Here is a 112,386-nt window from a genome sequence, read left to right on the forward strand (position 1 = left end):
CTGCAGTTCGCTTCGGTCACATGACGACTGGGACCGGTCACAGTCTTACCCGGACGGATGCCTCGGCGCAGGCTCCGACCGGGAACCGTTACGTAACTGTGACCGGTCACAGTCCTGATCGTGTCTGCGCGCGATTCGCCCCGTCACGGGGGTAGAGTCGCTCGTCGTGGAGGAGACGACGTCCGTGCGACGCAAACCGACGATCCGCGATGTCGCGGCGGCCGCGGGCGTGTCGCGCGGCACCGTGTCGCGGGTGATCAACGGCGGGCACTGGGTGTCGCCCGACGCCCGCGTGGCCGTCGAGGAGGCGATCCGGCGCACCGGGTACACCGCGAACCACGCGGCGCGGAGCCTTGCCACCGGGCGGGCGGGCTCGCTCGCGTTCCTGCTCACCGAGCCGCAGCACCTGCTCTTCCAGGATCCGACGTTCGCGCTCCTCCTGCGCGGCGCGGCCGAGGCTCTCGCGCAGCGCTCCATGACGCTCGTGCTGCTGGTCGCGGGCACGCCGGCCGAACGCGCCAACGTCGCCCACTTCGTGAGCGCCGGCCACGTCGACGGCGTGCTCCTCATCTCGTCGCACGAATCGGATCCGCTCGTCGACGATCTGCTCGAGGCGGGCGTCCCCACCGTGTGCTGCGGCATCCCGCTCGGTCATGAAGCCCAGGTGCCGACGGTCTCGGTCGACGAGATCGCCTCGGCCCGCGAGATGACGCGGTACCTCCGCGGGCGCGGGCACCGGCGCATCGCGATGATCGCCGGCCCCCACGACACGCCGGGCGGCAAGTTCCGCCTCGTCGGGTTCGAGGAGGAGATGGGCGACGGCTTCGACCCCGTCCTCGTCGAGGAGGGCGACTACAGCCAGGAGTCCGGCGCTCTCGCGATGGCGCGCCTGCTGGAGCGCACGCGCGACATCGACGCGGTCTTCGCCGCCAGCGACATGATGGCCGCCGGCGCCATCGCGACGCTGCGCAAGGCGGGCCTGCGCGTGCCGGAGGATATCGCGGTGGCGGGATTCGACGACTCCGGTCTCGCCGCGACGCACGAGCCCGCCCTCACGACGATGCGCCAGCCCTGGCAGCGCCTGAGCAGCGAGATGGTGTCGACGCTGCTGGAGGTCATCGCCGGCGCGGCGCCCGAGCCGATCACGCTCCCGACGACGCTGGTCGTCCGCGACAGCGCCTGACCCGGCACGCCCGAGTGTTACTTTCGGGCGTCTGAGCGGGTCCGGACGGGGGCGTCCGGTCACAGCGGCGGCCGGGGCATCCGCGCTGACTAGACTCGTCGGGTGACTTCCGGCCCCTCGTCCTTCTACATCACGACGCCGATCTACTATCCGAGCGACGTGCCCCACATCGGCCACGGCTACACCACCGTGGCGGTCGACACCCTCGCGCGCTGGCACCGCCAGGCGGGCGACGACACCTGGATGCTGACGGGCACCGACGAGCACGGCCAGAAGATGATGCGCGCCGCGTCGGCGAACAACGTGACGCCCCAGGAGTGGGTCGACAAGCTCGTCACCGAGGCGTGGTTCCCGCTGCTGAAGACGCTCGACGTCGCCAACGACGACTTCATCCGCACGACGCAGCAGCGCCACGAAGAGCGCGTGCAGCAGTTCGTGCAGGCGATCTACGACCGCGGCTACATCTACGCCGGCGAGTACGAGGCGCTGTACTGCGTGGGTTGCGAGGAGTTCAAGCCCGAGTCCGAGATCGTCGACGGCACCGGCGCCTTCGAGGGCCTCAAGGTCTGCGCCATCCACTCGAAGCCCCTCGAGCTGCTGCAGGAGAAGAACTACTTCTTCAAGCTCAGCGAGTTCCAGGACAAGCTGCTCGAGCTCTACTCGACGGTTCCCGACTTCGTGCGCCCCGAGTCGGCGCGCAACGAGGTCGTGTCGTTCGTCAAGAACGGCCTCAAGGACCTGTCGATCTCGCGCTCCGCGTTCGACTGGGGCATTCCGCTCCCGTGGGACGAGTCGCACGTCATCTACGTGTGGGTCGACGCGCTCCTCAATTACGCCACCGCGATCGGCTACGGCGAGGACCCCGAGGAGTTCGCCCGCCGCTGGCCGGCGTACCACATCGTCGGCAAGGACATCCTGCGCTTCCACGCCGTCATCTGGCCGGCGATGCTGATGGCCGCAGGACTCGAGGTGCCGCGCGGCGTCTTCGCGCACGGCTGGCTGCTCGTCGGCGGCGAGAAGATGTCGAAATCGAAGCTCACCGGCATCGCGCCCACCGAGATCACCGACGTCTTCGGCTCGGACGCCTACCGGTTCTACTTCCTGTCGGCGATCGCGTTCGGCCAGGACGGCTCGTTCTCGTGGGAGGACCTCTCCGCCCGCTACCAGGCCGAGCTCGCGAACGGCTTCGGCAACCTCGCCTCGCGCACGACCGCGATGATCGAGCGCTACTACGAGGGCGTCGTGCCCCCGGCAGGCGCGTACACCGACGCCGACCTGCACATCCAGAAGACGGTGGCGGATGCTGCTGCCCACGCCGACGCCGCGATCGAGCGCTTCCGCATCGATGAGGCGATCCACGCGATCTGGACGATCGTCGACGCGCTCAACCTGTACATCACCGAGAACGAGCCGTGGGCGCTCGCCAAGGACGACGCCCAGCGCGGGCGTCTCGGCACGGTGCTCTACACCGCGGCGGAAGGGCTGCGGGCCCTGGCCGTCCTGCTGTCGCCGGTGATGCCCGTCTCGACCGAGAAGCTCTGGATCGCGCTCGGCGCTGCCGAGTCGATCGGGCGACTCGAGGACCAGCCGATCCGCGAGGCGGGCACGTGGGGCGTGCTGAAGCCGGGCTCGAGCGTCAACGGCCTCGCGCCGCTGTTCCCGCGCGTCGAGCAGTCGGTCTGATGGCGACACCCCCGGTTCCGTACTCCGAGGCGGGCTCCGACCCGTCGCAGTACGTGCGCACCCGCGAGAAGGGGTCGCGCGACGTCACGTACCCGGCGGCGCCCGCGCCGCTCGCGGTGCCGGTGTACGACAACCACGCGCACCTCGAGATCGAGGACGGGGTCGGCCTGTCGCTCGATGAGCAGCTCGAGCGCGCGAGCGAGGTCGGCGTGGTCGGCGTCGTGCAGGCCGGGGGCGACATCGACTCGAGCCGCTGGTCGGCGTGGGCGGCAGCATCCCACCCCCGCGTGCTCGCGGCGGTCGCCATCCACCCCAACGAAGCGCCCGCGTACCAGGCCGCCGGGCGTCTGGACGAGGCGATCGCGGTGATCGACGAGCTCGCCGCGCAGCCGCGCGTGCGGGCGATCGGCGAGACGGGTCTCGACTTCTTCCGCACCGACGAGGACGGCCGGCCCGCGCAGTTCGAGAGCTTCGAGGCACACATCGCGCTGGCCAAGAAGCACGGCATCGCGATGCAGATCCACGACCGCGACGCGCACGACGCCGTGCTCGAGACGCTCGAGCGTGTCGGGGCCCCCGAGCGCACGGTGTTCCACTGCTTCTCGGGCGACGCCGGCATGGCGCGCATCGCAGGCGAGCGCGGCTACTGGCTGTCGTTCGCCGGCAACGTGACCTTCAACAACGCGCAGAACCTCCGCGACGCGCTCGCGGTGATCCCGCGCGAGCGGATCCTGGTCGAGACGGATGCCCCGTTCCTGACGCCGACCCCGCATCGCGGCCGCCCGAACGCGCCGTACCTGATCCCGGTGACGGTGCGCTACATGGCCGCCGAGCTCGGCGTCGACGTCGACGAGCTGTGCGCGCAGATCGCGGCGAACACGCTCGAGGTCTACGGGGCGTTCGAGGACTGAGGTCCGGGAGGCTGCGGTGGACGACGAGCTGTGGGACCTGACGGATGCTGCAGGCACACCCATCGGGCGGACGCACCGCCGAGGCGACCCGACGTTCCCCGAGGGGCTCTTCCACATCGTCGCGTCGGTGTGCGTCGTGCGCGGCGACGGGCTCGTGCTGCTGACGCGGCGCGCCGCGGGCAAGGACTGGAGTCTGACGTGGGAGTTCCCCGCAGGCAGCGCCCTGACGGGTGAGACGAGCGCGCAGGCGGCGGTGCGCGAGCTGCACGAGGAGACCGGCGTTCTCGTCGGCACCTCGGACCTCGGGCTCGTCGGCCGGCTTACCGAGCGGACCGCGCTGTTCGACGTGTACATCGCACGCGTGGACGGGGACCCGGTGCTCGCGCTCGACCCCGCCGAGGTGTGCGAGAGCGCGTGGGTGCCCTTCGCCGAGGCGCTGCGGCGTGCAGCGGCGGGCGAGATGGCGGGCCCGTGGACCCCGCGGCTCGAGCAGCTCGGCGAAAGCCTGGGCGCACTCGTCCGGGCGTAACGCCCCGCCCTGAGCCGCAGCATCCCTCCGTCCGTCCTGCCGAGGCAGGGGATCCCCGCCGAGACCGGGGGCGCCGTCCCCGGTCTCGGCGGGGATCCCTTGTCTCGACGGATCGCGCACGGGGGTGCGACCGGCGCCGCGCGGAGGCGACGGTCAGTCGATCAGCGGCATCCCGCCGGCGCCGGGCTCGTCCTCGCCGGCGACCTCTTCTGCGTCGTCCGTGTCGAGCACCGGCTTCGCGGCCGCGATGTGCGAGATCGAGCGCCATACCAGCAGCAGCGTGATGAGCGAGCCGCCGAAGGCGAACCACCAGGGCGCGGTGAGCCCCCACACCTGGGCGAGGATGCCGCCGATGAACTGCCCGATCACGAGGCCGCCGAAGACGCCGACCATGTTCACCGAGGCGATGCGGCCCTGCAGCTCCATCGGCACGAGGCGCTGGCGGACGGTCGTCGAGATGGTGCCCCACACGAACGCGTAGAGGCCGAAGCCGAACATGATGACGAAGGCCACCGCCGGCGATGTGGTGAGGGCGAACGACAGGTGCATGAGCACCTCGAGCGACAGGCACACGCGCATGAGCGTCGAGAACGACACGTGCTTCTCGAGCCAGCCGAAGCTGAAGACCGCGATGATGCCGCCGAGCGCGGCCGCGGTCGTGAGGGCGCCGTAGCCGACGGGACCCATTCCCAGGTGCTCCGTGGCGTAGAGCACGAGCACGCCCCAGGGCGCGGCCCATGTGACGTTGAACACCAGGATGATGATGACGAGCGTGCGCACCGGTGCGTTGTGGCGCAGCCACTGCAGCCCTTCGCGGATGGCGTGCGCCTTCGTGCCGCGGCCGGAGTCCGGATGCTCGGGCACCGGCGTGCGCGCGATCCGGGAGATGAGCAGCACCGCCAGCGCCACGCACAGCACCTGCAGCACGAACGGCCAGAACGAGCCCACCGCGAAGAGGAAGGCGCCGAGCGGAGGCCCGGCGAGCTGGTTCGCGACGAGGTAGCCGGCCTGCATGCGGGCGTTGCCGATGCCGAGGTCGGCCGGCTTCACCAGCATCGGCAGCAGCGTGCTGCCGGCCGAGTCGGCGAAGACCTCGGCCGTGCCGTAGAGGAACGCCACCGCCAGCACCAGCCACACGGTGGCCTGCCCGCTGACGAGGAACGCCACGAGCACGGCCACGACCACCGCGCGCAGGCCGTTCGCGAGCATCACGAGGCGGCGGCGGTCGTGGTGGTCGGCGACGGCGCCCGCGAGGAGGCCGAAGAGGAGCCACGGCAGGAACTGCATCATGGCGCCCGCGGCGACGAGCACGGGCGACGACGTGAGCGAGGCGATCAGCAGCGGCGCCGCCGCGAGCGCGATGCCGTCGCCGAGATTGCTCGTCCACGACGACGCCAGCAGCCACCGGAAGTCGGTCCCGAGGCGCCGTGGTGCGATCATTTCCCCGAGCGAAGGCATCCCGCCATCCTATGAGGGGCGGCGGACGGGCCCGACCTCACGGGGAGGTGGGAGCGGCACCTCCGCCGCGTCCGGGGCGGACGAACAGCGTCTCCGTCTGCTCGATGTCCATGCCCTTGGTCTCGGGCACGCGCCACGCGACGTAGATGAACGACAGCGCCGCGAACAGCGCGTACATGCCGTACGTGAGCGGCAGCGACCACGACGACATCGCGGGGAACGAGATCGTGATGAGGAAGTTGGCGATCCACTGCGCACCGGCGGCGACGCCCAGCGCCTTGCCGCGGATGCGGCTCGGGAAGATCTCGCCGAGGAGCACCCACACCAGCGGTCCCCACGAGGCGCCGAAGCCGACGACGAACACGTTCGCGGCGACGAGCGCGATGGGGCCCCACGGGGCGGGCAGCACGACCGCGCCCGAGGCATCCGTGGTGGAGAACAGGAACGAGACGGCCATGAGCCCGAGTGACAGCGTCATCATGACGGAACCGGTGAGCAGGATGGGCTTTCGCCCGACCCGGTCGACCAGGAAGATCGCGATCAGCGTGACGAGCACATTCGTGATGGACGTCACCACGCTGATCGTGAACGAGTCGCTCTCGTCGAAGCCGACCGACTGCCACAGACTCGTCGAGTAGTAGAAGATCACGTTGATGCCGACGAACTGCTGGAACACCGACAGGATGATGCCGACCCAGACGATTCGCTGAAGGCCGAGCACCGGACCGCGGATCGAGACGCCGGAGTTCTTGCGGTCGGTCTCGATCGCCGTCTGCAGCTCGCGGATCGTCTGGTCGAGGTCGGCCGGCGGCATCAGGCGCGCGAAGATCGCGCGGGCCTCGTCGGTCCGGCCCTTGGACAGCAGGTACCGGGGCGACTCGGGCACCGTGAACGACAGGATGCCGTAGACCGCGGACGGGATGACCCCGACGAGGAACATCCACCGCCAGGCCTCCAGCCCGAACCACAGCACGCTGTCGGCGCCACCCGCGGCATTCGCCAGCAGCGCGTCCGACAGGAGCGCTGCGAAGATGCCGATCGTGATCGCCAGCTGCTGCAGCGACGCGAGTCCGCCGCGGACCTGGCGGGGTGCGATCTCGGCGATGTAGGCCGGGGCGACGACCGAGGCGATGCCGATGCCCAGACCGCCGATCACGCGCCAGAAGGCGAGGTCCCAGGCCGAGAACGCGAGGCCCGCGCCGATCGAGCTCGCGAAGAACATGACGGCGCCGATGAACATCACCCGGAGGCGCCCCCAGCGGTCCGACAGGTTGCCGGCGATGATGGCACCGACCGCGCAGCCGAGCAGCGCGATCGCGACGACGAACCCCGTGATGACGTCGTTGAGCCCGAAGTCCTTCGAGATCGAGTCGACGGCGCCGTTGATGACCGAGGAGTCGAAGCCGAAGAGGAACCCGCCGACGGCCGCCGCGACCGACAGGCCGATCGCTCGTCGCCCGTAGGGACTGCGGAGGGAGAACGCGTCTGCGGGGATCGATCCGGTCGAGTTCATGCTGGTCACGCTAGCGTTCGGGTCGCCACCGCGGCAGAGGGCACGCGGGCAACCGTACTGCCACCCCGTACAGTGAACGCATGCCCGTGACACTCCTCGGTGCGGCCGAGATCCGCGCGTTGGCCGCCGAACTCGATGTGACGCCGACCAAGAAACTCGGGCAGAACTTCGTCGTCGACGCCAACACCGTCCGCAAGATCGTGCACGTCGCCGAGGTCGAGCCCGGCGACCGCGTCGTGGAGGTCGGGCCCGGTCTCGGGTCGCTGACCCTCGCGATCCTCGAGGCCGGGGCATCCGTCACGGCCGTCGAGATCGACCACCGCCTGGCCGAGCGGCTGCCCGCCACCGCGGCCGCGCACGGCGTGGCCGACGGCGCGCTCACGGTCGTCGACGCCGATGCCCTTCGCGTGACCGAGCTGCCCGGCGACCCGACCGTGCTCGTCGCCAACCTGCCGTACAACGTCAGCGTGCCGGTGCTGCTGCACTTCCTCGAGCACTTCCCGGCGCTCGAGCGCGGCGTCGTCATGGTCCAGGCCGAGGTGGGGGAGCGGCTCGCCGCCCCGCCGGGGTCGAAGGTGTACGGGGCGCCCAGCGTCAAGGCGGCCTGGTACGGGCCGTGGCGTCTTGCCGGCACGGTGTCGCGCCAGGTCTTCTGGCCCGTGCCGAACGTCGACAGCGTGCTCGTCGGCTTCCATCGCGCGGCCGAGCCGCGCGGCGACGAGGAGCTGCGCAAACAGACCTTCGCGATCGTGGATGCCGCGTTCCAGCAGCGGCGGAAGATGCTCCGGCAGGCGACGGCCGGCGTGCTCGGCGGCACGGCGGCGGCAGCATCCGCGATCCTGGAGAGCGCGGGAGTCGCCCCGACCGCCCGTGGCGAGGACCTCTCGATCGAGGACTACGTGCGCATCGCGCAGGCGGCAGGGAGCGCCGCGAAGAGCTGAAATTCAGCGGATCTTCACCGTGCCGTCGGGCTTCGTACGAAACATGGCTGTAACATTCCAGCGTCCGCCGTCCCGGTTACACGGCACCTCGCCTCGCGGCGGACCGGAGTGACCCGACATGCGCACCGCCGAGTACCCGGCCCCTGAACGCATCCTGCTGCACCTGAGCGACACGCACCTGCGCGCCCCCGCGACGCCGCGGCTGTTCGATTCCGTCGATGGCGCCGCCCACCTCGCCGCGACGATCGGCGTGATCGAGTCGAGCGGTATCCGTCCTGACGCGATCGTCGTCACCGGCGACCTCGCGGACCTCGGCGAACCCGGCGCGTACGCCGCGCTGCGCGCGCTCGTCGAGCCGTTCGCGGAGCGCATCGGCGCACGCGTGCTGTGGGTGATGGGCAACCACGACGAGCGCGGGGCGTTCCGCGCGGGCCTCTACGACGAGGCATCCGATGCGCGGCCCGTCGATCGGGTCGACGAGCTCGACGGGCTCCGCGTGATCACGCTCGACACGAGCGTGCCCGGCCACCATCACGGCGAGCTGCGTGATGAGCAGCTCGCATGGCTCGCCGACCAGCTCGCGACGCCGGCGCCCCTCGGCACGATCCTCGCGATGCACCACCCGCCCGTGCCGAGCGTGCTGCCGCTCGCCGCGAGCGTCGAGCTGCACGATCAGCGCCGGCTCGCAGCCGTGCTGCGCGGCACGGACGTGCGGGCGATCATCGCCGGGCACCTGCACTACTCGACGTTCGCGACCTTCGCCGGCATCCCCGTGTCGGTGGCATCGTCGACCTGCTACGCGCAGGACCTCACGGTCCCGGTCGGCGGCACGCGACCTCAGGACGGCGCGCAGGCGTTCAACCTCGTGCACGTGTACGACGACACCGTGGTGCATTCGGTGGTTCCGGTGGATGCGCCGAACGTCCTCGAGCACATCGATGCGGACGAGGCAGGCCGCCGGCTGCGGGAAGCGGGAGTCGCGCCTCTCACCGTCGCGCGGAAGGATGCGCCGACCGAGCCGATTCCTCTGCTGCGCTGAGCTCTGCTCGCTCCCAGGGCGCCCGCACCGGGAACATGCGCTCCAACGCGTCACGGAGGCTTCGTACGCGTACGTCCTCGGGGACCTCGGCGTCGCCCCCGTCGTTGAGGCAGAACATGTCGACATCGGTGCGCGCGGCCAGACGTCCCATCCGGCGAAGGCCCGACGCCATCGTGGTCTGCGCGTACCGCACGCGCGGCTCGCGGGTGGCGACCGCACGCCCGGTCATCAGCGCGTAGTAGTGGTAGAGGCTGTTGGTCACCGAGATGTCGGTGGCGGAGCGGAAGCGGGAGGCGGCCGTCCGCGCGAAGTCCTCCGGGAACGCGCTCTCGAGCTCGGCCATCACGCTCTTGCGCAGCGGCGTCGCGCAGTGGTCGAGGTCGCGCACGATCGTGCGTCCGAACCGGCCGCGCAGGAGCTCCCGATTGACGCGGAGGCCGTTGTCGTGGCCGCTGCGGTGAGGTGCGGGCGCCCCCGCGCCGATCCTCACCTCGCACTCGACGAACTTCGTGATGCCTCCGGGAGTGAAGAACAGCTCGGGTTCGACGAGCCGGCCGAAGAACATGTCGTCGTTCGAATACAGGAAGTGCTCGGCGAGTCCCGGGATCCGGTGCAGCTGGGCCTCGACGGCATGAGAGTTGTGGGTGGGCAGCACCGACGGGTCGGCGAAGAACTCTTCGCTGCGCACGATCGTGACCTTCGGGTGCTCCACCAGCCACGCCGGTGTCGGCGAGTCGGTCGCGATGAAGATCCGCCGCACCCACGGCGCGTACATGTGCACGCTGCGCAGCGCGTACCGCAGCTCGTCGACGTGGCGGTAGCGGGCGGGGCCGTCGTCGCCGTCTCCGACGACGTACTCAGCCATCTGCGCGGCGCGGAGGCGCTGGAACTGGCTCGACGAGCCGTCGACCCACGAGAAGACGAGGTCGACCTCCTCGGTGAACTCGTGCGGCTGTGGCGAGAACATCCCCGCCGGGGTGCGCCAGGTGCGGCCGTAGCGCTCGACGGCGGTGTACGTGAGGTCGCCGGCGGCCGTGAGCCGGCGGGTGAGGGCGTTGTCGTGCGGTGCCTCCACGATGTCATCCGCGATGCGCCAGAACTCGACGTGGGCTCCGAGCGCCGCCGTGTAGCGGAGCGTGCCCGTGCGGCTGATCCGAGGGCGATAGACGCGCACGGCCGACGGCGTCGACGCGAAAGGCGGTGCGTCGGACGCGAGCACCGGGGGGCGCCCCTTCGCCTTGAGGTACACCGGCTCGGTCGCGCACAGGGCGGCGAGTGCGGTCAGCGCGGCCTCGCGGTCGGCGAGGTCGACGGCGAGGGCGGGGATCGCCCGATCGTGGCGGATCAGCGTCACGGCGACGTGGGCAGCTTCGAGCGCCGCCGCCACGAGCAGCACATCGGCGGTCTGCGCCTCGACCGGGGTGATGTCGTCATGGACAATGTGCAGGATGCCGCGATCGACGGCGATGTCCGCGCGCTCCAGCAGCCCCGTCCACGTGTGGGCGGGTTGGGGCAGAGCCGAGAGTGCGGCCATGTTTCCTCCTTCGCGGGCAGCGGGGTGTCGCCGCCCGGTGTGGTCACCTTAGGCATGATCCGTTACGGAGACGTTTCCGCCCGCGTCCCTTGACACACCGGCACGCGGTGTGCGTAGATGCCCGCCCACCGCGCGAGACGCCCACCTGCACACCGGACGACGCGCCGCTAGCCTGGACCGGTGACCGAAGACGCGCGCTACCTGTCCCGTGGAGGAGACCTCCACCGCCCCTACACCGCCGACGCCGCCCGTTACACCGGCGCGGACTACCGCCGGGTCGGCACCTCCGGGCTCACCCTGCCGCCCGTGTCGCTCGGACTCTGGTGGAACTTCGGCGACAACATCCCGTTCGACAACCAGCGGGCGCTGCTGCGCCACGCGTTCGACCGCGGCATCACCCACTTCGACCTGGCGAACAACTACGGCCCGCCCTACGGCACCGCCGAGACGAACTTCGGGCGCATGATGCGCGAGGACTTCGCGCCGTACCGCGACGAGCTCATCATCTCGTCCAAGGCCGGCTACGACATGTGGCACGGCCCCTACGGCAACGGCGGCTCGCGCAAGTACCTCATCTCCAGCGCCGAGCAGTCGCTGAAGCGCATGAGCATCGACTACGTCGACATCTTCTACTCGCACCGCGTCGATCCCGATGTCCCCGTCGAGGAGACGGTGGGCGCGCTCGACACGCTGGTGCGCCAGGGCAAGGCCCTGTACGTCGGCATCTCGTCCTACAGTGCCGAGCGCACGGCGGTCGCGGCATCCGTCGCCCGCTCGCTCGGCACCCCGCTCGTCATCCACCAGCCGGCGTACTCGATCCTGAACCGGTGGGTCGAGGACGGCCTCACCGGGGTGCTCACGCAGGAGGGGATGGGCGCGATCGCGTTCACCCCGCTCGCGCAGGGACTGCTCACGGACAAGTACCTCGGCGACGGCTCGGCCGAGCGCGCGCAGCAGCGCGGGTCGCTGCCGAACGGCTCGCTGAGCGAGAAGGGCCTGTCGACGCTGCGGTCGCTCGACGTCATCGCGAAGGAGCGCGGGCAGACGCTCGCGCAGATGTCGATCCAGTGGGTGCTGCGCGACCCGGTCGTCGCTTCCGCGCTCATCGGCGCCTCGCGCCCGGAGCAGCTCGACGAGAACCTCAAGGCGCTCGAGGGGCCGGCCTTCACGGTCGAGGAGCAGGAGCGCATCGACGCCCTGTCGGACGGCATCGACGTGGATCTCTGGGCGGAATCGGCGAACCGGTGAGTCAGGCTCTCGCCGCGGACGGCGTCCGGGTGCGGGCGCCGGGCAAGCTCAACCTCTTCTTCGAGGTCGGCGGCGTGCACGACGACGGGTACCACGACGTCGCGTCGGCGTACCAGGCGGTGTCGCTGTACGAGGACGTGTGGGCATCGCCCTCCGACGAGTTCACGGTGTCGATCTCGGGCACCGTGGATGTGACCGGCGTCCCCGCCGACGACCGCAACCTGGCCGTCCGCGCCGCACGGCTGGTCGCGCAGCGCATCGGCCACGCGGGCGGCGTGCACCTCGACATCGTGAAGCACGTGCCGGTCGCCGGCGGCATGGGCGGAGGATCGGCGGATGCTGCGGCCGCCCTCGTCGCGTGCGATGCGCTGTGGGGGGCCGAGCTCGGCACCGCCGAGCTGCACAAGCTGGCCGCACGCCTCGGCGCCGACGTGCCCTTCGCCCTGATGGGCGGGACAGCGGTCGGCACCGGGCGCGGCGACCAGCTGAGCCCGGCGCTCGCGAAGGGCCGCTTCGACTGGGTGGTGGTGCCGTCCGACGCCGGGCTCTCCACCCCCGAGGTCTACGCGCACCTCGACGAGCTGCGTGCGCGGCCCGACATCAACACGGGCGCCCGGGTGCCCGCGGTCGCGCCCGGCGTGCTCCACGCGCTGCGGGCCGCGGACCCCATCGCGCTCGCCGAGCACACGCGCAACGACCTGCAGATCGCTGCGCTGTCGCTGCGCCCCGAGCTGCGCGAGGTGCTCGAGCTCGGCGAGGAGTCCGGCGCTCTGGCCGGAATGGTGTCGGGGTCGGGCCCTACGCTGGCCTTCCTGACCGTCGACCCCGAGTCGGCGCTCGAACTGCAGATCACCTTGTCGGCCGCAGGCTACGAGGCGCTCCACGTGCACGGGCCGGTCGCCGGCGCGCGCGTGGTCACCTGAGCCGGCCCCTCGACCGGCCGCACACCCACCTGAGCCCGCACGGGCGCGGAGAGGAAGAAGCAATGAGCACGTCCGTTTCGACATACGGCCGCATCGGCGAGACCGAACGCGCCGCCTTCCGCGCGGGCCCGGTCGACGAGGAGTCGGCCGGCCGGCTCGCCGCGAACGCACTGGACTACCGGCGCATCGCCGTCGACAGCGACGAATACGTCGGCTGGCTGCAGTCCGTCTCCCGCGGCTTCCAGGACGGGGAGCGCACGGCGGAGCAGATCGCCGCGTCGCGAGAGCGCAGCGGCTATCGCCGGCTCACCGGCGTGTACGACCCGGAGTCGCCGATGGACGCCCCCGTCGCGACCATCGCATCGTGGCTCGGCGAGCTCACGGTGCCCGGCGAGGCGATGATCCCCTCGTGCGCGATCTCCGCCGTCACGGTCGCCCCGACGCACCGGCGCAAGGGAGTGGCCCGCGCGATGCTCGAGGGTGAGCTGCGGGCGGCCCAGGCGGCCGGCATCCCGATGGCGATGCTCACGGTGAGCGAGTCGCCGCTGTACGGGCGGTACGGGTTCGCGCCGGCCGCGGCCGGCGCCTCCTGGAGGATCGAGACGAAGCGCGCCGGCTGGATCGGCCCGCAGCCCGCCGGGCGGATCGACTTCATCAGCCGCGAGCGTGTGCGCGAACTGATGCCGGCCCTGCACGAGCGGGTGCGGCACCGCCACCCGGGCGAGATCGAAGTGCCCGGCAGCCACTGGGACGGGTTCGCCGGAACCAACCCCGCCGCCGAGAAGACCGCCGAGAAGCGCGCGGTGCAGTACTCCGACGCCGCGGGCGACGTGCGCGGGGTCGCGGTGTACGCGGTCCGCGAGAACCACGACGACTTCACGAAGGCGACCGTCTCGGTCCACTACCTGCTGGCCGAGACCGACGACGCGTACGCGGCGCTGTGGCGGTTCCTGCTCGAGCTCGACCTCGTGGCCGAGGTGCACGCGGGGGAGCTGTCGGTCGATGAGCCGCTGCTGTGGATGATCGCCGACCAGCGCGCGGCGAAGGTCAGCGTGCGCGACCACCAGTACGTGCGGATCATCGACGTCGTCGCCGCGCTCGAGACCCGTCGCTACGGCGGCCCCGGCACGCTGGTGCTCGATGTCTCGGACTCGCTCGGCATCGCCGCCGGCCGCTACCTGCTCGAGGCCGACGAGCGCGGCGCCGCCCGCGTGCGGAGCCTGGGCGACGGCGAATCGGTCGATGCGCCGAGGGTGGCCCTCGGCGTCGCCGAACTGTCCGCCACGTACCTCGGTGGGGTCTCTATCGCGACCCTTGCCGCGGCGGGACGCGTCACGATCGCGGATGCCTCGGCCGAGGCATCCGCGGAGGCGCTCGCCCTGGCGACGCGTGTGCTCGGCTGGCACACGGCGCCGCGTCTGAGCATCTGGTACTGAGCGATCCGGCGCCGGAGGGGAGAGAACCGGACGAAACACGGCGATCGAGTGCTTTAGGCTAGCCTTACCTGTCTGTTTCCGAGGGGTTCCCCATGCCTTCACGCCTCCCGTCTTCCGCGCGCCTGCGCCACTTCCTCGTCGTACCGGTGGTGGTCGCGGGCCTCGCCCTGGCCGGCTGCGCCGGCGGAGCCGCGGGCGATGACGCGGCCGATCCGGACGCCCTCGTCGTGTACAACGCACAGCACGAGCAGCTCACCGAGGAGTGGGCCGACGCGTTCACCGCCGAGACCGGCATCGAGGTCGTGCTCCGCAACGGCGACGACAGCGAGCTGGCCAACCAGCTCGTGCAGGAGGGGAAGGCCTCCAAAGCCGACGTGTTCCTCACCGAGAACTCCCCGGCGATGTCGCTCGTCGAGGACGCGGACCTCTTCGCACCGGTAGACGAGTCCACCCTGGCGCTCGTTCCCGAGCAGTTCCGTCCGGGGTCCGGCATCTGGACGGGGATCGCGGCCCGCTCGACCGTACTCGTCTACAACCCCGAGCTGATCTCGGAGAGCGAGCTCCCGGCATCCCTTCTCGACCTCGCCGACCCGCAGTGGAAGGGCAAGTGGGGCGCCGCTCCCGCGAAAGCCGACTTCCAGGCCATCGTGTCGGCAGTCCTCGCCACCCAGGGTGAGGACGGCGCGCGCGACTGGCTGAACGGCATGGCCGAGAACGCGGTCGACTACCGCAACAACATCGTCACGATGAAGGCGGTCAACGCCGGCGAGGTGCCGATGGGCATCATCTACCACTACTACTGGTTCCGCGATCAGGACGCCGCCGCCGAAGACAGCGGCAACACGAAGCTGCACTACTTCGGCAACCAGGATCCGGGTGCCTTCGTCAGCATCTCGGGCGGTGGGGTGCTGAAGAACGCTCCCCACGCCGACGAGGCGCAGCAGTTCCTCGCGTTCATCGCGGGCGAGCAGGGGCAGAAGATCCTCGGCGAGGGCTACAGCTTCGAGTATCCCGTCGCCTCCGACGTCGCGGCAAAGCCCGAGCTGCCCCCGCTCGCCGAGCTCGACGCACCCGTGATCGACCCGTCCACGCTCAACGGGCCCGCGGTCATCGAGCTCATGACGGAAGCCGGACTCCTCTGACCCAGCTCGAGACGCGAACACCCGCGCGCGGCACGACCGAGAGGCGTCCGCCCGCCGGGCTGGTCGTCGTCGTCGCGGTGCTGGCCCTCGGCGCGCTGATCCCGATCGGCTACGTCGTCCAGGCGGCGTTCGCGATGGGGTGGGATCAGCTGTCGGCCCTCGTCTTCCGGCCGAAGGTCGCCGAGCTGCTCGTCAACACGGTGCTGCTCGTGGTGATCGGCGTACCTGCGACCGTCGTCCTCGGCGTGGGCGGCGCCTGGCTCGTCGAACGCACGACGCTGCCGGGCCGCGGGGTCTTCAAGGTCGCCCTGGCCGCTCCGCTGGCGATCCCCGCGTTCGTCGCGAGCTACGGCTGGGCGAGCGCCATCCCGTCGATGAACGGGCTGTGGGCAGCGGTGCTGGTCGCGACGCTGGCCTACTTCCCGCTCGTGTACCTGCCCGCCCTCGCGGCGATCCGGGGTCTGGACCCTGCACTCGAGGAATCGGCGCGCTCGCTCGGCATGGGCTCGTGGGCCGTGTTCTTCCGCGTCGTCGCGCCGCAGCTGCGCCTCGCGGTGCTCGGCGGCGCCCTCGTGGTCGCCCTTCACCTGCTGGCCGAGTACGGCGCGTTCGCGTTCCTGCGCTTCGACACGTTCACCACGGCCATCGTCGTCGCGTACGAGAGCATGTTCGCTGGCCCCAATGCGGCCGCGCTCGGGCTGGTGCTCGCGCTCCTGTGCCTGATCCTCCTCGGCGCCGAGTCGGCCGCCCGCGGCCGCGCCCATTACGCCCGTGTCGGCGGTGGCTCTCCCCACCCCGCGGAGACCCTGGGGCTCGGCCGGCTGACGGTGCCGGCGCTCGCCGCGATGGCGGCGGTGCTCGCGGGCGCTCTCGTGGTGCCGCTGACGAGCGTCGTCCGATGGCTCATGAGAGCGGATGCCGCGGCCTTCGGCGACGTCGGCATCGCGGCGCTCCAGACGCTCGGCCTCGCGCTCGCGGGTGCCCTGTGCACCATTGCCGTCGCCCTGCCGTTCGCGTGGCTGGCCGTGCGCTACCCGGGACGGCTGTCACGGCTGCTCGAGGGCGCCGCCTATCTCGCCAGCAGCCTCCCGGCGATCATCGTGGCGCTCTCGTTCGTGGCGGTGACGCTCGCCTTCGCGCCGTCGCTGTACCAGACGGCGTTCACCGTGGTCGCAGCCTACGTCGTGATCTTCCTGCCGCGAGCGCTCGTGCCGCTGCGCGCCGGACTCTCGCAGGTGCCGGAGTCGCTCGAGGAGGCCGCGCGCGCCCTGGCGGTGCCTCCTGCCGCCGCCCGGCTGCGGGTCACCGTGCCGCTCCTGCTCCCGGCGATCGGCGCGGGCGCCGCCCTCGTGGCGCTCGGCGCGGCCAACGAGCTCACCGCGACCCTGCTGCTCGCCCCGACGGGCACGAGCACGGTGGCCACGAGCTTCTGGTCGGCGGCATCCGCCCTCGACTACCCGACCGCCGCACCCTACGCGGTGCTGCTGGTGCTCCTGTCGGTGCCTGCGGTCGCCCTCATGTTCACGCACGCGACGGGGAGGACCCTCAGATGACTCTTCGGCTGGAGGGCGTGTCGAAGGCGTACGGCGGCACCGAGGTGCTGCGCGACGTCTCGCTCGACGTTCCCCGCGGCACCCGCCTCGCACTCGTCGGCGCCTCGGGAAGCGGCAAGACCACACTGCTGCGCCTGGTCGCGGGATTCGTCGACCCCGACGCCGGCGTGATCAGCCTCGGCGATCGCGAGCTGTCGGGGCACGGAAGGACTGTGCCCACGCACCGGCGCGGCATCGGCTACGTCGCGCAGGACGGCGCGCTGTTCCCGCACCTGTCGGTGGCCCGCAACATCGCCTTCGGGCTTCCACGCGGACCCGGCCGCGCAGCGCGGGTGCGCGAGCTGCTCGAGCTCGCGTCCCTGCACCCGGACCTCGCCGCGCGGATGCCGCACGAGCTGTCCGGCGGTCAGCAGCAGCGTGTGGCGCTGGCGCGCGCCCTCGCCCAGAATCCCGGGGTGATCCTGCTCGACGAGCCCTTCAGCGCGCTCGACACGGGCCTGCGCTCGGCGACGCGCGACGCCGTGGTCGACGTCCTGGAGCGCAGCGGGGTCACGGCGGTGCTGGTGACCCACGATCAGCACGAGGCCCTGTCGTTCGGGCACCAGGTGGGTGTTCTCGTCGGCGGCAGCCTCGTGCAGTCCGGCGACCCGATGGCCGTGTACGACGCACCGATCGACGCGAGCGTGGCGCTGTTCCTCGGCGATGCACTGGTGGTTCCCGCGCGCTCCGACGCAGACGGTGTCGAGTGCGGGTTCGGCCGGCTGGCCGTGCGGCACGATCTGTCGGGCGGAGCTTCGCGCGTTCGGGCGATGGTGCGGCCCGCACAGCTGCGCGTCGCCGCGGCGGCGCACGGGGCGGCCGCCACGCTGGCCCCGGTGGCCAACGGCACCGTCGTCGCGGTGCGTCCGGCCGGGTCGACCGCCGACCTGCGGCTGCGCGTCGGCACCGGGGAGTTCGAGGCCGAGCTGATGTACCGCGTGCCGCAGCACCGCGCAGCCGCGTTCGCGCCGGGCACGGCCGTGCGCGTGATCGTCGAAGGCGGCGTCGTGCTCTACGCCGCCGCGGGTGAGACCAGCGCGACGGGCAGCGTCATCACGCGCGGCGCAGCCGCCGGCTGAGCGGCGCCGTTGCGCGGCGCAGCCACGCCCACCCGGCCGCAGCGCCGGCGCCGCCGCTGACGTACAGCCGGTACGCGATCACGCCGACGACGAACGACAGCAGGGTGCCGAGCCATGGTGCGCTCTGCTCGAACGGCGGGTACACCTGCCAGTGCGTGAGGTACACGAACAGGGATGCTCCGGCTACGGTGACGACGAGCGGCACCGCGAGGCGGGGGAGCGGGATGGCCCTCACCCAGACGAGTGCGAGGATCCCGCCCGCCACGATCGCCTCGCGCCACGGCTCGCCGAAGAACCCGAACGTCGCCGCGACGGCGACCGCGGAGACGAGGATCCGCCGGGCGGTCGTGTCCGCTCGCGCCACGAGCCATCCGAGGGCCACCAACCACAGGACCACCGGTGCGGCGTACCGTTCCACGTGCTCGGCGGTGGGCCCGGCGATCGCGAAGCGGGCGACGAGCGCGACCGCGAGCGCCACCAGAGCGAACCCGAACGGCGCCCGGCGCTCGAGCCGATCGACACGGCGCACCGCGAGGAGCGCCGCCGCGCCTGCGAACGACCAGAGCATCGCCTCGAGGAACCAGAACTGCCATTGCTCGTTCCACCGGCCGTCGCCGGGGACGAAGTTGTTCACGAGCGCCGCGGTCGTCGGCGCGTACTGGCCGGTGACGAGTGTCACCGCCCCGATCCACAGCACCGCGGGGACCGCGAGCTGGACGGCGCTGCGACCGAGGCGCCGCAGGCGCGCGGTGCCCGCGACGGGCGCCAGCTGGAACCTCGCGAGGTTGTAGCCGGCGACGGCGAGGAGGAGGTGCGCGCCGCCCTTGAGGGCGAAGAGATCGGCGTGGGTCGCGACGATGAGGAAGATCGCCGCCGCCCTCAGCACCACGGGCGTCTCGAGGCGCGTCCATGAAAGCCCGCGACGCCAGGGCCGCAGGGCCGACGCCGCCGCAGCACCCGCGGGTGCGGCATCCGGTTCCGTGCTCGCGACGGGGGACGGCGGGGGTGGAGCGGATGCCGCCAGTTCGCGCGGAGTGCGCGTCGGCCAGTCCCGGGGGAGCGTGCCGACCATGTCCTCGAGTCGCAGCGAGAGCTCGACGTAGCTCAGGGAGTCGCCGCCGAGCCCCGCGAACGTGTCGTCGATGCCCGCGTCGGGCTCACCGAGAAGCGTCGCGTACAGGTCGCGCACGGTCTCGGCCGTGACGACGGCCTGAGCTGTCGGTCGCACGGGGGCCGTGCTGTGGTCGTGCGCGGCGGCGAAGCGCACCAGGGCTGCGTAGTCGCGCTTGCCGTTCGAGGTCCGCGGGAACTCGGTCACCGCGTAGGCGCCGATCACCCGCGCCGGCACGCCGGTGAGGGCCGCGGCGCGCTCGCGCGCACGAGCGACCGCGCGCTCGGAGGTCGCGAACAGCAGCAGCCGTTCGTCGGCGCTCGCCGCGCGCACCTCGATCCCCTCTTCGGCGAGCAGGCGCTCGACGTGGTCGAGGTCGAGACGCAGGCCGAACACCTTCACGAAGCGGTTCATGCGGCCGACGATCTCGTACAGCCCGTCGGTGCGCAGCCGCGCCACGTCGCCGGTGCGCAGCTCCGTCACGGTGGGCCCGAGCAGGAAGTCTTCGGGCCCGTGGGCGTACCCCATCATGACGTTCGGGCCCTCGTACACGAGCTCGCCGGACTCGGCGCCGTCGACGGCATCGATGCGGAAAGCGCCGCCGGGGATGGGGCGGCCGATGGCGCCGGCGTGCGTCATCGCGAGGTCGGGCGGGAGGTACGCCATGCGAGCAGTGGCCTCGGTCTGCCCGTACATCACGAAGAGCTCGAACCCGCGCTCGCGGCCGAGGTGCGCGAACCGCCGCACGGCGTCGGGGGTCATCCGGCCGCCCGCCTGGGTGAGGTAGCGCAGCGACGGCAGGTCACCGCCGTCGAAGCCCCGCGCCTCGAGCATCTCGAACGTGTACGGGACGCCGGCGAACGAGGTGACGGCGTGGGCGCGCGCCCGCGTCCAGAACTCCTCGTCGGCGACGGAGCGCTCGGTGAGCAGCAGGCTCGCCCCGGTCAGCAGGTGGCTGTTGACCACCGACAGCCCGTAGCAGTACTGCAGGGGAAGCGTGGTCGCGGCTCGATCGGCCGGGGTCACCTGGAGATACTCGGCGATGGCGGCGGCGTTGCTGCGGACGTTCTCGGCCGACAGCCGCACGAGCTTCGGCGAGCCGGTGGAGCCCGACGTGCTCGAGAGGACGGCGAGATCGGGGTGGAACTCGTGGTGGCTGCCCGCACGCCGCTCGTCGAGCGTCCCACCCGAGGCTCCGTCGTGGGCGATGACGTCGGGGTCGAACCGGGCGATCAGCGACGCGCGGTGGGCGCGTGAGGCCTCGTCCTCGTCGCCCGACACCAGGAGCACCGGGTGTCCGCCTTCGAGCGCGGCGAGGTAGGTCACGATCGGCTCGACTGCGTTGCTCGCGGCGATCATCACGAGCCGGCGCACGTCGCCGAGTTCGTCCCGGCGCCGCGTCACCCGATCGCGCAGTTCCGCGTAGTCGAGCCGCGTGCCGTCGGCGATCAGCGCAGTGTGGTCGGGGTCCCCTCCGAGGAGGGACAGGCCGAGGGCGGGCGCGATCGCGGTCATAGAGCTGGGGGCTTTCTCCTGACGCGCCGGTGTGGGGAGAGCTGCCGGCGCACGTGCAAGGCATGCCTAGCCTAACCTGTCCGGTTCCTCGAGCTCGAAGTGTGACGCCAGGTGTGGTGGCGGGTCGCCTAGCCTGGAGGGGACATGGCACATCTTCTGGGGGCCGAGGCCCTGCACCTGGAGTTCCCGACCAAGGTCGTCTTCGACCGGGTGTCGCTCGGCATCGACGAGGGCGACCGCATCGGCGTCGTCGGCCGCAACGGCGACGGGAAGTCGAGTCTGCTGGCGATGCTCGCCGGGCGGCTCGAGCCCGACGGCGGCCGCGTCACGGTGCGCGGCGGCGTGCGCGTCGGCGTGCTCGACCAGGCGGACACCCTCGACGACGCCCTCACGATCCGGGAGGCCGTCGTCGGCGAGCGCCCCGATCACGAGTGGGCCGGCGACGCGCGCACGCGCGACGTCATCGCGGGCCTCCTCGGCGACCTGCCGTGGGACGGTCCGGTCGCGGGGCTCTCCGGAGGTCAGCGTCGACGCGTGTCGCTCGCGGCCCTGCTCGTGGGCGACGACGACGTCATCTTCCTCGACGAGCCCACGAACCACCTCGACGTCGAGGCGATCGCGTGGCTCGCCGAGCACATCAAGCGCCGCTGGCCGGCGAACCAGGGCGGACTCCTGGTCGTGACGCACGACCGCTGGTTCCTCGACGAGGTGTGCAACACCACGTGGGAGGTGCACGACCGCATCGTGGAGCCGTTCGAGGGCGGCTACGCGGCGTACATCCTGCAGCGCGTCGAGCGCGACCGCCAGGCGGCCGTGATCGAGCAGCGCCGCCAGAACCTCGCCCGCAAGGAGCTCGCATGGCTGCGCCGCGGCGCGCCGGCGCGAACCTCCAAGCCGAAGTTCCGTATCGATGCCGCCAACGTGCTCATCGCCGACGTGCCCGAGATCCGGGACGCGACCGAGCTGCGCTCGCTCGCCGTCTCACGGCTCGGCAAGGACGTCGTCGACCTCCTGGACGCGGCAGTCTCCTACGACGGCCGTGAGGTGCTGCACCCGGTCGAGTGGCGTATCGCCCCGGGCGAGCGCACCGGCATCCTCGGCGTCAACGGCGCCGGCAAGTCGACGCTGCTCGGCCTCGTCTCGGGCGACGTGGAGCCCACCGCCGGCCGCGTGAAGCGCGGCAAGACCGTGAAGGTCGCGACCCTCACGCAGCGCCTCGACGAGCTCGAGGAGCACCTCGGCGACCCGGTGCGCGTCGTCATCTCGCGCCTGCGCACCACGTACACCTTCGGCAGCGGCTCGAAGGCGCAGGAGCTCACGCCCGGCCAGCTGCTCGAGAGCATGGGATTCCAGAGCGCCCAGCTCTCCACTCCCGTCAAGGACCTGTCCGGTGGCCAGAAGCGCCGCCTGCAGCTGCTGCTGATCCTCCTCGAGCAGCCGAACGTGCTCATCCTCGACGAGCCCACCAACGACCTCGACACCGACATGCTCGCCGCCATCGAGGACCTCCTCGACTCGTGGCCGGGCACGCTCCTGGTCGTCTCGCACGACCGGTACTTCATCGAGCGCGTGACCGACCAGCAGTTCGCGATCCTCGGCGGCCACCTGCGCCACCTCCCCGGTGGCGTCGACGAATACCTGCGCCTGCGCGAGCGTGAGCGCACTGCGGGGCCGGCAGCCTCGAAGGCGCCGGATGCTGCACCCGCGGCATCCGTGTCATCCACCACGCCGTCGCTGTCGGGGCAGGAGCTGCGCGCCGCACAGAAGGAGGTCGCGTCGCTGGAGCGCCGCCTCGAGAAGCTCGAGACGCAGATCGCCGCCGCGAAGACGGCGCTCGCCGACCACGACCAGTCGGATTACGTCGGGCTCGGCGCCGAGATGGCCCGCATCGGCGAGCTCGAGAAGGAGCGCGACGGCGTCGAGGAGCGCTGGTTCGAGCTCACCGAGCAGCTCGGCTGATCCGGGGTCAGTCCGCGGCGTCGAACCCCAGGCTGAGCTTGCGCAGCAAGGCGGCGAGCCGGTCGCGGTCGCCCCGTGACAGCGCGTCGAGCAGGAGCGCCTCGGCGTCGACGAGACGCGTGATCGCGGCATCCACCCGGATCTTGCCCTCGTCGGTGAGGGTGACCAGGATGCTGCGGCCGTCGTCGGGATCTGATTCGCGGCGCACCAACCGGCGGCCGACGAGGCGGTCGATGCGGTTGGTCATCGTGCCGCTGGAGACGAGCGTCTGCTGCAGCAGCTGCTTCGGGCTGAGCTGGAACGGCTCGCCCGCACGGCGCAGCGCCGAGAGCACGTCCCACTCCCACGGCTCGAGCTCGCTGCGCTTGAACGCGTCGCGGCGCGCGCGGTCGAGATGACGTGACAGCCGGTCCACGCGCGACAGCACACCGAGGGGTGAGAAGTCGAGGTCGGGGCGCTGCGTGGTCCAGGCCTCGACGATGCGGTCCACCTCGTCGCTCTGCGCCGTCATGCCCCCATTATCCCGACCCGGCCCCCACGCCCCGACGCGGCGTTCACATCGTGTGCTCTGGCCGAGGCGACACGATGCGCACGCGAACAACGTGTCGCCTCGGCCAGAGCACATGATCGGCACGCGAGGCGGCCTCCGCGGACGGGCGCGCACAAGGCATCTGGCAGACTTGACGGGCGGCGCCCGGCACCCGGGAGCGCCGCGGTCCGCCGTGGTGTAATGGCAGCACGACAGCCTTTGGAGCTGTGAGGTCTAGGTTCGAGTCCTGGCGGCGGAGCATGACCGACACGACCCGCGACAACGCACTGGCCGTCATCGTCCTGGCCGCAGGGCAGGGCACCCGCATGAAGTCCGCGACGCCGAAGGTGCTGCACCGCATCGGCGGTCGCCCGCTCGTCGGGCACGTGCTCGACACCGCGATCGCCCTCGAGCCCGAGCGCGTGGTCGTGGTGGTGCGCCACGAGCGCGACCTCGTCGCCGAGGCCGTCGTGAGTGCCGTCCCGGGCGTGGTCGTGGTCGACCAGGACGAGGTCCCCGGCACGGGCCGCGCGGTCGAGGTCGCGCTGGACGCCCTCGACGACTTCGCGGGCGACGTGCTCGTGCTGAGCGGTGACGTGCCGCTCCTCGAGGCCGACACGCTCGCGGCGCTCGTGCGCACCCATCGCGACCGCGCCGTGGCCGCGACCGTGCTCAGCGCCTCGCTCGACGACGCCACCGGCTACGGCCGTGTGATCCGGGACGCCGACGGCGCCGTGTCGCGCATCGTCGAGCAGAAGGACGCGACGGCCGACGAGGCATCCGTCACCGAGATCAACGCCGGGGTCTACGTCTTCCAGATGCAGGCGCTGCGCACCGAGCTGGCGCTCGTGGGCACTGCGAACGCGCAGGGCGAGAAGTACCTGACCGACGTCGTGGCGCTGCTGCGCGGCGACGGCCTCCTCGTCGCGGCGCAGACGGCTCCGGATGCCGCGGCCGCCCTGGGCGTCAACGACCGCGTGCAGCTGGCCGAGGCCGCCCGCATCCTGAACGCGCGCACCGTGCGGCGCTGGCAGCTCGAGGGCGTGACGATCCTCGACCCGGCGACGACGTGGATCGACGTGGACGCGAAGCTGGCCCCTGATGTCACGGTGCTGCCGAACACGCACATCCTGCGCGCGACCGTGATCGCGAGCGGTGCGATCGTCGGCCCTGACACGAGCCTCGTCGACTGCGAGGTGGGGGAGGACGCCACCGTCACCCGCACCGACGCGACGCTCGCCGTGATCGGCGCGAAGGCCACCGTGGGGCCCTTCGCCTACCTGCGTCCGGGCACGTATCTCGGCGACATGGGCAAGATCGGCACCTTCGTCGAGACCAAGAACTCCACGATCGGCGAGGCCAGCAAGGTGCCGCACCTGTCGTACATCGGCGACACGACGATCGGCAAGCACGTCAACCTCGGCGCCGGCGCGATCACCGCGAACTACGACGACCTGCACAAGCACCGCACCGAGATCGGTGACGAGGTCCACTCCGGCTCGCACAACGTCTTCGTGGCGCCCGTTAGGATCGGAGACGGCGCGAAGACCGGGGCCGGGGCGGTCATCCGCAAGGATGTGCCCGCCGGTGCCCTCGCTCTCAGCGTCGCCCCTCAGCGCAACGTCGAGGGGTGGGTCGAGAAGAACAGACCGGGTACCGGAGCGGCGGATGTCGCCGCCAAGGCCCGCAGCGCACAGAAGGCGGACGATGGCGCGCAAGAAGAAGACCGTTGAGCTCGACCGGGCGAATGACATCGCCCCGGGACTCGTCGCGAAGACGAAGAAGCGTCTCGTCATCGCACGAGGCAGTTCCCACCCCGAGCTCGCGGCCGAGGTCGCCGCGCAGCTGAGCACGGAGCTGGTGCCGACCGAGTACCGCACCTTCGCGTCGGGCGAGATCCTGACCCGTTTCGAGGTATCGATCCGCGGCTGCGACCTGTTCCTCATCCAGAGCTTCGGGCCGCCGGTCAACGAGTGGATGATGGAGACCCTCATCATGCTCGACGCCGCCAAGCGGGCGTCGGCCAAGCGCATCACCGTCGTCGCGCCGTACTTCCCGTACTCCCGTCAGGACAAGAAGGGCCGCGGCCGCGAGCCGATCAGCGCCCGCCTCGTCGCCGACCTCTTCAAGACGGCGGGCGCCGACCGCGTCATGAGCGTCGACCTGCACGCCGCGCAGATCCAGGGCTTCTTCGACGGCCCCGTCGACCACCTGTTCGCCAAGCCCGTGCTGCTCGAGTACTTCGAGAACACGTTGAGCGCCGAGGACCGTGAGCGCCTCACCGTGGTCTCGCCCGACACCGGCCGGGTGCGCGTGGCCGATCAGTGGTCCGACAGCCTCGGCGCACCGCTCGCGATCATCCACAAGCGCCGCGACCCGAATGTCGCCAACCAGGTCACGGTCAACGAGATCGTCGGTGCCGTCGAGGGGCGCGTCTGCCTCCTGGTCGACGACATGATCGACACCGGCGGCACGATCGTGAAGGCCGCCGAGGCGCTCAAGGCCAACGGTGCGGTCAAGGTGATCGTCGCCGCCACCCACGCGATCTTCAGCGACCCGGCCGCGGAGCGCCTGCAGAGCCCCGCGGTCGATGAGGTCGTCGTGACCGACACGGTGCCGATCCCCGCCGAGAAGCGCTTCGCGACGCTTACGATTCTGCCTATCGCACCTCTGCTCGCACGTGCGATCCACGAAGTGTTCGAGGACGGCTCCGTCACCAGCATGTTCGACGGGGCCGCCTGACGCCGGCGCCGAGTCGGGACCCCGGCTCCGCGGCGGCGACGGAAGGACGATGCAGAGATGTCGCAGCCGCTCGACTCCGCCCCCCTGACGGAAGCCCGGCTGACGGTCGCGCGTCCGTGGGCCATCCCCATCGACGACGTGCTCGCGCACCTCGCTGCGGACGCGGCAGGCCTGCGCGCCGCTGACGCGGCGGAACGCCTCGAGATCGCGGGGCCCAACCGCCTGCCTGAGCCGGTGCGCAAGCCGGCGTGGCTGCGGTTTCTCGCGCACTTCAACGACACGTTGATCTACATCCTGCTGGGTGCCGCGGTCATCAAGGCCCTCATGGGCGACTGGCTCGACTTCTGGGTGATCATGGTGGTCGCGATCATCAACGCGGTGATCGGGTACGTGCAGGAGGGCCGCGCCGAGAAGGCACTCGCGGGCATCCGCGGCATGCTGTCGGCCGACGCCAGCGCGCGGCGCGACGGCGGCTGGGTCACCGTCCCCGCGGCGGACCTCGTGCCCGGCGACGTGGTGCGGCTGATGCCGGGCGACAAGGTGCCGGCCGACCTGCGACTGCTGCAGGCGCATCAGCTGCGCATCGACGAGGCCGCGCTCACGGGGGAGTCGGTGCCGTCGTCCAAGACGACGGATCCGGTGGCGGCCGACGCCGGCGTGGGCGACCGCGGATCGATGGCCTTCTCGGGAACCATCGTGAGCGCCGGCCAGGGCCGTGGGGTCGTCACCGCGACGGGCCCTGTGACCGAGCTCGGCCGCATCCAGAGCCTCGCCGACGAGGCCGACGCGCTGGCCACTCCTCTCACCCGTCAGCTCGACAGCTTCGGCCGCGTGCTCACCGTCGTGATCCTCGGCATGGCGGCGGTCATGATGATGATCGGGCGGTTCCTCCACGGGATGCCGTTCGACGAGCTGATCTCGGCGGCCATCGGCTTCGCCGTCGCGGCGATCCCCGAAGGCCTGCCCGCGCTCGTGACGATCACGCTCGCCATCGGCGTTCAGCAGATGGCCCGCCACAACGCCATCACGCGCAAGCTCCCCGCCGTCGAGGCGCTCGGCTCCGTCACCACCGTCTGCTCCGACAAGACGGGCACGCTCACCCGCAACGAGATGACGGTGCGCCACATCGTCACCCCGCTCGCGGACTATGACGTCACCGGCCTCGGCTACGCGCCCGAGGGCGAGATCATGACGGCGGACGGAGAACCGGATGCCGGGGGCCGCGGCGATCTCGCCGCGATCCTCGCGATCGCGACGCTGTGCAACGACGCGCACATCGTGCGCGCCGACGACGGCTCGTGGAGCCTCGTGGGCGAGCCCACCGAGGGTGCGCTCAAGGCCGTCGCGATCAAGGGCGGCGTCGGGAGCACCGGAGGGCGCAGAGTCGCCGTCATCCCGTTCGACTCCGCCAACAAGCTCATGGCGACCCTCAACGAGGGGGCGCGCTCGGGTGGCGAGGCGGGCGAGGTGTCGCGGGCGATCCTCGTGAAGGGTGCGCCCGACCGACTCCTCGAACGCTCGCTCACACAGCGCGGCGCGAACGGCTCCGAGCCTCTCGACCTGGTGCGCTGGGACGAGGCGGTCGCCAGACTCAGCGCCCAGGGCCTGCGCGTCCTGGCGGCCGCACGCAAGCCGGTGCGTCCCACGACGGACGAGTTCGCGCTCGACGACCTGGTCGACCTCGAGTTCATCGGTCTGTGGGGCATCGTCGATCCGCCCCGGCCCGAGGCCGTCGAGGCGATCGCGGACTGCCACACCGCCGGCATCCGGGTCAAGATGATCACCGGCGACCACGCCGGCACCGCCCTCGCGATCGCGCATGAGATGGGCCTGGCGGGCGCGGACGCGGAGGTGCTGACCGGCGCGGAGCTCGAGGCGCTGAGCCAGGAGCAGCTGCGCGAGGTGGTGCGCGATGTCGACGTGTACGCGCGCACCAGTCCTGAGCACAAGATCCGCATCGTGCGCGCGCTGCAGTCGCACGGCGAGGTCGTCGCGATGACGGGCGACGGCGTCAACGACGCTCCCGCCCTCACGCGCGCCGACGTGGGCATCGCGATGGGCATCAAGGGCACGGAGGCCACGAAGGAGGCGGCCGAGTTCGTGCTCGCCGACGACAACTTCGCGACGATCCGCAGCGCCATCGCCGAGGGCCGCCGCATCTACGACAACCTGCGCAAGTCGATCGTGTTCCTCCTGCCCACGAACGGGGCGCAGTCCCTCGTGATCCTGGTCGCGGTCGTGTTCGGGCTCGCATTGCCGCTCACCAGCGTGCAGGTGCTCTGGGTGAACATGGTCACCGCCGTGACGCTCTCACTCGCCCTGGCGTACGAGCCGGCCGAGCGCGGCATCATGCGCCGGCCGCCCCGCGCGTCCGGCGGTCCGATCATCAACCGCGGCGAGCTCGGCTTCATCCTCATCGTGTCGCTCCTGATCGGCGGCGCGGCGATGGGCGTGTTCTACGGGGTGTACGCGGCGGGAGCGGATCTCGAGGTGGCGCGCACGGAGGCCGTCCTGATGCTCGCGTTCGGGCAGCTCGCGTTCCTCTTCAACTGCCGGTTCCTCACCCGTTCGAGCCTCACCCTCGACGTGCTGCGCGGCAACAGAGTGGTGTGGTGGTCGGCGCTCGCGCTGGTGGTTCTGCAGCTCGTCTACACGTACGTGCCGTTCATGAACGTGCTGTTCGAGTCGCGGCCGCTGGCCGCGGCATCCTGGATCCTCCCGATCGTCGTGTCGATCGGCATCTTCCTCGCGGTGGAGGCGCTGAAGGCGGTGCTGCGTGCGCGGCGGGGCTCATCGGGCTCTGCGGCATCTCTCAAAGGCGGCTCATAGGCGGGCTTGAAAGGATCCAATCCGACGCGGACATCGCGTCGACGCCACGAGCCCGACCCGAGCCAGGAGGACCGTCATGATCCGCACCGCACTCGCTTCCCGCCCCGTCCGCGCCGGAGCGGCCCTCACCGCCGTCGCCGGCATCGCCCTCCTCTCGGGCTGCGCCGCGACCGCCTCCGAGGCCGAAGAGCCCACCACGCCCGACACCGGATCGTCCTCGTCGACCGACACCGGTTCGACCGGGTCCGACACCGGCTCCGGCTCGTACGCCGATGGCACCTACACGGCGGACGGCTCGTACGCGACGCCCGAGTCCGTCGAGACGATCAGCGTCACGGTGACCCTCGAGAACGACGTCATCACCGCCGTCGAGGTGACCGGCGACCCGCAGAAGCGCGAGTCGGAGCAGTACCAGGGCCAGTTCATCGGCGGCATCGCCGACGTGGTGGTCGGGCAGGACATCGACGACATCCAGGTCAGCCGCGTCGCCGGATCGTCGCTCACCAGCAACGGCTTCAACGAGGCGATCGAGGCGATCAAGTCCGAAGCGGCGAGCTAGCCCATGAGCACCGTGCCGGCGTCGTGGCGCTTCGACGCCATCGGCACGACATGGGAGATCGTCACCGAGCGTCCGCTGCCCCCGGCGGTGCGCGACGAGGTGACGGCGCGGATCGATGCGTTCGACCGGGGGTGGTCGCGATTCCGCGACGACTCCGACGTCCGTGCGCTGGCCGGCGGCGCGGGATCCCTTCCTTCGCCCGAGGACGCCGCCCCCATGCTCGACGCCCTCTCCGCCGTGTCGGACGCGACCGGGGGAGCGGTGAACCCGCTCGTCGGGGACTCGCTCGACGCGCTCGGCTATGACGCGCACTACTCGTTCCACGACGCCGGACCGGTGGCCGCGCCGCTCGACTGGCGCGAGCGGCTCACCTGGCGCGACGGCCGGCTCGCCCTCACCGAGCCCGCGACCGTCGATGTCGGCGCACTCGGCAAGGGGCGCCTCGTCGACCTCGTGCTCGGCGTCCTGGTGCGCACCGAGTCCGGAGACCTCACCGTCGACGCCGGCGGCGACCTCGCTGTGCGGGGGCGTCCGCAGCGCATCGGGCTGGAGCATCCGTTCGATCCGCGGCGCGCGATCGGCGTGTGGGAGGTGACGGATGCCGCGCTCTGCGCGTCGGCGATCAACCGGCGCGCGTGGCCGTCGGCGACGGGCACCCCCCTGCACCACGTGCTCGATGCGCGCACGGGGCAGCCGGTGCGGACATACGCAGCGACGTGGGCAGTGGCGACCGACGCGATGACGGCCGACGCGATCGCGACCGCGCTGTTCTTCGACGGCGGCCCGCGCCTCGCGCACGAGTGGGGCGTGGAGTGGGTGCGCATGACCACCGACGGCCGCGTCGAGTGGTCGCCCGGCTGCCGCGCCGAGCTGTTCGTGGGAGCGGGTGTCGGACCCGGGATCGCGCCGGTTTCGCGACCCAATAGCCTTGAGGGGTGAGCGAGTCTTCCTCCGGACACGTCGTCGCGGTCTCCCGCGACGACGCGCATCGTTTCAGCAAGCCGACGCGCGAGAGCATCACCCTCATCGCCGGGATCGGCGTCGAGGGCGACTCCCACGCCGGCGTCACCGTGCAGCACCTTTCGCGCATCAAACGGGACCCCACGACGGCGAACCTCCGGCAGGTGCATCTCATCCACGCCGAACTGTTCGACGACATGGCCGACCGGGGCCACGAGGTGACGCCCGGCGCGCTGGGGGAGAACATCACGACCGCGGGCATCGACCTGCTGGGCCTGTCGCGCGGCACGCGGCTCGAGTTCGGTCAGGACGCGGTGATCGAGATCACCGGGCTCCGAAACCCCTGCACACAGATCAACGGACTCTCGGAAGGCCTCATGAAGGAACTGGTCCACGTCGACGACGCCGGCGCCACGGTGCGCCTGGCGGGCGTCATGTCGGTCGTGCTCGCGGGCGGCGTCGTCCGCCCGGGCGACGGCATCCGTGTCATCCCGCCTGCGGGTCGCTTCGAGCCCCTGCAGCCGGTGTGACTCTATGACGAACCTCACCGCCCTCTGGAACCGTCTCTTCGCGGTGCTCGGCCGCATGTCGATGTACCGCCTCGTCTACTTCGCGCTCGCGGCGCTCGCCGTCGTCGCGCTGCTGCTGTCGATCTTCGACCTCGTCGGCCCCGACCCGCTGCAGCTCATCGCGACGCTCGCCGTGCTGTCGGCCGTGTGCGTGGGGGTGGATGCCGCGGCCCAGCGCGTGCTGAACCTCCCGTGGCGCCTCGAATCGTCGCTCATCACGGCGCACATCCTGCTGTTCGTGCTGCGTCCGACGTACGAGCTCGTTCCGCTCGTCGGGATCGCGATCGCCGCCGCCGTCGCGTCGCTGTCGAAGTACGTCCTGGCCTGGCGCGGCCGCCACATCTTCAACCCCGCGGCGGTCGGCGCGACGGTGCTCACACTGCTGAGCCTCGCGTGGCCCGACCTCGGTGCGTCCTCGTGGTGGGTGGGCACGCCCGCCCTCGCCGCGCCTGTGATCCTGCTCGGCCTCGCCGTGCTCGTGCGCACCGAGAAGGTGCGCGTCATCCTCGTGTTCCTCGTGACCGCCGTGGCCGTCGCGGTCATCCGCACCTCGGTGCAGTACCAGGACGCGGGCGTCGAGATCGAGGTGCTCGACCTCCTCTGGCCCGTGCTGTGGTCGTCGCCGTTCCTCTTCCTCGGCGCGTTCATGCTGTCGGAGCCGCTGACGCTCCCGCCTCGGCGCTGGCAGCAGTTCGTCGTCGCCGGCGTCGTCGGTGTGCTCGCCGGGTGGCCGATCGCGATCGGCGACATCACCCTCGGGCAGGAGCGCGCGCTCCTCATCGGCAACCTGGTGGCCTTCGCGTTCGCGGTCCGCACCGCCGTGCGGCTCACGCTCGTCGCACGGGCCGAACCGACCCCCTCCGTCCAGGAGCTCACGTTCCGCGTGCACGACCGGCTCGCGTTCCTCCCCGGCCAATACCTCGAGCTCGAGGTGCCGCACCGCCACCCCGACGCGCGCGGCACCCGCCGGGAGTTCAGCATCGCGTCGGCGCCCGCCGACCTGCCGTTCGTGAAGGTCGCCTTCAAAGAGGGCAAGACCACGAAGCCGCTGAGCTCGTACAAGAAGGCGCTCGCGCTGGTGGAGCCGGGCGACGAGCTCGCGATCACCGGCGTCTGGGGCGATTTCCTGCTCCCCAAGCGCGATGCCGCGCCGATCCTGATGGTCGCGGCGGGCATCGGCGTGACGCCGTTCGTGTCGCAGCTCGGCCAGGGAACCGCGAAGGGCATGGACCGCGACGTGGTCCTGGTCTACGTCGCGTCCGATTCCTCGGAGCTCGCCTACCGCGACGAGATCGAGGCATCCGGAGTCCGCGTCGTGGTGTTCACGCGCGACCGGCCTGCCGAACTGCCCGCCCACTGGATGTGGGCGCAGGGCGTCCGCCTGGACGCCGAGGGCCTCGTGCGTGTGGTCCCCGACATCGCATCGCGCCACGCGTACATCTCGGGTCCTGCGGGTCTGATCGCCGAGCTCGCCCCCGCGCTCGAGAAGGCCCGCTCGATCACGACCGACGCCTTCAGCGGCTACTGACCCGCCTCCTCGCGCCCGCTCCCGGGGCGGCCCGGCGCCTCGTGCCGGCGCTTAGTGCCGGCGAGAGTACAGCTGGTGGACGAGAGGGTGGTTGGTTCCCTACCACTCGGCGATCAGCTGTACTCTCGCGGAAACGGGGGTGCCGCCGGGACGACCGGGCAGGGGTCAGTTCGCCACCGGGTCGGCGGGGCGGGCCGGCAGGCGGACCTCGAAGGTCGTGTCGCCGGGCTTGCTGGCGACACGGATGCTGCCGCCGTGGGCGTCCACGATGGCCCGGGCGATCGACAGGCCGAGGCCGGTGCCGCCGGTCTGGCGGGCACGGGAGCGGTCGGCGCGCGAGAAGCGTTCGAACAGCTCGTCCTTGAGGGACGGATCGATGCCGGGGCCGTCGTCGTGCACGCGGAGGATCGCGTCCTTGCCGTTGCGAGAGACGCCCACCGTCACCGTCGTGCCGGCCGGCGTGTGGGTGCGGGCGTTGGCGAGCAGGTTCGCGGCGACCTGGTGCAGGCGCCCGGCGTCGCCGGCGATGAGCACCGGCTCGTCACCGACCTCGAGCACCCACTCGTGGTCGGGACCGGTCGGCGTGACGTCGCCCACGGCGTCGATCGCGAGGCGTGTCAGGTCGACGGTGCCGTAGACGAGCTCCTGGCCCTCGTCGAGCCGCGCGAGCAGCAGCAGGTCCTCGACGAGCGAGGTCATGCGCAGCGACTGCGCCTGGATGCGTTCGAGCGACGCCTCGGTCGTCTCGAGGGCCGTGCTCTGACCGCGGCTGAGCGCGGTGAGCGACAGCTCGGAGTAGCCGCGGATCGACGCCAGCGGCGTCCGCAGCTCGTGGCTGGCGTCGGCGACGAAGCTGCGCATGCGCTCCTCGTTGCGCTGGCGCGCGGTGAGCGACTCGTCGACGTGGTCGAGCAGGGTGTTGAGGGCCGCGCCCACGCGGCCGACCTCGGTGCGCGGGTCGGACTGGCGCACGGGGACGCGCTCGGCGATCGAGACCTCGCCCTGGTCGAGCTGCAGCACCGACACGCGTGCCGCGGTGTCGGCGACGGCGCGCAGCGGTGCGAGCCCCCGGCGGATCGTCCACGAGGTCGCGACGGCGAGCAGCAGCAGGCCGCCCGCGGTGAGCAGGCCGATCGTGATGAGCATGCGCGTGAGGGTCTCGGTGATCCCGGCACGCGACAAGCCGACGATGATGGTCGTGCCGCCGAACGACACGCCTTCGATGCGGTACGTGCCGAGTTCGTCGATCGTCACGACGAGCTGGCCGCGCTGCCCCTGAGCGCTGTCGTTGATCTCGGTGATCTGGTCGTCGGTCAGAGCGACCACGTCGCCGTTCTGGTCGACGACGGCCGCGCTGGCGTCTCCCGGCAGCGACTGCACGGCGAGGAAGTAGCCGGCCTGGCGCGGTTGCTGCTCGAGGATCTGCTCCGCGGTGAGGCCTCCCGCGACGGGACCCCGCAGATACTCGACGCTCTGGCGCTCGGCCTTCACCTCGGCGTCGAGCTGCTGCTCCAGCACCTGCCCCAGGATCGCACTCGTCGCCACCGCGACGAGCACCAGGATGAACGAGGTGATGCCGACCACCGTGACGATCAGCTTGCGCTGCAGGGTCCAGGGTGCTCGGCGGGGGAGGGCGTCTCTGGTGTCCAGCTCGGGAGGAGCGGATGCCTCGGCCTGCGCGCCCGCGCCGGTCGAGGCTGGGCCCACGCGCCCGGAGGCTCCGCCCGGCGCGCCAGCGCCGCGTGGAGGGGGCGTGGGGACCGTCGTCCCCGTCGTCGTGGGGTCGGGAGTCTTCTGGTCCGTCACTGCGGCGCCTTGATCATGTAGCCGACGCCGCGCACGGTGTGGATGAGGGGTTCGAGTCCCGCGTCGATCTTCTTTCGGAGGTACGAGATGTAGAGCTCGACGACGCTCGAGCGGCCACCGAAGTCGTAGTTCCAGACGCGGTCGAGGATCTGCGCCTTCGACACGACGCGGCGCTGGTTGCGCATGAGGTAGCGGAGCAGCTCGAACTCGGTCGCGGTGAGCTCGATCTCGGTGCCGGCGCGCTCGACCTCGTGGCTGTCCTCGTTGAGGGTGAGGTCGCCGACGCGGAGGATCGGCTCGGCGCCTGCGGCGTGCGCGGTGCCGGCGCGGCGCATGAGCCCGCGAAGGCGCGCCACGACCTCTTCGAGGCTGAACGGCTTGGTGACGTAGTCGTCGCCGCCCGCGGTGAGCCCCGCGACGCGGTCGCTGACGGCGTCCTTCGCGGTGAGGAACAGCACCGGCACGTCGTCGCCCGCCTGACGCAGCCGCTGCAGCACGGACATGCCGTCGAGGTCGGGCATCATGATGTCGAGCACCATCGCGTCGGGCTCGAAGTCCCGCGCCGACTGCAGCGCCTCGAAGCCGGAGCCCGCGGTGCGGACCTCCCATCCCTCCATGCGCAGCGCCATCGACAGCAGGTCGGTGAGCATCTGCTCGTCGTCGACCACGAGGACGCGGAGGTTCGAGCCGTCGGGACGCAGCAGGACGGGTGCGGGGTTGGTCATGCGTCCATTGTGCGGGCCTTCCTATGCGATTCCTATGGAGCGCGCTATGCGCCGGCTGTGAAATCCGCGGACGGTGGGGACGAGAACGGATGCCGCGTTCCATAACCTCCCCATAGCTCCCACTGGCGGCGCGCATCACGCCGCTCCGTAGCGTCACGTCGACGGCCGGCATTCCGCCCGCCAAGAGGAGACCCATGTACTTCACCTATCTGCGGCGGGAGCTGGCCGGCCGCAAGAAGCAGACGATCATCGTGGCCGCCGGGCTCGCGATCGCGATCGCCCTCGTCATGATCGTGAACTCGCTCGCCGCGGGCGTGAGCGCCGCGCAGGCGAAGGCGCTCGAGTCCGTGTACGGGGTCGGCACCGACCTCACGGTGACCGGTGCACAGGCGGAGCCCGGCCAGGGCGGTGCCCGGTTCGACTTCGGCCAGGACGGCGGGTCGACCACCGACGACGGCACCACCGAGCTCAGCCAGTCGCGGCTCGTGACCGAGCCGATGCGGTCGACGCTCGACGCCTCGACGCTCGACACCGTGACGGGCGTCGAGGGCGTGTCCGCGGCATCCGCAGCCCTCAGCCTCACCAACATGACGTTCTCCGGGGAGCTCCCGCAGCGTCCCGATGACTCGACGGACTCCGGCACGGGCACGCAGGGCCAGCCCCCGCAGCAGAGCGAGGGCGGGGGCGGCGGCTTCGGGGGCGGCTCCTTCGGCGTGGACTCGTTCACGGTGCTCGGCATCGACCCGTCGGCGGACGCCGTCGGCCCGCTGTCCGCCGTGGAGGTCTCGGACGGCCGCGGTCTCGAGGCATCCGACGAGGGCGCGTACGTCGCCGTGCTCGACGCGACCTACGCGTCGACCGCCGACCTCGCGGTCGGCGACACGATCGACGTCGGCGGCCAGGAGTTCGAGGTCGTGGGGATCATCGCCTCGACCTCGGACGAGGCCGACACCGCCTCCAACGTGTACATCCCGCTGGGCGTCGCGCAGGAGCTCTCCGGCGCCGGCGACGTCGTGTCCACCGTGTACGTGCAGGCCGAGTCCTCCGACGCCATCGCGTCGGTGCAGGCGGCCCTCCAGGAGGAGCTTCCGGACGCCACCGTGAGCTCGCAGGCGGACCTCGCCTCGACCGTGTCCGGATCGCTGTCGAGCGCCTCCACCCTCATCACGAACCTGGGCACGTGGCTCTCGCTCATCGTGCTCGCCGTCGCGCTCGTGCTCGCGGTGCTGTTCACGATCTCAGGCGTCTCGCGCCGTACCCGCGAGTTCGGCACGCTCAAGGCCATCGGCTGGTCGAACGGCCGCGTGGTCGGCCAGGTGGCGGGGGAGTCGGTCGTGCAGGGGGCGATCGGCGGCGTCATCGGCCTCGTCATCGGCTTCGCCGGCATCATCGCCATCAACCTCATCTCGCCGACGATCTCGACGGCGCCGGCGGCGCAGGGCTTCAGCCCCGACGGCGGTCCGACGGGCCCGATGGGCGGTGGCGGCGGTGCGTTCGGCGGCGTCATGCAGTCCGCGGGCACCGACATCGTGCTGTCGGCGCCGATCACCCTCTGGGTCGTCGTCGCGGCGGTCGGGATCGCGGTGCTCGGCGGCCTGGTCGCCGGCGCGTTCGGCGGCTGGCGCGCAGCTCGGCTCAGCCCCGCCGAGGCCCTGCGATCGGTGGGTTGAGGCATCCCATGTCCGGCATCATCCCCACCGCACCCGAATCCACCTCACCGACGGGAGAGCACGTCATGACCATGATCGACACCGAGCCGGCCGCGGCTCCGGATGCTGCGCCCCAGGCGCACTACCGCCTCGAAGGCGTCACCCGCACCTACACGCAGAAAGGCCGCGTCGTGAAGGCGCTCGCCGGCGTCGACCTGACGATCGATGCGGGCGACTTCGTCACGATCCAGGGCCCGACCGGCGGCGGCAAGTCGACGCTGCTGCAGCTGCTCGGCGCGCTCGACCGCCCGACCACCGGCTCGGTGCACCTGGGCGAGATCGACATCGCCACCGCGGACAACCGCGAGCTCGGCCGCATCCGCGCGCACGAGATCGGCTTCGTGTTCCAGGGCTTCAACCTCATCCCCACCCTCACCGCGCACGAGAACGTCGACATGGCGCTCGAGCCGCTGGGGCTGTCGAAGGACGAGCGCGCCGCCCGTGTCACCGAGGCGCTCACGCATGTCGGACTCGCCGAGCGCGCCGACCACCGCCCCGGCGAGCTGTCCGGCGGTCAGCAGCAGCGCGTCGCGATCGCACGGGCGATCGTCAAGCGGCCGCGCGTGCTCCTCGCCGACGAGCCGACGGGCAACCTCGACGAGAGCATGCGCGACGAGATCCTCGCGGTGCTGCAGTCGCTCAACGACGAGGGGCTCACCCTCATCGTCGTGACGCACGACTCGGCCGTCGCGCGTCGCGCCCGACGCCGTCTGCGCCTCGACAAGGGCACGGTGCGCGACATCACGCGCTGATCAGGGCCGGGCCGGGCGTCATCCGGCCGAGCGGACGAAGGCCGCGATGCGATCGAACAGCGCGTCGCGGCCTTCGTCGATCTGCTGCGCCTCGGGGTTCGCGTCGTAGTACGCGAGGATGCGCCGCGCACCCTCGTCGAACGTGATCGTGGTGCGGAACTCGGGCACGAGCTGCTGCACCTTCGACACGTCGAAGACCATCGAGTGCGCCTTGTCGCCGATGAGGGTCGGCCCGAGCTCGGGCTCGAACGCGGCGATCGTGTCGGAGGCGACGTGCACGAGGTCCGGGGAGGCCACACCCGCGGCATCGGCCAGCCACCCGTAGATCTGGTTCCAGCTCGGCGCGTGCGTGCCGGTGATCGTGAACGCCTCGCCGATCGCGGCGGGATTGCCGAGCAGGCCCGTGAACGCGACCGCGAAGTCGTCGCTGTGCGTGATGGTCCACAGGCTCGTGCCGTCGCCGTGCACGATGACCGGGCGCCCCTCGCGCATGCGGGCGATGTCGGTCCAGTGGCCGAGGGTCGGCAGCAGCCGCTCGTCGTAGGTGTGGGACGGGCGGATGATCGTGACGGGCAGACCACGCTCGCGATGGGCGGCGACCAGCACGTCTTCGCACGCGATCTTGTCGCGCGAGTACTGCCAGTACGGGTTGCGCAGCGGCGTCGACTCGGTCACCGGCAGCCGGCGCGGCGGCTTCTCGTACGCGGAGGCGGAGCTGATGAACACATACTGGCCGGTGCGCCCCTCGAACAGGTCGAGGTCGGTCGCGATGTGCGCGGGCGAGAACGCCAGGAACTCGGCGACCACATCGAAACGACGATCGCCGATCGCGGCGCGGACGGCAGCGGCATCGCGGATGTCGGCCTCGATGAGCTCGACCTCCGGCGGGAGGGGCCGCCGGGCGCCGCCGCGGTTCAGGACCGCGACGTCGTGCCCGAGGGCGACGGAGCGGCGCACGCACGCCGCGCTGATGGTTCCGGTGCCGCCGATGTAGAGGATGCTCGTCACCTTCGCGAGCCTACGCCGCTCCGGCCACCCGCCACGGCCTCGGGGACTCCTCCGGGTGAACCCTGGTCGATGTCGGCGCCGACCCCTAGCCTGGCCGTCATGAGCAACGACGACCTCAGCACCGGCTCCGTCGGCACCGTCATCCGTCCGGGCGATTCCGAATGGGAATCCGCCCGCCGCTTCCACTCCGGCATCGGCTCGCCCGCCGCCGTCATCCGCGCCGCCACCGTCGACGACGTGCGCGGCGCCCTCCGCTACGCCTCGGCGGAGCGGCTCGACATCATGATCCGCGGCGGCGGTCACAGCGCCTGGGGCGGGGTGCCCGGTGGCCTCACCCTCGACATCTCCGCGCTCGACGACATCGAGGTCGACGGCACCCGCGTCCGCGTCGGCGGGGGAGCGCAGTGGGGCGCGGTCGCACACGCGCTCGCCGAGCGCGGGCTGGGCATCAGTTCGGGCGACACCGCATCGGTCGGCGTCGGCGGCCTCACGCTCGGCGGCGGCATCGGCTGGATGGTGCGCGCGTGGGGTCTGGCGTCCGACCAGCTCGTGGGCGCCCAGCTCGTGACCGCCCGCGGCGACGTGGTGGAGGCGACGGATGCCTCGCACCCCGAGCTGCTGTGGGCCCTCCGTGGCGGTGGCGGCAACTTCGGTGTGGTCACGCGGTTCGATTTCGAGGCGCACCCCCTCGACGGCGTGGTGCACGCGGTCTACGGGATCGAGGGCGACGCCCGCCCGATCATCCGCGTGCTGCGCGATCTGATGACCGATGCCCCGCGCGACCTCACCGTCACGTACATGGATGTGCCCGCGATGGACCCGAGTGCGCCCGCAGGCGCCTCCATCACCGCGGTGTGGATCGGCACCGACGAAGAGGCCGTGCGTCGTGCGCTGGCGCCGCTCGCGAGCGCGCCGGGCGTGACCGAGCGCGAGTTCGGGGTGCAGGAGTATCCCGACGTCCTCCTCGAAGCCCCCGAGTTCGACCCCGAGCAGCCGATGCCCGGCTTCGTCGGCGGCAACACACTGCTGCCGCTGCTCGACGACGAGACGATCGACGAGCTCGTGTCTTTCCGCGAGCAGCACCCCGCATCCGTCGCGTTCCTGCGCTCGCTGGGCGGGGCGTACGGCGACGTTGCGCAGGACGACTCGGCGTTCCCCGCTCGCGACGCGACCTGGTTCGCGATGGCCGGCGCGTTCGACGTGCCGGGCATGCTCGACGACGCGACCCGCGCGCAGGTCATCGAGGAGTGGGATGCGATCGAGACGAAGGGGTCGGGCGTGTACGGCAATTTCACCGTCTCGACCGACGCCACGTTCGCCGAGCGGATGTACCCGCCGGCGACCATGGCCCGCCTTGCCGCGGTCAAGCGCGAGTGGGACCCGGCCAACGTGTTCTGCCGCAACCACAACGTCAAGCCCGGCCCGAACGGGCACGCCGGTTGACTCGTCGGCACGCCCCGGTCCCACCGGCACGGGCTGAAACGCCGAGGGCGGATCCCCGTGTGGGGATCCGCCCTCGGACGTTCGCGCGAGGCGTCAGTGGGTGTCTTCGGCTTCGATCTCGGTGCGGTCGCCCGACCACAGCGTGTGGAAGGTGCCTTCCTTGTCGATGCGCTTGTAGGTGTGGGCGCCGAAGAAGTCGCGCTGGCCCTGGATGAGGGCGGCGGGCAGGCGCTCGGCGCGCAGGCCGTCGTAGTACGACAGCGACGACGAGAACGCCGGGGCCGGGATTCCCGCGCCGGCGGCGGCCGACACGATGCGGCGCCACGCGCCCTGCGCGCGGCCGAGGGCCTCGACGAAGTACGGCGCGGTGAGCAGCACGGGCAGCTCGGGCTGGGCGTCGTAGGCGTCGGCGATGCGGTTGAGGAACTGGGCGCGGATGATGCAGCCCGCGCGCCAGATCTTCGACACGGCGCCGAGGTCGATGGTCCAGTCGTACTCGGCGGCACCGGCGCGGATCTCGTCGAAGCCCTGCGAGTACGCGACGATCTTCGACGCGTAGAGGGCGAGGCGCACGTCCTCGATGAACGCGTCCGCGTCGTCGACCTTCAGGCCCTCCTCGGGACCGGGCAGGTCGCGCGAGACCTCCCGCTGCTCGGGGTGGCTCGAGAGCGAGCGGGCGAAGGTGGCCTCGGCGATGCCCGAGACCGGCACGCCGAGCGACAGCGCGGTCTGCACGGTCCAGGCGCCGGTGCCCTTGGCGCCGGCCTGGTCGAGGATGACGTCCACGAGCGGCCGGCCGGTGGCGGCGTCGACCTGGCGGAGCACCTCGGCGGTGATCTCGATGAGGTACGACTCGAGCTCGCCGGCGTTCCACTCGGCGAAGACCTCCGCGATCTCGGCGGGGCTCTTGCCGGTGCCGCGGCGGATCAGGTCGTACGCCTCGGCGATGAGCTGCATGTCGGCGTATTCGATGCCGTTGTGCACCATCTTCACGAAGTGGCCGGCGCCGTCGTGGCCGACGTGCGTGACGCACGGCTCGCCCTCGGCGACCGCGGCGATCGACTTGAGGATCGGGCCGAGGGTCACCCACGACTCGTCCGAGCCGCCGGGCATGATCGAGGGGCCGTTGAGCGCACCCTCCTCGCCGCCGGAGATGCCGGCGCCGACGAAGTTGATGCCCGTCTCGCGGACGGCCTTCTCACGGCGGATGGTGTCGGTGAAGAGGGCGTTGCCGCCGTCGACGATGATGTCGCCGGGCTCGAACACCTCGACCAGCGAGTCGATGACCGCGTCGGTGGGGCGGCCGGCCTTGACCATGATGATCGCGGCGCGCGGCTTGGTCAGCGACGCCGCGAACTCCTCGTATGAGAACGCGGGGACGAACTCGGCCTCCGGGTGCTCGGTCACCAGCTCGTCGGTCTTCGACCGGCTCCGGTTGTACACCGCGACGGTGTTGCCCTCGCGGCTGGCGAGGTTGCGGGCGAGGTTCGACCCCATCACCGCAAGACCCACCACGCCGATGTTCGCTGCGTTCTCGGACACTCTCGAGCTCCTGTCTTCGTTGCTATTCAGCCTAAAGTCTGGCCTGTTCGTGTTACACGACATGGCCGGCTGCTCACGCCGCGGGGCGGCCGGTTGTGAGCGTGGGGTTCCGGGCTGGTGGCTCGCGGCTGACGTGACGAGCCTAGCCCGGGAGCGTTGACGGTCTCCGCCGGAGCGTCATGAACCCTCGAGTCGCAGCGCCGACGCGACGAGCGCGGCCTGGTCCTCGGGAGACAGCGCGATGTCGACGTCGATCGCCTGCTCGTCGGGCCCGGGCGCCTCGAGCGTCGCGAACTGGGAATCGAGCAGTGCCGGGGGCATGAAGTGACCCTGTCGCCGCATCATGCGGTCGCGCACCACCGACGCATCTCCCGTGAAGTTCACGAACGTGACGTTGTCGCGGCGGAGGATGTCGCGATAACTGCGCTTGAGCGCCGAGCAGGTGATGATCCCGGGTTCACCGGCGGCGCGGCGCTCGTCGATCCATGCGGCGACGAGCTCGAGCCACGGGATCCGGTCCGCGTCGGTCAGAGCGTGACCGCGCCGCATCTTCTCGACGTTGGCGGCCGGATGGAGGTCGTCGCCCTCCTGGAACGGCCATCCCAGCCTGCCGGAGAGCATGGCCCCGACGGTGGACTTGCCGGTGCCGGACGGGCCCATCAGGACGAGGATCGGCGGGGTCGACAGCATCCGAGTTCTCCCTTCCCCGCTCATACGAACACGCTGACGGCGAGGACGCCGAGCAGACCGACGACCGAGATGAGGCACTCGAGAACCGTCCAGCTCTTGAGCGTCTGCGGGATGCTGAGACCGAAGTACTCCTTGATGAGCCAGAAGCCCGCGTCGTTGACGTGCGAGAGGAAGACCGATCCCGAGCCGATCGCGAGCACGAGGAGTGCCGACATCGCCGGGTCGAGGCCCACGGTGAGTGGCTGGAGGATGCCGGCCGCGGTGATCGTGGCGACGGTGGCGGATCCGGTCGCGACGCGGATGACGGCGGCCACGAGCCAGGCGAGGAACAGGATCGAGAGACCCGACTCGGCGATGAGGTTCGCGATGACGTCGCCGATGCCGGTGTCGACGAGCACCTGCTTGAATCCGCCGCCGGCGCCGACGATGAGCAGGATGCCGGCGATCGGTCCCAGCGACGAGCCCACCGACTTCGCGATCTCGGCGCGGCCGAATCCGGCTCCGCCGCCGAGCACGAAGAAGCCGACGATGACGGCGATGAGGAGTGCGACCGCGGGCGTGCCGAGGAAGTCGATGACCGCCTTGGCGGGAGCGGTCGAACCGGGCGCGATGATGTCGGCGATCGCGCGGGCGAGCATGAGCACGACGGGCAGCAGGATGCTGGCGAGGGTGGCGGCGAACGACGGGCGCCGCGTCTGCTGCTCGCCCTCGTCCTCCGCAGTGACGAACAGATCGGGCACGGGAACGCGTACCCAGCGGGCGGCGAGACCCGAGAACAGCGGGCCCGCCACGATCACCGCGGGGATGGCGATCAGCACGCCCAGGGCGAGGGTGAGGCCGAGGTTGGCGCCGAGGATGTCGATGGCGGCGAGCGGGCCGGGATGCGGCGGCACGAGGCCGTGCATCGCGGACAGGCCCGCGAGCGCCGGGATCGCGATCTTCATGAGAGGCAGACCCGAACGGCGCGCGACCAGGATGATGACCGGGACGAGCAGGACGAGGCCGACCTCGAAGAACATCGGCAGGCCGATGATGGCGCCGATGAAGCCCATGATCCAGGGGAGGCTCCGGGGCGTGGCGCGGGCGACGAGGGTATCGACGATGCGGTCGGCGCCGCCGGAGTCGGCCAGCAGCTTGCCGTAGATGGCGCCGAGGGCGATGAGGATGCCGACGCCGCCCATCGTCGCGCCGAAGCCCGTGGTGAAGCTGACGATCGTCTTGCCGGGTTCGAACCCGGCGATGATCCCGGTGGCGATGGCGCCGATCATCAGGGCGAGGAAGGGGTGCACCTTCAGCCAGGTGATCAGCACCACGATGATCGCGATGCCGATGACGGCGGCCGTGAGCAACTGCCACGGCGGGCCGACCGGGGTCACTTCGGCCGCGGCGGCCGGCAGGGAAAGAAGTCCGGAGAGATCCATGAGCGTCCTTGATCGAAACGGGGTCAGTCTTTGACCCGAGGATGCCGTTTAGTCTGACGTGATAGTCACAAACTGTCAATAAGTACGACATAAAAAGTGGATGATGCTCGAATGTCGGACGACACGAAGCGCGTGCGGCACAATCGGACCATGGCCGACACGCCTCACGGCAGCCCCGTACACGACGCCCTCGTCGAGCGGCTCGGCGCCGCGATCGTGCACGGCGAGCACCCCGCCGGATCGCGTCTGCTGACCACTGAGCTGGCGGAGTCCTCGGGCGCCTCGCGATCGGCGGCGCGCGAGGCGGTCAGGGTCCTCGAATCCCTCGGTCTCGTCCAGGTGCGCCGCAAGGCGGGTATCGAGGTGCTGCCGGTGGAGCAGTGGAACGTCTACGCCCCGGAGATCATCGCGTGGCGCCTCGACGGGCCCGGGCGCGCGCGCCAGCTGCACGAGCTGGGCGAGCTGCGCGGCGCGGTCGAGCCGCTCGCGGCGCGGCTCGCGGCCGCCAACGCGACCGATGCGCAGCGCCAGGAGCTCGTGGCGGCGGCGCTGGGCATGGCGCGTCACGACCAGCAGGCGGCGGAGGTCGCGTACCTCGACGCCGACGTGCGGTTCCATCGCACCCTGCTGAGCGCGTCCGGAAACCCGATGCTCGGGGTGCTCGGGGGAGTGGTGCAGGCGGTTCTCGAAGGCCGTACGCGTCACGCGCTGATGCCGCACGAGGCGAACCCCGATGCGGTGCGCTGGCACCGCGACGTCGCGTTCGCGGTTGCGAGCGGCGAGGCGGACGCGGCGTTCGAGGCGATGTCGCGGATCGTCAGCGAATCCGATGCCGCGATGGACGAGGCCGTCGGGGACGAAGTGGCGGGGGTGCCCGAGGAGCGTGAGCGCTCAGGACCCGGGCGGCGAGGTCAGTCCTTGCGGTAGCCCTGGCGGCCGAGGCTCCAGAACGCGAGCACCGTGCCGAGAGCGCCGACGGCGGCCATGGCGCCGATGAGCCAGAGAAGAGCGTGGCTAGCGAAGCCGTAGTCCATGGGGTCCTCCGTGTGAGCGGGAAGCAGGTGCGTTCTTCATCGTAGCGGGGGCGCTGGTAGACTCTTGTCGAACTTCGGCGAGGGATGCCTCGCGCCCGTCGATCGCGGCGGGCTGCGGCATCCGTGATCGACGCGGTGATGCCGGCCCACGGGCTTTCCTCACGCGTGCGCGTTCGAGTCGAAGACATCCCCAATACCCGGGCCCGCCACCGCGCAGGCCGATTCGGAACGGCCACGCGCCGCCTCAGATAAGGGCACTGCGCCCGCAAGGAGAACCCATGTCCAACGAGCCCGACACCAAGGTCCAGGCCGAGGTCCGCGAGAACTTCGGCAAGGGCTTCGCCCGCCGCCTCCGCGCCGCCGGCAAGATCCCCGCCGTCATCTACGGTCACGGCACCGACCCCGTGCACGTCGCGCTGCCCGGCCACCAGGTCTCGCTGCTGATCCGCCGCGCCAACGCCGTGCTCGAGCTCGACCTCGACGGCAAGGAGCAGCTGACTCTGGTCAAGGACGTCCAGAAGGACCCCGTGCACCAGATCATCGAGCACATCGACCTCCTCGTGGTGAAGAAGGGCGAGAAGGTAGAGATCGAGGTGCCGATCGTCGTCGTGGGCGAGTCCGCCCCCGGCACCATCGCGAACCTCGACAACACGACCGTCACGGTGCAGGCCGAGGCGACGCACATCCCCGAGCACATCGAGGTCGACGTCGAGGGCCTCGAGGACGGCACGCACATCACCGCGGCCGACCTGAAGCTGCCGAAGGGCTCGGTCCTCATCGCCGACGCCGAGCTGCTCATCGTCGCCATCTCGGTCCCGGCTGCGGCCCTCGCCGCCGAGGAGGAGATCGCCGAGGCTGACGCCGAGATCGCCGCGGAGCAGTCGGAGGCCTCGGAGGAGGCCGCCGCCGAGTAATCGGACGCCGAGCGATCGGATCGCTTTCCGGCGAGGGGGTGCGGATGCCGCACCCCCTCGCTGCGTTTCACGAGGGTCTGCGCCGACCAGGCGGCGCGGGCTCGGGCAGGATGGATGACATGGCAGACACGTGGCTGATCGTGGGGCTCGGCAACCCCGGCCCCCGCTACGAGCTCACGCGCCACAACGTGGGGCAGCTCGTCGTCGACGAGCTCGCCGGCCGGCGCAGCGAGTCGTTCAAGGCGCACAAGGCGAACGCCCGCGTCGTCGAGACGTGGCTGCGCCCCGGCGGACCCAAGATCATCCTCGCCAAGCCCAACACCTTCATGAACGTCTCCGGCGGACCCGTCGCCGGGCTCGCGAAGTTCTACGGCATCGAGGCCGATCACGTCGTGGTCGTGCACGACGAACTCGATATCCCGTTCGACACGATCAAGCTGAAGGTCGGCGGCGGCCACGGCGGTCACAACGGCGTGCGCGACGTGGCGAAGGCGCTCGACACCCCGGAGTTCCCGCGCGTGCGCGTCGGCATCGGCCGGCCTCCCGGACGCCAGGATGCCGCCGACTGGGTACTCGACCCGTTCGGCGCCACGGAGCGCAAGAACCTTCCGATCCTGGTCGGCGACGCCGCCGACGCGGTCGAGCAGCTGGTGGCCGAGGGCCTGCTCGCGACCCAGCAGAAGCACCACGCTCCCCGCGTCTGACCCCCGCTGTCGCTCCCGGTATCGAGCCGGGTCAGCCGCCGATGCCGGTCCCGGCGGCGAGGCCCGCGGTGAGGAAGCCCTGCACCACGGCAGCGAATACGACAGGGCCGAGGGCGGCGATGACGAGGGCCGAGATGCCGGCGCCGCGGCCGCGTCCCTTGACGACCGCGACGATACCCTGCACGAGGGCCCACACGCCGATCGCGGTGCCGACCCAGAACGAGACCTCGCCCATCAGCACCCAGTCGCGAACGGGCGTCAGGACAGACCAGTCGAAGTCGCCGGTGAAGGGTCGCGACGAGATCTCGCGGCCCGCGCCGAGCCCGATCTGGAAGCTCGCGATCGCGGCGAACAGGCTCGCGCCGATCGTCGCGACGAGTGCGAGCGCGAGGGCGACGAGCCCGAGTCCGCTGCGTTTCGCGGTTGCGGGCGCACCGTACGCGCTGACGGATGCTGCGGCCGGCGGCACCGGATAGCCCACGGGCGGCGCGTATCCGGGTGGCGGTGCGTACGCACCTGCCGGGGGAGACGCCCATCCCTGCGGGGTCGCCGCCGCGGCACCCGGATGCCCCGGGGCGGGGGCTTCGCTCGTCGGCGTCCCGAACGGCGCCGCCCCGGGCGGCGCCCAGCCGGCGGGCTGAGCGGGCGGGTTCTGCGGCGCGTCGGGCTGGCTCACAGCCTCATCCTAGGAGCGGGGCCGTACCGCGGCGGATCTCCGTGTCCGTGGCGGGTCGTAGACTCGTGCGGTGACAGTTCCCGGGATCGTGCGCGCCCTCGAACAGGCTGAGCCTTTCCGGGACGCGCTGGCCGCGGCATCCGTAGATGCCGACTTCTCGCTCGTCGAAGGACTCGACGCCCCTCTCCTCGCGGCTCTGCTCGAGCGTCGCCGTGCCGCGGGCAAGCCGCCGATCGTGCTGCTCGTCGCACCGACCGGGCGCCGTGCCGAGTCGCTGGGTCCGGCGCTGGGCGCGCTGCTGCCCGGTGCCGAGGTGGTGCATTTCCCCGCGTGGGAGACGCTGCCGCACGAGCGCCTCAGCCCGAGTGCCGAGACGGTCGGCGCACGCCTCGAGATCCTCACGCGCGTCGCGCGGTGGGATGCCGCGACGCCGCTGGTCATCACGGCGTCGGTGCGTGGCGCGATCCAGCCCCTCGCCGCAGGCCTCACCGAGGTGGATCCGATCGAACTCGTCGTGGGGGGCCGTGGCCACGATCTCGGCGATGTATCGACGCGCCTCGTCGAGCTCGCGTACCACCGCGTCGACATGGTGTCGCGGCGTGGCGAGTTCGCCGTGCGCGGGGGCATCCTCGACGTCTTCCCGCCGACCGCGCCGCACCCGTACCGCGTCGAGTTCTTCGGCGACGAGGTGGACGAGATGCGCGCCTTCTCCGTCGCCGACCAGCGGTCGCTGCCGGGAGAGGTGCGCGAGGTCACGCTCCTGCCGAGTCGCGAGCTGCTGCTGACCGAGGCCGTGCGCGGCCGCGCACGCCAGCTCAAGGACGAGTTCCCCGGCCTCGCGGGCATGCTCGAGAAGATGTCCGAGGGCATCCCGGTCGAGGGCATGGAGTCGCTGCTCCCGGCCGTCGTCGACCGCCTCGTGACCCTCGTCGACTATCTGCCCGAGGGCGCCGCGGTCGCCTTGGTCGACCCCGAGCGCGCGGTGACGCGTGCGATCACCCTCGGCGAGACCAACCGCGAGTTCCTCGACGCGGCGTGGAGCGCCGCGACCGCCGGCGCGAGCACCCCGGTCGACCTGGGTGCCGGCGACTTCCTGACCCTGCCCGAGCTCCGCGAGGCCGCCCGCGATCGCAGCGGCGTCTGGTGGACGCTCAGCGCGTTCGATTCCGGACGCGCGGATGCTGCCGCGGAAGGCCTCATCGACGACGACATCGACGTCGCACTCGAGGCCGCGGCCGCCATCCGGGTTCCCGGTTCGGCCGTGCCCTCGTTCCAGGGCAACGTCGAGGGCGCCACCGACCACGTGGGCGCACTGCTCGCAGACGGCTGGCGCGTCGTGGTCGCAGCATCCGGAGCCGGACTCGTGGAGCGCGCCCGCGATGTGCTCGCCGAGCGGGGCATCGCTGCGCGCAAGGTCGACGAGGTGCTGCACGCTCCCGAGCCCGGCGTCGCACACGTGGTCGTGAGCGTGCTCGAGCGCGGGTTCGAGGCGGCCGACGCGAAGCTCGCCGTGCTGACCGAGTCCGAGTTCTACGGTCGTACGATCGGCGGCGACAACCGGGTGGTCAAGAAGCTCGCGTCGCGGCGCAAGGCCGTCGTCGATCCGCTGCAACTGAAGGCCGGCGACTACGTGGTACACGCGACGCACGGCATCGGCAAGTTCGTCGAGCTCACGCAGCGCGAGGTGTCCAGCGGCGGCCGCAACGCGGTGAAGAGCATGCGCGAGTACCTCGTGCTCGAGTACGCGCCTTCCAAGCGCGGATACCCCGGCGACAAGCTCTTCGTCCCGACCGACCAGCTCGATCTGCTGTCGCGCTACGTCGGCGGCGAAGCGCCGAGCCTCTCGAAGATGGGCGGCAGCGACTGGGCCCAGGCCAAGAGCAAGGCGCGCCGCGCGGTGCGCGACATCGCGGTCGAGCTCGTCAAGCTCTACTCGGCGCGCATGGCCTCGAAGGGGCACGCCTTCGGACCCGACACGCCGTGGCAGCGTGAGCTCGAAGAGGCGTTCCCGTTCGCCGAGACACCCGACCAGCTGCAGACGATCGACGAGATCAAGGCCGACATGGAGAAGCCGATCCCGATGGACCGGCTCCTGTCGGGCGACGTCGGCTTCGGCAAGACCGAGGTCGCCGTGCGCGCCGCGTTCAAGGCGATCCAGGACGGCAAGCAGGTTGCGATGCTCGTGCCGACGACGCTGCTCGTCAAGCAGCACCTCGAGACGTTCACCGAGCGCTTCGCCGGCTTTCCCGTCAAGGTCAAGGCGCTCTCGCGGTTCCAGACCGACAAGCAGGCACGCGAGGTGCTGGCAGGGCTCACCGACGGCACCGTCGACATGGTCATCGGCACGCACCGCATCCTCACCGAGAAGGTGATCTTCAAGGACCTGGGCCTCATGATCATCGACGAGGAGCAGCGTTTCGGCGTCGAGCACAAGGACCAGCTGAAGAAGCTCAAGACCAACGTCGACATCCTGGCGATGAGCGCGACGCCGATCCCGCGCACGCTCGAGATGGCGGTCACCGGCATCCGCGAGATGTCGACCCTGCAGACGCCCCCCGAGGACCGGCATCCGATCCTGTCGTACGTCGGCCCCCGCAACGACAAGCAGATCGCCGCCGCGATCCGCCGGGAGCTGCTGCGCGAGGGCCAGGTGTTCTACGTGCACAACCGCGTGCAGTCGATCCAGCGGGTCGCGGCCGAGCTCGCCGAGCTCGTGCCCGAGGCGCGTATCGCGGTGGCGCACGGTCAGATGGGGGAGCACGCGCTCGAGGAGGTCGTCGACGCGTTCTGGGAGCGACGCTCCGATGTGCTCGTCTGCACCACGATCGTCGAGACCGGCCTCGACATCTCGAACGCGAACACGATCATCATCGACCGCGCCGACAAGTACGGCCTCAGCCAGCTCCACCAGCTGCGCGGTCGCGTCGGCCGCGCGCGCGAGCGCGCGTACGCGTACTTCCTCTACGACGACCTGAAGCCCCTCAGCGAGACCGCGGCCGACCGGCTCGAGACGATCGCCGTCAACAACGACCTCGGCTCGGGCATGCAGGTGGCGCTGAAGGACCTCGAGCTCCGCGGCGCGGGCAATCTCCTCGGAGCCGAGCAGGCCGGTCACATCGCCGGGGTGGGCTTCGATCTGTACCTCCGCATGATCGGCGAGGCGGTCGCCACGTTCCGCGGGGATGAGATCGAAGGGCCGACCGAGCTCCGGCTCGAGCTTCCCGTGCAAGCGCGCATCCCCGAGTCGTACATCGACAGCGAGCGGCTCCGCCTCGAGGCGTATCAGAAGCTCTCGGCCGCGGCATCCGTCACCGCCCACGCCGACGCGATCGACCTCGTCATCGAGGAGCTCACCGACCGCTACGGCGAGGCGCCGTCAGAGGTCGAGGGGCTGCTCGCCGTCGCGCGCCTGCGCCGCCGTGCGGGGCAGGCCGGCCTCGCGGATGTCGTCGCCATGGGCCCGAACCTGCGCATCGCACCCGCGAATCTTCCCGACTCGATGCGCGTGCGCCTGCAGCGCCTGCACCCCAAGGCGAAGGTCGTCGCCGGGGGAGAGGCGATGGTCGTGCCGCTTCCGTCGGCGGGCGGCGAGCCGCTGGGCGACGACGAGCTCATCGCGTGGGTGGCGCAGCTCATCGAGCAGCTGTGGCCAGAGAAGAAGACGGATGCCGCCGCCGAGGCCGCCGCAGGCGCCTGAGACGGCGACGGGCCGAGGCCTCGCGAGAGTGCCCCGGCCCGTCAGCGGGTCGTGAGGTGCGTCAGATGACGCCCTGCGCGAGCATCGCGTGCGCGACGCGCTCGAACCCTGCGGAGTTCGCGCCGACGACGTAGTCGCCGGGGCGGCCGTAGCGCTCGGCGGCCTGGAACGCGGCGTCGTGCACGTCGGCCATGATCGCGCGGAGCTTGGCCTCGCTGTCGTCGAAGCTCCAGCGCTGACGCGCGGCGTTCTGGCTCATCTCGAGCGCGGAGGTCGCGACGCCGCCGGCGTTCGCAGCCTTGCCCGGTCCGAAGAGCACGCCGGCGGACTGGAACAGCTCGATCGCCTCGGGCGTCGACGGCATGTTCGCGCCCTCGGCGACGGCGCGCACGCCGTTCGCGATGAGGGCGCGGGCGTCGCCCTCGTCGAGCTCGTTCTGCGTGGCCGAGGGGATCGCGACGTCGACGGGAACCTCCCACGGGCGGGCGCCCTCGACGTAGCGGGCGCCCGGTCGGCGCGCGGCGTACTCCGAGATGCGGGCGCGCTCGACCTCCTTGATCTGGCGGAGGAGGTCGACGTCGATGCCGGCGTCGTCGACGACGTAGCCGGACGAGTCGGATGCCGTGACCGCCGTCGCGCCGAGCTGGCGGGCCTTGTCGATGGCGTAGATCGCGACGTTGCCCGATCCCGAGATGCCCACGCGCTTGCCGTGCAGCGTCCCGCCGTGGACGCCCAGCATCTCCTCGACGAAGAACACGGCGCCGTAACCGGTCGCCTCGGTGCGCACCTCGGCGCCGCCCCACTGCACGCCCTTGCCGGTGAACATGCCGGACTCGTGGCGGTTGGTGACCTTGCGGTACTGGCCGAACAGGTAGCCGATCTCGCGGGCTCCCACACCGATGTCGCCGGCGGGCACGTCGGTGTGCTCGCCGAGGTGGCGGTAGAGCTCGTTCATGAACGACTGGCAGAAGCGCATGATCTCGGCGTTCGAGCGGCCGTGCGGGTCGAAGTCGCTGCCGCCCTTGGCGCCGCCGATTCCCTGGCCGGTGAGCGCGTTCTTGAAGATCTGCTCGAAGCCCAGGAACTTGATGATCGAGAGGTTCACCGACGGGTGGAAGCGGAGGCCGCCCTTGTACGGGCCGAGCACCGACGAGAACTGCACGCGGAAGCCGCGGTTGACCTGCAGGCGCCCGGCGTCGTCGACCCACGGCACGCGGAACAGGATCTGGCGCTCGGGTTCGACGAGGCGCTCCAGGATGCCGCCGTCGACGAACTCGGGGTGCGCTTCGAGCACCGGCGAGATCGACTCGAGCACCTCGTGCACGGCCTGCAGGAACTCGGGTTCGTTCGGGTTGCGGGCCTCGACGGTGTCGAGGACGAGCCGGATGGATTCCGCCGAGGTGAGCGATTCGGTGGCGGACGCGGTCGAGGGCGCAGAGGGCATGGTGGAGCTTTCGAGGTGGAGCGGTGCGCGGGGGTGGCGCTCCTTCACCCTATCCACGGTCCCGGCGTCGATCGGACGTGTGACGGCGGGCTACGCTGGCCCCATCCACGAAGGCCGGAGGCAGCAACGATGCGGTTCGAGCACCTCGGGGCACAGCCCCGCATCCATCCCGACGCGGTCGTGGCGGCGACTGCGGTGATCAGCGGCGACGTCGAGATCGGCGCCGACAGCCAGATCCTGCACGGTGCGGTGATCACCGCCGAGGGTGGCGCGATCACCCTCGGCGCGAACGTCATCGTGATGGAGAACGCGCTCATCCGTGCCACCGCGACCAACCCGGTGCACATCGCCGACCACGTGCTTGTCGGCCCCATGGCGAGCATCTCGGGCGCGGTCGTCGAGGAGGAGGTCTTCCTCGCGACCGGCACGCGCGTGTTCAACGGCGCGCACATCGGCGCGCGCAGCGAGGTGCGTATCAACGCTGTCGTGCACCTGCGCACCACTCTCCCCGCCGAGTCGACGGTGCCGATCGGATGGGTGGCGGTCGGCGACCCGGTGCAGATCCTGCCGCCCGATCGCCACGAGGAGATCTGGGCCGCGCAGCGCGAGCTCGACTTCCCCGGCTACGTCTTCGGCCTCGACCGCGAGACCCCCGACCTCATGGTGCAGCTCACCGAGCGGTACGGCCGCAGCCTCGCCCGCCACGCCGCCGACCGACGCGTCGACTGAAGCCTCACGGGCGGCCCTGGTCTTCGGGCCCGCCAGACCCTAAAGTCGCGGCATGGGCCGTCTGGGGACCCGTTCGAGGCTCGACCAGGCCGTGGGCGCCTTCTCGAGCAATTGGCGCAACGCCAATCTCCGGCGCGCCCAGCTCAGCTTCCTCGGCGCCTGGACGGCGGAATGGGCGTTCACGGTCGCCCTCGGCATCGTCGCGTACAACGACGGCGGGGCGCTCGCGCTGGGGCTGGTCGGGCTGCTGCGGATGCTGCCCTCCGCCGTCCTCGCGCCGGTGCTGTCGCCGTTCGCCGACAGGGGCCGCCGCGAGCGCGTGCTCGTCGTGGTGTCGGTGCTCAGGGGCGTGGCGACGGCCGTCGCCGCGATCGTCGTGGCGATCTCGGGCCCGATCGCCGTGATCTACGCCCTCGCGGTGCTGTCCACCATCGCCGCGACCCTCTTCCGCCCCGCGCACTCGGCGCTGCTGCCCACGCTGTGCCGCACCGGGCACGAGCTGGCCAGCGCGAACGTCGTGCGCGGGCTGCTCGATTCGGTCGCGACGCTCGTCGGTCCGCTGCTGGCAGCCATCGTCCTCGCGTTCTCGGACGTGTCGATCGTGTTCGCGGTGGCGGCCGCCGCCTCACTCTGGGCCGCGCTCCTGCTGTTCCGCGTGCACTACGACGCGCCGCCGCGGCCGCCGGCGCCGCGCCCGGACCTCGTGAAGGAGGCGATCGAAGGACTTCACGCGGTCGGACGCAGCCGCGATCTGCAGCTGATCCTCGGGCTCGCGGCGGCGCAGTCGCTCACGCGCGGGGCGCTGACCGTCTTCTCCGTCGTCGTCGCGATCGAGCTGCTGGGGATGGGCGAGTCCGGCGCCGGCGCGCTCATGGCGGCCGTGGGAGTGGGAGCGGTGGTCGGCTCGCTCGCCGCCTCGCTTCTGGTGGGCACGGGTCGCCTCGGCGCATGGTTCGCAGTAGGCGTCGCCCTGTGGGGTCTGCCCATCGCCCTCGTCGGCGTCTTCCCGCAGCAGGCGGCCGCGCTCCTCCTGCTCTCGTTCGTCGGCGTCGGCAATGCACTGATCGACCTCGCGGGGTTCACCCTCATCGGAAGGCTGGCGCCCGACGCGGTGATGGCGCGCGTGTTCGGAGTTCTCGAGAGTCTGGTGGCGATCTCGATCGGCATCGGCTCGATCCTCGCCTCGGGGGTCATCGCGTGGATCGGCGTCGAGGCGGCGCTCGTCGTGATCGGCCTGGTGTGCCCGGTGCTGGCGCTGGCGTCGTGGTGGCGGCTGCGTCGCCTGGATCGATCCGTCGACGCGCTCGATCTCGAGGTGTCCCTTCTGCAGCGGGTGCCGATGTTCCAGCCCCTGCCGCTGCGCTCGATCGAGCAGCTCGCCCGCGGGCTCGAGCCGGTGGAAGTGGCAGCGGGGACGCCGGTGTTCACGCAGGGCGACGTGGGCGATCGCTACTACGTGATCGAGCGGGGCACGGCCGACGTCATCGGAGACGGGAGGGTCGTCGCGACGCTCGGCGAGGGGGAGGGGTTCGGCGAGATCGCGCTGCTGCGCAGAACGCGCCGGACGGCCACCGTCTCCGCGCACACGGCCCTCCGCCTCAAAGCGCTCGCGTCCGAGAGGTTCACCGCGGTCGTGCTCGGCTACGCGCCCAGCGCCCAGGCCGCTGCGACGAGTGTCGACCGGCAGCTGGATCGATTCGCACCGGGCGAACCGCTCGACGAGCCTCGGCCCCGCGAGGAGCGGGGATGACAACAGCTGATCGAAAGGGACGTGAGGCATGACGACTTCGCGAACGACTCTGCTGATCGCCGACATCGGCGGCTACACCGAGTACATGGGCTCGCACCGCCTGACGCTCGCGCACGCCGAGGTCAACACGGCGAGGATGCTCCAGAGCATCGTGCGGGCGGCCCGGGGCTTCGAGCTCGTCGAGATCGAGGGCGACGGAGCCTTCCTGTCGCGCCGCGCCGGAACGCGCGACCCCGATACGACGCTGGCCGACATCCTGCAGGTCGCCGTCGCGATGCATCGCGCCTTCCACCGCGAGCGCGAGTATGTCGTGCAGAACCTCTGCCCGTGCGGTGGGTGCCGCCAAGCTCGAGACCTCAAACTGAAGTTCGTCGCGCACATCGGTGATGTCGCGACGCAGAGCGTCAGCGGCAGGTCGAAGCTCGTGGGGATCGACGTCATCCTGGTCCACCGGCTGCTCAAGAACTCCGTGGGGATTCCCGAGTACGTTCTGCTCACCGAGGACCTGTACGCCGCCGACGCGCCCGCCCTTCCCCTGTCCGTGGGTGAGATCACCCCCGACCTCGAGGGGATCGGCAGCGTCCACGCCTACTTCGTCGACGTGGCCGACCTGGACGGTGCGGGCGCCGAGGCGCCCAAGCCCACGCTGCGCTCGCGGCTGGGCAGCACGTTCTCGGCGGTGGGCCAGGGGCTGCCGTACATGCTCGGAACGAAGAAGCCCCGCCGCGCCCGGTAGGGGAGCAGCGAGCGGGTCGGATGCTGCGGGCCGCAGCATCCGTGAATCTCCGACGTCAGTCCCAGGCGAGGCCGCAGTCGCGGCAGCAGAACTCGAGGCGGTCGACCGAGCCGTCGTCGAGGTGGCCCCGACGCTCCCACTCGATCCGGAACCACCGCGGTTCGGTCGCCCGCACATCGAGCGACCCGCACCAGGGGCAGACTTCGGCGACGACGATCCGTGCCATGGGCGCCACGGTACGCCGGCCTCTCGGCGATCCCGGTTGCGACGCGCGGCGCCGTGCGGGTCAGCCCGTGTTCTGCAGTCCGGCCGCGACACCCGAGACCGACAGCAGCAGCAGGCGCTGCAGCTCGGGGTCGACGGGCGCGCCCTCGGGAGCCTCCCGGAGTGCCCGGAGCGCCCGCAGCTGGAGCAGCGAGAGCGCGTCGACGTAGGGGCTGCGCATCTTGACGGCACGCTGCAGCACGGGCTTGTTGCCGAGCAGCTCGGTCCCGCCGGTGATGCGGATCACCCAGTCGCGCGTGAGGTGCATCTCGTCGCGCACGAGCGTCGCGAGGTCCTCGCGGTCGCCGAGCTCGAGGTAGTGCAGCGCGATGCGGTCGTCGGTCTTGGCGAGGCTCATGGCGACGTTGTCGATGAGCGTGCGGAACAGCGGCCACTCCTGGTACGCCCGCTGCAGCAGCGGCTCGTCGCCGACCGCCTCCAGCGCCGTGCCCAGGCCGAACCAGCCGGCGAGGTTGATGCGCGCCTGCGTCCACGCGAACACCCACGGGATGGCGCGGAGGTCTTCGAGTGACTCGACCGACAGGCCGCGCCGCGCCGGGCGCGAGCCGAGGGCGAGCAGGCCGATCTCCTCCATCGGTGTCACGCGGGCGAACCACGGCGCGAATCCGGGGGCCTTCACGAGGGAGAAGAAGCGCTCGCGGGATGCCGCGTCCATCGTCGCGGCCACGTCGGCGTACGTCGCCGCCGCGGTGCGGTTGCGCTCCTCGTTCGAGGGCGACGACGCGAGCAGGATCGCCGCGGCGACCTGGTCGATGTGGCGCATGGCGATCGCGGGGTCGCCATAGCGGGCGAAGATGACCTCGCCCTGCTCGGTGAGCTTGAACCGGCCGTCGACGGAGTGCGGCGGCTGCGCCATGATCGCGGAGTTCGCCGGACCGCCGCCGCGCCCGAGGGCGCCGCCGCGACCGTGGAAGAGGGTGAGCTCGATGCCGTTCTCGTCGGCCCACGCGGCGATCTTGGCCTGCGCCTCGTAGAGCGCGAGGTTGGCGGCGACGGGGCCGACGTCCTTCGAGGAGTCCGAGTAGCCGAGCATGACCTCGAGGCGGCGCCCGGTGGCCTCCAGGCGTGCGGCGAACTCGGGGTGCTCGACGATCTCGGCGAGGATGCGGGGCGCGGCCTGCAGGTCGGCGAACGTCTCGAACAGCGGGATGACATCCAGCACGGGCGGCGTGCCGTCGGGGCCGACCGCGTAGGCGGCGAGCCTGTGGACGTTCGCCAGATCCTGCGCAGACTGCGTGAACGACACGATGTACCGGCCGGCGGCACGCGGGCCGTAGCGCTCCTGCAGGAACCCGACGGTGCGCACGACGTCGAGCACCTCTTCGGCGAGCTCGCTGCGCGGTGCACCCGACTCGAGTTCGGCGAGCACCTTGGCGTGCACGGCCGAGTGCTGGCGCACTTCGAGCTCGGTGAGATGGAAGCCGTAGGTCTCGACCTGCCACAGCAGCTGCTGCAGGTGGCCGTAGGCCTGACGCGGCGCGCCGGCCTGCACGAGCGAATCCTGCACGACGCGGAGGTCTGCCAGCAGATGCTCGGGGTCGCGGTAGGCGAGGTCGGCGTTGCGGGCGCGGGTCGCCTCGATCTTGCGGGCGATCAGCAGCAGGATGCGCCGGTGCGGCTCGTCGGGGGAGCGCTTGGCGATGTCCTTCGCGGCGTCCTCGTCGGCGGCCCTGAGGCGCCGCCACAGCACGAGGAGGGCATCGCTCGGCGGCGTGGTCGATGCGTCGAGCGTCATCGTGCGGCCGATGCGGCTGGTCGTGCGCGCCAGGCCGATGAGCACGTGCTCGCTCGCGATCGCGGAGGCCTTGCGGGTGACGGATGCCGTCACGAACGGGTTGCCGTCACGGTCGCCGCCGACCCACGAACCGACGCGCACGAACGGGCGCACGACCGGCGCACGTCCGCCGGCGGCGGGGCCCTGCAGGGCGTCGTCCACGCGGCGGTACACGTGGGGGACCGCCGTGTAGAGCGTGTCGTCGAACACGGCCATGACCGCGCGCACCTCGTCGGTGGGGGCGGGCTTCTCGGGCCGCAGCGGCGCGGTGCGCCAGAGGGTGTCGATCTCCTCGAGCATGCGGCGCTCGGCGCGGCGCTCGTCGGCGCCGCCGCGCAGCGACGCGTCGTGCTCCTCGAGAAGGGTCGCGAGGCGGCGGATGCTGGTGGAGACCGCACGGCGGCGGGCCTCGGTCGGGTGGGCCGTGAACACCGGGTGGAACCGCATGCTCTGCAGGCGCTTCAGGGCGGTGTCGTCGCCGACCTCGGCTGCCAGGCGCACGAACGCGGCGGCGACCGAGTCGGTCGCCTGCTCGCGGTCGGGGCGCCCGTCGCGCTCGCGCAGCACGCGCACGCGCTGGTGCTCCTCGGCGAGGTTCACGAGGTGGAAGTACGCGGTGAACGCCCGCGCGACCTCGTCGGCGCGGGCGATCGTGAACGAGTCGGCGATGGCGGCGGCTCGGGCGAACGCCTCCGGCGTCTCGTCGGTGTACGCCTGGATCGTCGCGGTGCGCAGGCGCTCGACGTCCTCGTACAGTCCCGGCGAACCGCTCTCGCGCAGCACCTGACCGAGGAGCGTCCCCAGCATGCGCACGTCGCCGCGCATCTGCTCGGGGATCGCCTGCTCCGCCTCGTACCGCCCGACGAGGTCGATCGCTTCGGTGTGGGTGAGTTCACGCATCTCTCCAGGCTAACGGCGCGGTGTTTCCCCGAAGTGACGGCGGACGCTGTGTGACGATCGCTCCGGGCCGTCGCCCGGCGATGCCGCGAACCCGCTCGCTACACTGACCCGTGGAGCGCCGGGAAGTCTGGTCGGCACGTCCTCGTCGACCCGCGATCCCCTCCCGGAGGCCAGATGTCGCTTCTCCGCTCCGCCCGTTTCCCCGCGATCGTCCTGCTCCTCGCGGCGGGCCTCGGCCTGTTCGTCGCCAACTCGGCGTGGGGGCCCGTCGTCGACGATGCGATGCACGCCTACCTCGGCATCCCGGGCGTGTTCGAGCTCAGTCTCTCCCACTGGATCAAGGACGGACTGCTCGCGGTCTTCTTCTTCGTCGTCGCGGTGGAACTGCAGTACGAGCTCACGGCCGGCCAGCTCAACTCGGCGCGCAAGGCACTGCAGCCGGCGATCGCCGCCGCCGGGGGCGTGCTGATCCCGATCGCGATCTATGCCGCGATGGCGTGGGGATCGGACGCGTCGGCCGGCTGGCCGATCCCGACCGCGACCGACATCGCGTTCGCGCTCGGCGTGCTCGCGGTGTTCGGCCGCGGGCTGCCGTCGGCGCTGCGGGTGTTCCTCCTCGCGCTCGCGATCCTCGACGACATCGTCGGCATCGTGTTCATCGCGGTGCTCTTCACGACCGGGGTGAACGTCGCGGCGCTCGCCGGAGCCGCGGTCGCGGTCGTCGGGTTCGGCATCCTGAGCAGACAGCTCGGCACGCGCGCCCGCGTGCCGATCGCCGTCGTCCTGGCGCTGCTCGCGATCGCCACATGGGTGCTGGTGTACCTCTCGGGTGTGCACGCCACCATCGCGGGGGTGGCGCTCGGGCTCGCGATGGCCCAGCGCCCGGCGCTGCGCGTGCGGCATGAGCTCGAACCGTGGGTCAACGTCGTCGTGCTCCCGGTGTTCGCGTTCTCCGCCGCGCTCGTGCCGATCCCGTCGGTGCCGCTGTCCGAGCTGTCGCCCGCGTTCTGGGGCGTGCTCGTCGCGCTGCCGGTGGGCAAGGTCGTCGGCATCTCGCTGTTCGGGTGGATCGCGCTGCGCATCGGCCGCCAGGGGAGTGCGCCGCCCCTCGCCTTCGCGGACCTCCTGGCCGCCGGCGCCCTCGGCGGCATCGGGTTCACGGTGTCCCTTCTGCTTTCCGAGCTCGCGTTCTCCGACGAGGCGGCGCTCCGCGACCAGGCGACGCTGGGTGTGCTCGCAGGTTCCGTGATTTCGCTCCTCCTGGCCGCAGGGCTCGTATCGTGGCGGGCATGGCACTATCGACGCCGGACGGCGGCAGCATCCGTGACGACGTGACCGCACCCCGCTCGCCGGGGGCCTCCGACCCGCTGCGCGAGGCGGCAGACGTCATGCGCGCCGTGCGCGACCGCTGCGTCTGGACGCAGCAGATCGACCACCGCGCCCTCGTGCCGTACCTGGTCGAGGAGAGCGCCGAGCTGATCGACGCCGTCGAGGACGGCTCGCGGGACGAGCTGCGCGAAGAGCTCGGCGACCTGCTGTGGCAGGTGCTGTTCCACTCCGAGATCGCCTCGCGTGACGAGGACGACCCCTTCGACATCGACGACGTCGCCCGCGGGCTCACCGACAAGATGGTGCGGCGGCATCCGCATGTCTTCGCCGACGCCGTCGCGACGACACCCGAGGAGGTGCTGATCCACTGGAACGCCGCGAAGGCCGCGGAGAAGCACCAGCGTCGGTCGGTCCTCGACGGCGTGAGCGAACGGATGCCGAGCCTCGCGCTCGCCCAGAAGCTCCTGTCGAAGGCCGCCCAGGTGGGCGTCGAAACCGCGAGAGTACAGCTGGTGGACGAGAGTGCGGTTGGTTCCCCACCTCTCGGCGACCAGGTGCACTCTCGCGGGACCGGCGTCGAGGAACCCGCGACGGAGGCCGAGCTCGGCGACGCGCTCCTCGCGCTCGTCGCGACCGCCCGAGCCAACGGGTGGGACGCCGAGCGCGCGCTGCGTGAGCGCCTGCGACGGCTCGAGCGCGACATCCGGGCGGCCGAGGGCACCCCGGCGGACCTGGAAGGATAGGTGGGTGGCATCCGTCAATCCGCCGCGCGGCATGCGCGACTTCCTCCCCGCTGAAAAAGCCCGTCGCGAGAGCGTGCTCGCCGTCATCCGCGAGCGCTACCGCACGCACGGCTTCGACGAGATCGAGACGCCCGTCATGGAGGAGTACTCGCGGCTGCATGCGGGCATCGGCGGCGACAACGAGAAGCTCGCGTACAACGTGCTCAAGCGCGGTCTCGACGCCGACGCGATCCGTGGCGCGGCTGACGACCCGGCGGCACTCACCGATCTGGGCCTGCGCTACGACCTCACCGTGCCGCTCGCCCGGTTCTACGCGACCAACCGCGGCCAGCTGCCGTCGGTGTTCCGTTCGATCCAGATCGCCCCGGTCTGGCGCGCCGAGCGCCCGCAGAAGGGGCGTTACCGCCAGTTCGTGCAGTGCGACATCGACATCATCGGCGACGCGTCCGCGCGCGCCGAGGCCGAGCTCGCGGTCGCGACGCTCGACACGCTCGACGCGCTCGGGCTCGAGGGCGGCAGCATCCGCATCAACGACCGGCGCGTCCTCGACTGGATGCTCGACAGCTTCGGCTTCGCCTCCGACGAGCGCCCGGGCGTCCTCATCACGATCGACAAGCTCGACAAGCTCGGCCCCGACGGCATCGTCGCCGAGCTGCGCGAGCGCGGCGCGACCGCCGGCGCGGTGGACGCGTTCGAGGCGTTCCTGCGCCGCCCGATGACCCTCGAGTACAACCCCTACGGCGAGCGCCAGATCCGCAAGGCGCTGCCCGAGGGCGCGCCCGACGAGATCGTCGCGCACCTCGTCGGCATCGGCGCGGCGGTGGCGGCCGCGCGCGGCTCGGCGACGGAGCTCGAGGGAGACATCCCGCTCGTGTTCGACCCGTTCCTCGTGCGCGGCATGGGCTACTACACCGGCACGATCTTCGAACTGGCGCACCCGTCGGTCGACTACTCGCTCGGCGGCGGTGGCCGCTACGACGGCATGATCGGCCGCTTCCTCGGGCAGGACGTGCCCGCGGTCGGGTTCTCGATCGGCTTCGAGCGCATCGTCGACCTGGTGGCGGAGCGGACGGATGCTGCGGCCCCGGCCGTCGTCCTCGTCCACGACCGCGACGTCTCCGAGGGGGAGCTCCTCGCGCTCAAGGCCGGGCTGGTGCGCCAGGGATCGCGTGTGCGCCTCGAGCAGAGGACCAAGAACCTGAAGGCGCTCCTCGAGCGCGCAGCATCCGACGGCTACACCGCCTTCGCGACGGTCGGCGCGGGCACGACTGCGGACGCCCTCGAGGTCAAGCCGCTCGGATAATGTCAACTGATTCTTGACGCCGAGCCTGCGTCAAGATTAGGTTGACACCATGAGCACTTCGACACCTCGTAGTTCCGCCACCCCCGGCCGTCTCGTGAGCGTGGCCATCGTCTCGATCGTCATCGGTCTCGGCCTCGTTGTCCTCAGCATCGGCTTCGACTGGGAGGGCTTCGGCGGGGGCGTCGTCATCGGCGTGGGCATCGGTCTTGCTGCCGTCGGCATGTACTTCTGGGGCTATGCCAACGGGCTGCGCCGGCCGTCGTCGCGCGGCACATGGCTTCCGAGCCGGGACGGACGCGGGTGACCGATCTCGCCGACGTGATCGGTCGCGCGGTGCTGGCGGATGCCGGCATCGGCCCCGATCAGGCGCTGACCGACGACGAGCACCTCGCCCTCGTCGCCGCCGGTGCGCGCGCGGAACACGAGGTGCGGGCGATCCTCCAGAGTGCCGTCACCGCGGCGCGGGCCGGGGGCGCGAGCTGGGCGCGAATCGGATCCGAGCTCGGGATGACGCGCCAGGCCGCGCAGCAGCGGTTCGGGGGCCGTGCCGGGTCGTCCCGGGTCGCCGTCGGCGACCTGGCTGCGGAACGCTGGCTCGGACCCGTGACGGCCTTCGACGAGATGGCCGAGCTGGAGCTCGCGGGGCGCGCGGGCTGGCGCACGGTGGAGGCCGGCACCCTCGCCCATCGCATGGTCCGCACCGACACGCAGTGGGAGCACCGCCGCATCCTGTGGCGGGCCTCCCTCGCGGCCGAGCAGGCCGACGGCTGGGAGGTGGGCTGCCGGGCCTTCCCGTGGATCTACCTCGTCAGGGACCGCGGGGTTCCGGCCGTCACGCCGGGGGCGTGAATCGGCGACGCAGACGCAGGGCCCGGTAAGCGACCCCGACCGCGACGACGACCACTCCGGCCACGACGGACTGCCACGGCAGCGTCACCGCGAGGACGAGGCATCCGATCGCCCCGATGATCTGCAGCACGACCGGGTAGCGCCGCGCGTCGCCGCGCTGGCGGAAGGCGGCGACGTTCGCGACGAAGTAGTACAGCAGCACCCCGAACGATGAGAAGCCGATCGCGCCGCGGAGGTCGACGAGCGCCACGAGCAGCACGACGATCGCGGCCGCGGCGAGCTCGGCGCGGTGCGGCACATGCCACCGCGGGTGCACCGCGTCGAGGAAGCCGGGGAGATCCCGCTCGCGCGACATCGCGAACGCGGTGCGGCTCACTCCGGCGAGGAGCGCGAGCAGCGCGCCGAGCGAGGCGGCCGCGGCGCCGATGCGCACCACGACGTCGATCCACGCCCAGCCCGACTGCGCTGCGGCGTCGGCGACCGGAGCGGTCGACGCGGCGACGGCGTCGGGGCCCAGTGCGCTCAGCACCGCGACAGCGACCACGGCGTACACCGTGAGCGCGATGAGGAACGCGATCAGAATCGCCCGCGGGATGACGCGGCGCGGATCGCGCACCTCCTCGCCCATCGTGGCGATGCGCGCGTACCCGGCGAACGCGAAGAACAGCAGACCGGCGGACTGGAGGATGCCGTAGCCGCCGCCCGCCCATACCGTCTCGGCCGTGAACCAGTCCGGGGTGGAGCCCGCCGAGAAGGCGGCGGTGATGGCCGCGCCCAGCGCGCCGAGCGAGATCACGACGATCACGCGCGCGGCGCCGGCGGTGCGTGTGACGCCGAACCAGTTGACGGCGGTGAGCGCCACGACGGCCGCCATGGCGACGGCGCGCTCCCACCCCGCAGGCGCGGCGTATGCGGCGAAGGTCAGCGCCATCGCCGCGCAGCTCGCGATCTTGCCGATGACGAAGCCCCAGCCCGCCACGAACCCCCACCAGGGGCCGAGCTCCGCGCGCCCGTAGGCGTACGTTCCACCCGACGTCGGGTAGGCGGCGGCCAGCTGCGCGGACGAGGTCGCATTGCCGAACGCGACGATGGCGGCGATCGCGAGGCCGATGAGCAGACCGGTGCCCGCGGCATCCGCTGCCGGCGCCCACACGGCGAAGACGCCGGCACCGACCATCGAGCCGAGGCCGATGAACACGGCGTCGCCGAGCCCGAGTCGGCGCTGGAGCGCGGGGGAGGTCACGGGCGAACTTTAGCCTGCGGTGAAGAACCGGCGGTTCGGGGTTCCGCGGCTGCCCCCGCGCCCGCGAGGATGGGGCCATGACGCTGCAGATCCACACCGTGCTCGCGCCGATGGGCCCGGCCACGGCCATCGAACTGACCGACGAGCAGGTCGTCGAGCTCGGCGGCGGCAAGCGCGCGGCGGTCGTCGTCGGGATCGGCGGGCGCACCGCGCGGGTGCGTCTCGGCGTGATGGGCGGGCGAAACCTCATCGGGTTCTCGAAGGCGGTGCGTGCCGAGCTGGGCGTCGAGATCGGCGACGAGGTCGATGCCACGATCGACCTCGACACCGCCGAGCGCGAGGTCGAGGTTCCCGCCGACCTGGCCGCCGCGCTCGAGGCCGCGGGCGCGCGGGCCGCGTTCGACGCGTTGACGTTCACCCGGCGCAAGGAGCTCGCACGCGGGGTGACCGAGGCGAAGCGTCCGGAGACCCGCGAGCGCCGCGTCGCCGCCGCCGTGGAAGATCTGACCGCGTCGTAGACGGTGGCCCGGCTGCGGTCCGGGTTTCGCGGCTCGCCTGCGACGACACGCTGCGAAGTCCGGACTTCGCAGGATGGTCGACGCCTGTCACATGTGTGTGCGTTCGCTTGGTGTGTGGGGGTCCCGGAATCGCAGGGATACAGGGCCCAGTGTGCGGCGGAGTCCGGACTTCGCGACTGAACCTGTGCGCCGTGCGGCGGAGTCCGGACTTCGCGACTGAACCTGTGCGCGGAGGCGGGACGGTCCGGCGACCGATCGCGTGGGTGCGCGGCGCCGCACCGGCGCGTCAGTGGGGCGTCAGCATCCGTTCACCCGGCTGTTGTCGCATGGGGGCATGGCTCGTTCGCGTCAGATCGTGCCGCGGTCCGTCGTCGTCGGTGCGGCGGGGATCGCGCTGGGTGCGGGGATCGTCCTGCTCGGCGGTCGTGCCGTGCTGAAGCGGCAGGCGGCGGTCGCGCGGCGTCGCATCGGCAAGCCGCTCGGCGAGGAGGCGCTCGACGCCGACCGGGTCTGGGCCCGCCGATTCGACGGCCCGCCGCTCGAGTTCGTCGTTCTCGGCGACTCGATCGCCGCCGGGCTCGGCGCGGAACGGCGCAAGGACACGCTCGGCGCCCGCCTGGCGAAGGGCCTCGCCCGGGCCGAGCGCCGCCCGGTGCGGCTGCGCACCGCGGCGATCGTGGGCTCGGAGTCGTCGGTGCTCGCCGCTCAGGTCGACGCGCTGCCCGCCGACTACCGCCCGGACGCCGCGGTCATCGTCGTGGGTGGCAACGACATCACGCACCGCGTGCCGGTGTCGACCTCGGTCGCCCACCTCGAGGAGGCGATCGTGCGCCTCCGCGCGCGCGGAGCAGTGGTCGTCGTCGGCACCTGCCCCGACCTCGGCGCGCTGCGCCCTGTGCCCCAGCCGCTGCGCGCCCTCGGCTCGCGGCTGTCGCGCCAGCTGGCCGACGCCCAGGCCGTCGCCGCAGCCCGGACCGGTGCGCGCGCCGTGTCGCTCGGCCGGGCCGTCGGGCCGTTCTTCGTGACCCAGCCCGACGAGATGTTCAGCCTCGACCGGTTCCACCCGAGCGCGCTCGGCTACCGCCGCACCGCCGAGGCGCTGCTGCCCGCCCTCCTCGCCGAACTCGCCGCCGCGCGGGAGGACGCGGTCAGCCCGCGCTGACCGAGGCGGCCCACTCCGCGACGCGAGCCGCGCTCTCCTCCTCCGAGATGTCCTCGACACGCGTCATGATCGACCACCGCACGCCGAACGGGTCGCGCACGCTGGCGTACCGGTCGCCCGACACGAAGGTGGACGGCTCCTCGCGCACGGTCGCGCCGGCGGCGACCGCGCGGGCGGTCACCGCGTCGGCGTCGGGCACGTAGATGCCGATCGAGTAGCAGTCGTCGTCGCCCTCCGGGGCGGGGACGAGCCCGTACGCGGACGAAGGCTCGCCGATCTGGAGGATGCCGAGGCCGAAGTCCAGCCCGGCATGCACGACGAGCCCATCGAACTCGGTGACGTCGGTCACGCGCGCGCCGAACACGTCGCGGTAGAAGTCGAGCGCCTCCTTGGCCCCGCGGATCGCGAGGAAGGGGGTGAGGCTGGTCGCGCCGTTCGGGCGGCCGTCGGTCGTGTGGGCGCCGGTCGCGCCGGTCATGTTCTGAGTGCTCATGAGCCCATGCTCGCGACGGACGGATGCTGCGGTCTTGGAGATTCGCGACACCCTCGGTCCCGGGTGTCCGACCTGCGCACTACCGTGACGGAGTGACCGATCCGACGCGCGGGGTGCTCTACCCGGAGCGACTGCCGAGCTTCACGCGGCTCGCGCCGGAGGGCGAGGCATCCACTCTCGTCGAATGGTTCTGGATCCCGCAGTGGGACCTTCCCGAGACGGTCGTGTCCCGTCAACCCGTCCTGGGCTATCCGGCCGCGAACCTCGTCGTCGAGCCGGACGGTGTCACGCTGTGGGGCGCCACGACGCGGGCCTCGGAGCGCGAGCTCCGGGGGAGCGGCTGGGCTGTGGGCGCTCTGCTGAAGCCCGCGGCGTTCGCCCGGCTGTACGACGCACCGAGCGACCTGGTCGATGCGCACACCATCTTCGACGAGCCGAACCTGCAGCACGCGGTGTCGGCGGCCATGCCCGACCTCGATGCGGCCGCGGCAGCGGTCTCGGAGTGGCTCGTCGAGCGCGTCGGGCCGCCGACGTCCGACGCGCGCCTCGCGAACGCGATGGCGGACCTGCTGATGAGCGACCCGACGATCCTCCGGCTCGACGACGCGGCCGAACGCCTCCGCGTGTCAGTGCGCACCCTGCAGCGGCTCGCGCACCGCACGGTCGGTCTGTCGCCGGCTGCGATGATCCGGCGCCGGCGACTGCAGGAGGCGGCGCAGCGCGTGCGCGAGGATCCCGACGCTCCGTTGGCCGACATCGCCGCCGAGCTCGGCTACGCCGATCAGGCGCACCTCGCGAACGACTTCCGCGCAGTGCTGGGGTTCACAGCGACGGACTACCGCGCCGACCGCTGAGCCCTAGACGCCGCTCGCCGACGCCGTGGTCACGCGCTTCTTCTCGCGCACGTAGACCTCGCGGCGCACGCGGGCGACGACGTCGCCGGAGGCATCGGTGATGTCGGTCTCGAACCACTCCAGCACCTTCGCCCCTGCGTGTGCCCGCACACGGAGCTCTTCGGCCTTCTCGCGCGGCACGGCGAAGTGCGCGGTGAGCACTCCGCGACCGGGCTTCAGGAACTCGATCTCGCCGCGGGTGTCCCACACGACGTAATCCCGCCCGAGCTGATGCATCACCAGCATGAAGTAGTACGGATCCGTCATCGCCGACATCGAGCCGCCGAAAGCCGTCTTCACGTAGTTGCGGGTGAAGACGTTGACACGCAGTTCTACGGTGGCACTCGTCCAGTCGTCGGCGAACCTCCGCACTCGGATGCCGCTGAAGAGGTTGGGGATCCACAGGCTCATGCCGATGGCGAGGCGTCGAGGGGTCACGCGCATGGGCCCCAGCATGGTCGACCGCGCCCCGCGTGCCGCATTCGATTGGTCGATCTCCACAATTCGGTCCGAAGTTGTTCTAGTTGTCATAGAATTAATGCGTGTTGGTGAGGATCGATCCAGAGAGCGATGCGCCGCTGTTCGCGCAGATCGCCGCGTCCGTGCGAGCGGATGCCGCGGCCGGCCGCGTGCAGCCGGGTGATCGCCTTCCCGCGGCCCGTGAGATCGCGGCCGCACTCGGCGTCAACGTCCACACGGTGCTGCACGCCTATCAGGACCTCCGCGACGAGGGGCTCGTCGAGTTGCGGAGAGGACGCGGTGCGGTGGTCACCGCGCAGGCGGCGACCCTCGAGTCCCTCCACCACGACATCCACGACCTCGTCGCGCGGGCGCGTGCGGCGGGGCTCCCGTCCGACGCACTCGCCGCCCTCGTGAAGGAGATCGCCGCCCATGACGAACGCAACGCCCGCTGACCCCTCCGACCCGGTCGTCCGCCGCTTCGTGCTGGTGGCGGTGTGGCTGCCCGTCGTGCTCGTCGCCATCGGCGTCGCAGTGCAGCTCGTGCTGCTGCCACACGTGCCGTCGACGGTCGCGATCCACTGGAATGCCGCCGGGGCCGATGGCTTCGCCCCCGCGTGGACGCAGCCGCTGATGACCGTCGCGTTCGGGCTCGGCATCCCGCTGCTGATCGCGCTGACCACGCTGCCGGGGTTGCGTCGTGGCGAGCGCGGCGAGACGTATCGCCTCATGGGGGCGACGGCGGCGGCGACGTCGGCACTGACGACGGCGCTCTTCACACTCACGTACGCGATGCAGGCCGGCCTCGACAGCGGTGCCGATGCGCCGACCGTGTGGGGCGCGCTGGTGGCATCGGTGGCAGTGGCCGCGGCGGCCGGCATCGGCGCGTGGTACGTCCAGCCCGCGCAGGAGGCGACGGATGCCGCGGCCTCGCCGGCGACGCCGCTCGCGCTCTCGCCCAGCGAGCGGGCGGTGTGGGTGCGGGCCACCGCGATGAACACGGGAGGAGCGATCGCCATCGTCGCCGCCGTGCTCGTCGTCGCCGTCGCGGCTGCCGTCGCCTGGCTGACGGGGGCCGAGCCGCTGCTCACCTGGCTCCTCGCAGGCATCGCGCTCCTGCTCCTCGCGTTCGCCGCGACGACGCTCGCGTTCCACGTCAGGGTCGATGACACCGGCCTGCACGTCGACTCGGTGCTGGGCATCCCGCGGTTCCACGTGCCGCTCACCGACGTCGTCTCGGCGGCGCGCGTGGAGGTGAACCCGATGGGGGAGTTCGGCGGCTGGGGGCTCCGCCTCAGCACCGGGCGCCGATTCGGCGTCGTGCTGCGCACGGGGGAGGCCATCGAGCTGCTCCGTCGCAGCGGCAAGCGGTTCGTCGTGACCGTCGACGACGCCGGCACGGCGGCGGCGCTCCTCGAGGCACTCGTCGCGCGGGCAGCCACCAGGTCTTGACGCCCGGCGGGTGGCCGGATTGGCTGAGGGGCATGGCCGATCCCACCCCTGACACCTGGCGTCGCGTCGACGCGTACCTCACCGAGCTGCTGGTCGGGCACGATCCGGGCCTCGATCAGGCGGTCGCCGACCAGAACGACGCGGGCCTCCCGGCGATCGAGGTCGCGCCGGTCAACGGGAAGTTCATCCACCTGCTCGCGCGCATGTCGGGTGCCCGTCGCGTGCTCGAGATCGGCACCCTCGGCGCATACTCGACGATCTGGCTCGCGCGCGGCATCCCCACCGACGGCCGGGTCGTCACGATCGAGGCCGAGCCCCTCAACGCGGAGCTCGCCCGCGCGAACGTCGACCGCGCCGGGGTAGGCGACAAGGTCGAGATCCGGCTGGGCCGCGGCGCCGACGTGCTGCCGACGCTCGAGGGAGGCGAGCCGTTCGACCTCGTCTTCATCGACGCCGACAAGGAGTCCAACACGATCTACCTCGACTGGGCCGCCCGGCTCGGGCGACCTGGCACCGTCGTGATGGTCGACAACACCGTCCGCGGTGGTGAGGTCGCCAACCCCGCGACCGAGAATCCCCAGATAATCGGGGTGCAGCGCGGGCTCGAGATGCTCGGCCGCGACCCGCGGTTCGACGCGACCGCCATCCAGACGCTCGACGCCAAGGGCTACGACGGGATCGCGATCGCACTCGTCGTATGACGGATTCTTCCGGCCGCGGCATCCGTCATCACTAGACTCTTGGGCGGACCGACGACGCTCCGACGAACCACCCTCCACCAAGCAAGGAGACCCCCTGTGGCACAGATCGAGGCTGTAGGCGCCCGTGAGATCCTCGACTCGCGCGGAAACCCGACCGTCGAGGTGGAGGTGCTGCTCGACGACGGGATCGTCCAGCGCGCCGCCGTCCCCTCCGGCGCGTCGACCGGCGCTTTCGAGGCGTACGAGCTGCGCGACGGCGACAAGAGCCGCTACGGCGGCAAGGGCGTGCTGAAGGCGGTCGCGGCCGTCATCGACGAGCTCGGCCCCGCGATCGAGGGCGTCGAGGCGAGCGAGCAGCGTCTCGTCGACGAGATCCTCATCGCCACCGACGGCACCGAGAACAAGTCGCGCACCGGTGCGAACGCCATCCTCGGCGTCTCGCTCGCGGTCGCCAAGGCCGCCGCCGACTCGGCCGACCTGCCGCTGTTCCGCTACCTGGGCGGCCCGAACGCGCACGTCCTGCCCGTGCCGCTGTTCAACGTCATCAACGGCGGCGAGCACGCCGACAACGGCATCGACTTCCAGGAGTACTTCCTCGCCCCGATCGGCGCCGACACGTACGCCGAGTCGCTGCGCTGGGGCACCGAGGTCTACCACGTCCTCAAGGGCGAGCTCAAGGCCGCGGGCTTCTCGACCGGGCTCGGCGACGAGGGCGGATTCGCTCCCGACCTGCCCAGCAACCGCGAGGGCCTCGACTTCCTCATCAAGGCGATCGAGAAGGCAGGGTTCACCCCGGGCACGGACATCGGCGTCGGCCTCGACGTCGCGGCGACCGAGTTCTTCAAGGACGGCGTGTACACCGTCGAGGGCAAGGCCTGGTCGGCCGAGCAGCTGACCGACTACTACGCCGATCTCGTGGCGAACTACCCCGTCGTCACGATCGAGGACGCCCTCGCCGAGGACGACTGGGACGCGTGGAAGGACCTCACCGACAAGATCGGCAAGAAGGTCCAGCTCGTCGGCGACGACCTGTTCGTCACCAACCCCGAGCGCCTGCAGCGCGGCATCGACCTCGGCGTCGGCAACGCGCTGCTGGTGAAGGTGAACCAGATCGGCACGCTGTCGGAGACGCTCGACGCGATCGCCCTCGCCACCCAGAACGGCTACCGCTCGATGCTGTCGCACCGTTCGGGCGAGACCGAGGACACCACCATCGCCGACCTCGCGGTCGCGGTCAACGCGGGTCAGATCAAGACCGGCGCGCCCGCCCGCAGCGAGCGCGTCGCGAAATACAATCAGCTTCTGCGCATCGAAGAGGAGCTCGGCGAGGCCGCGGTGTTCGCGGGCCGCGGAGCGTTCCCCCGTTTCAAGGGCTGATGCACTGAGTACGCCGTAACAGGAGGGGGAGCCGTGGCCAAGACGACGGCTCCCCCTTCTCGTACCCCGGCGACAGGCGGCGGTGCCGGTGCGCCTCGTCGCCGCCCTGTGAGCGCACGTCGCCCGGTCGACGTGCGGGCATGGCTCGGAGGCATCCGTCTCTCCGGCTTCATGGTCATCATGATGGGCCTGGTCGTCCTCGCGGCCTTCGTGCTCGTGCCCACGATCGGCACCTACGTCGACCAGCGCCAGCAGGTCGCCGCGCTCGAGTCGGCGGTGCAGGTCAGCCGCGACGACGTCGCCGAACTCGAATCGCAGCGCGACCGCTGGCAGGACCCCGCGTACATCACCACGCAGGCGCGCGAGCGGCTGTACTACGTGAAGCCCGGCGAGGTGGTGTACCTCGTCGATGACGATCTGCCGCCCGAGCTCGCGCCGCAGGAGCAGGATCCGGTGAGCGACGAGCTCCGGGCCGCCGATGCGGACTGGATGGCGAAGCTGGTGCGTTCGGTCACCGAGGCCGGTCTCGCGCAGACCGTGGCGCCCGTGACCGTGGGCGTACCCGACCCCGAACCCTCGACCACCCCGACGCCGTGAGCGACGCCGGCCGCCGGGATGACGGCGGCGCGTTCGTCCGCCGCGTGGCCCAGGACCGTCCCAGGTGGCGCCGGTAGCCTGGGCCCGACCAAGGAGCACCTCTGTGACGACCCCGCCGTACCCCTCTGTCAGCGACGCCGACCTCGCCGTGCTCCAGGAACAGCTCGGTCGTCCCGCGCGCGGCGTCGTCGGCATCGCCGCGCGTTGCGTGTGCGGCAACCCCACGGTGGTGGCGACGTCGCCGCGCCTTCCCGACGGCACGCCGTTCCCGACGTTCTACTACCTCACCCACCCCGCCGCGACCGCCGCGATGTCGGGCCTCGAAGCCGACCACGTCATGCGGGAGCTTCAGGACGAGCTCGCCGACGAGGAGGTCGCCGCCGCTTACCTGCGTGCGCACGAGGCCTACCTGCGGGACCGCGCCGAGTTCGGTGAGGTCGACGAGATCGCCGGGATCTCCGCCGGCGGCATGCCGACGCGTGTGAAGTGCCTGCACGCGCTCGCCGGCCATGCCCTCGCCGCCGGCCCGGGCGTCAACCCGATCGGCGACCGCGCACTGGCCATGTCCTCATGGTCGCCCGAGCGCTGCGTCTGCGCGCAGCCGGGATCGGGCGGATGATCCGGCGCCTGCTCGCGGCCGTCGCCGCGGCCGCCGTCGCGACGACTCTCGTCGTGGCGGGCCCCGCGGCCGCGCAGGCGTCTCCTGCCGACGACCCGGTGCGCAGCGCCGAGTACTGGCTCACCGACTACGGCGTCGAGAAGGCATGGGAGACCACGCGCGGCGCCGGCGTGAAGATCGCGGTCATCGACACCGGGATCGGCCGCGGACCCGTCGCGTTCGACGGTGCGGTCGCCGGGGGAACGGATGTCTCGGGCGCCGGCTCACCCGACGGGCGCACGCCCGTCGGCGCCGTCGACAAGGACCACGGCAGCTGGGTCGCCTCGCTCGCCGCGGGCAGGGGCACCGGCCCGGACAGCGGAATGATCGGCGTCGCGCCCGAGGCGCAGCTGCTGTCGGTGTCGGTCGCGTTCGGCTCTTCGGCGCCGCGGCCCTTCTCCGACCAGATCGCCGACGCGATCCGCTGGTCGGTCGACAACGGCGCGGACGTCATCAACATGTCGCTGACGACGAACGTGCCGGACTGGCCGGAGAGCTGGGACGACGCCTTCCTGTATGCCTTCGAGCACGACGTCGTCATCGTCGTCGCCGCGGGAAACCGGGGGAGCGGCACGACGCGCGTCGGCGCACCCGCGACGATCCCGGGGGTGCTGACGGTGGGCGGCGTCGACCGATCGGGCAAGGCCAGCGTCGAGGCGTCGACGCAGGGCATCACGATCGGGGTCACGGCGCCGAGCGAGGAGCTCATCGGGGTCTCCGCCGACTCGACGCTCGTCTCGTGGGACGGCACCAGCGGCGCGGCCCCCATCGTCGCCGGGATCGCCGCGCTCGTGCGGGCGGCGCACCCCGAACTCGACGCGAACAACGTGATCAACCGCATCATCAAGACGGCTCGCCCCGCAGCGGGCGCGAAGGACGTGCCGGACGTCCTCTACGGCTATGGACTGGTGGATGCCGCGGCCGCCGTCACCGCGAGCATCCCGAGCGTCACCGCCAACCCCATGGGCAGTCTCGAAGACTGGGTGCGCCTGTACCGCCGGGCGCCGGTCGCGCCGCTGCCGGAGGAGCCGACCGCACCCGTGGAGGTTCCGCCGCTGCCGGACGCCGATCCCGCGACGCGCGCCGCATCGCCGCTTCTTCCGGATCGGGACACCGTCATCTACGGCACCCTCCCGCTCCTGCTGGTCACTGCGACGGCTATACTGGTGGCGCTCGGCGTCACCGCTGCTGTCCGACGCATCCGATTGGCGTCCCGCGCGCCGAGCCGCTGACACAGGAGGAGTACTCCAAACCGTGACCAACACCGTGCCCAAGATCCTCATCGTCGGTGGCGGATACGCAGGCTTCTACACGGCCTGGAAGCTCGAGAAGCATCTGCGCAAGGGTGAAGCGGACGTGACGATCGTCGACCCGCTGCCCTACATGACGTACCAGCCGTTCCTCCCCGAGGTCGCCGCCGGCTCGATCGAGGCCCGCCACTCGGTCGTCGCGCTGCGCCGTCACCTCAAGAAGACGAACGTCGTGGCCGCCAAGGTGACCGGCATCAACCACGCGAACAAGGTCGCCACGATCACTCCGATCGCGGGCGAGCCGTACGAGCTCGAGTACGACCAGATCGTCGTCACCGCGGGCGCCGTCTCGCGCACCTTCCCGATCCCCGGCATCGCCGACAACGCGATCGGCCTGAAGACGATCGAAGAGGCCGTCGCGATCCGCGACAAGCTGATGTCGAACTTCGACAAGGCGTCGACCCTGCCCGCCGGTCCCGAGCGCGACCGTCTGCTGACGGTCGTCGTGGTCGGCGGCGGCTTCGCGGGCATCGAGGTGTTCGCCGAGCTCCGCTCGCTCGCCTCCTCGCTGGTCAAGAGCTACCCGCAGCTGACCTTCGACGACACGCACTTCCACCTCATCGAGGCCATGGGGCGCATCATGCCCGAGGTGTCGCTGAAGACGAGCGAGTGGGTGCTCAAGAACCTCGCGAAGCGCGGCGCCTCGGTGCACCTCGACACGCAGGTGACCGGCGCCGTCGGCGGCAACATCGAGCTGTCGACCGGTGAGACCATCCCGAGCGACCTCATCATCTGGACCGCCGGCGTCATGGCGAACCCGACCGTGGTGCGCGGCGGCGATCTGCCCGTCGAGGAGCGCGGTCGCATCCGCACCCGCGCCGACCTCCGTGTCGGCACCGAGGACGAGGTCGTCGAGGGCGCCTGGGCCGCCGGCGACGTCTCGGCCGTGCCCGACCTCACGGGCGGCGGCGTGGGCGGCTACTGCGTGCCCAACGCCCAGCACGCCGTGCGTCAGGCGAAGCTCCTCGCGAAGAACCTCGTCGCCGTGCTGCGCGGCGAGGTGCCCCGTCAGTACATCCACAAGAACCTGGGTGCCGTCGCGGGCCTCGGCCTCTGGGTCGGTGTGTTCCAGTCCGGCAACATCGCCCTCAAGGGCTGGATCGCGTGGCTCGCCCACCGCGGCTACCACGGCCTGGCGATGCCCTCGTGGGAGCGCAAGTGGCGCGTGCTGTGGGGCTGGTGGAACAACTTCTGGCTGGGCCGCGACATGGTGAACCTGTCGACCGTCCAGAACCCGCGGTACGTCTTCGAAGAGTTCGCAGCGCGCCCGCGCCCGCCGCAGCCGGTCGAGGCGCCCGCCGACAAGGCTGCTCCGGCAGCCGCGCCGGCCAAGAAGGCGCCCGCGCGCAAGGCTCCGGCGAAGGCCGCGGCCGACGCCGAGAAGGTCGCCGCGAACTGACGTCGAACGCCGGATGCCGCAGGCTCGTCTGAGAAGATGAGCCTGCGGCATTCGCGTTCCCGGCGGCACGCGACCCGCCCCCGTAGCCCAACGGCAGAGGCAGGCGACTTAAACTCGCCCAAGTGTGGGTTCGAATCCCACCGGGGGTACTCCCGCCCGCCCCTCGCGTTCACCGAGAAGGCCCGCTAACCTGGGCAAAACCGCGAAAGGGTCCCGGCATGAACGAGCACAGCACGGACCGGCAGGGCGAAGCCGCGCCGAGCACCCCGAAGAACGGCTGGTGGTGGAAGTTCACCGCGCTGTTCATGGGTGCCCCGCCGATCGCGGTCTACGGTGCCGAGGACGAGGTCGAGCAGGAGCGCGCCGCGAGGGCGAACGACTGACTGCCGGATCGCCTCGGCGCGAGCGGGTGCAGGCGACCTTCCACAGCCGGTCATCGGAACCGCTCCCAGCGCTCTAGGCTGGGGCGATGCGCACGCACCCGAAGCGAGCCGTATGAGTCTCGATCTTCTGTCCACGCCCACGGCGACGAAGCCGTGGGACCACCCCGCGTCCTACTGGGACGCCATGAGCCATGCCGTGGCGGGCGTGAGCGGCCCCGTGGCCGCCATCAACGCCGAGGCGCTGCGGTACAACGCGCTCGACCTCGTGGTGCGGGCCGGCGGTGTGCCGATCCGCGTCGCCAGCAAATCGGTCCGCGTGCGCGAGGTGCTGGACGCCGTCCTGGCCCTGCCCGGCTACCAGGGCATCCTCGCGTTCACCCTTCCCGAGGCGCTGTGGCTTGCCGAGACGATGGACGACATCGTGCTCGGCTACCCGACGGCCGACCGTGCCGCGATCGCCGCACTGACCGCCGACGAGACCGCGGCATCGCGCATCACGCTGATGGTCGACGACCTGGCGCAGCTCGACCTCGTCGACGCCGTCGCCGCGCCCGGTGCGCGGCCCGAGATCCGCGTGGCGATCGACGCGGACGCCTCCTGGCGCGCGCCGGCCCTCGGGCACATCGGCGTGCTCCGCTCGCCTGTGCACGAGGCGGCGGAGGTGGCCGCGCTTGCACGGTCGATCGCCGCCCGCCCCGGATTCCGCCTCGTGGGCCTCATGATGTACGAGGCCCAGATCGCCGGTCAGGGCGATGCCACCGGATCCGGCGACGCCGTGATCCGCTGGATGCAGCGCCGCTCGGCCGCCGAACTCCTGGATCGCCGCGGCGCCATTGTCGCGTCGCTGCGCGACATCGCCCCGCTCGAGTTCGTCAACGGCGGCGGGACCGGATCCCTCGAGCTCACGGCATCCGATCAGGCCGTCACCGAGGTCACCGCCGGTAGCGGCCTGCTCGCCGGCCACCTGTTCGACGGCTACCGCGCATTCGACCCCGCGCCGGCCGCGGCGTTCGCGCTCGAGGTGGTGCGCAAGCCCGCCCCCGACGTCGCGACCGTGCTCGGGGGCGGATGGATCGCCTCCGGACCGGCACTCGAGTCGCGTCAGCCCCGGGCGGTGTGGCCCGGCGGCCTGCGCATGGCGCCCCGCGAGGGCGCCGGCGAGGTGCAGACGCCGCTGCGCGGCGACGCGGCGCACGATCTCCGGGTGGGCGACCGTGTCTGGTTCCGCCATTCCAAGAGCGGCGAGCTCGCGGAGCGCGTGGATCGGTACCACCTCGTCGACGGCGACACCAGGGTGGGGGAGGTGGCGACCTACCGCGGCGAGGGTAAGGCGTTCCTGTGACCCGTCCCGGAGGAGTGTGGCGCAACTGGGGCCGCACGGAGTCGGTGCGGCCGCAGCGCCTGGAGTTCCCCCGCACCGTCGCGGCGGTGCAGCGCGCCGTCGTCGCGGCGGCGGCGCAGCACATGCCGATCAAGGCGGTCGGCGCCGGCCACAGCTTCACCGGCATCGCGGTGGCCCCGGGCGCGCTCCTCGAGCTCCGCGATCTCAGCGGGCTCGTCTCGGTCGACGTCGACCGTGCACGGGTGACTCTTCTGGCGGGCACGCGCCTGCACGAGGTCCCGTCGCTGCTCGCGCCGTTCGGCCTCGCGATGGAGAACCTCGGCGACATCGACCGCCAGTCGATCGCGGGGGCGATCTCGACCGGTACGCACGGCACGGGGGAGCGTTTCACCGGCATCGCGGGCCAGGTCGTCGGCGCCACCCTCGTGACGGCCTCCGGCGAGCTGTTCACCGTGAGCGAGGACGAGAACCCCGAGCTCGTGCCGGCGGTGGCCCTCGGGCTCGGCGCCCTCGGCATCCTCGTCGAGGTCACGATCCAATGTGTGCCCGCTTTCGTGCTGCACGCGGTCGAGCAGTCCGAGGACCTCCAGGAGGTCCTCGGCGCCCTCGACGAGCGCGCGGCGGCGGCCGACCACTTCGAGTTCTACTGGTTCCCGCACACCGACCGCGCGATGACCAAGACCAACACGCGGCTTCCCGAGAGCGCGCCGCGGCATCCTCTCCCCGCCGTGGGCAAATGGATCGACGACACCCTCGTCGGCACGGGTGTCCATCAGGTCGCGTGCGCGGCCGGCGCGGCGATCCCGGCGCTCGTGCCGCCGATCAACCGGCTGTCGGCGAAGATCTGGGGGAATCGGGAGTTCACGGATGCCTCGGCCCGCGTCTTCGCGACGAACCGGTCCGTGCGGTTCCGCGAGATGGAGTACGCGGTGCCGGTCGAGAACCTGCGCCCCGCGTTCGAGGCGATGCGCGCGCTCATCGATGACCGCGGCTGGCGGATCGGGTTCCCGATCGAGGTGCGGGTCGCGGCCGCCGACGACCGCTGGCTGTCGACGGCTCACGGACGCGACTCCGGGTACATCGCAGTCCACCGCTACTGGCGCGAGGACCCGACCGAGTACTTCGAGGCGGTCGAGGAGATCATGCTCGGCTTCGACGGTCGGCCGCACTGGGGCAAGATGCACACCCTCGGCGCCGACACGCTGCGGTCGCGCTACCCCCGATTCGACGACTTCGTCGCCCTGCGCGACCGTCTCGACCCGCAGCGGCTGTTCCGCAACCCGTACCTCGATCGCGTGCTCGGTGGGTAACGGCTGAGAGTCGGGGATAACCCCACATGCGAGGGGGTTTCGCGTCGGTAGGATGAGGGCACTATCGAACGGAGCCTCGGCAATGGAATGGCTGATCCCGGTCCTCATCGTGGTGGCGCTCGTCGTCATCATCGGCATCTATCTCTGGGCTACGTACAACTCGCTCGTCCAGCTGAATGTGCGGGTGGATGAGGCATGGAGCGACATCACGGTGCAGCTCAAGCGTCGTGCGGATCTGCTGCCGAACCTCATCGAGGCGGTGAAGGGCTACGCCGCGCACGAGAAGGCGGTGTTCGAGAACGTGACGCGGGCGCGTGCCGAGACGCTGTCGGCGTCGGGTCCGGCTGAGGCAGGCGTCGCCGAGGGACACCTGCAGCAGGCGTTGAAGTCGCTGTTCGCCGTGGCCGAGGCCTATCCGCAGCTGCAGGCGAGCCAGAACTTCCTGCAGCTCCAGCAGTCGATCGTCGACACGGAAGACAAGATCCAGGCCTCGCGCCGGTTCTACAACGGCGGCGTCCGCGAGCTCAACACGAAGATCAAGGTCTTCCCGAACAACCTGTTCGCGCGCAACCTGGGCTTCCACGAGCGCGAGTTCTTCGAAGTGATCGACGGTGCCGCGATCTCGGAGCCCCCGCGCGTCCAGTTCTGACGCGGCTCACGTCGGACGCCGGCGATAGCGTCAGGACATGGTCCATCGGCTGAGCCGCGAGCAGGCGCGGCGCATCGCATTGCGGGGACAGCTGCTCACGGCTGAGAGGCCGGCCGGCATCGTCGAGACCATCGACGCGCTCACGGTGGTGAACATCGAGCCGACCGCGGCGATCGCGCCCAGTGCCGACCTCATCCTGTGGAGCAGGCTCGGGTGGCCGTACCAGCCGGCCGACCTGTCGCGCCTGTTCGAAGAGGACCGCGCGGTGTTCGAGTGGGGCGGGTTCTACCGCGCCATGACCGACCTCGCCCTTCTCATCCCCGAGATGCGACGTCGACCCGAATCCGCGCAGGCGCGGGAGTGGCTCGCGGCGAACGAGGTGTTCCGGCGTGAGGTCCTCGCGCGGCTGCGTGCCGAGGGTCCGCTGCGGGCGGCCGACATCCCCGATGCCGCGCAGGTGTCGTGGCGTTCGTCCGGCTGGACGAACAACCGCAACTCGATGCAGCTTCTCGAGATGCTCGTGCTGTGCGGCGATGTGGCCGTGTCGTCGCGGGATGCCGGTGGCCGCCTGTTCGATGTCGCCGACCGCGTCTACCCGCGAGATGTGCCACAGCTGACCGACGAGGACGCCGGCCGCGAGCGCGCGGAGCGTCGGCTCGCGTCGCTCGGGATCGCGCGGGTGAAGGGAATCGCCCAGCCGTTCGAACCGATCGACGTCGGTGAGATCGGCGAAGCGGCCATCGTCGACGGGGTCGACGGGGTCTGGCGCGTGGACGCCGACGCCCTGGCCGCCGCAGACCGGTTCGCAGGTCGCACCGCCCTGCTGTCGCCGTTCGACCGCCTCGTGTTCGATCGGCGCCGGCTCGAGGAGCTCTTCGGCTACGAGTACCTGCTGGAGATGTACAAGCCGGCGGCGAAGCGGCGGTGGGGCTACTTCGCGCTGCCGATCCTTCACGGCGACCGCTTCGTCGGAAAGCTCGACGCCAAATCCGACCGCAAGGCGGGCCTGCTCCGCGTGCATGCCGTGCATGAGGACGAGCCGTTCACCGAACAGGTCAGAGAGTCCGTGGACGCCGAGATCCAGGACCTCGCCCGCTGGCTCGGGCTCGAAATGGTCGGGCCGGGCGCCTGAACCCCGCGCGGGCTTGACGGATCAGCCCGCGAGCTCCTCGACATCGAGGTCGCGCGCGTCTGCCCCGGGCTCGTCCGCGGCGAGCGGCACCGGCTCGGCCGGACCCGCCTCGTGGCGCGTCGCCTCGGGCAGGACCCGGGCGAGGTCGTCGGTGGCATCGCCCCAGCGGGAGACGGAGAGGGACTCGAGTCCTTGCCAGGATGCGGCGAGGCGGAGTTCGTCTGCGAGGCGAGGCGCAGCATCGGCGGGGGTGCCGTGCTCCCACCACGCGGACTGCACGAGCAGTCTCGAGGCGGCGCGGTCGGCCTTCAGGTCGACGCGGCCGACGATGTCGTCGCCGATGAGGACGGGCAGCGAGTAGTAGCCGAACCGGCGGCGCGGCGCGGGGGTGTAGATCTCGATGCGGTACTCGAAGTCGAAGAGCCGCTCAGCACGATCGCGGAACCACACGACGGGGTCGAACGGGGTCAGGATCGCGGCGGCGTCGATCTTGCGCGGCACCACGGCGTCGGCGTGCAGCCACGCTCTGGCCGGGCGACCGGCGGTCGTCCACCCTTCGACGGTGATCGGGTGCAGCTCGCCGGCGTCGACGAGGTCATCCAGGGCGGCTGTGACGGCCTTGCGGTCGGCGATGCGCCAGTAGTCGGCGATGTCGGCGGCGGTGGCAACGCCGTAGGCGCGCGCCGCGCGACGCGTGAGCTCACGCACGGCCTCGTCCCGGGGGACCGGTGCCTCGAGCACATGGCGGGGGATCACCTGCTCGGCCAGGCCGTACCGTCGCTCGAAGCCGCGGCGGCCGGCGATAGCCACCTCGCCGAACATCCACAGGTGCTCGAGAGCCTGCTTGACGACGTCCCAGTCCCACCAGGGACCCCGTGCACTCTCTTTGGCGTCGTGCTCGATCTGAGCCGGGCGCAGCGGGCCGCGATCGGCGAGCTCGGCACGCACCCAGTCCACGATGTCGCGGTTCGCGTCGAACCAGCCGCCGGGCTTGCTGCCGTACTTCGCACGCATGGCCTGCATGCGGAAATCGAACAGTCCCCAGTCTTCCGCGGGGATGAAGGCCGCGACGTGGGCCCAGTACTCGACGTAGGGTGAGCGCCGCGCGAACAGCAGGCGGTCGAGCGCGGCCGTGTCATAGGGGCCGACACGCGAGAACAGCGGCATGTAGTGGGAGCGGGCGAAGACGTTGACCGAGTCGATCTGCAGCGTCGCCATGCGTGCCAGCGCACCGTTCAGCTGCCGGGTGCCGGCGGCGGTGGGCCGGGGCCGCCCGAATCCCTGGGCGGCGAGAGCCACGCGGCGCGCCTCTGCAGCGCTGAGTGAGGACTTCACGCGCGCCAGCGTAGCCCGGGGCCCAGACATCGCGCCGCCCGCCGTTCATGACCGGCGCGGAATGCGACGCGCCTAGACTGGCTCAATGAGCGGCTCCGACGACAAGCCCCGCGGCTCCATCTTCGACGCCGTCCGCGACCGAAGCAGGGTCGTCTCCACCGAGACGTCCGCCGCGGTGCCGCGCGGCCTCCGCCTGGCGACGGCCTACTCGTGGCGCCTGATCGTCGTCGCCGCGGCGATCGGCGTCGGCGTGTGGCTCGTCATCCAGCTGAAGCTGCTGGTGATCCCGCTCCTCATCGCCATCCTCATCACCGCCCTGCTATGGCCCGCCTTCGCCTGGATGCTGCGCCGCCGCGTGCCGCGCTGGCTGGCGATCGTCATCTCCGTGGTGGGCACCGTCGCGATCGTGACCGGGCTGCTGTGGCTCGTGGTCTGGCAGATCATGCAGCAGTGGGACTCGGTGCAGGCGAGCACCGTCGCCGCGGTCGAGCAGTTCCGGCAGTACCTCATCGACGGCCCGCTCCACTTGAGCGAGGACCAGATCGACGACCTGCTCGCGCAGGGCTGGACGTTCCTCCAGCAGCAGGCCGAGCTGCTGTGGTCGGGCGCACTCGCCATCGGCTCCACGATCGGCCACGTCGTGACGGGCGCCGTGCTGGCGTTCTTCATCCTGCTGTGCCTGCTCGCCGACGGCGCAGGCATCTGGCGCTGGACCCTGCGGCTGTTCCCCAAGAAGGCGCGACCCGCCGCCGACGGCGCCGGCCGCGCCGGATGGATCACCGTCGTCAACTACGCGCGCACGCAGCTGCTCGTCGCGACCATCGACGCCGTCGGCATCGGTCTGGGCGCCGCGCTCCTCGGCGTGCCCCTGGCGATCCCCGTGGCCGTGCTCGTGTTCCTCGGCGCGTTCGTCCCGATCGTCGGCGCCGTGGTCACCGGAACGGTCGCCGTCTTCCTCGCTCTCGTCTACAACGGTCCGTGGATCGCGCTGTGGATGCTCGTGGTCGTCCTCGGCGTGCAGCAGCTCGAAGGCCACGTGCTCCAGCCGCTCCTCATGGGCTCCGCCGTCAAGGTCCACCCGCTCGCGGTGGTGCTCGTGGTCGCGGGCGGTGCCATGATCGCCGGCATCCCGGGAGCCCTCTTCGCCGTGCCGCTCGCCGCGTTCGTGAACGTCGTGGCGGTCTACCTTGCCGAACGCGCGTGGGAGACCGGCGCCAGACCCACCGGGGATCTCATCTGGAGCACCGTCCCCCGGCAGAGGAGAGTCCGTTCGTGACCACCGCCATGTCATCCGCCGATCAGGCCGCCGAGACCGCGGCCACCCCGGCGGCACTCGCCTCGGCCGTCCCGACGCTCGCGGACTTCGAGGATGCCGCGGCCACCCTCGAGGGCGTCATCTCGCACACCCCGCTCGACGCCTCGCAGCACCTGTCGGACGTCCTGGGCGTGCCGGTGCACCTCAAGCTCGAGAACCTGCAGCGCACCGGGTCGTTCAAGATCCGCGGCGCGACCTATCGCCTCTCGCGGCTGACCGCCGAGGAGCGCGCCCGCGGCGTCGTCGCCGCCTCGGCCGGCAACCACGCGCAGGGCGTGGCGCTCGCGGCGAAGGCGCTCGGCATCCACGCGACCATCTTCATGCCGCTCGGCGTGCCGGTGCCGAAGCTCCTCGCCACGCGAGGGTACGGCGCCGACGTCGTCCTCGAGGGTGCCACCGTCGAGACGCCGCTGCGCCTCGCGGCGGAGTTCGCCGAGCGCACGGGGGCCGTCTTCATCCACCCGTTCGACCACCACGACGTCATCGCCGGGCAGGGCACCCTGGGCCTCGAGCTCATGGATGAGCTGCCCGACCTCGACACGGTCGTGCTGGGGATCGGCGGGGGAGGACTCGTCGCCGGCGTCGCCGCCGCAGTGAAGGCGCGCGCCGCAGCGGAGGGCCGCACGGTGCGGGTGATCGGCGTGCAGGCGGAGAACTCCGCCGCGTATCCGGCGTCGCTCGAGGCGGGGCATCCGCTCGAGGTCCCGACCTCGCCCACGATCGCGGACGGCATCGCGGTCGCCCGTCCGGGGGACCTGCCGTTCGAGATCATCCGCGATCTCGTCGACGAGGTCGTGACGGTGACCGAGGACGACATCGCCCGCGCGCTGCTCGTGCTGCTCGAACGAGCCAAGCAGGTCGTCGAGCCCGCGGGCGCGGTAGGCGTCGCGGCGATCCTGGCGGGCAAGGTCGTCGCGACCGGCCCGACCGTCACGGTGCTCTCGGGTGGCAACATCGACCCGCTGCTGCTGCAGCGCGTCGTCGCGCACGGGCTCGCGGCATCCGGTCGGTACATGACGCTGCGCATCCCGTTGCCGGATCGTCCTGGACAGCTCGCGCGCGTGTCGGAGCTGCTGGCGATCGCCGGGGCGAACGTCATCGAGGTGCTGCACACCCGCCACGGGCAGGGTATCCAGATCAGCGAGGTGATCCTGCAGCTGAGCGTCGAGACGCGCGGTGAGGAGCACCGCGCGCACGTCATCTCGGTGCTCGAGGATGCGGGCTACGCGCCCACGGTCGTCCCGGACTAGGCGAGCGAGGCCGCGCCCGGCGGCCTCAGAGGGATCCCTGAGGCGGCTTCGGGTCACTGCCCGTTGTAGGTCTCGACCTTGACGATCTCGACGGCGATCTCACGGCCGTTGGGGGCGGTGTACGAGGTCTTCTCGCCCTCCTTGCGGCCGAGGATCGCGACGCCCAGGGGCGAGGCCTCGCTGTACACGTCGAGCTCGGAGCCGACCGCGATCTCGCGGTTGCCGAGCAGGAAGACCTCTTCCCCGCCCGCCACGATCGCGGTGATGACGGTGCCGGGCTCGACGACGCCGTTGCTCTCCGGCGCCTCGCTGACCGTCGCGGTCTTGAGGAGGTGCTGAAGCGTGCGGATGCGGGCTTCCTGCTTGCCCTGCTCGTCCTTGGCGGCGTGGTAGCCGCCGTTCTCCTTGAGGTCGCCTTCTTCGCGCGCGGCCTCGATGCGCTTGGCGATCTCCTCGCGGCCGGTGGTCGAGAGGTGCTCGAGCTCGGCGGCCAGGCGATCGTAGGCGTCCTGGGTGAGGAAGGTCACGGGGGCGTCGGTGGACACGGCTGACTCCTTCGTTGGGCCCGCGGCCGACCGAAGCGGTGCGGGCATAAACCGAACGCCCCGGCTCACGGCCAGGGCGCGATTCTGCTGATGTCCCGCCAGAATACGTCACGGCGTCTGTTCGGACAAACTCACCCGGGCAGCACCCAGCACGAATTCACGAACCCGGTGGTGGCGAGCGCGGTCGTCGGGATCGTCTCGCGGAAGGCGCGCGCGTGGAGCTCGGATGCCGGCAGCTCGACGACCCGCCAGCCCACCACGCCGTGCTCCTGGTCCTGCGCCTCGATCGCGCACGCGACCGCGGCGCCGGGGGGACTGCTGATCTGGAATCCGAGGGACACGGAGTGCTCGTCGACGACGTCGAACGATGTCGTGTCCGAGTCGACGGAGTTGAGGGACCCCCGCACGGTGGACCAGCCGAAGAGTCCGACGACGGCGACCGCGATGACGATGCCGGCGCCGATGATCCACGCGCGTGCGGGGGAGCGGCGGCGGCCGTAGCGCTCGTCGAGCATGTCCTGCGTGGTCACGCCGCTCCTTGGGGCTCGTCGGGCCGGATCGGAAGATTAGGCTGGAACTCCAGGCTATGCGCTCGCGCGCACCCCCGACGACACCGCCCGCCCCGCGGGCAGAGCGAGGACCCCATGCAGCACGCGATCGTCGCACTCCTTTCCGCAGCGACGACTCCGACGCCGACTCCCACGCCCGCGGTCGATCCGAACCTCGTGAGCCCCGGAGTCGTGGGATTCCTCTTCACCGCGCTCATCGCGATCGCCGTGATCTTCCTGATCTGGGACATGATGCGGCGCATCCGCCGGGGTCGCGTGCGCGCCGACATCCAGGAGCAGCTCGACGCCGAGGAGCAGGCGGCGCGCGCCACGGAGGCGACCGAGGTCGACGACCAGAGCATCGACCCGGCGGCCGGCGACGAGCGCGGTGACGCCACGGCGCCGCCCAAGGGCTGAGCCGCCCCGAACTGCGACGGTGACGGATGCTGCGGCCCGCAGCTGGGCCCGCGCGCCGGAGGCTCCGCGCAACATGTCAGCGTTGCGTGGAGGGGCGTGGGGACCGTCTGGTGGTCAGCCTGCGAGTCCCAGCGACGGGGAGTACGGGTGCAGCGCGATGATGAGGCACGCCGTCCAGTGGCAGAGGAATGCCAGCACCGTGCAGACGTGGAAGATCTCGTGGAAGCCGAAGTGGCCCGGCCACGGGTTGGGGCGCTTGAGCGCGTAGACGACGGCGCCGCCGGTGTAGAGCAGGCCGCCGATGGCGACGAGGACCATCATGGCCGCGCTGGCCTGGAACAGCGGGACGATGTACATGACGGCCGCCCATCCCAGCAGGAGGTAGAGGGCGACGTACAGCCAGCGCGGCGCGTTGATCCAGAACACGCGGAACAGGATGCCGAGCAGTGCGCCGCTCCAGACGAGGACCAGCAGCAACGCCCCCTGTTGCGGCGGCAGTGCGAGCACTGCGATCGGAGTGTAGGTGCCCGCGATCAGCAGCAGGATGTTGGCGTGGTCGATGCGCTTGAGGATCGCCTTGGTCTTCGGCTTCCAGTTGAACCGGTGGTACAGCGCGGAATTGCCGAAGAGCAGCAGCGAGGTGGCCATGAACACCGCCGACGCCCACTTCGCGGGCGCGCCCTGTGCGAGCGCGATCAGCACGATGCCGGCCGCGATCGCGACGGGGAAGGTCGCCGCGTGGATCCAGCCGCGCCACGTCGGCTTGAGGTCGGGCGTCGCGGCGTCGACCGCCGCGGCGTCCATCAGCGGCAGCACGGGGACTTCGGGGGCCCGGGGAAGACTGCGACGGCGGCTCATGTCCTAAGCGTAGAGGTGCGCGCATGCCCCGAGGGGAACATACTGAGTACCGCGAATGGTGACACTCAGTCCCGCGCTAGGGGCGGGGTCGCGCGAGAGGTAGCGTAGGGATGTGGCGCGCGGCGAGACGAACGAGGGCAGGGGGCCCCTCTATCGGCTCTATATAAACCGCCTGCGCCGACGTCTGGACCCGGCATCGGTTCCCCGCCACCTCGCGATGATGATCGACGGGAACCGCCGGTGGGCCAAGCAGCTCGGCTACGACTCCGCCGCGCACGGCCACCGCGCGGGTGCGGCCAAGATGAAGGAATTCCTCCGCTGGTGCGACGACGTCGGCATCCGCGTCGTGTCGCTGTACCTGCTGTCCAACGACAACCTGCGCAAGCGCGATTCGCGGGAGCTCTCCGACCTCATCGAGATCATCGCCGAACTCGCCGACGAGCTCTCGCACGAGCGCGACTGGCGGGTGAAGCACGTGGGCCGGGCGGACGCCCTGCCGGACGACCTCAGACGCGTGCTCGCCGACGTCGAGACCCGCACCCAGGACAATGCGGGGATGCACGTCAACCTCGCGGTCGGCTACGGCGGCAGGGGCGAGATCGTCGACGCCGTGCGCAGCATCATCGCCCAGCACGATGAGCGCGGGGGGTCACTCGAGGAGCTGGCGGCGAGCCTCACGCCCGAGCAGATCGGCGAGCATCTCTACACCGGCGGACAGCCCGATCCCGACCTCGTCATCCGCACGTCGGGGGAGCAGCGGCTGAGTGATTTCCTCCTGTGGCAGTCGGCCCACTCGGAGTTCTATTTCGTCGAGGCGCTCGGCCCGGATCTGCGCGAGGTGGACTTCCTCCGCGCCATCCGCGACTTCGCCTCGCGCGACCGTCGATACGGCGGCTGATCGGCCGCTCACACCGGTGATCCCACCTCTGCCAGAATGATCCGCGTGACGGATCTGGATTCATATCTGGCGTCGTTCGATGGGGAACCGGGGTATCTGGACTGGGCGGCGTTCGGGCCGCTCTCGCCTGGGGTCCGCAGCGAGGCGCAGGGGGACACCGAGCTGCTCGGCTCGGGCCGGCGGACGAGCATCGAACTCGTGGCCGACCACGAGCGAGAGGCCCGTGAGCTGGTCGCGGAGCTGATCGGCACGGATGCCTCGCACGTGGTGCTGCAGCCGTCCACGACGTACGGCCTCATGCACGCCATCTACGGACTGGCGGGCGGCCTCATGCTCGGCCGCGGCGAGTTCCCGAGCATGACCGTGGCGGCGACCCGCGCGTCGGAGGCGTTCGGCTCGGTGCAGCTGCAGTGGGTCGAGCCGGCCGACGGGTTCATGACACCCGACGCGATCCGCTCCGCCCTCTCCGACGACACTCGTGCGGTCGCGGTCAGCCTCGTCGACTTCCGCACGGGGTACCGCACCGATCTGTCGGCGATCCGCGAGGTGATCGGTGATCGCCTGCTCATCGTCGATGCCATCCAGGGATTCGGTGCGGTCGAGGCCGACTACCTCGCGGCGGACGTCGTGTGTGGCAACGGCTACAAGTGGCTCCGCGCCGGCCGAGGAACAGGATTCGCGTGGTTCGGTGATCGCGCGCTCGAGCGCATCGCGCCCGTCCTGTCGGGCTTCCAGGGCGTGGAGGGCGACCTGCCGGTGGACACCGTGCCCGTGCCCGCCGCATCAGCACGGGCCTTCTCGGTCGCCGGCGTCGACACGCTCGCCGCCGCGCGCCTGGCGACGGCCCTCCGCGAAGTGGTCGATGTGGGCGTGGCCGACATCGAATCGGTGCTGGCCGCGCGGGCGACCGACGTCATCTTCTTCGCGGATCGCTACGAGGTGCCGGTGGTCACCCCCAGGGAGCCGGAGCGCCGCGCGGGCATCGTGACCCTGGAGCCCGCCCCGCAGGACGCGGCGCCCCTCGCCGCCTCCCTGGCGAACCACGGCCTCACCGTCACGACGCGCGCCGGCCGCATCCGGGTCGCCCCGCACGTCGGCACCGGTGCCGACACGCTGCGGCTGTTCGGCGACGCGCTCGCCGCCTTCTCGTCGGCGCGCGTCTGGTGACCGAGGATGCTGCCCGTGCAGCATCCGTTCACCGACATGTCACGAAATCGTGCGTGTCGAGCGCGTCCGACGACGCGGCGCGGTCGTAGCGTGAGCGCATCGGGCAAGGAGCCCGGTCGAGTCGGCCTTCCGGATCGCGACTCGTGACCCATGGTCGACTCGTGACTGCCGGGTGAACCACCCGGGGCGGGAGTGGGTTGTGACCACACGAGCACCACACGAGCAGCGCAGTCAGGACCTCGAGCGGGTCGCCGATTCCGATCAGGATCTGCGCACCTATGTACTCGACACGTCGGTGCTGCTGAGCGATCCGCGGGCGTTCTTCCGTTTCGCCGAGCACAGCGTCGTGATCCCCGTCGTGGTGATCACGGAGCTGGAAGGCAAGCGGCATGACCCCGAGATCGGCTACTTCGCCCGGCAGGCACTGCGCCATCTCGACGAGCTCCGCGTCGAGCACGGGCGCCTCGATTTCCCCGTTCCGGTCGGTGAGGGCGGCACGCTTCGCGTCGAACTGAACAACACCGACGCGACGGTCCTCCCCTCGGGGATGCGGCTCGGCGACAACGACAGCCGGATCCTCGCCATCGCGATGAACCTCGCCCAGGACGGGCAGGAGGTCACCGTCGTCTCGAAGGACCTGCCGATGCGGGTCAAGGCGGCGTCGCTCGGCATCACGGCGGAGGAGTACCTCGCGGAGCAGGCGGTCGACTCCGGCTGGACCGGCATCTCCGAGCTCGACGTCTCGGGCGACGACATCAGCGACCTGTACGAGAGCGAAGTCGCCTCCAGCGAGGATGTGCAGGGGCTCCCGGTGAACACGGGCCTGATCATCCACTCCGAGCGGGGCTCGGCCCTGGGTCGCGTCGTCGGTGACGGCGAGTACCGCCTGGTGCGCGGCGACCGCGAGGTCTTCGGCCTGCATGGGCGGTCGGCCGAGCAGCGGATCGCCATCGACCTGCTGCTCGATCCCGAGGTCGGCATCGTGTCGCTGGGCGGCCGGGCCGGCACCGGCAAGTCGGCTCTCGCCCTGTGCGCGGCCCTGGAGGCGGTGCTCGAACGACAGCAGCAGCGCAAGATCATCGTGTTCCGGCCCCTGTTCGCCGTCGGCGGGCAGGAGCTCGGCTACCTGCCGGGGGACCAGCAGGAGAAGATGAACCCGTGGGGCCAGGCGGTCTTCGACACGCTCGGCTCCGTGGTCTCGACGAACGTGCTCGACGAGGTGGTCGAAAGGGGCCTTCTCGAGGTGCTGCCGCTGACGCACATCCGCGGCCGTTCGCTGCACGACGCGTTTGTGATCGTCGACGAGGCGCAGTCGCTCGAGCGCAACGTGCTGCTGACGGTGCTCAGCCGCATCGGGCAGAACTCGCGCGTCGTCCTGACCCACGACGTGGGCCAGCGCGACAACCTGCGGGTCGGTCGTCACGACGGCGTCGCGTCGGTCATCGAGACGCTCAAGGGTCACGCGCTGTTCGGCCACGTGACGCTCGTGCGGTCGGAGCGCTCGGCCATCGCCGCGCTCGTCACCGACCTCCTGGAGGCCGGAGAGCTCGCCTGAGGGACGCCGTCATCAGCTGACGACGCAGCGGGTCGGGGTGCCGGATCCCGGCCCGCTGTGGCGTGCGAGCATGAGGAAAGTCTCATCGCCCACGGCGCATACCGCGCGATCGGTCTGTCACCATGGATGAGGGGAAACGATTCCGCGCACACGGAGGGCAGGCGAGAATTGCACGCACGCACGGGGCTCGTGATCGGCGGCATGACCGCTGTCGCGGCGAGCGTCGCCGTCGTGACTGCCGTCGCCCTCGCGAACACCGCGGCCCTGGCCGAATCCCCTGGCACGAGCGTCGCATCGAAGCGCGTCGTCGTCCCGGCGGCGGCATCCCCGTCGGCGACGCCCCAGCCCGCGCCGGCCGCGACGCCCGACGCCCTGATCCCCTCGGCCGAGCCCGAAGTGGTCCAGGCGCCCGCACCTGTCGAGGTCGCGCCGCCCGCGTCGACGACCACCCGCACGCCTGCGAACGCGGCGCCCGAGGTGGCCGCGCCCGCCCCTCCGGCTCCTCCTGCGGCGCCCGGCGACATCGACTCCGCCATCGCCGCAGCGAAGGCCGCCGGCACGTGGGACGCGCTGCGCAGCTGGGCTGCCTCCCATGGTTGGTCGAACGGTCGGCTCGATGCGCTGATCGCACGTCTGGAGCGTGATATCGCCGACCAGAACGTGCAGGGCGACGGGAACAATTCGGGCGACTCGAACAATTCGAGCGGATCCACCACTCAGCGGCAGGGCATCGTCCAGGCTCCGGCCCCGGAGCAGAAAGCCCCCGCGCAGCCGCCCCAGAAGCAGAAGCAGTCCGGTCAGCAGTCGACCGGTCAGAAGCCTCCCGCGCACGCGGGATCGAACGTCGGAAACGGCAACGGCGCCGGCAACGACGGGAAGAAAGACCAGTCGCGCAATTCCCCAGACAAGCGCGACTGACAACGGTCGGATCCCCCAGTCCGGCCTTTCACAGCCCCCGGTGTCCCCCAGCACCGGGGGCTTCTTCCTGCCCGGCGGGGCACCCCGGTCATGGGGTGCCCGACGGGCTCACTCCCAGCGGTAGCCCGCGCCGCGGACCGTGACGATGTGGTCGGCGCCCAGTTTGCCGCGCAGGTACCGCACGTACACGTCGACCACGTTGGAACCGGGATCGAAGTCGAGCCCCCACACCCGGCTGAGCAGCTGCTCCCGGCTGAGCACACGGCCGGGGTTGCGCAGGAACTGCTCGGCGAGTGAGAACTCGCGCGCCGACAGGTCGACCTCGCGGCCCGCGACGGTCGCTCGGCGCGCGAGGATGTCGAGCACGACGTCGCCGTGCGAGACCGCGACGCCGGGCTGCGGCACGCTTTCGCGCAGGCGCGAGCGCACACGGGCGAGCAGCTCCTCGAACGTGAACGGCTTCGGCACGTAGTCGTTGGCGCCGGCGTCCAGGCCGGTGACGGTGTCCCGCGTGCTGGATCGGGCGGTGAGCATGATCACGGGCACCGCGGAACCGCGGGCCCGCAGTTCGCGCAGCACCTCGAAGCCGTCCATCGTGGGCAGCCCGACATCGAGGAGCACGAGGTCGGCATCGCCGCGCAGCGCCGCCTCGAGCCCTTCCGGGCCGTCCTCGAAGACGAGCGTCTCGTAGCCGGCGGCCTCGAGGCCGCGACTCACGAACGCGGCGATCCGAGGTTCATCCTCGACGATGAGGATCCTGGTCATCCGGCGGCCTCCCGTTGCAGCACGTCTCCGGCACGCACCGGTGCCGGCAGTTCGGCCTCCGTGGGAGGCAGGTGGATCGTGAATGTCGCGCCGCCGCCCGGCGTATCGGTGACGACGCAGTGCCCGCCATGACCCTTCGCGATCGCGTCCACGATGGCGAGGCCGAGACCCGACCCGCCCACCGAGCGCTTCACGTGGGCACGGTCGAATCGGCGGAAGATCCGGGCCCGCGCTCCGGGTGGGATGCCAGGGCCGTGGTCGCGCACCCAGAGTCGTGAGCCGTCGTCGGCGTGCGCGCTGCCGATCTCGATGGGGCTGCCCTCCGGGGTGTACTTGGCGGCGTTGTCGGCGAGCTGCAGCCAAGCCTGCAGCAGGCGGTCCTGGTCGCCGATCGTGCCGCCCTCGGCACGGTCCTCGATCGTCCAGTTGTGGCCGGGGATGACGGCGACGAGCTCGCCCACCCGCTCGGTGAGCCCGGCGAGGTCGACGGTCTCGAGGCTGTAGGAGTCGGCCTCGGCGGTGGCCAGCAGATCGATGTCCTCGACGAGCCGCGTGAGCCGGTCGAGCTCGGCGATGCCGATGTCCCGGGCAGACGCCACGTCCGCGGCATCCTGCGGATTCATCAGCTCGAGATGGCCCCGCACGATCGTGATGGGCGTCTTCAGCTCGTGGCGGACGTCGTCGAGGAGCTGGCGCTGCACATCGACGGAGTCCTCGAGGCGGTCCAGCATCGAGTTGACCGTCCGCGACAGGTCGGCGATGTCGTCGTTGCCCTGGGGCTCGAGCCGGTGCGAGAGGTCGGTGATCGAGATGGCGTCGGCCGTCTCGCGGAGGCGCCGGATCGGCGACAGCAGCCGACCGGTGACGAACCACCCCACGATCCCGATCGCGAACAGCACGGCGACCGCCGCGATGACGTACGTCGTCATGGCGAAGGTCACCGGCTGGAGCTCCGCGCCGAGATCGACGGCGCGGACGTACATGCCCTGCCGGGGATCGCCCGCCATGGTCACCGGGATCGCGATGTAGCGGAGCGAACCCTGGTCGGTGACCGCCGTTCCCATGTGCGGCGTGCCGTCCGCTGTCTCCCCGACGACGCGGTCGATGAGTTGCTGGTTCTTCGAGATGGGGATTCCCGTGAGTGTCGACGGCACCCATCTCGGTACGCCGTCGATCAGCGCCAGCGAGCCTTCGTTGCGCGCCGGTACAAGGCGCGCCACCACCGCGTTCAGGTAGTCGTCGACATTCTGGAAGTCGCTCTTGTCGAGCTCCTCCGTCGCCGCGGACGCGCCGTCGGTCGCGTCCGCGGAGTCGCCATCGGCCACGGTCTCGAGCGATGCGACCTGAGCTTTGAGTCGATCGTTGACGCCACCGAGAGCCTGTTCGCGCTGCACCAGGAACGTGACGCTGCCCACGATCGCGAGACCCACGCATGCGACCGCCAGGATCGCGGCGAGGATCCTGACGCGCGCGGGAACCGGGCGGGGCGTTCGGGCCATGACCCGATTATCCCGCCGACGCACGGCTTGCGGCATCGGGTGCGCGGATCAGCCCGGGTGCGTCATCGAGAGAAGGTCGAGCTTCTCGTCGAGCTGCTCGAGCGTGAGCTCGCCGCGCTCCACGTAGCCGAGGTCGATCACAGCCTCGCGCACCGTGATGCCCTTCGCGACGGAGTGCTTGGCGATCTTGGCGGCGGCCTCGTAGCCGATGAGCTTGTTGAGCGGCGTGACGATCGACGGCGACATGCCGGCGTACGCGGCGGCGCGCTCGACGTTGGCCTCGAGGCCGTCGATGGTCTTGTCGGCGAGGACGCGCGAGGTGTTCGCGAGCAGCTCGATCGACTCGAGCACCGCGCTGCCCATGATCGGGATGGCGACGTTGAGCTCGAAGGCACCCGAGGCGCCGGCCCACGCGACGGTCGCGTCGTTGCCGATGACGCGCGCGCACACCATGAGCGTGGCCTCGGGGATCACCGGGTTGACCTTGCCGGGCATGATCGACGAGCCAGGCTGCAGGTCGGGGATGTGCAGCTCGCCCAGACCCGTGTTCGGGCCCGAGCCCATCCAGCGGAGGTCGTTGTTGATCTTGGTCAGCGACACCGCGATGGTGCGGAGAGCACCGGATGCCTCGACCAGTCCGTCGCGGTTGGCCTGGGCCTCGAAGTGGTCCCTGGCCTCGGTGATCGGCAGCTCGGTGTCGGCGACGATGAGCTCGATGACCCGCTGCGGGAAGCCGAGCGGGGTGTTGATGCCGGTGCCGACGGCGGTGCCACCCAGTGGGACCTCTGCGACGCGGGGGAGGACAGCCTGCACGCGCTCGATGCCGAGGCGGATCTGGCGGGCGTAGCCGCCGAACTCCTGGCCGAGGGTGACGGGCGTCGCGTCCATGAGGTGCGTGCGGCCCGACTTCACGACGGTCTTCCAGAGGTCGGCCTTGGCCTCGAGGGCGACCGCGAGGTGGTCGAGTGCCGGGATGAGGTCGTCGATGAGCTCCTGCGTCACGGCGATGTGCACCGAGGTGGGGAACACGTCGTTGGACGACTGGGACGCGTTGACGTGGTCGTTCGGGTGCACGGTCGCGCCGAGCGCCTGCGTGGCGAGGGTCGCGAGCACCTCGTTCATGTTCATGTTCGACGACGTGCCGCTGCCGGTCTGGTAGACGTCGATCGGGAACTGGTCGGCGAACTCGCCGGCGATGATGCGGTCGGCCGCACCGGCGATGGCGTCGGCGATGGCGCCGTCCAGCGTGCCGAGCTCCTTGTTGGCGAGGGCCGCGGCCTTCTTGATGCGCGCGAGCGCGACGATCTGCGCGGGCTCGAGCCGGTCGCCGGAGATGGGGAAGTTCTCCACCGCGCGCTGGGTCTGCGCGGCGTAGAGCGCGTTCTTGGGCACGCGCACCTCGCCCATGGTGTCGTGCTCGATGCGGTACTCGATGTCGGTCACGTCGTTGTTCCTCACGTGTCGGTACAGGGGATGTCTTGGCAGAGCTTGGTGGTCAGGCGGCGTCGGTGATTCCGACGATGACGTCGGGTACCGCGGTGCCTTCGCCGAGGCGGTAGTTGGCGCCCACGATCGCGAGGCGCCCCTCGGCGACGGCGGAGCTGATCAGCTCGGAGGAGTGGAGCAGCTCGCCGACGGTGTCGCGAAGATGCTCGCGACCGACCTCTTCGGCGTCGATCACGTCGGGGTACACGCCGTCCACGGCGGATGCCCGCTGGACGCGGCGCACCGCGGGCACGATCGGCGAGATCAGTCGCCAGATGTGCGGGGGCAGCGGATCGGCGTCGGGGCTGGTGCTGTCGATCGCCGCGCGGACGGCGCCGCACGCATCGTGGCCCAGCACCACGATGAGGGGCACTTCGAGCACGGCGACGGCGTACTCGAGGCTGCCCACGACGGACTCGGAGACCACCTGGCCGGCGTTGCGGACGACGAAAAGGTCGCCGAGGCCCTTGTCGAAGATGATCTCCGCCGCCAGTCGCGAGTCCGCGCAGCCGAAGAGGGCGGCACGGGGTCGCTGCCCTCCTGCGAGTTCATGCCGGGTGTCGACGTCCTGCCGGGGGTGGCGGGGTTCGCCGGCGACGAACCGCGCGTTGCCGCGCTGCATCTCCCGCCAGGCCTTCGCTGGGGTGGGCTGATCGGTCACTCGGCCTCCTGGCGCAGTGCGGTGATCTGGTCGGTGACGGAGCGGGCCGTCTCTTCGAGGGCGTCTTCGCGCGCGGCGCCGTAGATGAGCACCGTGTCGGTGCCGGCGTCGGCGGCGAGCGCGACCGAGATGTTCCCGGTGCGGTCGGGGTCGAGCTCGTAGCGCTCCCACGTGATGCCGTCGATCGTGACGGTGTCCTGCGGTGCGGACCCCGAGAGCACGCGGGCCGGCCACGCCTCGTCGGCGTCGAATCCCTGGGCGACGCGCAGGAAGCCGCGCTCGTCCTCCTGAGCGGGGGCGTAGACGACGGTGAACGCGCGGACCCCGCCGTTGCCCTCGATGCCGGCGCGGTTCACGATCCACCCGTCGGACATCTCCGGGGTGATGACCGTGCGGCCCTCGGAGGCGGCGACGCCCGCCGCGACCGACGCGACATCGATCGCTTCGCGCGGCGGCGGCGTGCCGCGGGGCACGGCGGCGATGATGACGATCACGACCGCCAGCGTCGCGAGCAGCGCCGCGATGAGATTGCGGACGTTCTGACTCGAGCGGTAGATCCGCGACGACTCGGCCTTGCGGTCGGCGGTCTCCTGCGGCGTCTCGGCGCGACCGAGTTCGGCGACGATGCGGGGTTCGCGTGACATCAGAGCGCCTCGCCCTGTGTGCGATCGGCGGAGGCGCGAGCTGCCTCGAGACGGCGCTTGGCGCCCAGCAGCCACTCCTCGCAGCGAGCGGCGAGCGCCTCACCGCGCTCCCAGAGTGCGAGGGAGTGCTCGAGGGTCGGGGCGCCCTGCTCGAGTTCGGCGACGACGCGGACGAGTTCGTCGCGCGCCTGCTCGAACGAGAGGGTCGCGACGTCCGTGAGGGCGCCGCTCGTCTCAGTCATGGTCACAGTCTATTCGGCCGCGGGACCCGCCCCGCGCCCCGCCCGGTCCGGCTCGACGGCGTCGCCCGTCCGTGCGTCGTCCTCCGCCATCTCGCCCTCGGAGCGTGCCGCGAACGAGCCGCGCCCGACGGTGACGACGATGGGAGTGGATGCCGGGGCCTGCGCGGCGTCGCGCACGATCACGCCGTCGGCGAGGTGCGCGATGGCGTAGCCACGGGCCAGCGTCGATGCGGGGGAGAGGGCGCGCAGCGTCGCGCGGAGCTCGGCGGTGCGCTGCTCCTGGACGCGCAGCGAACGGTCGATGCGATCGCGCCCGCGAGCAGCGAGGAGCTCGACCTCGTGCGAGCGGGTGGTCAGCAGCGTCTCGGGGTCGCGCAGCACCGGGCGGGAGCGCAGCTGCTCGAGCTGGGCGATGTCGTGCGAGATGCGCTGCGTGAGCCGGGTGTTCATGCGGGCGCGCAGCTGCCCGACGAGCGCGCGCTGCTCCGCGACGTCCGGCACGACCCGTTTGGCGGCGTCGGTCGGGGTCGACGCGCGGAGGTCGGCGACGTCGTCGAGGAGCGGGTGGTCGTTCTCGTGACCGATGGCGCTGACGATGGGGGTGGACGCCGCCGCCACCGCCCGGATCAGCCGCTCGTCGCTGAAGCCGAGCAGGGTCTGCGGGTCGCCGCCGCCGCGGGCGATGATGATGACGTCGACGTCGGGTGCGGCATCCAGCGCCTTGAGAGCCGCGATCGTCTCGGGAACGCACCGGTCGCCCTGTACCGCCGCGTACTTCGTCTGGAACCTCACCTGCGGCCAGCGCAGCTCGGCGTTGCGATGGACGTCCTTCTCGGCATCCGAGTTCTCGCCGGTGATGAGGCCGATGAGGTGCGGCAGGAAGGGGAGGGGCTTCTTGCGGGAGGGATCGAACAGTCCTTCGGACCGCAGCTGCACGCGCAGGCGCTCCAGCTTCTCCAGCTGGTCGCCGAGTCCCACATGGCGCATCGCCGACACACCGAAGCTGAAGTCGCCGTTCTTCACGAAGTAGTCGGCCTTGACGCACGCGATCACATGGTCGCCGACCTTCAGGTCTGCGGGCAGCCTGTCTCGTGTGGAGGACCAGATGCGGAACGAGATGGTGGCGTCGGTCACCAGGTCCTTCAGGCGGCCGAACACGTTGCCGCCGCGCTGGTTCCACCCCGTGATCTCGCCCTCGACCCACACCGAGCCCCACGTCTGGACGAAACCGCGGATCGTGTCGTTGAGCCGGGCGACCGAGGTCGGCGCCTGCGCCGTGGAATCTCGCGGCGGAACGGAGTCCGGGGGCGGCGGCGCGCCGGGGACGGTGGCGGGCTGGAAACTCGTCATGCGGTCCTTTCATGCCCGTGCGCGGGCTGCTCACGCCCGTGAGCCGGCGGGCATCGCGGGCTCCTCGGCGGAGGCCCCGCTCAGGAGCCCGCCCGTAGAATCGAGGGGTGAGCATCAGCACCGCGGGACAAACCCGATCGAGTCAGGCCCCTGTGAGCATGCCCGTCCCGCGGATCCCGCGGCGGCGCGAACCGCTCAAGGATATCGCCGGGGCCGGACACAAGCGGGTGCTCCTGGCATCCCCGCGCGGCTACTGCGCGGGCGTCGACCGCGCCGTCATCGCCGTGGAGAAGGCGCTCGAGCGCTACGGCGCGCCCGTGTACGTGCGCAAGCAGATCGTGCACAACATCCACGTCGTCACCGAGCTCGAGAAGCAGGGCGCCATCTTCGTCGAAGAGGTGGACGAGGTCCCCTCGGGCGCCCACGTCGTGTTCAGCGCGCACGGGGTGTCGCCCGCGGTCGTGAACGCGGCATCCGATCGTGGTCTTCGCGCCATCGATGCGACGTGCCCCCTCGTCACGAAGGTGCATCGCGAGGCGGTGCGCTTCGCGCGCGACGACTTCGAGATCCTCCTCATCGGCCACGTCGGCCACGAGGAGGTCGAGGGCACCGCGGGTGAGGCTCCCGACCATGTCACCATCGTGAACTCGCCCGAGGAGGCCGACACCATCGAGGTGCGCGACCCGTCGAAGGTCGTGTGGCTGTCGCAGACGACGCTCTCGGTCGACGAGACGATGGAGACCGTGCGCCGCCTGCGGGTGCGCTTCCCTGAGCTGCAGGATCCGCCGTCGGACGACATCTGCTACGCGACGCAGAACCGCCAGGTCGCGGTCAAGAAGGTCGCGAAGGACGCCGATCTCGTGATCGTCGTCGGGTCGGCGAACTCGTCGAACAGTGTGCGACTCGTCGAGGTCGCGCTGGAGCACGGCGCCAAGGCCGCTTATCGCGTCGATTACGCGGACGAGGTCGAGCAGGCGTGGCTCGAAGGCGTCGAGACCGTCGGCGTCACCAGTGGAGCGTCGGTGCCCGAGGTGCTCGTGCAGCAGGTGCTCGACGATCTCGCCGCGGCCGGCTACCGCGATGTCGAAGAGGTGCGCACGGCCGAGGAGGATCTGCAGTTCTCCCTCCCGAAGGAGCTCCGAACGGATGCTGCCGGCAAGCGCGACGACCGCGCCCTCGGTGGACGGACCCGCGCATGAGCGACGCCGCGAACGCCGACCCCGATCCGCGCTCGCGTCCCCGCCCCCAGTACGGCGAGTATGCGACGCCGGAGGAGCAGCGGGCGCGCATCCAGGAGCCGGCGCCGTGGCAGCAGGAGCCGATCGCGCCGATCATGACGGATGCCCCGGCCGACGGCATCCCACCCGCCCCTGCCGTCGCCGAGAAGCGTCAGCACCCCGTCGATCGCATCGTGACGTTCGCGCTGCTCGCCTACGGCCTCGTCAACGTGATCAGTTCGGTGCCCGCCTTCCTCGACTACGGCTCGTACGCCGAAACGATGCTCGGACTGATGGGCGTCGACGTGCAGCTCTCGGATCCCGCCGCCGGAAAGCCGTGGGCGATCGCTGCCGTGATCGTCCTCGTGGTCGGCTGGTGCGCCACGGCGGCCCTCTCGGTCTGGAACATGCGCCGCTCGCGCGTGACGTGGTGGATCCCGCTGGTGGGCGGCATCGTCTTCTCGATGATCGCCGGCGCGCTGATGGTCGCGCCGCTGACGAACGACCCCGCCGTGTGGCAGGCGCTCCTCGACAGCGCGCGGCTCTGACCTTCTGCGGCGCGCGGATCGCGCGCCATGCGGTCCTGCCACAGCGGGTCCATACTCACAGGTGACGGCGCGGGCGCGCTGCGGATTCACGTGAACCCGCGGGTCGTGTGTCTCGTGTCTCCTGCGGGAGGTGATGGATGCCGCACGACAGCGTGGAGCGTCGAGACAGTGCCGCCGGACGCGATGCCGCGCGCCTGGCCGCTCTGTACGACGCGCATGCGGCGCCGGTCTGGCGCTATGTCGTGCATCTCACCGGCGACCGCGCCGGTGCCGACGATATCGTGCAGGAGACGCTGCTGCGGGCGTGGCGAACGCCCAAGATCCTCGAGCAGGATCCCTCGACCGCGCGCTCGTGGATGTTCACCGTCGCGCGTCACCTCGTGATCGACGACGCGCGCAGTGCGCGGCGCCGCCGGGAGATCGGCGTCGCCGAGGTCCCCGAGCGCACCGCGCCGGACGCCACCGACGCGCTGTTCGAGGCGATCCTCGTCGAGGAGGCGCTGGCCACGCTCACCACGGACCACCGCGCCGTCGTCGTGCGCGCCTACTACCGAGGGCTCTCCGTCGCCGAGATGGCCGACGAACTCGACATCCCGGAGGGCACCGTCAAGTCGCGCCTCCACTACGGGCTGCGCGCCCTCCGGCTCACCCTGCAGGAGAAGGGGGTGACGCGATGACCACGGACCACGCACGCTTCGCCGACTGGGACGCCGCGTACGTCGTGCGCGCGCTCAGCGTTGACGACCGCCGCCGGTACGAGGCCCACCTCGACAGCTGTCCCGTCTGCCGTGACGCGATCGCCGACCTCGCGCCGACGATGGGACTCCTGGCGCGGGTCTCACCCGAACGCGCCGAGACGCTGCTCGAGCCGTCGGACCAGGACGGGCCCGATCCCGCGGCGCGCGAGCGCATGGTCGTCCGCGGGACGCGCGACGCCCGCAGGCGCCGCACGGTCGCGTGGGGCAGCGGCCTCGCCGCGGCGGCGGCCGTCGCCGTGGTGGTCGCGTTCGCGGTGACGACGGCGGTCGCGCCGGCGAGCGTGCCCGAAGAGGTCGTCGCGCTCCAGGCGGTGACCGACGTGCCACTGACCGCGAAGGTGGAACTGACCGACGTGGCGTGGGGCACCCGCATCGCGATGACCTGCCACTACCCGCCCAGCCGCGATCCCTACACGGCCGACGAGGAGTGGCCCTACGTGCTCGTCGTCACCTCGACCGACGGCACCACGAGCGAGCTGTCTTCATGGCGAGCGGGGCCCGGGACGACGGCCCACCTCGACGCCGGCACGGCCCTCGACCGCGACGACATCGCGTCGATCGAGGTACGGGCCGTCTCGGACGGCCGCGTGCTGCTGCGCGGCGAACCTGCGGCGCCGCCGGGGGAGTGAGCGCGACCGGCAGGGCCGATGGCTAGGATGAGCGGATGCCTCGCCTGGTCGCCGTCTGCGCCGTCCGACAATTGCGTCCGGATGCCGGCTCCGTCGGCGTGACCGCGATCGACAAGGCCACCGTGGACGGACCCGTGCGCGTCGGTCCCTACGGCGTGTACGCCGACGTGCAGGCCGACCGCAAGCACCACGGCGGCTTCGACAAGGCGCTCTACGCGTACGCCGAGGAAGACGCCGCGTTCTGGGAGTCGGAGCTCGGCCGCGAGCTGCCGCCCGGCTGGTTCGGCGAGAACCTGCGGGTCGAGGGGATCGACGTCAACGCCGCGCTCATCGGCGAGCGCTGGCGCATCGGCGATCGCGTGGAGGTCGAGGTCACCATGCCCCGCACCCCGTGCCAGACGTTCGCGCGGTGGGTCGGCGGCGACGACGCGCGCGGCTGGGTCAAGCGCTTCTCGAACGAGCGCCGCCTCGGGCCGTACCTTCGCGTCGTCCAGGGCGGGCGCGTGCAGGCGGGCGACGAGATCGTGGTGGTCCACCGCCCCGAGGGCGCGCCCGGGCTGCTCGACCGCTACGCCGACCCCGAGTGATCCCCACTGCTCTCCACGCGTCGCTTCGTGCCGCGCGGAGCCTCGGGCGCGTGGGCCCGCCTCGGCTTCATGGAATGCGCGAATGCCTCGGCATCGGCCGTGAGGCCGGTGCCGAGGCATCCGTCGAATCTGCTGCTTACGCGCCGAGGCTCTTGCCGGCCGAGCCGAGCTGCTTCGTGGCCTCGACCACGCGGGCGGCCATCGCCGACTCGGCGATCTTGCCCCAGGCGCGCGGGTCGTAGGCCTTCTTGTTGCCCACCTCGCCGTCGACCTTCAGGACGCCGTCGTAGTTCGAGAACATGAAGCCGGCGACCGAGCGCGTGAACGCGTACTGCGTGTCGGTGTCGACGTTCATCTTCACGACGCCGTTGGCGACCGCGAGCGCGATCTCTTCGTCGGTCGAGCCGCTGCCGCCGTGGAAGACGAGGTCGAGCGGCTTCGGGCCGGTGCCGAACTTCGCGGCGATGCCCTCCTGGATCTCACCGAGGAGCTCGGGGCGGAGCTTGACGTTGCCCGGCTTGTACACGCCGTGCACGTTTCCGAAGGTGAGGGCCGAGATGTAGCGGCCGTTCTCGCCCAGGCCGAGTGCCTCGACGGCCTTCGTCACGTCGGCGACCGTCGTGTAGAGCGCCTCGTTCGAGCCCTCGTGCTGGACGCCGTCCTCCTCGCCGCCCACGACGCCGATCTCCACCTCGAGGATGGCGTTGATGTTCTTGAGGCGGGGGAGCAGGTCCTTCGCGATCTCGATGTTCTCGTCGAGCGGGACTGCCGAGCCGTCCCACATGTGCGACTGGAAGATCGGGTTGCGGCCGGCCTTCACCTCTTCCTCCGACGCCTCGATGAGGGGGAGCACGAAGTCGGCGAGCGCCGGCTTCGGGCAGTGGTCGGTGTGGAGGGCGACCGTGATGGGGTAGCTCTTGGCGACCTCGGTGGCGAACTTCGCGAACGCGAGCGCACCGGCGGCGCGGTTCTTCACGGTGTGGCCGGCGAAGTAATCGGCGCCGCCCGTCGTCACCTGGATGATGCCGTCCGAGCCGGCCTCGGTGAGTCCTTGGAGGACCGCGTTGATCGACTGCGAGCTGGCGACATTGATGGCGGGATACGCGAAGCCACCAGCCTTCGCGCGGTCCAGCATGTCGGCGTACTGCTCCGGGGTGGCGACGGGCATGAGTGCTCCCTTTTGATCGAGTGGGCGTCACCGCAAACTCTACCCAAGGGCCGGATGCCGGAATGGATGCCGCTGCCCGGCGGAGTGCGGGAAACCCACGTCCCTGCGATATTGGAAAGAAACGCGATTCCTTCCCTTTCTGTCGCGTGAAATTCTCGTGAATCGGGCGGGATGCTGGCATAGGCTGACCGCATGGTGAGCCTGACCGCGGACATGAGTCCCCTCCACCCCGACCGCAACCTCGCACTCGAACTCGTGCGGGCGACCGAAGCGGCGGCGATCCGCGCGGTGCCGTTCATCGGCCGCGGCGCCAAGGAAGCGGCAGACGGTGCCGCCGTCGACGCGATGCGGGCGTTCTTCACCACCGTCAACTTCGACGGCACGATCGTCATCGGCGAGGGTGAGAAGGACGAAGCGCCCATGCTCTACAACGGCGAGCGGGTCGGCAACGGCCGCGGCCCGCAGGCCGATGTCGCGGTCGATCCGATCGACGGCACCTCACTGACCGCGGCCGGTCGCAACAACGCGCTCTCGGTCATCGCCGTCTCCGACCACGGCACGATGCTCGACGCGTCGAGCGTCTTCTACATGGACAAGCTCGTCACCGGCCCCGCGGGCGTCGGCGTCGTCGACATCCGCCTGCCGATCGGCGAGAACATCCGCCGGCTGGCCAAGGCCCTCGACAAGCCCGTCGACGAGCTCGTGGTCTCGGTGCTCCACCGCCCGCGTCACGAGCGCCTCATCGAGGAGATCCGCGAGGCCGGCGCCGGCACCCGTCTGATGAGCGACGGCGACGTCGCCGGTGGCATCAATGCGGCGCGGCACAACGCCCGCACCGACATGTGCGTCGGTGTCGGGGGCAGCCCGGAGGGCATCGTCACTGCGTGTGCGATCAAGGCTCTCGGCGGCCACATCCAGGGCCGACTGTGGCCGCGCGACGACGACGAGAAGCAGCGCGGCATCGACGCGGGCCTGAACCTCGACGGCTTCGTCTACGAGGCGGACGACCTCGTGAAGGGCAACAACACGATCTTCGTCGCGACCGGCGTCACCGACGGTGCGCTCGTCGCCGGCGTCCGCCGCGAAGGCGGGTACGTCTACACCGAGAGCGTCGTGCTGCGCGGCGCGTCGGGCACGCTGCGCCGGATCTCGTCGGAGCACCTCGTCTCGAAGTGGCTCTGACCGCCTGAGGGAGACGGCCGCGGCGGTGCGACACGTGATGCCGCCGTGACCGTTTCGTGACCGGCCTCCGAGGGAACTCTGGCAGAATCTTCAGTGGTGTCGATGGAGACACGTTGGTGTTTCCTACTCGAGGAGTTGACGATGTCTGCGCACTCAGCCGATCCCTCGTCGCCCCAGACGGGCGCACAGGCGGTGGTCGCGAACGCGATCGATCCCGCCCGCCGGCCGGACGTGCTTCTGCGTGTCCGCCGTGACGAGGGTCACGAGATCAGCGCCTGGTGGATGATCGGCGCGTTCGTCGGCGTCTCCGCCGCGGTCATCGTGCTGCTGAGCTTCGTTCCCGGCGGCGCCTGAGCCTCACTCGTTCGGCGAGGCGATGCGTGCGCGCACGTCGCCGAGCTCCGCGGTCGCGGAGAGACGCGGGTGTTCGACGTCGCTTCCGGCCTCAGGTCCGGGTCGCTCTTCGAGTCCGGGGAGCGTCTCGTCGAGCAGCTCCGGCGCGGTGAGGCGGCGGGGGCTCTTCTCGATGGCTGCGGGCTCGTTGACCGCGTCGAGCTTGGTCGCGTCGATGCCGGGGAACTTGCGCGCGCTCACCAGCACACGGGTCTCGAGCGATCCGGCGAACCGGTTGTAGCTGTCGACGGTGCGCTCGATCGCCCGGCGCAGGTCGTCGGCGTGCGACGCCAGCGACCCGAGCCGCTCGTAGAGCTGGTTGCCGAGGTCGAAGAGAACGCGGGCCTCCTGCGAGACGTCCTGCTGGGTCCAGGTGTACGCGACGGTCTTGAGCACCGCCCAGAGGTTCACGGGCGATGCCAGCGCCACGCGCTTGCCGAACGCATAGTCGAGCAGCGAGGGGTCTTCTTCCAGGGCGGCCGCAAGGAGCGACTCGCTCGGCACGAAGCACACGACGAACTCGGGACTCGACGAGAGCCCCGCCCAGTAGGTCTTGCGGGCGAGGGCGTCGACATGCGCCCGTACGGCCTTGACGTGCTTGTCGAGCAGACTGCGCCGACGGGCGGCCTCCGCCCCCTGGGCCGTCAGCGGGATGGCGCTCGCCTCCAGGAAGGCGTCGAGGGGCACCTTCGCGTCGACGGCGATCGCCTTCTCGCCGGGGAGACGGATGACCATGTCGGGGCGACCCGCGCCGGCGTCCGACGTGATCGACGTCTGCAGGTCGAAGTCGACGTGGCGCGTGAGCCCGGCGGCCTCGACGACGCGCCGCAGCTGCGTCTCGCCCCAGACGCCGCGGGTGCTGCCCGAGCGCAGGGCACCGGCCAGCGACTCGGTGGTCGCCCGCAGGGCCTCGTCGGACTCGTGCGCCCGTCGCAGCTGCTCGGCGAGGGTGCCGAACTGCAGGTGCCGGTCGCGCTCGAGGTCGTCGACCTTCGTGTGCATCGCGGCCAGCGTCTCCTGCACGGGCGCGAGGGCCCGCAGCACCGACTGCTCGCGGCGCTCGCGCTCTTCGCGGGCCGCCTGGTCGTGGCGCGCTTGGCTCGCGAGCTCGCGGTAGAGCACCTGCTGATGCTCGAGCTGGGCCTGCACCCCCTGCCGCGCGGCCTCCGAGCCGGCGAGCCGCGCGGTGAGGTCGGCCTGTTCGCGCGCTGCTCGTGCCGCGCCGCGGGCGAGTCCCGCCGCCCAGCCCGCCATCACGCCGACGAGGAGACAGGCGATTGCCACCACACTGATCACGACTGCGTCCATGACTCCAGGGTGCCGGATGCCTCGGACATCGCCCGCGCGGCTGGCCGCAGCCGGGCCCACGCGGCCCGAGGCTCCGCTCGACGCGCCAGCGGCGAGTGGAGAGGCCGTGGGGACCGGTTCCGCGTCAGGCGACGGCGAACGAGACCGCGGGAGCTTCGGTGACCGAGATCTGCGACACCCGGACGCCGACCGCCTCGGTGAGGGCGTCGATGTCGTCGGCGCCCACGCGCCGCGCCGCGTCGATCATGACGTGCGCGCAGGCCATGGCGTCTGCGGTGGCGTTGTGGTGCGGGAAATCGGCGAATCCGGCCTCCGCGGCGACGAACGGCAGTCGGTACGACTCGAGACGGTAGACCCTGCGGGCCACCTGCAGACTGCACGCATAGCGGTACGGCGGGCACTCGTCGCCGGTCGCGTCGCACGCCCGCTTGAGCACCGCCATGTCGAAGCCGGCGTTGTGGGCGACGAGCACGTCGGATCCCACGAACGCGACGATGTCGGCGAGCTGGCGGCTCCACGGCGCTGCGTCGACGACGTCCTCCGGTCGGATGCCGTGGATGCGGACGTTCAGCTCGAAGAAGACGTCATGCCCGGCCGGTGGGCGGATCAGCCAGCCCGTCCGGTCGACGATCTCGCCGTCGCGCACACGCACGAGGCCGACCGCACAGGCCGAGGCGTTGCTGGAGTTCGCCGTTTCGAAGTCGATCGCGGTGAAGTCCAGAGGCACATGTCCAGACTCACCCCGGCCCGGGTGCGCGGACGGAAGGCGCGCCGGGCGCGCATTCTCGTCATAGGGTCGGAGACATGGCCAGTCGCGAAGACATGTCGCTGTCGTTCGGGGCCGCCGCGGGCGCGTACGAGTCGGGCCGGCCCGATTACCCGCGCGAAGCCGTGGACTGGATGCTCGCCCCGGTGCGCGAGCCGGGCCGCGCCGTGCGGGTCGCCGACGTCGGGGCGGGCACCGGCAAGCTGACGCGCACGATCGTCGAAGCCGGCGCCGAGGTCGTCGCGATCGACCCCGACGTGGACATGCTCGCCGCCCTCCGCGAGCACGTCCACGGGGTTCCGACCTTCGCGGGGACAGCGGAACGGATGCCGCTTCCCGACGCCTCCGTCGACGCCGTGCTGCTCGGCCAGGCGTGGCACTGGGTCGACCCCGTCGCCGCGTCCGCCGAAGTCGGGCGCGCGCTCCGCCGGGGAGGTGTGCTCGGACTCGTCTGGAACATCCGCGACGAGTCGGATCCGTGGGTCGCGCGCCTCACGGCGGCGATGCACGGCAGTCACGCCGAGGAGATGCTCGCGGGCGACGGGCCCCGCGTGGCCGAGCCGTTCGACGGACTCGAGCCGCGCTCGTGGACATGGACGCGCTCCCTCACGCGCGCGGCGCTCCTCGACATGGTCGCGTCGCGCAGCTACGTCATCACCGCATCGGACGCGGATCGGGCGGCGATCCTGGCCTCGGTGAGCGACCTGTTCGACGAGCGCCGGGTCATCGAGGCGACCGGTGCCGAGGTCGTGGACCTGCCGTACGTGACGCACGCGTTCCGCGGCATCCGGTCCTGAGCACGGCGGGTCACGCGCGCACGGAGCCGACGACGTGCCACGGCCCGCTGACCTCGCGGTAGCGCGGTTCGAGGCCGCGCCCGCTCAGGACCGCGATCATGGCGTCGGGCGTGTGCGCGTACGCGCGATACGGGTTGCCCGTCAGCGTGTAGAAGGCGTTGATCGCGTGCGCCGAGAACCGGGCGAACAGCGTGCGCGGCGGGTGGCTGAACACGACGGCGCGCTTGGCTCGTCCGGCAGCGGCGCCGAGCAGACGCTCGTAGTCCGGGTAGCAGCAGACGACGCGATGCAGCACGACGATGTCGGCGGGCTCCACCGCCTCGGGCGTGCTCGCGAGATCGACCCCCAGAATCCGTGTGGCGCGACCGCGCAGGCCGGCCTCGTCGAGCAGCCGGGCGGCCTCGGGCTCGTAGGCGGCGGACAGCTCGACGTTGGTCGTGCGGGACGCGCCCCGCTTGAGCGCCTCGAGCTGGATGTCGCCGATCCCTCCGCCGATCTCGAGCAGCGACGCTCCTTCGAGCCCGACCGAGCCCGCGAAGTCGAGCACCAGGGCCGCACTCGGCGTGAGACCGTCGCTCCGGTACTGCCGAGCGAGCCGCCGTGCGAACCGGGCGTTGAACTCCCGGTCGTAGCCCTCCGGCACCCGCGGCGCGCAGCACTCGTCCACGCGCTCAGTATCGCGCCGGGCGGCGGGGCGGGCAACGTCGCCATCTAGACTGGATGCCCGTGGCTCTCACCATCGGAATCGTCGGTCTCCCGAACGTCGGCAAGTCGACCCTCTTCAACGCCCTGACCAAGAACCAGGTGCTCGCGGCGAACTACCCGTTCGCGACGATCGAGCCCAACATCGGCGTGGTCAACCTGCCTGACCAGCGGCTCGACAAGCTGGCGGAGATCTTCCACTCCGAGCGGATCCTGCCCGCCGCGGTGTCCTTCGTCGACATCGCCGGCATCGTCCGCGGCGCGAGCGAGGGCGAGGGTCTCGGCAACAAGTTCCTCGCGAACATCCGCGAGGCGGATGCGATCGCCCAGGTCGTGCGCGGCTTCGACGACGACGACGTGGTGCACGTCGACGGCGCGGTGAACCCGCAGAGCGACATGGAGACCATCAACGCCGAGCTGCAGCTCGCCGATCTCGAGACGCTCGAGAAGGCGATCACGCGATACGAGAAGGAGGTCAAGGGCAAGAAGCTCGACCCCTCGGTGCTCGCCGCCGCTGTCGAGGCGAAGGACGCCCTCGAGCGGGGTGTGCTGCTGTCGGCCTCGGGCATCGACCTCTCGCCGATCAGGGAGCTGGGCCTCTTGACCGCGAAGCCGTTCATCTTCGTCTTCAACGTCGATGAAGCGGTGCTGACGGATGCTGCGAAGAAGGCCTCGCTCGAGGCTCTGGTCGCACCGGCCAAGGCCGTGTTCCTCGACGCGAAGATCGAGTCGGAGCTCATCGACCTCGACCCGGAGGAAGCGGCGGAGCTGCTCGCGTCGACCGGGCAGGACGAGTCCGGTCTCGACCAGCTGGCGCGCATCGGCTTCGACACGCTCGGGCTGCAGACGTACCTCACGGCCGGCCCGAAGGAGGCCCGCGCCTGGACCATCGGCAAGGGCTGGAAGGCCCCGCAGGCGGCCGGCGTGATCCACACCGACTTCGAGAAGGGCTTCATCAAGGCAGAGGTCATCTCGTTCGACGACCTCGTCGAGACCGGTTCGGTCGTCGAGGCCCGCTCGAAGGGCAAGGCCCGGCTCGAGGGCAAGGACTACGTCATGCAGGACGGCGATGTCGTCGAGTTCCGCTTCAACGTCTGACGCTCGCTTCCCGGAAAGGCTTCCCATGACCGACACCACGCAGATCTTCGAGCCCGACGGGCGTGCGATCCCCTACGTCGTCGAAGGCGACGGGCCCATCGGCCTGGTGCTGATCGCCGAACCCGGACAGGACGCGCTGGGTGTGGTGGGGCACTACCTCGCCGAAGAGGCGGGATTCCACATCATCCGCGTCGGCTACCGCACGAACGTCGACGCGGCGTCGACCGACGATCAGGCAGACGACGTCGTCGCGGTCATCGATGAGCTGGGCCTCGAGCGCACGTGGGTCGGCGGGCACGGCCGCGGCGGCACCGTCGCGCGTGCGCTGGTCGCCGCGCACCCCGAGCGCGTCAACGGACTGCTGCTGCTGGGTGTGGAGGACGAAGACATCGCGCTCGCCCCGGTGATCCCGGTGCTGATCGTGCAGGGCGCGGACGACGAGGTGACCCCGCGCGCCAACGGCGAGCGCCTGCAGGCGACAGCGCCCGAGCGGGCGAGCGTCAAGAACCTCGACGGTGCCGGTCACCTCTTCCCGCTCACCCACCCCGTCGAGACGGCGGTCATCGTCGAGGAGTACCTCGACTGGGACTGAGGTCCCGACGCGTCAGCCGATCGGGATCAGGTACGCGACCACGCCCACGACGGCGGCGATGGCGAACGCCAGCAGGCTGATGAGCAGAGCCTTGCGCTGATCCTTCCGCCGGAACTCGGCGTCCTGGATGCTCTCCTCCTTGCCGAGGTCGCCGAAGTTGTACAGACCCCGGCTCGCGAACCCGACGCAGAAGTGGAACGCGGCCTGCAGGAATCCCTGGGCCGACAGGAAGACCGGCAGCGCGACCAGCAGGCGCCACGGAGCCGCCCACCCGAGGGCGAACGCGATGCCCAGGAAGACGACGGCGATCGCGAGCCCCCACCACCCCGACGCGCGGCGCCTGCGGATCTCGGCGGGACCGATGTTGCACACGCCGGGCTGGTAGACGGCAGTCTCGTTCATGGCGACATTCTGGCGCACCGGCTACGCGATCCCCGCGAATTCCGCCAGGCGCGCCCGCCCTGCGCCGATGTTCTCCTTGAACCTCGCCGCGGCGGCGAGCACGGCCGGGTCGTCCGCCCGCTCCGGGGCCACGCGCGCAGGGTTCAGCGGTGTCGTGTTCGACCACGCCCGCAGATCCGTCTCCTTCGACATCGCGAGCGACGCGTCGCCGCCGATCGTCTGCATCGTCGCCCAGTCAGAGGGGGTGTCGGAGTACGGCGAGGGGCGGCAGACGCGGTTCTTCTCGGCGTCGTCGTCGCGGGTCGCCTCGACGTAGCCGGAGAGCGCTGCGCCATAACAGGGGAAGCCGACCCGCACCGGCTGCGGGGTGATGGCCTCCGGGGTCCAGATCGGTGTGAGGCCCGGGTACTTCAGGCCTTCGGCCGCGCAGTGCACGACGAGCGAATCGGCGGGCACATGCACGTCGCCGTCGGCGAACGTCAGGCGCCCCTGGCCGACGGACTGCAGGTGTCCGCGACGGACGACGTCGTCGATCGTCCGGACGAGGTCGAGTTCCCATGTGGCCAGCGTCGGCGTCTTGGCCATCGTCGGGGTGACCGCGGGATCGAAGCGCAGCATGATCCCGGCATCCTCCATCCGGAGGAACACGTCGTCGGGATCCGAAGCCGCCGCCGCGGCGGCCATCGTGTCGGCCGCCATGCCGAGGAAGATCGCCGGGTCGGGCTGCACGACGGCACGGTTGAGCAGCCACGGGTCGCGCGGACGGACCCACGTGATCGCGTTCGCGGCGACGCCGTTCTGCAGCAGCCACACGCACGTGTCGGTCGCCGTCTTGCCGGCACCGACGATGACGTAGTGGCCGGGAGCCTCCGCGAGTCGGACGAGGTCGTTGACGGCCACGACGTGCGCACCGTCCTCGACCGCGAACGGCGGGGGAGTGAGCAGCGGGATGTCGGGGGACAGGTACCGCGCGTCCACCACCCGCGCTCGGGGCGCATGAAAACGCGTACCGCTGAGCAGCGACACGAACCGGCGATCGCCCAGGTACTCGCTGCGGCCGTGGAAGGCGACCCGCCCCGATCGGACCAGTCGTGCGAGCACGCGGGCGTAGTACTCCGACACCTCCGCGGCGCTCGCGCGCTCGTGCAGTCCCCGCTCTGGGCCGTCCGTCTGCAGCCGTCCGCCGCCGAGGAGCGTCGAGGCCACGCCGTAGAAGGCCGACGCCTGGTGCAGCCGCACGAACCCGTACGCGTCGAGCCAATGACCCCCGGCGCCGTGGCGTCGGTCGACGATCGCGACCGACACGTCGTCGGCGGCCGTGGTGAGGGCGTCCACGAACGCCATCCCCATCGCCCCCGCACCGACGACCACGTAGTCGACGTCGACGATCGCCTCCATCCGCTCATCAGAGCAGTGCGCGTGCGGCTCGTCAATGGGCTCATACGACACCCGGACCGCACAAGGCAAGAGGGCGCGGGCGAGACCCGGCCGCGTTCACAATGGTCGCGTGGGCGAAAATGAAGAACCGCAGGTCAGTCGCGCGCCGCTCGCTGTGACGCCCGACGAGCCGTTACCGCACCCCGATCCCCACCGCGCGACCGTCCTGGTGATCGGCGTGGTGGCCACGGTGCTGTTCGTGGTGCTGCGGTTCGCGGTGGCGCTGGGCGGACACGATCCCCTTGCCGTCGACCTCTGGTGGGACGACCTCATGCTCGCGGGCTTGACCGACGTGGGTCTGGTGATCGCCTGGGTGCCCTCCATCATCGGCGGGGTGATAGGGGCGCCTGTCGTGGGGATCCTCATCATCGCGATCTTCCTCTGGCGGCGACGGCGATGGGATGCTGCGACCCTCGCCATCGCCATCGTGACGGTGACGGCGATCGGCGCCCCGATGGCCGCGGTCATCGCGCGGGTGCGCCCGTCGGACTCGCTCGCCGAGAGCATGGCCACCTCGTTCCCCTCGGGTCACACCGCCGTCGCGACGACCATCGCGGTCACACTGGGACTTCTGCTGCGCCGCTGGTACGTCTGGACGCTCGGAGTGGTCTGGGTCGCCTACATGATGTGGAGCCGCACCTACCTGCACGCCCACTGGGCGAGCGATGTGCTCGCGGGGCTGCTCGAGGGCATCGCGGTCGCCTGCCTGGTGTGGAGTGCGATGCAGGCCTACCGCATCCGAAGGGCGATGTCGTCGCGGGCGTCCTCTGCGGAGCCGGACGCATGAGCACGGTTCTCGTGCGGATTTCAAGCCCCAATCCTGCGGGATTCCCCGGCGATACGCTTCGCGAATGACCACTGCGAAGAACGCGGCGCGGGCAGCGACGGAGTCGCCCGCATTCCGGACCATCGCCCGCATCGGCTACGTCGTGCTGGGGATCGTGCACATCGTCATCGGCTTCATCGCCATCTCGGTGGCGACCGGCGGTGCAGGAGAGGCCGACCAGGGCGGTGCCATGGAGGCGATCCGCAGCACTCCTCTCGGGGTGTTCCTCCTCTGGGCGATCGCCATCGGGCTGGCGGCGCTCGCCGTGTGGCAGGTCGCGCAGGCGTTCTTGGAGCGCAACCCCGACACCAAGAAGAAGTGGGGCTACCGCGTCAAGTACATCGGCACCGCCGTCGCGTATCTCGCGATCGCCTTCACGGCCCTCGTGTACGCGCTCGGCGGCAGCTCCGACTCGTCGCAGTCGTCGCAGACGCTCAGTGCCCGTCTCGTGAGCACCCCGGGCGGGATCTTCCTGCTCGTGCTCATCGGTCTCATTGTCTTCGCCATCGGCGCGGCCTTCGTGGTGCGCGGGTTCACGCGCGCGTTCGAGAAGCACCTCGACCTGCCGACCGGAGTCGCGCGCAGGGGCATCGTGACGTTCGGGATCGTCGGCTATGTCGCAAAGGGCATCGCCGTGGCGGCGGCGGGAGCGCTGTTCGTCGTGGCGGCCGTCACGCACGATCCGCAGACAGCCGGAGGGCTGGATGCGGCGCTCCACACGCTCGCCGGTCTGCCCTTCGGGTCCATCATCCTCTGGGTGGTCGCCGCGGGTCTGATCATCTACGGCGTCTTCTGCTTCGCGCGCGCCCGCTACGCGCGGATGTGACGGAGCACCGCGGCGCGACTACTCGGCGACGAGCGTCGCATCTGATCGGCGTGACGCATCGCGCTGGGCCGCAGCATCCAACGCCGCCGTCGCCGCGCGGCGTCCTTCGGAGATGAGGCGCGGCACGTCGGTCATCCGCCACTGC

107 protein-coding genes and 2 tRNA genes (1 of these 109 cut by a window edge) are annotated in these 112,386 nt (G+C 71.2%); 72 read left to right on the forward strand and 37 right to left on the reverse strand.

Annotated features, from left to right (window positions below; genetic code table 11):
- Positions 1-166 precede the first annotated feature (166 nt).
- From ACFC1K_RS17910 to ACFC1K_RS17925, 4 genes are all read left to right on the forward strand, one after another.
- Positions 167-1,183, forward strand: a complete 1,017-nt coding sequence (locus tag ACFC1K_RS17910) for a LacI family DNA-binding transcriptional regulator (RefSeq protein ID WP_375872644.1) — start codon at positions 167-169, stop codon at positions 1,181-1,183.
- Positions 1,184-1,285: 102 nt separating this feature from the next.
- The gene (metG, locus tag ACFC1K_RS17915) at positions 1,286-2,866 is read left to right on the forward strand and encodes a methionine--tRNA ligase (RefSeq protein ID WP_375872645.1); all 1,581 of its coding nucleotides are present in this window, start codon (positions 1,286-1,288) and stop codon (positions 2,864-2,866) included.
- Complete coding sequence (locus tag ACFC1K_RS17920; protein ID WP_375872646.1) at positions 2,866-3,777, forward strand: TatD family hydrolase; 912 nt, start codon at positions 2,866-2,868, stop codon at positions 3,775-3,777. Before metG ends, ACFC1K_RS17920 begins: the two co-directional genes overlap by 1 nt.
- A gap of 16 nt (positions 3,778-3,793) precedes the next feature.
- Complete coding sequence (locus ACFC1K_RS17925; protein WP_375872647.1) at positions 3,794-4,306, forward strand: NUDIX domain-containing protein; 513 nt, start codon at positions 3,794-3,796, stop codon at positions 4,304-4,306.
- A 153-nt stretch (positions 4,307-4,459) separates the two neighbouring features.
- On the opposite strand, the gene ACFC1K_RS17930 is transcribed toward ACFC1K_RS17925, so the two are convergent.
- Both ACFC1K_RS17930 and ACFC1K_RS17935 read right to left on the reverse strand, forming a co-directional pair.
- A complete protein-coding gene (locus tag ACFC1K_RS17930; protein ID WP_375872648.1) occupies positions 4,460-5,764 on the reverse strand; it encodes an MFS transporter in 1,305 nt (434 codons plus the stop codon).
- 37 nt (positions 5,765-5,801) lie between these two features.
- Positions 5,802-7,277 carry a sugar porter family MFS transporter gene (locus ACFC1K_RS17935; RefSeq protein ID WP_375872649.1) on the reverse strand — a complete coding sequence of 492 codons (1,476 nt, stop codon included), beginning with the start codon at positions 7,275-7,277 and terminating at the stop codon, positions 5,802-5,804.
- 80 nt (positions 7,278-7,357) lie between these two features.
- Between ACFC1K_RS17935 and rsmA the strand changes: the two genes are divergently transcribed.
- Positions 7,358-8,218 (forward strand): 16S rRNA (adenine(1518)-N(6)/adenine(1519)-N(6))-dimethyltransferase RsmA, encoded by an 861-nt coding sequence (gene rsmA, locus ACFC1K_RS17940; protein WP_375872650.1) that lies wholly within the window; start codon positions 7,358-7,360, stop codon positions 8,216-8,218.
- Between the two features lie 118 nt (positions 8,219-8,336).
- Positions 8,337-9,257: a phosphodiesterase gene (locus tag ACFC1K_RS17945; protein ID WP_375872651.1), complete on the forward strand. Its 921-nt coding sequence runs from the start codon at positions 8,337-8,339 to the stop codon at positions 9,255-9,257.
- On the opposite strand, the gene ACFC1K_RS17950 is transcribed toward ACFC1K_RS17945, so the two are convergent.
- A complete protein-coding gene (locus ACFC1K_RS17950) occupies positions 9,205-10,791 on the reverse strand; it encodes a stealth conserved region 3 domain-containing protein (protein ID WP_375872652.1) in 1,587 nt (528 codons plus the stop codon). The genes ACFC1K_RS17945 and ACFC1K_RS17950 overlap by 53 nt on opposite strands.
- 180 nt (positions 10,792-10,971) lie before the next feature.
- Between ACFC1K_RS17950 and ACFC1K_RS17955 the strand changes: the two genes are divergently transcribed.
- The 6 genes from ACFC1K_RS17955 to ACFC1K_RS17980 all read left to right on the forward strand — a co-directional run bounded on the left by ACFC1K_RS17955 (position 10,972) and on the right by ACFC1K_RS17980 (position 18,211).
- Positions 10,972-12,039: an aldo/keto reductase gene (locus tag ACFC1K_RS17955; protein ID WP_375872653.1), complete on the forward strand. Its 1,068-nt coding sequence runs from the start codon at positions 10,972-10,974 to the stop codon at positions 12,037-12,039.
- On the forward strand, positions 12,036-12,962 hold the full coding sequence (locus ACFC1K_RS17960) for a 4-(cytidine 5'-diphospho)-2-C-methyl-D-erythritol kinase (protein ID WP_310292071.1): 927 nt from the start codon (positions 12,036-12,038) through the stop codon (positions 12,960-12,962). The genes ACFC1K_RS17955 and ACFC1K_RS17960 overlap by 4 nt, the downstream gene beginning before the upstream one ends.
- 62 nt (positions 12,963-13,024) lie before the next feature.
- A complete protein-coding gene (locus tag ACFC1K_RS17965; RefSeq protein WP_375872654.1) occupies positions 13,025-14,398 on the forward strand; it encodes a GNAT family N-acetyltransferase in 1,374 nt (457 codons plus the stop codon).
- 92 nt (positions 14,399-14,490) lie between these two features.
- Entirely contained in the window at positions 14,491-15,540 is a 1,050-nt protein-coding gene (locus tag ACFC1K_RS17970) for an iron ABC transporter substrate-binding protein (RefSeq protein WP_375872655.1), read from the forward strand.
- A gap of 77 nt (positions 15,541-15,617) precedes the next feature.
- Positions 15,618-17,093 carry an ABC transporter permease gene (locus ACFC1K_RS17975; RefSeq protein ID WP_375872656.1) on the forward strand — a complete coding sequence of 492 codons (1,476 nt, stop codon included), beginning with the start codon at positions 15,618-15,620 and terminating at the stop codon, positions 17,091-17,093.
- Positions 17,090-18,211, forward strand: a complete 1,122-nt coding sequence (locus ACFC1K_RS17980) for an ABC transporter ATP-binding protein (RefSeq protein ID WP_375872657.1) — start codon at positions 17,090-17,092, stop codon at positions 18,209-18,211. The genes ACFC1K_RS17975 and ACFC1K_RS17980 overlap by 4 nt, the downstream gene beginning before the upstream one ends.
- On the opposite strand, the gene ACFC1K_RS17985 is transcribed toward ACFC1K_RS17980, so the two are convergent.
- A complete protein-coding gene (locus tag ACFC1K_RS17985) occupies positions 18,186-20,837 on the reverse strand; it encodes an AMP-binding protein (RefSeq protein WP_375872658.1) in 2,652 nt (883 codons plus the stop codon). The genes ACFC1K_RS17980 and ACFC1K_RS17985 overlap by 26 nt on opposite strands.
- A gap of 144 nt (positions 20,838-20,981) precedes the next feature.
- Here ACFC1K_RS17985 and ACFC1K_RS17990 point away from each other — a divergent pair, with 144 nt between their 5' ends.
- Positions 20,982-22,796: an ABC-F family ATP-binding cassette domain-containing protein gene (locus ACFC1K_RS17990; protein WP_375872659.1), complete on the forward strand. Its 1,815-nt coding sequence runs from the start codon at positions 20,982-20,984 to the stop codon at positions 22,794-22,796.
- 7 nt (positions 22,797-22,803) lie between these two features.
- On the opposite strand, the gene ACFC1K_RS17995 is transcribed toward ACFC1K_RS17990, so the two are convergent.
- Complete coding sequence (locus tag ACFC1K_RS17995) at positions 22,804-23,307, reverse strand: MarR family winged helix-turn-helix transcriptional regulator (protein WP_045299837.1); 504 nt, start codon at positions 23,305-23,307, stop codon at positions 22,804-22,806.
- A 205-nt stretch (positions 23,308-23,512) separates the two neighbouring features.
- Here ACFC1K_RS17995 and ACFC1K_RS18000 point away from each other — a divergent pair.
- From ACFC1K_RS18000 to ACFC1K_RS18035, 8 genes are all read left to right on the forward strand, one after another.
- Positions 23,513-23,584 (forward strand) — tRNA-Gln (locus tag ACFC1K_RS18000).
- A gap of 1 nt (position 23,585) precedes the next feature.
- A complete protein-coding gene (glmU, locus tag ACFC1K_RS18005) occupies positions 23,586-25,058 on the forward strand; it encodes a bifunctional UDP-N-acetylglucosamine diphosphorylase/glucosamine-1-phosphate N-acetyltransferase GlmU (RefSeq protein ID WP_375872660.1) in 1,473 nt (490 codons plus the stop codon).
- Entirely contained in the window at positions 25,033-26,067 is a 1,035-nt protein-coding gene (locus tag ACFC1K_RS18010) for a ribose-phosphate diphosphokinase (protein ID WP_375872661.1), read from the forward strand. Before glmU ends, ACFC1K_RS18010 begins: the two co-directional genes overlap by 26 nt.
- A 57-nt stretch (positions 26,068-26,124) precedes the next feature.
- Positions 26,125-28,896 (forward strand): HAD-IC family P-type ATPase, encoded by a 2,772-nt coding sequence (locus ACFC1K_RS18015; RefSeq protein ID WP_375872662.1) that lies wholly within the window; start codon positions 26,125-26,127, stop codon positions 28,894-28,896.
- A 76-nt stretch (positions 28,897-28,972) separates the two neighbouring features.
- Positions 28,973-29,455: an FMN-binding protein gene (locus ACFC1K_RS18020; RefSeq protein WP_375872663.1), complete on the forward strand. Its 483-nt coding sequence runs from the start codon at positions 28,973-28,975 to the stop codon at positions 29,453-29,455.
- Between the two features lie 3 nt (positions 29,456-29,458).
- Positions 29,459-30,394, forward strand: a complete 936-nt coding sequence (locus tag ACFC1K_RS18025) for an FAD:protein FMN transferase (RefSeq protein ID WP_375872664.1) — start codon at positions 29,459-29,461, stop codon at positions 30,392-30,394.
- Positions 30,391-30,945 carry an MOSC domain-containing protein gene (locus tag ACFC1K_RS18030; protein ID WP_375872665.1) on the forward strand — a complete coding sequence of 185 codons (555 nt, stop codon included), beginning with the start codon at positions 30,391-30,393 and terminating at the stop codon, positions 30,943-30,945. Before ACFC1K_RS18025 ends, ACFC1K_RS18030 begins: the two co-directional genes overlap by 4 nt.
- Positions 30,946-30,949: 4 nt before the next feature.
- Positions 30,950-32,512, forward strand: coding sequence for an FAD-dependent oxidoreductase (locus ACFC1K_RS18035; protein ID WP_375872666.1), 1,563 nt, complete (start codon positions 30,950-30,952; stop codon positions 32,510-32,512).
- Positions 32,513-32,677: 165 nt separating this feature from the next.
- Here the strand turns inward: ACFC1K_RS18035 and ACFC1K_RS18040 are convergent, their stop codons facing one another.
- Together ACFC1K_RS18040 and ACFC1K_RS18045 are read right to left on the reverse strand one after the other, a co-directional pair.
- The gene (locus ACFC1K_RS18040; protein WP_375872667.1) at positions 32,678-34,219 is read right to left on the reverse strand and encodes a sensor histidine kinase; all 1,542 of its coding nucleotides are present in this window, start codon (positions 34,217-34,219) and stop codon (positions 32,678-32,680) included.
- A gap of 95 nt (positions 34,220-34,314) precedes the next feature.
- On the reverse strand, positions 34,315-35,043 hold the full coding sequence (locus ACFC1K_RS18045; protein WP_375872668.1) for a response regulator transcription factor: 729 nt from the start codon (positions 35,041-35,043) through the stop codon (positions 34,315-34,317).
- A gap of 194 nt (positions 35,044-35,237) precedes the next feature.
- Here ACFC1K_RS18045 and ACFC1K_RS18050 point away from each other — a divergent pair, with 194 nt between their 5' ends.
- Together ACFC1K_RS18050 and ACFC1K_RS18055 are read left to right on the forward strand one after the other, a co-directional pair.
- Entirely contained in the window at positions 35,238-36,713 is a 1,476-nt protein-coding gene (locus ACFC1K_RS18050; protein ID WP_375872669.1) for an ABC transporter permease, read from the forward strand.
- A gap of 65 nt (positions 36,714-36,778) precedes the next feature.
- Entirely contained in the window at positions 36,779-37,504 is a 726-nt protein-coding gene (locus tag ACFC1K_RS18055; RefSeq protein ID WP_310292298.1) for an ABC transporter ATP-binding protein, read from the forward strand.
- Positions 37,505-37,522: 18 nt separating this feature from the next.
- On the opposite strand, the gene ACFC1K_RS18060 is transcribed toward ACFC1K_RS18055, so the two are convergent.
- Positions 37,523-38,512, reverse strand: a complete 990-nt coding sequence (locus ACFC1K_RS18060) for an SDR family oxidoreductase (protein WP_375872670.1) — start codon at positions 38,510-38,512, stop codon at positions 37,523-37,525.
- 99 nt (positions 38,513-38,611) lie between these two features.
- Here ACFC1K_RS18060 and ACFC1K_RS18065 point away from each other — a divergent pair, with 99 nt between their 5' ends.
- Positions 38,612-39,955 carry an FAD-binding oxidoreductase gene (locus ACFC1K_RS18065; protein ID WP_375872671.1) on the forward strand — a complete coding sequence of 448 codons (1,344 nt, stop codon included), beginning with the start codon at positions 38,612-38,614 and terminating at the stop codon, positions 39,953-39,955.
- 93 nt (positions 39,956-40,048) lie between these two features.
- Here ACFC1K_RS18065 and gndA read toward each other — a convergent pair whose 3' ends face one another.
- From gndA to ACFC1K_RS18080, 3 genes are all read right to left on the reverse strand, one after another.
- Positions 40,049-41,497, reverse strand: coding sequence for an NADP-dependent phosphogluconate dehydrogenase (gene gndA, locus ACFC1K_RS18070; RefSeq protein WP_375872672.1), 1,449 nt, complete (start codon positions 41,495-41,497; stop codon positions 40,049-40,051).
- Positions 41,498-41,674: 177 nt separating this feature from the next.
- Positions 41,675-42,187, reverse strand: a complete 513-nt coding sequence (locus ACFC1K_RS18075) for a gluconokinase (protein ID WP_310292043.1) — start codon at positions 42,185-42,187, stop codon at positions 41,675-41,677.
- A gap of 20 nt (positions 42,188-42,207) precedes the next feature.
- A complete protein-coding gene (locus ACFC1K_RS18080) occupies positions 42,208-43,608 on the reverse strand; it encodes a GntP family permease (RefSeq protein ID WP_375872673.1) in 1,401 nt (466 codons plus the stop codon).
- 150 nt (positions 43,609-43,758) lie between these two features.
- On the opposite strand from ACFC1K_RS18080, the gene ACFC1K_RS18085 reads away from it, so the two are divergent.
- Positions 43,759-44,535, forward strand: coding sequence for a FadR/GntR family transcriptional regulator (locus tag ACFC1K_RS18085; protein WP_375872674.1), 777 nt, complete (start codon positions 43,759-43,761; stop codon positions 44,533-44,535).
- On the opposite strand, the gene ACFC1K_RS18090 is transcribed toward ACFC1K_RS18085, so the two are convergent.
- Positions 44,520-44,642 carry a hypothetical protein gene (locus ACFC1K_RS18090; protein ID WP_262927523.1) on the reverse strand — a complete coding sequence of 41 codons (123 nt, stop codon included), beginning with the start codon at positions 44,640-44,642 and terminating at the stop codon, positions 44,520-44,522. The two genes, ACFC1K_RS18085 and ACFC1K_RS18090, sit on opposite strands and share 16 nt — an antisense overlap.
- Positions 44,643-44,920: 278 nt before the next feature.
- Here ACFC1K_RS18090 and ACFC1K_RS18095 point away from each other — a divergent pair, with 278 nt between their 5' ends.
- Both ACFC1K_RS18095 and pth read left to right on the forward strand, forming a co-directional pair.
- Complete coding sequence (locus tag ACFC1K_RS18095; protein WP_310292039.1) at positions 44,921-45,556, forward strand: 50S ribosomal protein L25/general stress protein Ctc; 636 nt, start codon at positions 44,921-44,923, stop codon at positions 45,554-45,556.
- Between the two features lie 119 nt (positions 45,557-45,675).
- Entirely contained in the window at positions 45,676-46,260 is a 585-nt protein-coding gene (gene pth / locus ACFC1K_RS18100) for an aminoacyl-tRNA hydrolase (protein WP_375872675.1), read from the forward strand.
- Between the two features lie 31 nt (positions 46,261-46,291).
- On the opposite strand, the gene ACFC1K_RS18105 is transcribed toward pth, so the two are convergent.
- Complete coding sequence (locus ACFC1K_RS18105) at positions 46,292-46,936, reverse strand: hypothetical protein (RefSeq protein ID WP_375872676.1); 645 nt, start codon at positions 46,934-46,936, stop codon at positions 46,292-46,294.
- 70 nt (positions 46,937-47,006) lie between these two features.
- Here ACFC1K_RS18105 and mfd point away from each other — a divergent pair, with 70 nt between their 5' ends.
- Complete coding sequence (mfd, locus tag ACFC1K_RS18110; RefSeq protein WP_375872677.1) at positions 47,007-50,633, forward strand: transcription-repair coupling factor; 3,627 nt, start codon at positions 47,007-47,009, stop codon at positions 50,631-50,633.
- Between the two features lie 61 nt (positions 50,634-50,694).
- On the opposite strand, the gene gdhA is transcribed toward mfd, so the two are convergent.
- Complete coding sequence (gene gdhA / locus ACFC1K_RS18115; protein ID WP_375872678.1) at positions 50,695-52,077, reverse strand: NADP-specific glutamate dehydrogenase; 1,383 nt, start codon at positions 52,075-52,077, stop codon at positions 50,695-50,697.
- Between the two features lie 129 nt (positions 52,078-52,206).
- Here gdhA and ACFC1K_RS18120 point away from each other — a divergent pair, with 129 nt between their 5' ends.
- The 3 genes from ACFC1K_RS18120 to ACFC1K_RS18130 are packed head-to-tail and all read left to right on the forward strand — an operon-like array spanning position 52,207 to position 55,292.
- Positions 52,207-52,806, forward strand: a complete 600-nt coding sequence (locus ACFC1K_RS18120; RefSeq protein ID WP_375872679.1) for a gamma carbonic anhydrase family protein — start codon at positions 52,207-52,209, stop codon at positions 52,804-52,806.
- Between the two features lie 52 nt (positions 52,807-52,858).
- Entirely contained in the window at positions 52,859-54,556 is a 1,698-nt protein-coding gene (locus ACFC1K_RS18125; protein WP_375872680.1) for an MFS transporter, read from the forward strand.
- 28 nt (positions 54,557-54,584) lie between these two features.
- Entirely contained in the window at positions 54,585-55,292 is a 708-nt protein-coding gene (locus ACFC1K_RS18130) for a DUF2652 domain-containing protein (RefSeq protein WP_375872681.1), read from the forward strand.
- 55 nt (positions 55,293-55,347) lie between these two features.
- Here ACFC1K_RS18130 and ACFC1K_RS18135 read toward each other — a convergent pair whose 3' ends face one another.
- Together ACFC1K_RS18135 and ACFC1K_RS18140 are read right to left on the reverse strand one after the other, a co-directional pair.
- A complete protein-coding gene (locus tag ACFC1K_RS18135; RefSeq protein WP_375872682.1) occupies positions 55,348-55,518 on the reverse strand; it encodes a hypothetical protein in 171 nt (56 codons plus the stop codon).
- A gap of 60 nt (positions 55,519-55,578) precedes the next feature.
- Complete coding sequence (locus ACFC1K_RS18140) at positions 55,579-58,251, reverse strand: phosphoenolpyruvate carboxylase (RefSeq protein WP_375872683.1); 2,673 nt, start codon at positions 58,249-58,251, stop codon at positions 55,579-55,581.
- A 174-nt stretch (positions 58,252-58,425) separates the two neighbouring features.
- Between ACFC1K_RS18140 and nhaA the strand changes: the two genes are divergently transcribed.
- From nhaA to ACFC1K_RS18165, 5 genes are read left to right on the forward strand one after another with little or no spacing between them, the layout of a single operon-like run.
- Positions 58,426-59,586, forward strand: coding sequence for a Na+/H+ antiporter NhaA (nhaA, locus tag ACFC1K_RS18145; protein WP_375872684.1), 1,161 nt, complete (start codon positions 58,426-58,428; stop codon positions 59,584-59,586).
- Positions 59,541-60,323, forward strand: a complete 783-nt coding sequence (locus tag ACFC1K_RS18150; RefSeq protein WP_375872685.1) for a MazG family protein — start codon at positions 59,541-59,543, stop codon at positions 60,321-60,323. Before nhaA ends, ACFC1K_RS18150 begins: the two co-directional genes overlap by 46 nt.
- A 31-nt stretch (positions 60,324-60,354) precedes the next feature.
- Positions 60,355-61,626: a histidine--tRNA ligase gene (gene hisS / locus ACFC1K_RS18155; protein ID WP_375872756.1), complete on the forward strand. Its 1,272-nt coding sequence runs from the start codon at positions 60,355-60,357 to the stop codon at positions 61,624-61,626.
- Between the two features lie 49 nt (positions 61,627-61,675).
- Positions 61,676-61,930: a hypothetical protein gene (locus ACFC1K_RS18160; protein WP_310292020.1), complete on the forward strand. Its 255-nt coding sequence runs from the start codon at positions 61,676-61,678 to the stop codon at positions 61,928-61,930.
- Positions 61,927-62,475 (forward strand): hypothetical protein, encoded by a 549-nt coding sequence (locus ACFC1K_RS18165; protein ID WP_375872686.1) that lies wholly within the window; start codon positions 61,927-61,929, stop codon positions 62,473-62,475. The genes ACFC1K_RS18160 and ACFC1K_RS18165 overlap by 4 nt, the downstream gene beginning before the upstream one ends.
- Here ACFC1K_RS18165 and ACFC1K_RS18170 read toward each other — a convergent pair.
- On the reverse strand, positions 62,459-63,718 hold the full coding sequence (locus ACFC1K_RS18170; RefSeq protein WP_375872687.1) for an APC family permease: 1,260 nt from the start codon (positions 63,716-63,718) through the stop codon (positions 62,459-62,461). The genes ACFC1K_RS18165 and ACFC1K_RS18170 overlap by 17 nt on opposite strands.
- A 77-nt stretch (positions 63,719-63,795) precedes the next feature.
- On the opposite strand from ACFC1K_RS18170, the gene ACFC1K_RS18175 reads away from it, so the two are divergent.
- Positions 63,796-64,236 (forward strand): YdeI/OmpD-associated family protein, encoded by a 441-nt coding sequence (locus tag ACFC1K_RS18175; RefSeq protein WP_375872688.1) that lies wholly within the window; start codon positions 63,796-63,798, stop codon positions 64,234-64,236.
- A 334-nt stretch (positions 64,237-64,570) separates the two neighbouring features.
- Positions 64,571-65,398: an SGNH/GDSL hydrolase family protein gene (locus ACFC1K_RS18180; RefSeq protein WP_375872689.1), complete on the forward strand. Its 828-nt coding sequence runs from the start codon at positions 64,571-64,573 to the stop codon at positions 65,396-65,398.
- On the opposite strand, the gene ACFC1K_RS18185 is transcribed toward ACFC1K_RS18180, so the two are convergent.
- Positions 65,385-65,891, reverse strand: a complete 507-nt coding sequence (locus tag ACFC1K_RS18185) for a VOC family protein (RefSeq protein WP_375872690.1) — start codon at positions 65,889-65,891, stop codon at positions 65,385-65,387. The genes ACFC1K_RS18180 and ACFC1K_RS18185 overlap by 14 nt on opposite strands.
- A gap of 92 nt (positions 65,892-65,983) precedes the next feature.
- Between ACFC1K_RS18185 and ACFC1K_RS18190 the strand changes: the two genes are divergently transcribed.
- Entirely contained in the window at positions 65,984-66,745 is a 762-nt protein-coding gene (locus tag ACFC1K_RS18190) for a helix-turn-helix domain-containing protein (RefSeq protein ID WP_375872691.1), read from the forward strand.
- A gap of 3 nt (positions 66,746-66,748) precedes the next feature.
- Here ACFC1K_RS18190 and ACFC1K_RS18195 read toward each other — a convergent pair whose 3' ends face one another.
- The gene (locus ACFC1K_RS18195; RefSeq protein ID WP_375872692.1) at positions 66,749-67,228 is read right to left on the reverse strand and encodes a PaaI family thioesterase; all 480 of its coding nucleotides are present in this window, start codon (positions 67,226-67,228) and stop codon (positions 66,749-66,751) included.
- Positions 67,229-67,326: 98 nt separating this feature from the next.
- Between ACFC1K_RS18195 and ACFC1K_RS18200 the strand changes: the two genes are divergently transcribed.
- From ACFC1K_RS18200 to ACFC1K_RS18265, 14 genes are all read left to right on the forward strand, one after another.
- Complete coding sequence (locus ACFC1K_RS18200) at positions 67,327-67,698, forward strand: GntR family transcriptional regulator (protein ID WP_310292009.1); 372 nt, start codon at positions 67,327-67,329, stop codon at positions 67,696-67,698.
- Positions 67,676-68,695: a DUF1648 domain-containing protein gene (locus ACFC1K_RS18205; protein WP_375872693.1), complete on the forward strand. Its 1,020-nt coding sequence runs from the start codon at positions 67,676-67,678 to the stop codon at positions 68,693-68,695. Before ACFC1K_RS18200 ends, ACFC1K_RS18205 begins: the two co-directional genes overlap by 23 nt.
- A gap of 32 nt (positions 68,696-68,727) precedes the next feature.
- Positions 68,728-69,396, forward strand: a complete 669-nt coding sequence (locus ACFC1K_RS18210; protein ID WP_375872694.1) for an O-methyltransferase — start codon at positions 68,728-68,730, stop codon at positions 69,394-69,396.
- 96 nt (positions 69,397-69,492) lie between these two features.
- Positions 69,493-70,773, forward strand: a complete 1,281-nt coding sequence (gene eno / locus ACFC1K_RS18215) for a phosphopyruvate hydratase (RefSeq protein WP_375872695.1) — start codon at positions 69,493-69,495, stop codon at positions 70,771-70,773.
- Positions 70,774-70,881: 108 nt separating this feature from the next.
- Positions 70,882-71,370: a septum formation initiator family protein gene (locus tag ACFC1K_RS18220; RefSeq protein ID WP_375872696.1), complete on the forward strand. Its 489-nt coding sequence runs from the start codon at positions 70,882-70,884 to the stop codon at positions 71,368-71,370.
- 103 nt (positions 71,371-71,473) lie between these two features.
- Complete coding sequence (locus ACFC1K_RS18225; protein WP_375872697.1) at positions 71,474-71,989, forward strand: DUF501 domain-containing protein; 516 nt, start codon at positions 71,474-71,476, stop codon at positions 71,987-71,989.
- Positions 71,986-73,260 (forward strand): S8 family serine peptidase, encoded by a 1,275-nt coding sequence (locus ACFC1K_RS18230; RefSeq protein ID WP_375872698.1) that lies wholly within the window; start codon positions 71,986-71,988, stop codon positions 73,258-73,260. The genes ACFC1K_RS18225 and ACFC1K_RS18230 overlap by 4 nt, the downstream gene beginning before the upstream one ends.
- A 34-nt stretch (positions 73,261-73,294) precedes the next feature.
- Positions 73,295-74,737: an NAD(P)/FAD-dependent oxidoreductase gene (locus ACFC1K_RS18235; RefSeq protein ID WP_375872757.1), complete on the forward strand. Its 1,443-nt coding sequence runs from the start codon at positions 73,295-73,297 to the stop codon at positions 74,735-74,737.
- 76 nt (positions 74,738-74,813) lie between these two features.
- A tRNA-Leu gene (locus tag ACFC1K_RS18240) sits at positions 74,814-74,886 on the forward strand.
- Positions 74,887-74,955: 69 nt separating this feature from the next.
- Complete coding sequence (locus ACFC1K_RS18245) at positions 74,956-75,120, forward strand: hypothetical protein (RefSeq protein ID WP_310292002.1); 165 nt, start codon at positions 74,956-74,958, stop codon at positions 75,118-75,120.
- Between the two features lie 112 nt (positions 75,121-75,232).
- Entirely contained in the window at positions 75,233-76,462 is a 1,230-nt protein-coding gene (locus ACFC1K_RS18250; RefSeq protein WP_375872699.1) for an alanine racemase, read from the forward strand.
- Positions 76,459-77,772: a D-arabinono-1,4-lactone oxidase gene (locus ACFC1K_RS18255; RefSeq protein ID WP_375872700.1), complete on the forward strand. Its 1,314-nt coding sequence runs from the start codon at positions 76,459-76,461 to the stop codon at positions 77,770-77,772. Before ACFC1K_RS18250 ends, ACFC1K_RS18255 begins: the two co-directional genes overlap by 4 nt.
- Before the next feature lie 82 nt (positions 77,773-77,854).
- A complete protein-coding gene (locus ACFC1K_RS18260; protein WP_310291997.1) occupies positions 77,855-78,421 on the forward strand; it encodes a LemA family protein in 567 nt (188 codons plus the stop codon).
- A 37-nt stretch (positions 78,422-78,458) separates the two neighbouring features.
- Complete coding sequence (locus ACFC1K_RS18265) at positions 78,459-79,553, forward strand: DNA glycosylase AlkZ-like family protein (protein WP_375872701.1); 1,095 nt, start codon at positions 78,459-78,461, stop codon at positions 79,551-79,553.
- Between the two features lie 21 nt (positions 79,554-79,574).
- Here ACFC1K_RS18265 and ACFC1K_RS18270 read toward each other — a convergent pair whose 3' ends face one another.
- Positions 79,575-80,888 (reverse strand): winged helix-turn-helix domain-containing protein, encoded by a 1,314-nt coding sequence (locus ACFC1K_RS18270; RefSeq protein WP_375872702.1) that lies wholly within the window; start codon positions 80,886-80,888, stop codon positions 79,575-79,577.
- A gap of 85 nt (positions 80,889-80,973) precedes the next feature.
- Between ACFC1K_RS18270 and ACFC1K_RS18275 the strand changes: the two genes are divergently transcribed.
- On the forward strand, positions 80,974-82,164 hold the full coding sequence (locus ACFC1K_RS18275) for an AI-2E family transporter (protein ID WP_310291992.1): 1,191 nt from the start codon (positions 80,974-80,976) through the stop codon (positions 82,162-82,164).
- 8 nt (positions 82,165-82,172) lie between these two features.
- Positions 82,173-83,453, forward strand: a complete 1,281-nt coding sequence (gene ilvA, locus ACFC1K_RS18280) for a threonine ammonia-lyase (protein ID WP_375872758.1) — start codon at positions 82,173-82,175, stop codon at positions 83,451-83,453.
- 53 nt (positions 83,454-83,506) lie between these two features.
- On the opposite strand, the gene greA is transcribed toward ilvA, so the two are convergent.
- Complete coding sequence (gene greA, locus ACFC1K_RS18285; RefSeq protein WP_045296735.1) at positions 83,507-83,998, reverse strand: transcription elongation factor GreA; 492 nt, start codon at positions 83,996-83,998, stop codon at positions 83,507-83,509.
- Positions 83,999-84,129: 131 nt separating this feature from the next.
- On the reverse strand, positions 84,130-84,528 hold the full coding sequence (locus tag ACFC1K_RS18290; protein WP_375872703.1) for a DUF4307 domain-containing protein: 399 nt from the start codon (positions 84,526-84,528) through the stop codon (positions 84,130-84,132).
- Between the two features lie 114 nt (positions 84,529-84,642).
- Between ACFC1K_RS18290 and ACFC1K_RS18295 the strand changes: the two genes are divergently transcribed.
- Positions 84,643-84,963, forward strand: a complete 321-nt coding sequence (locus tag ACFC1K_RS18295; RefSeq protein ID WP_375872704.1) for a hypothetical protein — start codon at positions 84,643-84,645, stop codon at positions 84,961-84,963.
- Positions 84,964-85,077: 114 nt separating this feature from the next.
- Here ACFC1K_RS18295 and ACFC1K_RS18300 read toward each other — a convergent pair whose 3' ends face one another.
- The gene (locus tag ACFC1K_RS18300; RefSeq protein WP_375872705.1) at positions 85,078-85,821 is read right to left on the reverse strand and encodes a hemolysin III family protein; all 744 of its coding nucleotides are present in this window, start codon (positions 85,819-85,821) and stop codon (positions 85,078-85,080) included.
- Positions 85,822-85,933: 112 nt separating this feature from the next.
- Here ACFC1K_RS18300 and ACFC1K_RS18305 point away from each other — a divergent pair, with 112 nt between their 5' ends.
- From ACFC1K_RS18305 to ACFC1K_RS18320, 4 genes are all read left to right on the forward strand, one after another.
- Positions 85,934-86,719: an isoprenyl transferase gene (locus tag ACFC1K_RS18305; protein WP_375872706.1), complete on the forward strand. Its 786-nt coding sequence runs from the start codon at positions 85,934-85,936 to the stop codon at positions 86,717-86,719.
- Between the two features lie 36 nt (positions 86,720-86,755).
- Entirely contained in the window at positions 86,756-87,886 is a 1,131-nt protein-coding gene (locus ACFC1K_RS18310) for an aminotransferase class V-fold PLP-dependent enzyme (RefSeq protein ID WP_375872707.1), read from the forward strand.
- A 199-nt stretch (positions 87,887-88,085) separates the two neighbouring features.
- A complete protein-coding gene (locus tag ACFC1K_RS18315; protein ID WP_310291985.1) occupies positions 88,086-89,441 on the forward strand; it encodes a PhoH family protein in 1,356 nt (451 codons plus the stop codon).
- 168 nt (positions 89,442-89,609) lie between these two features.
- A complete protein-coding gene (locus tag ACFC1K_RS18320) occupies positions 89,610-90,359 on the forward strand; it encodes a hypothetical protein (RefSeq protein WP_375872708.1) in 750 nt (249 codons plus the stop codon).
- Between the two features lie 108 nt (positions 90,360-90,467).
- Here the strand turns inward: ACFC1K_RS18320 and ACFC1K_RS18325 are convergent, their stop codons facing one another.
- From ACFC1K_RS18325 to xseA, 7 genes are read right to left on the reverse strand one after another with little or no spacing between them, the layout of a single operon-like run.
- Positions 90,468-91,124, reverse strand: a complete 657-nt coding sequence (locus ACFC1K_RS18325) for a response regulator transcription factor (protein WP_310291980.1) — start codon at positions 91,122-91,124, stop codon at positions 90,468-90,470.
- Positions 91,121-92,623, reverse strand: a complete 1,503-nt coding sequence (locus ACFC1K_RS18330) for an ATP-binding protein (protein WP_375872709.1) — start codon at positions 92,621-92,623, stop codon at positions 91,121-91,123. The genes ACFC1K_RS18325 and ACFC1K_RS18330 overlap by 4 nt, the downstream gene beginning before the upstream one ends.
- Before the next feature lie 48 nt (positions 92,624-92,671).
- On the reverse strand, positions 92,672-94,066 hold the full coding sequence (locus tag ACFC1K_RS18335) for a class II fumarate hydratase (RefSeq protein WP_375872710.1): 1,395 nt from the start codon (positions 94,064-94,066) through the stop codon (positions 92,672-92,674).
- A gap of 52 nt (positions 94,067-94,118) precedes the next feature.
- Positions 94,119-94,730 (reverse strand): carbonic anhydrase, encoded by a 612-nt coding sequence (locus ACFC1K_RS18340; RefSeq protein ID WP_310292287.1) that lies wholly within the window; start codon positions 94,728-94,730, stop codon positions 94,119-94,121.
- Between the two features lie 35 nt (positions 94,731-94,765).
- Positions 94,766-95,413 carry a DUF4245 family protein gene (locus tag ACFC1K_RS18345; RefSeq protein WP_310291975.1) on the reverse strand — a complete coding sequence of 216 codons (648 nt, stop codon included), beginning with the start codon at positions 95,411-95,413 and terminating at the stop codon, positions 94,766-94,768.
- Positions 95,413-95,655, reverse strand: a complete 243-nt coding sequence (locus ACFC1K_RS18350; RefSeq protein WP_310291973.1) for an exodeoxyribonuclease VII small subunit — start codon at positions 95,653-95,655, stop codon at positions 95,413-95,415. The genes ACFC1K_RS18345 and ACFC1K_RS18350 overlap by 1 nt, the downstream gene beginning before the upstream one ends.
- A gap of 9 nt (positions 95,656-95,664) precedes the next feature.
- Positions 95,665-97,005 (reverse strand): exodeoxyribonuclease VII large subunit, encoded by a 1,341-nt coding sequence (xseA, locus tag ACFC1K_RS18355; RefSeq protein ID WP_375872711.1) that lies wholly within the window; start codon positions 97,003-97,005, stop codon positions 95,665-95,667.
- A 158-nt stretch (positions 97,006-97,163) separates the two neighbouring features.
- Here xseA and ACFC1K_RS18360 point away from each other — a divergent pair, with 158 nt between their 5' ends.
- The 5 genes from ACFC1K_RS18360 (at position 97,164) to ACFC1K_RS18380 (ending at position 100,744) form a co-directional block, all read left to right on the forward strand.
- A complete protein-coding gene (locus ACFC1K_RS18360) occupies positions 97,164-98,204 on the forward strand; it encodes a 4-hydroxy-3-methylbut-2-enyl diphosphate reductase (protein WP_375872712.1) in 1,041 nt (346 codons plus the stop codon).
- Positions 98,201-98,770: a DUF6264 family protein gene (locus tag ACFC1K_RS18365; protein ID WP_375872713.1), complete on the forward strand. Its 570-nt coding sequence runs from the start codon at positions 98,201-98,203 to the stop codon at positions 98,768-98,770. Before ACFC1K_RS18360 ends, ACFC1K_RS18365 begins: the two co-directional genes overlap by 4 nt.
- Positions 98,771-98,907: 137 nt before the next feature.
- Complete coding sequence (locus tag ACFC1K_RS18370; RefSeq protein ID WP_375872714.1) at positions 98,908-99,447, forward strand: sigma-70 family RNA polymerase sigma factor; 540 nt, start codon at positions 98,908-98,910, stop codon at positions 99,445-99,447.
- Complete coding sequence (locus ACFC1K_RS18375; RefSeq protein WP_375872715.1) at positions 99,444-100,157, forward strand: zf-HC2 domain-containing protein; 714 nt, start codon at positions 99,444-99,446, stop codon at positions 100,155-100,157. The genes ACFC1K_RS18370 and ACFC1K_RS18375 overlap by 4 nt, the downstream gene beginning before the upstream one ends.
- 35 nt (positions 100,158-100,192) lie before the next feature.
- The gene (locus ACFC1K_RS18380) at positions 100,193-100,744 is read left to right on the forward strand and encodes an MOSC domain-containing protein (RefSeq protein ID WP_375872716.1); all 552 of its coding nucleotides are present in this window, start codon (positions 100,193-100,195) and stop codon (positions 100,742-100,744) included.
- A gap of 136 nt (positions 100,745-100,880) precedes the next feature.
- Here the strand turns inward: ACFC1K_RS18380 and fbaA are convergent, their stop codons facing one another.
- Entirely contained in the window at positions 100,881-101,912 is a 1,032-nt protein-coding gene (gene fbaA, locus ACFC1K_RS18385) for a class II fructose-bisphosphate aldolase (RefSeq protein ID WP_045296761.1), read from the reverse strand.
- Positions 101,913-102,104: 192 nt separating this feature from the next.
- Here fbaA and glpX point away from each other — a divergent pair, with 192 nt between their 5' ends.
- Together glpX and ACFC1K_RS18395 are read left to right on the forward strand one after the other, a co-directional pair.
- The gene (gene glpX, locus ACFC1K_RS18390; protein ID WP_310291961.1) at positions 102,105-103,094 is read left to right on the forward strand and encodes a class II fructose-bisphosphatase; all 990 of its coding nucleotides are present in this window, start codon (positions 102,105-102,107) and stop codon (positions 103,092-103,094) included.
- 141 nt (positions 103,095-103,235) lie between these two features.
- A complete protein-coding gene (locus ACFC1K_RS18395) occupies positions 103,236-103,448 on the forward strand; it encodes a UDP-N-acetylmuramyl pentapeptide phosphotransferase (RefSeq protein ID WP_082496936.1) in 213 nt (70 codons plus the stop codon).
- A 3-nt stretch (positions 103,449-103,451) separates the two neighbouring features.
- Here ACFC1K_RS18395 and ACFC1K_RS18400 read toward each other — a convergent pair whose 3' ends face one another.
- Entirely contained in the window at positions 103,452-104,795 is a 1,344-nt protein-coding gene (locus tag ACFC1K_RS18400; protein ID WP_375872717.1) for a DNA recombination protein RmuC, read from the reverse strand.
- Between the two features lie 124 nt (positions 104,796-104,919).
- Positions 104,920-105,522, reverse strand: a complete 603-nt coding sequence (locus ACFC1K_RS18405; protein WP_310291957.1) for a 3'-5' exonuclease — start codon at positions 105,520-105,522, stop codon at positions 104,920-104,922.
- 77 nt (positions 105,523-105,599) lie between these two features.
- On the opposite strand from ACFC1K_RS18405, the gene ACFC1K_RS18410 reads away from it, so the two are divergent.
- Positions 105,600-106,358, forward strand: a complete 759-nt coding sequence (locus ACFC1K_RS18410; RefSeq protein WP_375872718.1) for a class I SAM-dependent methyltransferase — start codon at positions 105,600-105,602, stop codon at positions 106,356-106,358.
- Between the two features lie 10 nt (positions 106,359-106,368).
- On the opposite strand, the gene ACFC1K_RS18415 is transcribed toward ACFC1K_RS18410, so the two are convergent.
- Positions 106,369-107,025, reverse strand: coding sequence for a methyltransferase domain-containing protein (locus ACFC1K_RS18415; RefSeq protein WP_375872719.1), 657 nt, complete (start codon positions 107,023-107,025; stop codon positions 106,369-106,371).
- A gap of 59 nt (positions 107,026-107,084) precedes the next feature.
- On the opposite strand from ACFC1K_RS18415, the gene ychF reads away from it, so the two are divergent.
- Positions 107,085-108,158 (forward strand): redox-regulated ATPase YchF, encoded by a 1,074-nt coding sequence (gene ychF, locus ACFC1K_RS18420; protein WP_310291951.1) that lies wholly within the window; start codon positions 107,085-107,087, stop codon positions 108,156-108,158.
- Between the two features lie 25 nt (positions 108,159-108,183).
- Entirely contained in the window at positions 108,184-108,750 is a 567-nt protein-coding gene (locus ACFC1K_RS18425; protein WP_310291948.1) for an alpha/beta hydrolase, read from the forward strand.
- A gap of 12 nt (positions 108,751-108,762) precedes the next feature.
- Here ACFC1K_RS18425 and ACFC1K_RS18430 read toward each other — a convergent pair whose 3' ends face one another.
- Both ACFC1K_RS18430 and ACFC1K_RS18435 read right to left on the reverse strand, forming a co-directional pair.
- Positions 108,763-109,152 carry a hypothetical protein gene (locus ACFC1K_RS18430; RefSeq protein ID WP_310291946.1) on the reverse strand — a complete coding sequence of 130 codons (390 nt, stop codon included), beginning with the start codon at positions 109,150-109,152 and terminating at the stop codon, positions 108,763-108,765.
- Between the two features lie 21 nt (positions 109,153-109,173).
- Positions 109,174-110,550, reverse strand: coding sequence for a pyridine nucleotide-disulfide oxidoreductase (locus ACFC1K_RS18435; RefSeq protein ID WP_375872720.1), 1,377 nt, complete (start codon positions 110,548-110,550; stop codon positions 109,174-109,176).
- Between the two features lie 109 nt (positions 110,551-110,659).
- Here ACFC1K_RS18435 and ACFC1K_RS18440 point away from each other — a divergent pair, with 109 nt between their 5' ends.
- Positions 110,660-111,376: a phosphatase PAP2 family protein gene (locus ACFC1K_RS18440; RefSeq protein WP_375872721.1), complete on the forward strand. Its 717-nt coding sequence runs from the start codon at positions 110,660-110,662 to the stop codon at positions 111,374-111,376.
- Between the two features lie 64 nt (positions 111,377-111,440).
- Positions 111,441-112,241: a DUF1206 domain-containing protein gene (locus ACFC1K_RS18445; protein WP_375872722.1), complete on the forward strand. Its 801-nt coding sequence runs from the start codon at positions 111,441-111,443 to the stop codon at positions 112,239-112,241.
- Positions 112,242-112,259: 18 nt separating this feature from the next.
- Here ACFC1K_RS18445 and ACFC1K_RS18450 read toward each other — a convergent pair whose 3' ends face one another.
- Positions 112,260-112,386, reverse strand: partial view of a patatin-like phospholipase family protein gene (locus ACFC1K_RS18450; protein WP_310291936.1) — the end only. Its footprint extends 650 nt past the window's final position; the window shows 127 of its 777 coding nt (coding positions 651-777); its start codon lies off the right edge, out of view — the gene reads right to left on this strand; it ends in the stop codon at positions 112,260-112,262.

The organism is Microbacterium sp. NPDC056057, from assembly GCF_042266945.1.
GTDB classification, from domain to species: domain Bacteria; phylum Actinomycetota; class Actinomycetes; order Actinomycetales; family Microbacteriaceae; genus Microbacterium; species Microbacterium trichothecenolyticum_C.

Bases quoted from the DNA above. Each gene is read 5' to 3' on its own strand.
- ACFC1K_RS18330 (WP_375872709.1), bottom strand. From the start codon at position 92,623: ATGGCCCGAACGCCCCGCCCGGTTCCCGCGCGCGTCAGGATCCTCGCC.
- ACFC1K_RS18135 (WP_375872682.1), bottom strand. From the start codon at position 55,518: ATGGCACGGATCGTCGTCGCCGAAGTCTGCCCCTGGTGCGGGTCGCTC.
- ACFC1K_RS18050 (WP_375872669.1), top strand. From the start codon at position 35,238: ATGTACTTCACCTATCTGCGGCGGGAGCTGGCCGGCCGCAAGAAGCAG.
- ACFC1K_RS18425 (WP_310291948.1), top strand. From the start codon at position 108,184: ATGACCGACACCACGCAGATCTTCGAGCCCGACGGGCGTGCGATCCCC.
- ACFC1K_RS17965 (WP_375872654.1), top strand. From the start codon at position 13,025: ATGAGCACGTCCGTTTCGACATACGGCCGCATCGGCGAGACCGAACGC.
- ACFC1K_RS18130 (WP_375872681.1), top strand. From the start codon at position 54,585: ATGACGACTTCGCGAACGACTCTGCTGATCGCCGACATCGGCGGCTAC.
- ACFC1K_RS17920 (WP_375872646.1), top strand. From the start codon at position 2,866: ATGGCGACACCCCCGGTTCCGTACTCCGAGGCGGGCTCCGACCCGTCG.
- ACFC1K_RS18430 (WP_310291946.1), bottom strand. From the start codon at position 109,152: ATGAACGAGACTGCCGTCTACCAGCCCGGCGTGTGCAACATCGGTCCC.
- xseA (WP_375872711.1), bottom strand. From the start codon at position 97,005: ATGACGAGTTTCCAGCCCGCCACCGTCCCCGGCGCGCCGCCGCCCCCG.
- fbaA (WP_045296761.1), bottom strand. From the start codon at position 101,912: ATGCCCGTCGCCACCCCGGAGCAGTACGCCGACATGCTGGACCGCGCG.
- ACFC1K_RS18025 (WP_375872664.1), top strand. From the start codon at position 29,459: ATGAGCACCGTGCCGGCGTCGTGGCGCTTCGACGCCATCGGCACGACA.
- ACFC1K_RS18380 (WP_375872716.1), top strand. From the start codon at position 100,193: ATGCCTCGCCTGGTCGCCGTCTGCGCCGTCCGACAATTGCGTCCGGAT.
- ACFC1K_RS17995 (WP_045299837.1), bottom strand. From the start codon at position 23,307: ATGACGGCGCAGAGCGACGAGGTGGACCGCATCGTCGAGGCCTGGACC.
- ACFC1K_RS18245 (WP_310292002.1), top strand. From the start codon at position 74,956: ATGAACGAGCACAGCACGGACCGGCAGGGCGAAGCCGCGCCGAGCACC.
- glmU (WP_375872660.1), top strand. From the start codon at position 23,586: ATGACCGACACGACCCGCGACAACGCACTGGCCGTCATCGTCCTGGCC.
- ACFC1K_RS17945 (WP_375872651.1), top strand. From the start codon at position 8,337: ATGCGCACCGCCGAGTACCCGGCCCCTGAACGCATCCTGCTGCACCTG.
- ACFC1K_RS18340 (WP_310292287.1), bottom strand. From the start codon at position 94,730: ATGCAGCGCGGCAACGCGCGGTTCGTCGCCGGCGAACCCCGCCACCCC.
- ACFC1K_RS18265 (WP_375872701.1), top strand. From the start codon at position 78,459: ATGGTCCATCGGCTGAGCCGCGAGCAGGCGCGGCGCATCGCATTGCGG.
- ACFC1K_RS18310 (WP_375872707.1), top strand. From the start codon at position 86,756: ATGATCCGCGTGACGGATCTGGATTCATATCTGGCGTCGTTCGATGGG.
- ACFC1K_RS18055 (WP_310292298.1), top strand. From the start codon at position 36,779: ATGACCATGATCGACACCGAGCCGGCCGCGGCTCCGGATGCTGCGCCC.
- ACFC1K_RS18035 (WP_375872666.1), top strand. From the start codon at position 30,950: ATGACGAACCTCACCGCCCTCTGGAACCGTCTCTTCGCGGTGCTCGGC.
- ACFC1K_RS18015 (WP_375872662.1), top strand. From the start codon at position 26,125: ATGTCGCAGCCGCTCGACTCCGCCCCCCTGACGGAAGCCCGGCTGACG.
- glpX (WP_310291961.1), top strand. From the start codon at position 102,105: ATGGTGAGCCTGACCGCGGACATGAGTCCCCTCCACCCCGACCGCAAC.
- ACFC1K_RS17990 (WP_375872659.1), top strand. From the start codon at position 20,982: ATGGCACATCTTCTGGGGGCCGAGGCCCTGCACCTGGAGTTCCCGACC.
- ACFC1K_RS18350 (WP_310291973.1), bottom strand. From the start codon at position 95,655: ATGACTGAGACGAGCGGCGCCCTCACGGACGTCGCGACCCTCTCGTTC.
- ACFC1K_RS18020 (WP_375872663.1), top strand. From the start codon at position 28,973: ATGATCCGCACCGCACTCGCTTCCCGCCCCGTCCGCGCCGGAGCGGCC.
- ACFC1K_RS18260 (WP_310291997.1), top strand. From the start codon at position 77,855: ATGGAATGGCTGATCCCGGTCCTCATCGTGGTGGCGCTCGTCGTCATC.
- ACFC1K_RS18205 (WP_375872693.1), top strand. From the start codon at position 67,676: ATGACGAACGCAACGCCCGCTGACCCCTCCGACCCGGTCGTCCGCCGC.
- ACFC1K_RS18360 (WP_375872712.1), top strand. From the start codon at position 97,164: ATGCCCGTCCCGCGGATCCCGCGGCGGCGCGAACCGCTCAAGGATATC.
- ACFC1K_RS18140 (WP_375872683.1), bottom strand. From the start codon at position 58,251: ATGCGTGAACTCACCCACACCGAAGCGATCGACCTCGTCGGGCGGTAC.
- ACFC1K_RS18065 (WP_375872671.1), top strand. From the start codon at position 38,612: ATGAGCAACGACGACCTCAGCACCGGCTCCGTCGGCACCGTCATCCGT.
- ACFC1K_RS18080 (WP_375872673.1), bottom strand. From the start codon at position 43,608: ATGGATCTCTCCGGACTTCTTTCCCTGCCGGCCGCCGCGGCCGAAGTG.
- ACFC1K_RS17950 (WP_375872652.1), bottom strand. From the start codon at position 10,791: ATGGCCGCACTCTCGGCTCTGCCCCAACCCGCCCACACGTGGACGGGG.
- ACFC1K_RS18325 (WP_310291980.1), bottom strand. From the start codon at position 91,124: ATGACCAGGATCCTCATCGTCGAGGATGAACCTCGGATCGCCGCGTTC.
- ACFC1K_RS18185 (WP_375872690.1), bottom strand. From the start codon at position 65,891: ATGAGCACTCAGAACATGACCGGCGCGACCGGCGCCCACACGACCGAC.
- ACFC1K_RS18045 (WP_375872668.1), bottom strand. From the start codon at position 35,043: ATGACCAACCCCGCACCCGTCCTGCTGCGTCCCGACGGCTCGAACCTC.
- ACFC1K_RS18345 (WP_310291975.1), bottom strand. From the start codon at position 95,413: ATGTCACGCGAACCCCGCATCGTCGCCGAACTCGGTCGCGCCGAGACG.
- ACFC1K_RS18250 (WP_375872699.1), top strand. From the start codon at position 75,233: ATGAGTCTCGATCTTCTGTCCACGCCCACGGCGACGAAGCCGTGGGAC.
- ACFC1K_RS18150 (WP_375872685.1), top strand. From the start codon at position 59,541: ATGGCACTATCGACGCCGGACGGCGGCAGCATCCGTGACGACGTGACC.
- ACFC1K_RS18180 (WP_375872689.1), top strand. From the start codon at position 64,571: ATGGCTCGTTCGCGTCAGATCGTGCCGCGGTCCGTCGTCGTCGGTGCG.
- ACFC1K_RS18195 (WP_375872692.1), bottom strand. From the start codon at position 67,228: ATGCGCGTGACCCCTCGACGCCTCGCCATCGGCATGAGCCTGTGGATC.
- ACFC1K_RS18095 (WP_310292039.1), top strand. From the start codon at position 44,921: ATGTCCAACGAGCCCGACACCAAGGTCCAGGCCGAGGTCCGCGAGAAC.
- rsmA (WP_375872650.1), top strand. From the start codon at position 7,358: ATGCCCGTGACACTCCTCGGTGCGGCCGAGATCCGCGCGTTGGCCGCC.
- ACFC1K_RS17935 (WP_375872649.1), bottom strand. From the start codon at position 7,277: ATGAACTCGACCGGATCGATCCCCGCAGACGCGTTCTCCCTCCGCAGT.
- ACFC1K_RS18090 (WP_262927523.1), bottom strand. From the start codon at position 44,642: ATGGACTACGGCTTCGCTAGCCACGCTCTTCTCTGGCTCATCGGCGCC.
- ACFC1K_RS18125 (WP_375872680.1), top strand. From the start codon at position 52,859: ATGGGCCGTCTGGGGACCCGTTCGAGGCTCGACCAGGCCGTGGGCGCC.
- ACFC1K_RS18300 (WP_375872705.1), bottom strand. From the start codon at position 85,821: ATGAGCCGCCGTCGCAGTCTTCCCCGGGCCCCCGAAGTCCCCGTGCTG.
- ACFC1K_RS18175 (WP_375872688.1), top strand. From the start codon at position 63,796: ATGACGCTGCAGATCCACACCGTGCTCGCGCCGATGGGCCCGGCCACG.
- ACFC1K_RS18410 (WP_375872718.1), top strand. From the start codon at position 105,600: ATGGCCAGTCGCGAAGACATGTCGCTGTCGTTCGGGGCCGCCGCGGGC.
- ACFC1K_RS17970 (WP_375872655.1), top strand. From the start codon at position 14,491: ATGCCTTCACGCCTCCCGTCTTCCGCGCGCCTGCGCCACTTCCTCGTC.
- nhaA (WP_375872684.1), top strand. From the start codon at position 58,426: ATGTCGCTTCTCCGCTCCGCCCGTTTCCCCGCGATCGTCCTGCTCCTC.
- ACFC1K_RS18445 (WP_375872722.1), top strand. From the start codon at position 111,441: ATGACCACTGCGAAGAACGCGGCGCGGGCAGCGACGGAGTCGCCCGCA.
- ACFC1K_RS18400 (WP_375872717.1), bottom strand. From the start codon at position 104,795: ATGGACGCAGTCGTGATCAGTGTGGTGGCAATCGCCTGTCTCCTCGTC.
- ACFC1K_RS18295 (WP_375872704.1), top strand. From the start codon at position 84,643: ATGCAGCACGCGATCGTCGCACTCCTTTCCGCAGCGACGACTCCGACG.
- ACFC1K_RS18365 (WP_375872713.1), top strand. From the start codon at position 98,201: ATGAGCGACGCCGCGAACGCCGACCCCGATCCGCGCTCGCGTCCCCGC.
- ACFC1K_RS18275 (WP_310291992.1), top strand. From the start codon at position 80,974: ATGAGCGGCTCCGACGACAAGCCCCGCGGCTCCATCTTCGACGCCGTC.
- pth (WP_375872675.1), top strand. From the start codon at position 45,676: ATGGCAGACACGTGGCTGATCGTGGGGCTCGGCAACCCCGGCCCCCGC.
- ACFC1K_RS17985 (WP_375872658.1), bottom strand. From the start codon at position 20,837: ATGACCGCGATCGCGCCCGCCCTCGGCCTGTCCCTCCTCGGAGGGGAC.
- ACFC1K_RS18010 (WP_375872661.1), top strand. From the start codon at position 25,033: ATGGCGCGCAAGAAGAAGACCGTTGAGCTCGACCGGGCGAATGACATC.
- hisS (WP_375872756.1), top strand. From the start codon at position 60,355: ATGCGCGACTTCCTCCCCGCTGAAAAAGCCCGTCGCGAGAGCGTGCTC.
- ACFC1K_RS18210 (WP_375872694.1), top strand. From the start codon at position 68,728: ATGGCCGATCCCACCCCTGACACCTGGCGTCGCGTCGACGCGTACCTC.
- ACFC1K_RS18085 (WP_375872674.1), top strand. From the start codon at position 43,759: ATGGCCGACACGCCTCACGGCAGCCCCGTACACGACGCCCTCGTCGAG.
- ACFC1K_RS18370 (WP_375872714.1), top strand. From the start codon at position 98,908: ATGCCGCACGACAGCGTGGAGCGTCGAGACAGTGCCGCCGGACGCGAT.
- ACFC1K_RS18160 (WP_310292020.1), top strand. From the start codon at position 61,676: ATGAGCACTTCGACACCTCGTAGTTCCGCCACCCCCGGCCGTCTCGTG.
- ACFC1K_RS18075 (WP_310292043.1), bottom strand. From the start codon at position 42,187: ATGCTGTCGACCCCGCCGATCCTCGTCCTGATGGGCCCGTCCGGCACC.
- ACFC1K_RS18120 (WP_375872679.1), top strand. From the start codon at position 52,207: ATGCGGTTCGAGCACCTCGGGGCACAGCCCCGCATCCATCCCGACGCG.
- ACFC1K_RS18230 (WP_375872698.1), top strand. From the start codon at position 71,986: ATGATCCGGCGCCTGCTCGCGGCCGTCGCCGCGGCCGCCGTCGCGACG.
- ilvA (WP_375872758.1), top strand. From the start codon at position 82,173: ATGTCATCCGCCGATCAGGCCGCCGAGACCGCGGCCACCCCGGCGGCA.
- ACFC1K_RS18395 (WP_082496936.1), top strand. From the start codon at position 103,236: ATGTCTGCGCACTCAGCCGATCCCTCGTCGCCCCAGACGGGCGCACAG.
- ACFC1K_RS17930 (WP_375872648.1), bottom strand. From the start codon at position 5,764: ATGCCTTCGCTCGGGGAAATGATCGCACCACGGCGCCTCGGGACCGAC.
- ACFC1K_RS18435 (WP_375872720.1), bottom strand. From the start codon at position 110,550: ATGGAGGCGATCGTCGACGTCGACTACGTGGTCGTCGGTGCGGGGGCG.
- gdhA (WP_375872678.1), bottom strand. From the start codon at position 52,077: ATGCCCTCTGCGCCCTCGACCGCGTCCGCCACCGAATCGCTCACCTCG.
- ACFC1K_RS18375 (WP_375872715.1), top strand. From the start codon at position 99,444: ATGACCACGGACCACGCACGCTTCGCCGACTGGGACGCCGCGTACGTC.
- ACFC1K_RS17980 (WP_375872657.1), top strand. From the start codon at position 17,090: ATGACTCTTCGGCTGGAGGGCGTGTCGAAGGCGTACGGCGGCACCGAG.